Annotated in this window: 98 protein-coding genes, 4 tRNA genes, 1 pseudogene and 2 riboswitches (2 of these 105 running past the window's edge); of the genes and pseudogenes, 51 read left to right on the top strand and 52 right to left on the bottom strand. The window is 44.5% G+C overall.

Annotated features, from left to right (window positions below; translation table 11 throughout):
• From clpB to U0021_RS09930, 4 genes are all read left to right on the top strand, one after another.
• On the top strand, positions 1 to 2,575 hold the 3' portion of the coding sequence (gene clpB, locus U0021_RS02230; protein ID WP_114801031.1) for an ATP-dependent chaperone ClpB. The gene continues 2 nt to the left of window position 1, outside the view; 2,575 of the gene's 2,577 nt are visible here — the last part of the coding sequence; its start codon straddles the left edge of the window (only 1 of its three bases is visible, at position 1); it ends in the stop codon at positions 2,573 to 2,575.
• A gap of 84 nt (positions 2,576 to 2,659) precedes the next feature.
• Entirely contained in the window at positions 2,660 to 3,184 is a 525-nt protein-coding gene (locus U0021_RS09940; RefSeq protein ID WP_407666573.1) for a transposase, read from the top strand.
• Complete coding sequence (locus tag U0021_RS09935) at positions 3,181 to 3,441, top strand: IS3 family transposase (RefSeq protein ID WP_162816833.1); 261 nt, start codon at positions 3,181 to 3,183, stop codon at positions 3,439 to 3,441. The genes U0021_RS09940 and U0021_RS09935 overlap by 4 nt, the downstream gene beginning before the upstream one ends.
• Positions 3,422 to 4,063, top strand: coding sequence for an IS3 family transposase (locus U0021_RS09930; RefSeq protein WP_327037473.1), 642 nt, complete (start codon positions 3,422 to 3,424; stop codon positions 4,061 to 4,063). Before U0021_RS09935 ends, U0021_RS09930 begins: the two co-directional genes overlap by 20 nt.
• Before the next feature lie 51 nt (positions 4,064 to 4,114).
• Here U0021_RS09930 and U0021_RS02220 read toward each other — a convergent pair whose 3' ends face one another.
• From U0021_RS02220 to U0021_RS02180, 9 genes are all read right to left on the bottom strand, one after another.
• A complete protein-coding gene (locus U0021_RS02220) occupies positions 4,115 to 4,909 on the bottom strand; it encodes an NRDE family protein (RefSeq protein WP_114800851.1) in 795 nt (264 codons plus the stop codon).
• A gap of 3 nt (positions 4,910 to 4,912) precedes the next feature.
• The gene (locus tag U0021_RS02215) at positions 4,913 to 5,305 is read right to left on the bottom strand and encodes a ClpXP protease specificity-enhancing factor (RefSeq protein ID WP_049237318.1); all 393 of its coding nucleotides are present in this window, start codon (positions 5,303 to 5,305) and stop codon (positions 4,913 to 4,915) included.
• A gap of 2 nt (positions 5,306 to 5,307) precedes the next feature.
• Positions 5,308 to 5,931 carry a glutathione S-transferase N-terminal domain-containing protein gene (locus U0021_RS02210; protein WP_078255582.1) on the bottom strand — a complete coding sequence of 208 codons (624 nt, stop codon included), beginning with the start codon at positions 5,929 to 5,931 and terminating at the stop codon, positions 5,308 to 5,310.
• A 140-nt stretch (positions 5,932 to 6,071) separates the two neighbouring features.
• Positions 6,072 to 6,797, bottom strand: a complete 726-nt coding sequence (locus U0021_RS02205) for a cytochrome c1 (protein ID WP_114800852.1) — start codon at positions 6,795 to 6,797, stop codon at positions 6,072 to 6,074.
• On the bottom strand, positions 6,797 to 8,002 hold the full coding sequence (locus U0021_RS02200; RefSeq protein WP_192831309.1) for a cytochrome b: 1,206 nt from the start codon (positions 8,000 to 8,002) through the stop codon (positions 6,797 to 6,799). The genes U0021_RS02205 and U0021_RS02200 overlap by 1 nt, the downstream gene beginning before the upstream one ends.
• 23 nt (positions 8,003 to 8,025) lie before the next feature.
• Positions 8,026 to 8,610 carry a ubiquinol-cytochrome c reductase iron-sulfur subunit gene (gene petA / locus U0021_RS02195; RefSeq protein ID WP_049237314.1) on the bottom strand — a complete coding sequence of 195 codons (585 nt, stop codon included), beginning with the start codon at positions 8,608 to 8,610 and terminating at the stop codon, positions 8,026 to 8,028.
• Positions 8,611 to 9,133: 523 nt separating this feature from the next.
• Entirely contained in the window at positions 9,134 to 9,520 is a 387-nt protein-coding gene (rpsI, locus tag U0021_RS02190) for a 30S ribosomal protein S9 (RefSeq protein WP_049237313.1), read from the bottom strand.
• 9 nt (positions 9,521 to 9,529) lie between these two features.
• Positions 9,530 to 9,961, bottom strand: coding sequence for a 50S ribosomal protein L13 (rplM, locus tag U0021_RS02185; protein WP_049237311.1), 432 nt, complete (start codon positions 9,959 to 9,961; stop codon positions 9,530 to 9,532).
• A 177-nt stretch (positions 9,962 to 10,138) separates the two neighbouring features.
• Positions 10,139 to 10,327: an NF038104 family lipoprotein gene (locus U0021_RS02180; protein WP_049237309.1), complete on the bottom strand. Its 189-nt coding sequence runs from the start codon at positions 10,325 to 10,327 to the stop codon at positions 10,139 to 10,141.
• 210 nt (positions 10,328 to 10,537) lie between these two features.
• Between U0021_RS02180 and mnmG the strand changes: the two genes are divergently transcribed.
• The 3 genes from mnmG to U0021_RS02165 all read left to right on the top strand — a co-directional run bounded on the left by mnmG (position 10,538) and on the right by U0021_RS02165 (position 14,157).
• On the top strand, positions 10,538 to 12,430 hold the full coding sequence (gene mnmG / locus U0021_RS02175) for a tRNA uridine-5-carboxymethylaminomethyl(34) synthesis enzyme MnmG (protein WP_114800853.1): 1,893 nt from the start codon (positions 10,538 to 10,540) through the stop codon (positions 12,428 to 12,430).
• A 152-nt stretch (positions 12,431 to 12,582) separates the two neighbouring features.
• On the top strand, positions 12,583 to 13,485 hold the full coding sequence (locus tag U0021_RS02170) for an AEC family transporter (RefSeq protein ID WP_114800866.1): 903 nt from the start codon (positions 12,583 to 12,585) through the stop codon (positions 13,483 to 13,485).
• Positions 13,486 to 13,698: 213 nt separating this feature from the next.
• Positions 13,699 to 14,157, top strand: a complete 459-nt coding sequence (locus U0021_RS02165) for a hemerythrin domain-containing protein (RefSeq protein WP_049237305.1) — start codon at positions 13,699 to 13,701, stop codon at positions 14,155 to 14,157.
• A gap of 72 nt (positions 14,158 to 14,229) precedes the next feature.
• On the opposite strand, the gene U0021_RS02160 is transcribed toward U0021_RS02165, so the two are convergent.
• The 4 genes from U0021_RS02160 to U0021_RS02145 form a co-directional block, all read right to left on the bottom strand.
• The gene (locus U0021_RS02160; RefSeq protein ID WP_114800854.1) at positions 14,230 to 18,120 is read right to left on the bottom strand and encodes an AAA family ATPase; all 3,891 of its coding nucleotides are present in this window, start codon (positions 18,118 to 18,120) and stop codon (positions 14,230 to 14,232) included.
• 19 nt (positions 18,121 to 18,139) lie between these two features.
• Positions 18,140 to 19,522, bottom strand: coding sequence for an exonuclease SbcCD subunit D C-terminal domain-containing protein (locus tag U0021_RS02155; protein ID WP_227538728.1), 1,383 nt, complete (start codon positions 19,520 to 19,522; stop codon positions 18,140 to 18,142).
• Between the two features lie 47 nt (positions 19,523 to 19,569).
• Positions 19,570 to 19,875 (bottom strand): YbeD family protein, encoded by a 306-nt coding sequence (locus U0021_RS02150; RefSeq protein WP_049237302.1) that lies wholly within the window; start codon positions 19,873 to 19,875, stop codon positions 19,570 to 19,572.
• 75 nt (positions 19,876 to 19,950) lie between these two features.
• A complete protein-coding gene (locus U0021_RS02145) occupies positions 19,951 to 20,742 on the bottom strand; it encodes a cytochrome C assembly family protein (RefSeq protein ID WP_205276562.1) in 792 nt (263 codons plus the stop codon).
• Between the two features lie 226 nt (positions 20,743 to 20,968).
• On the opposite strand from U0021_RS02145, the gene ffh reads away from it, so the two are divergent.
• The 12 genes and pseudogenes from ffh to U0021_RS02085 all read left to right on the top strand — a co-directional run bounded on the left by ffh (position 20,969) and on the right by U0021_RS02085 (position 33,788).
• The gene (gene ffh / locus U0021_RS02140) at positions 20,969 to 22,513 is read left to right on the top strand and encodes a signal recognition particle protein (RefSeq protein WP_114800855.1); all 1,545 of its coding nucleotides are present in this window, start codon (positions 20,969 to 20,971) and stop codon (positions 22,511 to 22,513) included.
• A gap of 12 nt (positions 22,514 to 22,525) precedes the next feature.
• The gene (gene tsaB / locus U0021_RS02135) at positions 22,526 to 23,209 is read left to right on the top strand and encodes a tRNA (adenosine(37)-N6)-threonylcarbamoyltransferase complex dimerization subunit type 1 TsaB (protein WP_114800856.1); all 684 of its coding nucleotides are present in this window, start codon (positions 22,526 to 22,528) and stop codon (positions 23,207 to 23,209) included.
• 153 nt (positions 23,210 to 23,362) lie between these two features.
• Positions 23,363 to 24,205 carry an undecaprenyl-diphosphate phosphatase gene (locus U0021_RS02130; protein ID WP_114800857.1) on the top strand — a complete coding sequence of 281 codons (843 nt, stop codon included), beginning with the start codon at positions 23,363 to 23,365 and terminating at the stop codon, positions 24,203 to 24,205.
• Between the two features lie 43 nt (positions 24,206 to 24,248).
• Positions 24,249 to 25,052 (top strand): class I SAM-dependent methyltransferase, encoded by an 804-nt coding sequence (locus U0021_RS02125; protein WP_114800858.1) that lies wholly within the window; start codon positions 24,249 to 24,251, stop codon positions 25,050 to 25,052.
• A 75-nt stretch (positions 25,053 to 25,127) separates the two neighbouring features.
• Entirely contained in the window at positions 25,128 to 25,385 is a 258-nt protein-coding gene (locus tag U0021_RS02120) for a hypothetical protein (RefSeq protein WP_114800859.1), read from the top strand.
• A gap of 3 nt (positions 25,386 to 25,388) precedes the next feature.
• The gene (gene ubiA / locus U0021_RS02115; RefSeq protein WP_114800860.1) at positions 25,389 to 26,303 is read left to right on the top strand and encodes a 4-hydroxybenzoate octaprenyltransferase; all 915 of its coding nucleotides are present in this window, start codon (positions 25,389 to 25,391) and stop codon (positions 26,301 to 26,303) included.
• Between the two features lie 196 nt (positions 26,304 to 26,499).
• Positions 26,500 to 28,089: an inorganic phosphate transporter gene (locus tag U0021_RS02110; RefSeq protein WP_114800861.1), complete on the top strand. Its 1,590-nt coding sequence runs from the start codon at positions 26,500 to 26,502 to the stop codon at positions 28,087 to 28,089.
• A gap of 356 nt (positions 28,090 to 28,445) precedes the next feature.
• A complete protein-coding gene (locus U0021_RS02105; RefSeq protein ID WP_114800862.1) occupies positions 28,446 to 29,180 on the top strand; it encodes a pirin family protein in 735 nt (244 codons plus the stop codon).
• Between the two features lie 106 nt (positions 29,181 to 29,286).
• Positions 29,287 to 29,979, top strand: a complete 693-nt coding sequence (locus U0021_RS02100) for a hydrolase (RefSeq protein WP_114800863.1) — start codon at positions 29,287 to 29,289, stop codon at positions 29,977 to 29,979.
• Positions 29,980 to 30,052: 73 nt separating this feature from the next.
• Positions 30,053 to 30,208, top strand: a pseudogene (locus U0021_RS02095) (DUF1427 family protein); the annotation flags it as partial.
• Between the two features lie 74 nt (positions 30,209 to 30,282).
• On the top strand, positions 30,283 to 32,187 hold the full coding sequence (locus U0021_RS02090) for an amidohydrolase (protein ID WP_049237286.1): 1,905 nt from the start codon (positions 30,283 to 30,285) through the stop codon (positions 32,185 to 32,187).
• Between the two features lie 11 nt (positions 32,188 to 32,198).
• Positions 32,199 to 33,788, top strand: a complete 1,590-nt coding sequence (locus tag U0021_RS02085; protein ID WP_114800865.1) for an MFS transporter — start codon at positions 32,199 to 32,201, stop codon at positions 33,786 to 33,788.
• A gap of 144 nt (positions 33,789 to 33,932) precedes the next feature.
• On the opposite strand, the gene U0021_RS02080 is transcribed toward U0021_RS02085, so the two are convergent.
• The 5 genes from U0021_RS02080 to argG form a co-directional block, all read right to left on the bottom strand.
• Positions 33,933 to 34,008, bottom strand: a tRNA-Glu gene (locus U0021_RS02080).
• A gap of 193 nt (positions 34,009 to 34,201) precedes the next feature.
• A complete protein-coding gene (locus tag U0021_RS02075; protein ID WP_114801035.1) occupies positions 34,202 to 34,690 on the bottom strand; it encodes a YajQ family cyclic di-GMP-binding protein in 489 nt (162 codons plus the stop codon).
• 28 nt (positions 34,691 to 34,718) lie between these two features.
• Entirely contained in the window at positions 34,719 to 35,405 is a 687-nt protein-coding gene (gene rnt, locus U0021_RS02070) for a ribonuclease T (protein ID WP_114801036.1), read from the bottom strand.
• Entirely contained in the window at positions 35,402 to 36,469 is a 1,068-nt protein-coding gene (gene pyrC, locus U0021_RS02065; RefSeq protein WP_114801037.1) for a dihydroorotase, read from the bottom strand. The genes rnt and pyrC overlap by 4 nt, the downstream gene beginning before the upstream one ends.
• A 174-nt stretch (positions 36,470 to 36,643) precedes the next feature.
• Complete coding sequence (gene argG, locus U0021_RS02060) at positions 36,644 to 37,990, bottom strand: argininosuccinate synthase (protein ID WP_114801038.1); 1,347 nt, start codon at positions 37,988 to 37,990, stop codon at positions 36,644 to 36,646.
• 202 nt (positions 37,991 to 38,192) lie between these two features.
• On the opposite strand from argG, the gene U0021_RS02055 reads away from it, so the two are divergent.
• From U0021_RS02055 to U0021_RS02045, 3 genes are read left to right on the top strand one after another with little or no spacing between them, the layout of a single operon-like run.
• On the top strand, positions 38,193 to 38,693 hold the full coding sequence (locus U0021_RS02055; RefSeq protein ID WP_114801039.1) for a L,D-transpeptidase: 501 nt from the start codon (positions 38,193 to 38,195) through the stop codon (positions 38,691 to 38,693).
• A gap of 38 nt (positions 38,694 to 38,731) precedes the next feature.
• Positions 38,732 to 39,127: a hypothetical protein gene (locus tag U0021_RS02050; RefSeq protein WP_114801040.1), complete on the top strand. Its 396-nt coding sequence runs from the start codon at positions 38,732 to 38,734 to the stop codon at positions 39,125 to 39,127.
• 24 nt (positions 39,128 to 39,151) lie between these two features.
• Complete coding sequence (locus U0021_RS02045; RefSeq protein ID WP_049237491.1) at positions 39,152 to 40,126, top strand: LysR family transcriptional regulator; 975 nt, start codon at positions 39,152 to 39,154, stop codon at positions 40,124 to 40,126.
• A 36-nt stretch (positions 40,127 to 40,162) separates the two neighbouring features.
• On the opposite strand, the gene U0021_RS02040 is transcribed toward U0021_RS02045, so the two are convergent.
• The 3 genes from U0021_RS02040 to U0021_RS02030 form a co-directional block, all read right to left on the bottom strand.
• Positions 40,163 to 40,801 carry a FixH family protein gene (locus tag U0021_RS02040; RefSeq protein ID WP_114801041.1) on the bottom strand — a complete coding sequence of 213 codons (639 nt, stop codon included), beginning with the start codon at positions 40,799 to 40,801 and terminating at the stop codon, positions 40,163 to 40,165.
• A gap of 76 nt (positions 40,802 to 40,877) precedes the next feature.
• A complete protein-coding gene (gene ccoG, locus U0021_RS02035; protein WP_114801042.1) occupies positions 40,878 to 42,314 on the bottom strand; it encodes a cytochrome c oxidase accessory protein CcoG in 1,437 nt (478 codons plus the stop codon).
• Positions 42,315 to 42,607: 293 nt separating this feature from the next.
• Positions 42,608 to 42,991 carry an SCP2 sterol-binding domain-containing protein gene (locus U0021_RS02030; RefSeq protein WP_114801043.1) on the bottom strand — a complete coding sequence of 128 codons (384 nt, stop codon included), beginning with the start codon at positions 42,989 to 42,991 and terminating at the stop codon, positions 42,608 to 42,610.
• Positions 42,992 to 43,570: 579 nt separating this feature from the next.
• Between U0021_RS02030 and ccoN the strand changes: the two genes are divergently transcribed.
• Genes ccoN through ccoP form a run of 4 tightly spaced genes read left to right on the top strand, consistent with a single transcriptional unit; the run spans position 43,571 to position 46,947 of the window.
• Positions 43,571 to 45,052, top strand: coding sequence for a cytochrome-c oxidase, cbb3-type subunit I (ccoN, locus tag U0021_RS02025; protein ID WP_049237463.1), 1,482 nt, complete (start codon positions 43,571 to 43,573; stop codon positions 45,050 to 45,052).
• Positions 45,053 to 45,062: 10 nt separating this feature from the next.
• A complete protein-coding gene (ccoO, locus tag U0021_RS02020; protein WP_049237465.1) occupies positions 45,063 to 45,701 on the top strand; it encodes a cytochrome-c oxidase, cbb3-type subunit II in 639 nt (212 codons plus the stop codon).
• Complete coding sequence (locus tag U0021_RS02015; RefSeq protein ID WP_049237468.1) at positions 45,701 to 45,883, top strand: cbb3-type cytochrome oxidase subunit 3; 183 nt, start codon at positions 45,701 to 45,703, stop codon at positions 45,881 to 45,883. Before ccoO ends, U0021_RS02015 begins: the two co-directional genes overlap by 1 nt.
• Entirely contained in the window at positions 45,880 to 46,947 is a 1,068-nt protein-coding gene (gene ccoP / locus U0021_RS02010) for a cytochrome-c oxidase, cbb3-type subunit III (RefSeq protein WP_049237470.1), read from the top strand. The genes U0021_RS02015 and ccoP overlap by 4 nt, the downstream gene beginning before the upstream one ends.
• 732 nt (positions 46,948 to 47,679) lie before the next feature.
• Here the strand turns inward: ccoP and U0021_RS02005 are convergent.
• Positions 47,680 to 51,495 (bottom strand): Ig-like domain-containing protein, encoded by a 3,816-nt coding sequence (locus U0021_RS02005; protein ID WP_327037536.1) that lies wholly within the window; start codon positions 51,493 to 51,495, stop codon positions 47,680 to 47,682.
• Between the two features lie 270 nt (positions 51,496 to 51,765).
• On the opposite strand from U0021_RS02005, the gene U0021_RS02000 reads away from it, so the two are divergent.
• The 7 genes from U0021_RS02000 (at position 51,766) to sppA (ending at position 60,651) form a co-directional block, all read left to right on the top strand.
• The gene (locus U0021_RS02000; protein WP_114801099.1) at positions 51,766 to 53,400 is read left to right on the top strand and encodes a CTP synthase; all 1,635 of its coding nucleotides are present in this window, start codon (positions 51,766 to 51,768) and stop codon (positions 53,398 to 53,400) included.
• A 150-nt stretch (positions 53,401 to 53,550) separates the two neighbouring features.
• On the top strand, positions 53,551 to 54,402 hold the full coding sequence (gene kdsA, locus U0021_RS01995; protein WP_192831311.1) for a 3-deoxy-8-phosphooctulonate synthase: 852 nt from the start codon (positions 53,551 to 53,553) through the stop codon (positions 54,400 to 54,402).
• A 44-nt stretch (positions 54,403 to 54,446) separates the two neighbouring features.
• Positions 54,447 to 55,763 (top strand): phosphopyruvate hydratase, encoded by a 1,317-nt coding sequence (eno, locus tag U0021_RS01990; protein WP_049237474.1) that lies wholly within the window; start codon positions 54,447 to 54,449, stop codon positions 55,761 to 55,763.
• A 35-nt stretch (positions 55,764 to 55,798) separates the two neighbouring features.
• The gene (locus tag U0021_RS01985) at positions 55,799 to 56,209 is read left to right on the top strand and encodes an FtsB family cell division protein (protein WP_078255607.1); all 411 of its coding nucleotides are present in this window, start codon (positions 55,799 to 55,801) and stop codon (positions 56,207 to 56,209) included.
• Positions 56,210 to 56,276: 67 nt separating this feature from the next.
• Complete coding sequence (ispD, locus tag U0021_RS01980; RefSeq protein ID WP_049237478.1) at positions 56,277 to 56,996, top strand: 2-C-methyl-D-erythritol 4-phosphate cytidylyltransferase; 720 nt, start codon at positions 56,277 to 56,279, stop codon at positions 56,994 to 56,996.
• A gap of 8 nt (positions 56,997 to 57,004) precedes the next feature.
• Positions 57,005 to 59,527, top strand: a complete 2,523-nt coding sequence (locus tag U0021_RS01975) for a ComEC/Rec2 family competence protein (RefSeq protein WP_114801100.1) — start codon at positions 57,005 to 57,007, stop codon at positions 59,525 to 59,527.
• A 95-nt stretch (positions 59,528 to 59,622) separates the two neighbouring features.
• Positions 59,623 to 60,651, top strand: coding sequence for a signal peptide peptidase SppA (gene sppA, locus U0021_RS01970; RefSeq protein WP_114801101.1), 1,029 nt, complete (start codon positions 59,623 to 59,625; stop codon positions 60,649 to 60,651).
• 72 nt (positions 60,652 to 60,723) lie between these two features.
• Here sppA and U0021_RS01965 read toward each other — a convergent pair whose 3' ends face one another.
• The gene (locus U0021_RS01965; RefSeq protein WP_114801102.1) at positions 60,724 to 61,026 is read right to left on the bottom strand and encodes a CopG family transcriptional regulator; all 303 of its coding nucleotides are present in this window, start codon (positions 61,024 to 61,026) and stop codon (positions 60,724 to 60,726) included.
• A 235-nt stretch (positions 61,027 to 61,261) separates the two neighbouring features.
• Between U0021_RS01965 and U0021_RS01960 the strand changes: the two genes are divergently transcribed.
• Positions 61,262 to 64,000 (top strand): TonB-dependent receptor, encoded by a 2,739-nt coding sequence (locus U0021_RS01960; protein ID WP_114801104.1) that lies wholly within the window; start codon positions 61,262 to 61,264, stop codon positions 63,998 to 64,000.
• Between the two features lie 135 nt (positions 64,001 to 64,135).
• Here the strand turns inward: U0021_RS01960 and U0021_RS01955 are convergent.
• From U0021_RS01955 to leuS, 9 genes are all read right to left on the bottom strand, one after another.
• A tRNA-Asn gene (locus U0021_RS01955) sits at positions 64,136 to 64,211 on the bottom strand.
• A 3-nt stretch (positions 64,212 to 64,214) separates the two neighbouring features.
• Positions 64,215 to 64,290, bottom strand: a tRNA-Lys gene (locus tag U0021_RS01950).
• Positions 64,291 to 64,310: 20 nt separating this feature from the next.
• Positions 64,311 to 64,386, bottom strand: a tRNA-Lys gene (locus tag U0021_RS01945).
• A 184-nt stretch (positions 64,387 to 64,570) separates the two neighbouring features.
• Positions 64,571 to 64,942 carry an MliC family protein gene (locus U0021_RS01940; RefSeq protein ID WP_114801241.1) on the bottom strand — a complete coding sequence of 124 codons (372 nt, stop codon included), beginning with the start codon at positions 64,940 to 64,942 and terminating at the stop codon, positions 64,571 to 64,573.
• Between the two features lie 196 nt (positions 64,943 to 65,138).
• Positions 65,139 to 67,130, bottom strand: coding sequence for a MacB family efflux pump subunit (locus U0021_RS01935; protein ID WP_327037535.1), 1,992 nt, complete (start codon positions 67,128 to 67,130; stop codon positions 65,139 to 65,141).
• Between the two features lie 9 nt (positions 67,131 to 67,139).
• On the bottom strand, positions 67,140 to 68,465 hold the full coding sequence (locus tag U0021_RS01930; RefSeq protein WP_114801181.1) for an efflux RND transporter periplasmic adaptor subunit: 1,326 nt from the start codon (positions 68,463 to 68,465) through the stop codon (positions 67,140 to 67,142).
• 146 nt (positions 68,466 to 68,611) lie between these two features.
• Entirely contained in the window at positions 68,612 to 69,640 is a 1,029-nt protein-coding gene (gene holA / locus U0021_RS01925) for a DNA polymerase III subunit delta (RefSeq protein WP_114801182.1), read from the bottom strand.
• A gap of 2 nt (positions 69,641 to 69,642) precedes the next feature.
• Entirely contained in the window at positions 69,643 to 70,149 is a 507-nt protein-coding gene (locus U0021_RS01920) for an LPS-assembly lipoprotein LptE (protein WP_049235679.1), read from the bottom strand.
• The gene (gene leuS / locus U0021_RS01915; protein ID WP_114801183.1) at positions 70,149 to 72,785 is read right to left on the bottom strand and encodes a leucine--tRNA ligase; all 2,637 of its coding nucleotides are present in this window, start codon (positions 72,783 to 72,785) and stop codon (positions 70,149 to 70,151) included. Before leuS ends, U0021_RS01920 begins: the two co-directional genes overlap by 1 nt.
• Positions 72,786 to 72,906: 121 nt before the next feature.
• On the opposite strand from leuS, the gene U0021_RS01910 reads away from it, so the two are divergent.
• The 3 genes from U0021_RS01910 to U0021_RS01900 are packed head-to-tail and all read left to right on the top strand — an operon-like array spanning position 72,907 to position 76,154.
• On the top strand, positions 72,907 to 73,260 hold the full coding sequence (locus U0021_RS01910) for an ArsC/Spx/MgsR family protein (protein WP_114801184.1): 354 nt from the start codon (positions 72,907 to 72,909) through the stop codon (positions 73,258 to 73,260).
• Between the two features lie 17 nt (positions 73,261 to 73,277).
• The gene (locus U0021_RS01905; protein WP_327037534.1) at positions 73,278 to 74,738 is read left to right on the top strand and encodes an McrB family protein; all 1,461 of its coding nucleotides are present in this window, start codon (positions 73,278 to 73,280) and stop codon (positions 74,736 to 74,738) included.
• Between the two features lie 39 nt (positions 74,739 to 74,777).
• Positions 74,778 to 76,154, top strand: a complete 1,377-nt coding sequence (locus U0021_RS01900; protein ID WP_114801224.1) for a 5-methylcytosine restriction system specificity protein McrC — start codon at positions 74,778 to 74,780, stop codon at positions 76,152 to 76,154.
• Between the two features lie 29 nt (positions 76,155 to 76,183).
• On the opposite strand, the gene tgt is transcribed toward U0021_RS01900, so the two are convergent.
• Together tgt and queA are read right to left on the bottom strand one after the other, a co-directional pair.
• Complete coding sequence (gene tgt / locus U0021_RS01895; RefSeq protein WP_064611994.1) at positions 76,184 to 77,341, bottom strand: tRNA guanosine(34) transglycosylase Tgt; 1,158 nt, start codon at positions 77,339 to 77,341, stop codon at positions 76,184 to 76,186.
• A 110-nt stretch (positions 77,342 to 77,451) separates the two neighbouring features.
• Complete coding sequence (queA, locus tag U0021_RS01890; RefSeq protein ID WP_327037533.1) at positions 77,452 to 78,534, bottom strand: tRNA preQ1(34) S-adenosylmethionine ribosyltransferase-isomerase QueA; 1,083 nt, start codon at positions 78,532 to 78,534, stop codon at positions 77,452 to 77,454.
• A 203-nt stretch (positions 78,535 to 78,737) separates the two neighbouring features.
• Here queA and U0021_RS01885 point away from each other — a divergent pair, with 203 nt between their 5' ends.
• On the top strand, positions 78,738 to 79,946 hold the full coding sequence (locus U0021_RS01885; RefSeq protein ID WP_114800109.1) for an Mrp/NBP35 family ATP-binding protein: 1,209 nt from the start codon (positions 78,738 to 78,740) through the stop codon (positions 79,944 to 79,946).
• A gap of 84 nt (positions 79,947 to 80,030) precedes the next feature.
• Here U0021_RS01885 and U0021_RS01880 read toward each other — a convergent pair whose 3' ends face one another.
• From U0021_RS01880 to U0021_RS01870, 3 genes are all read right to left on the bottom strand, one after another.
• Positions 80,031 to 80,489 carry a hypothetical protein gene (locus U0021_RS01880; RefSeq protein WP_049235686.1) on the bottom strand — a complete coding sequence of 153 codons (459 nt, stop codon included), beginning with the start codon at positions 80,487 to 80,489 and terminating at the stop codon, positions 80,031 to 80,033.
• 191 nt (positions 80,490 to 80,680) lie between these two features.
• Positions 80,681 to 82,453 (bottom strand): sodium:solute symporter family protein, encoded by a 1,773-nt coding sequence (locus U0021_RS01875; RefSeq protein ID WP_114800108.1) that lies wholly within the window; start codon positions 82,451 to 82,453, stop codon positions 80,681 to 80,683.
• 3 nt (positions 82,454 to 82,456) lie between these two features.
• On the bottom strand, positions 82,457 to 82,729 hold the full coding sequence (locus U0021_RS01870; RefSeq protein WP_049235688.1) for a DUF4212 domain-containing protein: 273 nt from the start codon (positions 82,727 to 82,729) through the stop codon (positions 82,457 to 82,459).
• A gap of 510 nt (positions 82,730 to 83,239) precedes the next feature.
• Between U0021_RS01870 and U0021_RS01865 the strand changes: the two genes are divergently transcribed.
• Positions 83,240 to 86,122: a TonB-dependent hemoglobin/transferrin/lactoferrin family receptor gene (locus U0021_RS01865; protein ID WP_227538675.1), complete on the top strand. Its 2,883-nt coding sequence runs from the start codon at positions 83,240 to 83,242 to the stop codon at positions 86,120 to 86,122.
• Positions 86,123 to 86,277: 155 nt separating this feature from the next.
• Here U0021_RS01865 and U0021_RS01860 read toward each other — a convergent pair whose 3' ends face one another.
• From U0021_RS01860 to gcvT, 5 genes are all read right to left on the bottom strand, one after another.
• The gene (locus U0021_RS01860) at positions 86,278 to 87,855 is read right to left on the bottom strand and encodes a carbon starvation CstA family protein (protein ID WP_114800106.1); all 1,578 of its coding nucleotides are present in this window, start codon (positions 87,853 to 87,855) and stop codon (positions 86,278 to 86,280) included.
• A gap of 337 nt (positions 87,856 to 88,192) precedes the next feature.
• Entirely contained in the window at positions 88,193 to 91,045 is a 2,853-nt protein-coding gene (gene gcvP, locus U0021_RS01855) for an aminomethyl-transferring glycine dehydrogenase (protein WP_327037532.1), read from the bottom strand.
• Between the two features lie 135 nt (positions 91,046 to 91,180).
• Positions 91,181 to 91,561: a glycine cleavage system protein GcvH gene (gene gcvH / locus U0021_RS01850; protein WP_114800104.1), complete on the bottom strand. Its 381-nt coding sequence runs from the start codon at positions 91,559 to 91,561 to the stop codon at positions 91,181 to 91,183.
• A 33-nt stretch (positions 91,562 to 91,594) separates the two neighbouring features.
• A complete protein-coding gene (locus U0021_RS01845; RefSeq protein WP_114800103.1) occupies positions 91,595 to 92,101 on the bottom strand; it encodes a hypothetical protein in 507 nt (168 codons plus the stop codon).
• Positions 92,101 to 93,204: a glycine cleavage system aminomethyltransferase GcvT gene (gcvT, locus tag U0021_RS01840; protein ID WP_114800102.1), complete on the bottom strand. Its 1,104-nt coding sequence runs from the start codon at positions 93,202 to 93,204 to the stop codon at positions 92,101 to 92,103. The genes U0021_RS01845 and gcvT overlap by 1 nt, the downstream gene beginning before the upstream one ends.
• 67 nt (positions 93,205 to 93,271) lie before the next feature.
• Positions 93,272 to 93,391, bottom strand: a riboswitch (glycine riboswitch).
• Between the two features lie 10 nt (positions 93,392 to 93,401).
• Positions 93,402 to 93,526, bottom strand: a riboswitch (glycine riboswitch).
• A gap of 172 nt (positions 93,527 to 93,698) precedes the next feature.
• Here gcvT and U0021_RS01835 point away from each other — a divergent pair.
• From U0021_RS01835 to U0021_RS01810, 6 genes are all read left to right on the top strand, one after another.
• Positions 93,699 to 94,019, top strand: a complete 321-nt coding sequence (locus tag U0021_RS01835; RefSeq protein WP_114800101.1) for a YcgL domain-containing protein — start codon at positions 93,699 to 93,701, stop codon at positions 94,017 to 94,019.
• Between the two features lie 118 nt (positions 94,020 to 94,137).
• Positions 94,138 to 94,620 carry a hypothetical protein gene (locus U0021_RS01830; protein ID WP_049235694.1) on the top strand — a complete coding sequence of 161 codons (483 nt, stop codon included), beginning with the start codon at positions 94,138 to 94,140 and terminating at the stop codon, positions 94,618 to 94,620.
• A 264-nt stretch (positions 94,621 to 94,884) separates the two neighbouring features.
• On the top strand, positions 94,885 to 95,286 hold the full coding sequence (rpsF, locus tag U0021_RS01825) for a 30S ribosomal protein S6 (RefSeq protein WP_049235695.1): 402 nt from the start codon (positions 94,885 to 94,887) through the stop codon (positions 95,284 to 95,286).
• Positions 95,287 to 95,302: 16 nt separating this feature from the next.
• Positions 95,303 to 95,530 carry a 30S ribosomal protein S18 gene (rpsR, locus tag U0021_RS01820; protein ID WP_049235696.1) on the top strand — a complete coding sequence of 76 codons (228 nt, stop codon included), beginning with the start codon at positions 95,303 to 95,305 and terminating at the stop codon, positions 95,528 to 95,530.
• Between the two features lie 16 nt (positions 95,531 to 95,546).
• A complete protein-coding gene (rplI, locus tag U0021_RS01815) occupies positions 95,547 to 96,026 on the top strand; it encodes a 50S ribosomal protein L9 (protein WP_049235697.1) in 480 nt (159 codons plus the stop codon).
• Positions 96,027 to 96,488: 462 nt separating this feature from the next.
• Positions 96,489 to 97,400, top strand: coding sequence for an META domain-containing protein (locus U0021_RS01810; RefSeq protein ID WP_114800100.1), 912 nt, complete (start codon positions 96,489 to 96,491; stop codon positions 97,398 to 97,400).
• Positions 97,401 to 97,406: 6 nt separating this feature from the next.
• On the opposite strand, the gene U0021_RS01805 is transcribed toward U0021_RS01810, so the two are convergent.
• Positions 97,407 to 98,300, bottom strand: a complete 894-nt coding sequence (locus U0021_RS01805; RefSeq protein WP_114800099.1) for a LysR family transcriptional regulator — start codon at positions 98,298 to 98,300, stop codon at positions 97,407 to 97,409.
• A gap of 396 nt (positions 98,301 to 98,696) precedes the next feature.
• On the opposite strand from U0021_RS01805, the gene U0021_RS01800 reads away from it, so the two are divergent.
• The 3 genes from U0021_RS01800 to U0021_RS01790 all read left to right on the top strand — a co-directional run bounded on the left by U0021_RS01800 (position 98,697) and on the right by U0021_RS01790 (position 100,950).
• Positions 98,697 to 99,242, top strand: a complete 546-nt coding sequence (locus U0021_RS01800; protein ID WP_049235700.1) for an NADPH-dependent FMN reductase — start codon at positions 98,697 to 98,699, stop codon at positions 99,240 to 99,242.
• Between the two features lie 142 nt (positions 99,243 to 99,384).
• The gene (locus tag U0021_RS01795; protein WP_114800098.1) at positions 99,385 to 100,227 is read left to right on the top strand and encodes an ion transporter; all 843 of its coding nucleotides are present in this window, start codon (positions 99,385 to 99,387) and stop codon (positions 100,225 to 100,227) included.
• 3 nt (positions 100,228 to 100,230) lie between these two features.
• The gene (locus U0021_RS01790; protein ID WP_114800097.1) at positions 100,231 to 100,950 is read left to right on the top strand and encodes a rhomboid family intramembrane serine protease; all 720 of its coding nucleotides are present in this window, start codon (positions 100,231 to 100,233) and stop codon (positions 100,948 to 100,950) included.
• A gap of 58 nt (positions 100,951 to 101,008) precedes the next feature.
• Here U0021_RS01790 and argB read toward each other — a convergent pair whose 3' ends face one another.
• The 6 genes from argB to rsgA all read right to left on the bottom strand — a co-directional run bounded on the left by argB (position 101,009) and on the right by rsgA (position 105,036).
• A complete protein-coding gene (gene argB / locus U0021_RS01785; RefSeq protein WP_049235703.1) occupies positions 101,009 to 101,905 on the bottom strand; it encodes an acetylglutamate kinase in 897 nt (298 codons plus the stop codon).
• Positions 101,906 to 101,953: 48 nt separating this feature from the next.
• Positions 101,954 to 102,418, bottom strand: coding sequence for a dUTP diphosphatase (gene dut / locus U0021_RS01780; protein WP_114800096.1), 465 nt, complete (start codon positions 102,416 to 102,418; stop codon positions 101,954 to 101,956).
• Between the two features lie 141 nt (positions 102,419 to 102,559).
• A complete protein-coding gene (secB, locus tag U0021_RS01775) occupies positions 102,560 to 103,006 on the bottom strand; it encodes a protein-export chaperone SecB (protein WP_078255639.1) in 447 nt (148 codons plus the stop codon).
• 57 nt (positions 103,007 to 103,063) lie between these two features.
• Complete coding sequence (gene grxC, locus U0021_RS01770; RefSeq protein ID WP_192831293.1) at positions 103,064 to 103,327, bottom strand: glutaredoxin 3; 264 nt, start codon at positions 103,325 to 103,327, stop codon at positions 103,064 to 103,066.
• 98 nt (positions 103,328 to 103,425) lie between these two features.
• Entirely contained in the window at positions 103,426 to 103,839 is a 414-nt protein-coding gene (locus U0021_RS01765) for a rhodanese-like domain-containing protein (RefSeq protein ID WP_049235820.1), read from the bottom strand.
• Between the two features lie 99 nt (positions 103,840 to 103,938).
• The gene (gene rsgA, locus U0021_RS01760) at positions 103,939 to 105,036 is read right to left on the bottom strand and encodes a ribosome small subunit-dependent GTPase A (RefSeq protein ID WP_114800095.1); all 1,098 of its coding nucleotides are present in this window, start codon (positions 105,034 to 105,036) and stop codon (positions 103,939 to 103,941) included.
• 308 nt (positions 105,037 to 105,344) lie between these two features.
• On the opposite strand from rsgA, the gene U0021_RS01755 reads away from it, so the two are divergent.
• A complete protein-coding gene (locus tag U0021_RS01755) occupies positions 105,345 to 107,375 on the top strand; it encodes a UvrD-helicase domain-containing protein (protein ID WP_114800094.1) in 2,031 nt (676 codons plus the stop codon).
• 78 nt (positions 107,376 to 107,453) lie between these two features.
• On the opposite strand, the gene betA is transcribed toward U0021_RS01755, so the two are convergent.
• Positions 107,454 to 109,169, bottom strand: a complete 1,716-nt coding sequence (gene betA, locus U0021_RS01750) for a choline dehydrogenase (RefSeq protein WP_078255643.1) — start codon at positions 109,167 to 109,169, stop codon at positions 107,454 to 107,456.
• A 47-nt stretch (positions 109,170 to 109,216) separates the two neighbouring features.
• Positions 109,217 to 110,710, bottom strand: a complete 1,494-nt coding sequence (gene betB, locus U0021_RS01745) for a betaine-aldehyde dehydrogenase (RefSeq protein WP_114800093.1) — start codon at positions 110,708 to 110,710, stop codon at positions 109,217 to 109,219.
• 295 nt (positions 110,711 to 111,005) lie between these two features.
• Between betB and betT the strand changes: the two genes are divergently transcribed.
• On the top strand, positions 111,006 to 113,027 hold the full coding sequence (gene betT / locus U0021_RS01740; RefSeq protein WP_114800092.1) for a choline BCCT transporter BetT: 2,022 nt from the start codon (positions 111,006 to 111,008) through the stop codon (positions 113,025 to 113,027).
• Positions 113,028 to 113,067: 40 nt separating this feature from the next.
• On the opposite strand, the gene U0021_RS01735 is transcribed toward betT, so the two are convergent.
• Entirely contained in the window at positions 113,068 to 114,240 is a 1,173-nt protein-coding gene (locus tag U0021_RS01735; RefSeq protein ID WP_114800111.1) for an MFS transporter, read from the bottom strand.
• 253 nt (positions 114,241 to 114,493) lie between these two features.
• On the opposite strand from U0021_RS01735, the gene U0021_RS01730 reads away from it, so the two are divergent.
• Positions 114,494 to 115,343, top strand: partial view of an FAD-dependent monooxygenase gene (locus tag U0021_RS01730; protein ID WP_114800091.1) — the 5' portion only. The gene runs 407 nt beyond the window's last position; 850 of the gene's 1,257 nt are visible here — the first part of the coding sequence; its start codon is at positions 114,494 to 114,496; its stop codon lies beyond the right edge, outside the window.

Here is a 115,343-nt window from a genome sequence, read left to right as displayed (position 1 = left end):
GAATTTTGAAAAATATACTCGAACGCTGCAGGAGATCATACGTGGGGCGCAGCAAAGCAGTCTTGGGTATAACCATACCGCGATTGCCCCTGTGCATCTGCTGAGCGCTGTGGCTGATAATAACACTGCAGCGTCTATCATTGAGGCAAGTGGTGCAAATTTAGCTCGGCTAAAAGAAGAAATTGAGGTTCTGCTTTCCCATCAAGCGGTGATCAATCAGCCCACAGGTCAAGTGAATTTATCACCTGATACTGCTAAAGTCTTACAGGCGACAGAAAATTATGCCGCCAAAGCAGGTGATGAATTTGTGCCGATTGAGTGGCTGATTTTGGCACTTTTTGAAGATAAATCACTCAATAAAGCCTTCGTGTCGGCAGGCATTACTGCCCAAAATTTACAAACGATAATTACAAATATTCGAGGAGATGAGACTGTGACTGATCAAAATAGCGAACAAAACCGCCAAGCATTAGATAAATATACCATCAATCTCACCGAGCGCGCGCTGGCAGGCAAGCTTGATCCTGTGATTGGGCGTGATGACGAAATCCGCCGTACCGTACAAGTACTGTCTCGCCGCACCAAAAATAACCCAGTGCTCATCGGTGAAGCAGGTGTCGGTAAAACTGCCATCGTTGAAGGGCTTGCACAGCGTATCGTCAATGGTGAAGTGCCTGAAAGCCTAAGAAATAAAAGCGTGCTATCGCTAGATATGGGATCATTGATTGCTGGGGCTAAATATCATGGTGAGTTTGAGGAGCGCCTAAAAGCAGTACTAAACGAGCTTGCCAAACAAGACGGCAATGTCATTTTGTTCATTGATGAGCTACACACCATGGTGGGCGCTGGCAAGACCAGTGGTGCGATGGATGCTGGCAATATGCTCAAGCCTGCGCTTGCTCGCGGTGAGCTGCGCTGCGTGGGGGCAACGACTTTGGATGAGTATCGTCAATATATCGAAAAAGACCCAGCGCTTGAGCGCCGCTTCCAAAAAGTCTTGGTGGATGAGCCAAGTGTTGAGGACACCATTGCCATTTTGCGCGGTCTAAAAGAGCGTTATGAGCTGCATCACGGCGTCAAAATCATGGATTCAGCCATCATCGCTGCTGCCAAGATGAGCCATCGCTACATCACTGATCGTCAGCTGCCGGATAAGGCGATTGACCTGATTGATGAAGCTGCCAGCCGTATCAAAATGGAGCTTGATAGTAAGCCTGAAAGTCTGGATAAGCTAGATCGCCGCATCATTCAGCTAAAAATGCAGCTAGAAGCTGTGAAAAATGAAGAAGATGCTGGTGCAAAATCACAAGTCAAATCACTTGAGCAGCAAATTGACGAAGCGCAAAAGCAATACAGTGAGCTTGAAGAGGTTTGGAAAGCTGAAAAAGCAGGTGTTGAAAAAAGTAAACAGCTTCAAGCTAAGCTAGACACCGCGCGCGTGACATTAGAAAAGGCGTTGCGTGAAGGGGACTATGCCCGCGCTTCACAGCTACAATATGGTGAGATCATTGAGCTTGAAAAGCAATTGGCAGAAGAGCAGCTGGATGAAACAGAGCATGCACCTAAGCTGCTTCGCAATAAAGTCACTGATAATGAAATCGCCGAGGTGGTCTCTGCAGCAACTGGCATCCCTGTTGCCAAAATGCTTCAAGGTGAACGCAATAAACTGCTGGCGATGGAAGAGGTGCTACATGAACGCGTCATCGGCCAAAATGAGGCAGTGACAGCGGTATCAAATGCGGTGCGACGCAGCCGTTCGGGCTTGTCGGATCCTAATAAGCCAAGCGGTTCTTTCTTATTCTTGGGACCGACAGGCGTGGGTAAGACCGAGCTGACCAAGGCACTGGCAAATTTCTTGTTCGACTCTGAAGATGCGATGGTTCGCATTGATATGAGTGAGTACATGGAAAAGCACAGCGTCTCACGCTTGGTGGGTGCACCTCCGGGTTATGTAGGTTATGAAGAAGGAGGTGTACTGACCGAAGCGGTACGCCGCAAGCCGTACAGTGTTGTACTCTTTGATGAGATTGAAAAAGCACATCCAGATGTCTTTAATATCCTGCTGCAGGTGCTTGATGATGGTCGCTTGACCGACAGTCAAGGTCGCGTGGTGAACTTTAAAAATACGGTTATCATCATGACCAGTAACTTGGGCAGTCATGCGATTCATGAGATGGCAGATGCGCCTTATGAAGACATTAAGGCTGCTGTGATGACTTCGGTAACAGGTCACTTTAGACCAGAATTTATTAACCGTATCGATGAGATCGTCGTATTCCATGGCTTGGGTGCGGATCAAATGACGGGCATTGCCGAGATTCAGCTTGATCGTCTGCGCGCGCGCCTTAAAGAGCGTGAGCTTGGCCTCAGTGTGAATGATGAAGCGATGAGTCATTTGGTGGCAGTGGGTTATGATCCTGTCTTCGGTGCTCGCCCATTGAAGCGCGCGATTCAGCAAGAGATTGAAAATCCGTTGGCACAGCTTTTACTCTCTGGCGAGTTCGTCGCAGGGGATACCATCTCTGTTGAGTGGCTAAATGATCAGTTTGCTTTTAATAAGCTGCGTTATAGCTGATTTTCATCCGATCTTATCATCAAAAACCATCGGGAAAACTGTGAACCGCACCCCAAAAGTTAGACAACCTTTGGGGTGTTTTTCATGACCAAATACACAATGGACTTTAAACTGTCCGTCATTCAACATTATTTAACAGGACATAGTTACCACAGCACAGCCAACGCTTTTGGTATTAAACGCTCTATCGTCCAAAACTGGGTGAGTCTCTACCAAACTCATGGGATTGATGGCATTCGCACAAGAACAAGCAAAACCATTTATTCACCAGAATTTAAACACTCGGCAGTATTACAACTACTCTTTGGTAAATCCATGCCAACAGTTGCCACCGAATTAAACATCAGCAGCCCAAGTGTGCTCCATCAATGGTTAAAAGCTTATCAAACTCATGGTATCATGGGACTTACTTCCAAACCCAAAGGCAGGCAATCTATGCTAAAGACCAATCAAGCAAGCCAAATATCCAAACCCGATGAGCAAAAAACCCATGCTGAATTGATTGCTGAACTACAACACTTACGCATGGAGCTCGATGTTTTAAAAAAGTTAGAAGCCTTGGAGCGTCAGCAAAGAAAAAGCAAATCATCACCAAGAAAATCACAGTGATTGACGAGCTAAGGCAAATTTATCCACTAAAACAATTGCTGGTTTATCTTGGTGTTGCACGAGCAACATTCTACTATCATCTAAAGCAACTTGCCAAGACTGATAACCACCAAGCCATCAAAGATACAATCCAAAACATCTACCACACCCACAAAGGCAGATATGGCTATCGGCGTATTACCCTAGCACTCAAGCAGTTAGGCTTTGTTATCAATCATAAAAAAAGTACAGCGGCTAATGAACGAGCTTGGGCTTAAAGCAGTCATTCGTCGCAAGCGAAGCAAACACAGCACTTACCGTGGACAAGTAGGCAAAATCGCTGATCATGTTTTAAACCGTGATTTTAAAACAGACAAGCCCAATCATAAATGGGCAACGGATGTCACTGAGTTTAAAGTGGTGGATGAAGAAGGCAATACAAAAAAGCTTTACTTATCGCCCATCATGGATTTGTTTCATGGCGAGATTATCAGTCATCAGATGCATAGCAGTCCAAATGATGGCTTGGTTGCTAAGATGCTTGATAAAGCACTAAAGCGACTGCAAGCAGATGGCAATCGCAGTAACCAACAACTCATTTTACATTCCGACCAAGGCTGGCATTATCAAATGAATAATGACCAACAAATCTTAAAAGACAATGGCATTATCCAAAGTATGTCAAGAAAAGGAAATTGCTTGGATAATGCAGTGATAGAGAGTTTCTTTGGTGCGCTAAAGCAGGAAATCTTTTATGAACAAACGAAGTTTAAAAGCCTTGATGAACTTAAAAAGACGATTGATGAGTATATTCACTACTACAATCATGATAGAATAAAGAGCAAATTAAAAGGACTAAGTCCTGTACAGTACAGAACTCAGTCCTTGATTCAACCTTAACCGTTAATCTTAGTATCTAAGAAATGGGGGTCGGTTCACTGTCGATGGTTTTTATTTGTGCTTTAAATGACCAAACCACGAAAAGATTTGACCCATCTGCTCACCCTGCTGCTGTTTTTCTTGCCAAGCCAGATGATGGTTTTGAAGACAGAGTAAATTTGAAACCCGTGTACCGTAATTTGAACTTTGGATAAAAATACTGGACAATAGCCGCTCCAAGTGTAGATCTACGCCTGTATTGGGCAGTTGATCATCTCCAGCTTTTTGAGTATCTTCAAGCACTTGCCACACCGCTTGGCTCAGCTTGGGCGTGATGATCAAATCATCAAAGCTAAGCTTTTCACTGAACAAAGGTAGAATTTCTTGACAAAAGCGCCTCCTTAAACGCGCGCACTTAAACCATTCATCACTGATAAGACCATTTGATAACGTGTACACGCCAGGCGCCAGTACGGTCGGCGCTACGCCTTTGTTGCTCATATAGGCAGCTTGAGTGCGATCGCCGACGATGAGATTAAACCCTGCATAATCTGTTTGCGATGATTTTAAGTCTTCCAAAAATCGTAATGGCGGCATCTGTGATTCAAGATAGGTTTGAACCAATGTGCCACGCGAGGTCGCATACTGTCTTTTGTCTTGTCCATCACGAAAATTGGTCAAAATCGCCCAGCGACCTGATAGGGTTACACCCATCCAAGTACCACCTGCTTGCTTATCGCGTCCGGCAATGATGCCATCACAGGCGTGTAATGGCAAGGTCGGACGCTCATAAAATTCATCTCGATTTGAGATTAATAACAGCGGCGTATCAGGCAGCGTCTGCCAAGCCAAAGCAGCAATGCACATTAATTAGTCCAATACTCTTAGAGTTGAGCCTTTTGAGGTGGGCTGATTTTCGGTGTCGGTTTTGGGCGATTGTTGGTCGGCGTATTCAGCAGGATCAAAAAATGCGCCATGTTCAGGGTCTTCTTTGGCATATATTGCCATCAAGGCTGCCATGGGAATCCAGACATCTTGAGATATGCCGCCAAATCTGGCAGCAAAACTGATGGCATCATTATGAATTTGCAGGTTATGCGTGGCTTGATAAGACGCAGCTAGTACCAAGCGACCGTCTTGGGCGTACTCAAGTGGTGCGACAACATCTTCATGTGTCGCATCAATCATGAGATAAGGGGTGAAATCGTTATCTTCCATCCATTCATGAAAAGCGCGTACGATATAAGGGCGTTTTGGGGTCATAATCATTCCTTAAAAGAAATACTATTAATAAAGCTTGGTCTGGCAAATTGGCGCTCTTGATATTCTATCAGTGGGCGTATTAGATGCGCGGGAAGCTCAATGCCCATCTTAGGCAGCCGCCAAAGTAGCGGCAATAATAACACATCACACCATCCAAAAGTATCCGACATAAAATAAGGCTTATGCCCAAATAATGGCGCAATCGTTACCAGCGAATCGCTCAATGACTTTCTGGCAGCTGTGGCAGCTTGAACATCAAAACTGTCAGGATGGGTCAGTAGAGTATAGCCATGCTTTAACCAGTCTTTTTGGAGTCGCCATGCCAATTGGCGCACTTTGGCGCGTTCGCTTGGTGCATCAGGCATGAGGCGTGGGACTTGATGACGCTCCTCAAGATACTCAAAGATGACATTATGCTCATACAATGAAATGTCTCGATTGACCAAGATGGGGAGGGTATGATAAGGGTTTAGCTCAATCAGCTCTTCAGGGCGGTCCTCATCAATGAGCACAGTTTCATAATTCAAGCGTTTTTCTTCAAGCAGTAGCCGTACGATATGGCTGTTAATTCCATGATCAGCATAAAGAACAAACTGTGTTAAAGAAAGATGAGGTAAATTTGCCATGCGTAGCGATGATATAAATGAGCCTCTTAGTGTATCAAAATTTTTGCTTGAAGTGTGAAATTATGTGCTCAGAGAAAAAATCATCAATCAATAAAAAATAAAAAAAGACCGAAACGATTCGGTCTTTTTTTTGGAGGATTTTATTTGACGTCTTTCCAGAATTCTTTATTAAGCAGATAAACTGGAATCAATAAAATCAATAAGAACAAAATCACAAAGGCGCCATACACTTTACGATCATGGCGGACAGGTTCAGCCATCCATGCCATAAAGTTAACCAAATCGCCAACGCGCGCTTCATATTCTTCTTTACCCAGCTCTTCTTGCAGGTTATGAAGAACGTGAGGCATTGCAGCGTTTGCAAGTACTAGGTTGTTTGCACCCCAAGGGCGGCTTGGATCTTCATAGAATGACAATAAATAGGTATAAACCCAGTCATCACCACGCAAACGATTTTCAAGTGAAAGATCAGGTGGCGCGGCACCAAACCATTGCCCTTGTAATTCTGGATCGATACCAGCGTTGATGTGATCCCCGATGGCATCGCTGCTGACAAGCAAATATTTCTCAACCAATTCAGGTGGAATCTCAAGATCTTGAGCGATTCGAGAGTGGCGGACATATTGAGCAGAGTGGCAGCCGACGCAGTAGTTCATAAACATGGCAGCGCCACGCTGCAAAGAACCTTTGTTGGTAAGATCGATCGGTGCTGTGCTACATTCTAGCGTTACCACAGTGCCATCTGCTTCAGTATATTCACCACAACCTTGTGCACCGGCAGCCATTGCGTTGGTGCTTGCAAAAGCACCAACTGTTGCTAACACAGCGCCTGCACCAAATTTTACAAGTGAATTAAGCGCTTTCATTAGTGACCTCCGGTAACACGTTCAGGTGGTTGTTTGCATTTCTCAATTGATGTATAAAATGGCATCAATAAGAAGTACAAGAAGTATAGGACTGTACAGATACGACCCACGATGGTAGCTGTTGGTGTTGAAGCTGTACCGCCCAAGTAGCCTAGAATGATGAAGCTTACAACGAAGATCGCCAATGCAATTTTTGATAAAATGCCTTTATAACGAATTGAGCGTACTGGCGAACGATCTAACCATGGCAGCACGAACAATACGGCAATTGCAGCACCCATAGCGATGACACCACCTAGCTTATGTGGTACCGCGCGCAAGATCGCATAGAATGGCATATAATACCATACAGGCGCAATGTGTGGCGGCGTTTTCAGGGCGTTTGCAGCTTCAAAGTTTGGTTTTTCTAGGAAGTAGCCACCACCTTCAGGTACAAAGAACACAACCGCAAAGAAGAAGATGAAGAATACAACAATACCAACCATATCGTGTACAGTGTAGTATGGATGGAATGGAACACCATCTAATGGCACGCCATTTTTATCTTTTAGCTTTTTAATATCAATGCCGTCTGGGTTGTTCGAACCGACATGGTGTAGTGCAACCAAGTGCATAAATACCAAACCAACCAAAACCAGTGGAATGGCGACAACGTGAAGGGCAAAGAAACGGTTTAGCGTAATACCAGAGATCAGATAGTCACCACGAACCCACTCAGCTAAGGCATCGCCAATGAATGGAATGGCAGCAGGTAGGTTCAAAATCACCTGAGCACCCCAATATGACATATTACCCCATGGTAGTAGGTAACCAAAGAAACCTTCAGCCATCAAGCATAGGTAGATACCCATACCGATCAGCCAAACAAGCTCGCGTGGTTTTTTATATGAGCCGTACAATAAACCACGGAACATATGTAAATAAACAACGATAAAGAACGCTGATGCACCTGTTGAGTGCATATAACGAATGAGCCAACCACCTTTTACATCACGCATGATATATTCAAGCGATGCAAATGCGCCTTCAGCGCTTGGATTGAACATCATGGTTAGCCAAATACCTGTTACCAACTGATTGACCAAAACAATCATTGATAAAACACCAAAAAAATACCAAAAGTTGAAATTTTTTGGTGCATAATACTTGGACATATGGTATTCATAAGTTTCTGTGGCAGGATAGCGTGCGTCTACCCAGCTCATAAACTTCTTAGCAATACTCATGATTAAACCTCCCCAACGGTCAAGATGGTGCCATCGACGCTATAAATTGGCACGGGTAAGTTCGTAGGGGCGGGTACGCCACTATAAACGCGTCCTGCTAGGTCGTATAGCGATCCATGACAAGGACAGAAGAAACCACCAAACCAATCAGCACCACCCAAATCTGCCGCGCCGACTTCAGGACGGTAAGTCGGTGCACAGCCAAGATGCGTACACACACCTTCCACAACCAAAAGTTCTGGCTGCAGCGAGCGCGTTTCGTTTTTGCACTCTTCAGGCTGGATTGAAGCCTCAGAATTTGGATCACTTAATTTTGGGGTTACTTTGCTTAGGTTTGCCACCATTTCTTCAGTACGTCTAACAACAAAGATGGGCTTACCGCGATATTTAACGGTGATCATTTGACCGTTTTCAATGCCTGAAATGTCTTGAACGACAGCGGCACCTGCAGCTTCCGCTTTGGCGCTTGGATACCAAGAGCGCACAAATGGGGTGGCAATCGCACCAACACCAACCGCTCCAATGGCAGCTGTGGTTGCGATTAGGACTCTACGGCGTTTAACATTCACGCCTTCGGCATGGCTCATTAAAACTTCCTCCAGAAAAAGAATGGGAATATTCCCATACTGGGTGTGTGGCTATAATAAAACACTTTTATTAAATTTGCCACATTTGCTGTGCCTATTTTTGCTAAATATGACTATTTTAAGCTATTTTTGTAATAAAATAAATTATTCTCTTACAAAGTTGGCAAAAAAGTCGCAAAAAAATTGAGTGATTTAACGAAAATGTGTTTTTATAAAATACTAGCTTATAAAAGGTGTTTGAAAAGCTAATATGTTCAAAATTTTCGTAAAAAAATTATCTCTATAATGTTACCATATTTTAAAAATTTTTTCTGCACTAAAGCTGATAAAACACTCAAAAATTTGCAAATGTTTCAACTCATCGTTCGTAAATTTAGCACGCATGAAGCTTAATAGGGAGGGGTACTGATATAGAGTTGCAATTATTTGACCTGCCACTCTGACTGACTCGATCAGCTGATAAAAAATAACCATAAAAAAACTCTCGATAAATCGAGAGTTTTTTCGAAACGATAAATGTGAATTAACGTTTTGAGAATTGTGGACGGCGACGTGCTTTGCGCAGACCCAATTTTTTACGTTCAACTTCACGAGCATCACGAGTCACGAAGCCAGCTGCTTTAAGTGCAGGCTTATGGCTTTCGTCAGATTCAATCAATGCACGAGTAATACCGTGACGGATTGCACCTGCTTGACCATTGATACCGCCGCCAACAACAGTGATATAAAGATCAACGCTGTCAGTCAGTTCAAGTAGCTCTAGAGGCTGACGAACAACCATGCGGGAAGTTTCACGACCAAAATATTCGTCCAATGATTTGCCATTAACAACGATATTACCTGTGCCTTTTGACAAGAAGACACGAGCGGTAGAAGTTTTGCGGCGACCAGTGCCGTAATTGCGTTCCATAATGTCTCCTTAGATGTCTAATGCTTTTGGTTGCTGAGCTGCATGTGGATGTTCAGTACCTGCATACAGTTTTAGCTTTTTGATCATTGCATAGCCCAAAGGACCCTTTGGAAGCATGCCTTTAACAGCTTTAAACAACACATCTTCAGGCTTGTGTGCAAGAAGTTTGGTGAAGTTAGTTTCTTTAATACCGCCTGGATAACCAGTATGACGATAGTATTTTTTGTCCTGAGCTTTTTTGCCAGTGACAGCAATCTTGTCAGCATTGATGACAACGATATAATCGCCTGTATCAACGTGTGGAGTGTACGATGGCTTATGCTTGCCACGAAGACGAGAAGCAATCTCAGAAGCTAGGCGACCTAGAGTTTTGCCTTCAGCGTCCACGACATACCAGTCATGTACAACTTCAGCGGGTTTGGCACTGATAGTAGTAGTCATATAAAACCTATTTAGTTGAGTTTGAGAGTAATACAAATAAAAATGTCAAGCCTAAGCTTGATTTTACTTGTTTTTAGAGTTGGGGAAACGAAGGGCTCTCAAAAAACAGCCGCCATTATACCAAATCACCATGGCGATATGCAAGCGTTATTTGAGAGTTTTTAGCCGATTCGATGGTTATTTTTTCTTATCTTTTTTATCGTCGCTATCACCTGGGATGATTGCTTTACCGACGGCGACAGTGCCTTTCACAACACCTTTGGTTGTCTTATAGGCAATTTTGGTGGGCACAGTCACAACTTTATGAACGCAGGCGCTCAGTAAGGTGCAAGTCATGAGCATGGCTAATATAGGAAAAAATTTCATAGAATGATCGGCTTACATTAGTGGTTTAATATATTAAAGGTTTCGGGCGCATTTAGCAAGAGATGCTTGGCTAATTTAAGTAAATATTGAAATTTAAGCGGCTTGGCACCATTGATTTTGTGAAATTATTGCCTAAATTGTGTTAAAATAGCAAGTTTTTATCAAATCACTGATTTTGCCTATTAAAGCAAGTCTATCGGAAAAAAGCCCATGAATGCAACCACTTATAATTATCCCAAAACTTATGATGTCATCGTCATTGGCGGTGGTCATGCAGGCACTGAAGCTGCGTTGGCGGCAGCTCGAACTGGCGCACAGACTTTGCTTGTGACGCATAATATTGAGACTTTGGGGCAGATGAGCTGCAATCCTGCCATTGGTGGGATCGGTAAGTCGCATTTGGTGCGTGAAGTTGATGCCTTGGGCGGTGCAATGGCACTGGCGACAGATAAGGCAGGCATTCAATTTCGGGTGCTCAATAGTCGAAAAGGGGCGGCGGTCAGAGCCACGCGCGCGCAAGCGGATCGTATCTTATATAAGGCTGCCATTCGGCATACGCTTGAAAATCAGCCTAATCTTGATCTGTTTCAGCAGCCCGTGGACGATATTATTATTGAAAATGGTAAAGCAGTGGCGGTGGTGACGGCATCGGGTGTGCGGATCGGTGCGCGTGCCGTGGTACTGACATCAGGGACATTTTTGGGCGGGGTGATTCATGTTGGCTTAGACAGCCAAAGTGGGGGTAGAGCGGGGGATATGCCGTCGATTCGCTTGGCGGATCGCTTGCGTGAGCTCAAGCTGCCGGTGGGACGCCTAAAAACTGGTACGCCGGCGCGCATTGATGCAAGAACGGTGGATTTTAGCGTGATGACGCCGCAGCCAGGCGATACGCCGCTGCCTGTCATGAGCTATATGGGTGATGTATCAATGCATCCGACCCAAATTAACTGCTATATCACTCATACCAATGAACGCACGCATGATATTATCCGTGCCAATCTTGATCGTAGCCCCATGTTCAGCGGTAAAATTGAAGGTGTTGGACCTCGTTATTGTCCAAGTATTGAAGATAAGATTCATCGTTTTGCTGATAAAGACAGCCATCAAATTTTTATTGAGCCAGAAGGGCTTACGACCCATGAATTATACCCAAACGGTATCTCGACCAGTTTGCCATTTGATGTTCAGGTCGATTTTATTCATAGTATGAAAGGGCTTGAAAATGCGCACATCACGCGTCCAGGCTATGCCATTGAATATGATTATTTTGATCCACAAAATCTAAAACCGACTTTGGAGACCAAGTCGATTGATGCTTTGTATTTTGCAGGTCAAATCAATGGCACCACGGGCTATGAAGAAGCTGCCGCTCAAGGCTTGCTGGCTGGACTAAATGCCGCGCGTCAAGCAACCAATCAAGAAGAATGGACCCCGCAGCGTCATGAGGCTTATTTGGGCGTGCTGGTGGATGATTTGATTACTCATGGCACCAAAGAACCTTATCGGATGTTCACCAGCCGTGCTGAGCATCGCCTGCTTTTGCGCGAAGACAACGCCGATGAGCGCCTAACTGCCATCGGGCGCAAGCTTGGTCTTGTTGATGATGAGCGCTGGGATAAGTTTAATCAAAAAATGGATGCCATCGTCACAGAAACTGCGCGCCTAAAAGACATTTGGGCAGCACCAAACAATGCCATCGGTAAAGAGTTTATGGCTAATACAGGCGAGGTCTTGACCAAAGAAAACTCATTGCTAGATTTGCTTAAGCGTCCTACTATTAATTTTTCTGACATTGCTTTGGTATCTGACAGTCAAGTGAGCGCCGAAGTGGGTGAGCAGATTGAAATTGGCGTCAAATATGCAGGCTATATTGATCGTCAAAATGAAGAAATTGAGCAGATGAAACGCCTTGAAAACACAGCGCTGCCCCTTGATTTTGACTATGTGGGCGTGTCGGGTTTGTCTAATGAGATTGTCCAAAAACTCTCACAGGTGCGACCAGCGACATTGGGTCAAGCAAGCCGTATCAGCGGCGTTACGCCTGCCGCGATCAATTTGCTTGCCATGACCCTTAAAAAACAAAAAGCTGTGATGAAGCGCTAACAGGTCTTTGATCAAATGAATGGTTGTATTTTGTCAGCCATTCATTTAAATTAATATAAAAAACAACGCGTGAGTCTAACACTGTGAGTGCTCAAGAGTTATTTGCTGCCATTGGTTTTGCATTTGTCATTGTCTTTCCAAACCTTGCTTTGATGACTTTGGGGTACGGTATGCAGCGGCGCGACGTGGTGAATGCAAATTTCATCGAAGTGGCATCGAACATGGTGTTTAATTATTGCTTGCCTTGCTTGTTATTCTTTAGTGTCCTAAAAAGCGATGTGCAGATTTTGGCGCAGTCTAAGCTGTTGTTGGCAGGATTTATCACGACTTTTACGCTGTTTTTTTTGGCGGAAATTTACGCCAAATTTTTTATCAGCGATCCCAAAGACAAAGGCGTCTTCGTTCAAGGCGTTTTTCGCTCAAATATGGCAATCATCAGCCTTGCAACCGTCTCTAACGCTTATGGCAGCGAAGGCTTGGGCGTGGGTGCAGTCTATATGGGCGTTATCACCATTTTATATAATATCTTGGCGGTCATCACGCTGTCACGCACTACGCAAAACACGGGCGGATTGTTCACGCAAGCCAAAAGTATTTTAATCAAAATCATCAAAAATCCACTGATCATTGCTTTGGTGTCTGCTTTTTTATATAAAACGCTTGATTTGCCTATGCTGCCAGAATTTATCAATAAAACAGGGGCGCTACTTGGCGCAGTCGCCTTGCCACTTGCGCTGATTTGTGCTGGCGCCACGCTGGATGTCAAATCGATGATGAGCTTATCTGGATTATCAATGCAGGCAAGCATTGGGCGAATTATTGTGGCGCCTATTTTAACTGTTTTGGTGGGTGTGCTGATGAAACTGCCGCCTTTGCATTTTGGGGTATTATTTTTAATGGTGGCAAGTCCAGTAGCCGCTGCAAGTTATGTGATGGCAAAGGCGATGGGCGGTAATGATGTTTTGGCGGCAAATATTTTGGGATTTACGACAGTCTTTGGGATGATCGGCATGGCGATTGGCATGGCGTTTTTAAGGGCGCTTGGTTGGGTTTAGGTGTATCATTTTACCTGTGCATACAAACTGTAGCATAATCACTACAAATCAGGGTTAATAATTTTAGGCGAACTTGTTATTATAAAGCCAAGTAATGATGAGATGCTAAAACGATGGCTATCGTCATGTATTAAACTCTGTAATGTAATCTATTAAACACACCCAAGCTGATGCCTTTTGAGCATTGAGCCAAATAACTATAAGGATGTTATGATGAGCCAAAATGATATTTTCCAAGCCCTAATCGTATCACACGATGTACAGCGTAAACTGTGTGATAATATTGAATCGCTGCTAGATTCCGATCTTGATGCCGCCAAAAAGGCATATCCTGAACTTGAAATTGAGCTACAAGCTCACGCCGCTGCCGAAGAGCGTCATCTTTATGCCCCTGTCATGCAATATGATGAAGGGCTAGATTTGTCTCGTCATGCGATCTCTGAGCATCATGAGATGGATGAGATGATGCATAAGCTAAATGATGGTCGCATCAGTGATGATACTTGGAAAGAAACCTGCCATGACTTGATTCATGAAGTCAGACATCATTTAAAAGAAGAAGAAGGCGAGTTTTTTATTCAAGCCAGAAAATTATTGGATGAAGAGCAGCAAGAGCGATTGGGCGCACTGTATGAAGTCGAACACAGTCATTTTGAGCGCAATAATGACTGATGATCACACTTAACATAGTAAATATTAAAAAGCCCTTGCGTCAGTAGCAAGGGCTTTATTTTTGAGATGAATTTATGAAATATTTTTGACGCCAGCGCCATGTAGCGTGCTGTAACCGCCAGCGTGTTTTTCAACGACAATTTGAGTATCAATTCTTTCTTTTAAGCTGGCAACATGGCTAATAATACCAATGCTTTTACCGCTTTGCTGTAGCTCAAATAGCGTATTTAGTGCCAAATCCAAAGCTGTTTCGTCCAGTGTGCCAAAGCCTTCATCCAAAAAGAGTGATTCTATCTGCACATTTTGGCTGTTAATTTGTGATAACCCTAGCGCCAACGCCAACGAAATAATAAAGCTTTCGCCGCCAGATAAATTTTTACTGCTGCGTACAGCATCGCCTTGATGAAGATCTGTCACTAAGATTTCAAGTGCCTTAGAGCTATCGCCATCGAAGGTCAGCAGGTAGCGGTCGTTCATTTTTGCTAATATCTGATTGGCGTGATAAAGCACCAAGTCCAGCGTCAAACCCTGTACAAAGTTTCGATATTTTTTGCCGTCTGCTGAGCCGATCAGCATATCTAGTTTTGCCCATACTGCATTTTCTTGTTCTTGGCGTTTGATGTCTTCAAGAAGCTGAGAATGTCGCTCACGATTTTTAAGCTCACCACTTTTGATGGCATTCAGCTCGCCAATAGATTGGTTGATGCCTTCTAGTTGCCGCTGTAGATCTGTTAGCTTTGTTTGTAAATCGTCAGTATTTAATTGCTTGGCATTGGGATGAGCCATGGTAAGCTTGTCAAGTTTTTCTTGGCAGTTATTGAGCGATACTTTGGTTTGATTGAGCTTATCAATGATGGCGTCATGAGCGGTTTTGAGCTCGATCATCTCATCTTCTGAGATCATTGCTGCTAGGAATTCATCTTGAGTGCCAAACTCCGATGCCATCAGTGCGTCATCAAACGCTGCTTTGCTTTGATCAAGCTTATTAGTCAATTCTGTGATGCTAAGATCTAAGCTTTCGATGGTCGCTTTTTGGGCATGTAAGGCGGTCTGATCATCATGCAAAGCTTTGGTACTGCTATCAAGATCTGCCCTGGCTTTGGTGAGTTGATCTTGATACTGTTTGTCGACTTGATCAGGATCTTGATCACCCAGCAGGGCGGTGCGCTCAGCGGTTTGGGTCTTGATTTCAAGAGTTTTGTCATCCAAAGCACGGTTTAACTCATCAATTAAAGGCATAAGCTCTTGAATTTTTTCGGCGTGTGCGTTGATCTGTGCATCTAAGTGGATGAGTTTGGTTTGTTTCTCCAAAAGATCATTATTCAGCGCCATCGCTTGATTAGCTTGAGATTCAAGTGAGTGCTGAGTCTTGGATAAAGTGTGCCAAACTTGGTCAAATTCTTCTTCATTAAGCTTTAATACACTCAGACCAAAGTCTTCAGCATTCGGTAGGACATCGCTTTGGGTGTGATGTGCGATGGTATCATACCAAGTGCTGATTTCGGATAGATGCTGTTTAATGCCACTAAACTCATCTGTCGTGCTAATAGCGCTTTGTGCTTGGATCAGCTGATTAAATGCAGCTAATAGCTGATCACAAAAGTGTGATTTGGCATCAAAGATCTCGCCCATTAGCATCTCTGTATTATCACGAAGCATTAGACCGTTAGCCTTTAGATTTTCTTTTTCAATCGCCTGTTTGTCTTTATGAGCGATCAGCTGATTGAGTTCATGCAAAAGCCCACTGCTTAGCCGATAAGTTTCTTCGAGATGTTGAATGTTATCTTGACTATTTTTAATCAATTTATCAATTTCACTTTTGCTTGGCAGAGCAGTTGAATTGTCTGAGATTATCTCACCTGCGATCGTCTGCCATGTGGCATTAAGATCGTGATGCAGATGCTTGCTTTTATTTTGCGCAAGACTCAAACGCTCTTGATGAGCATCCAAAGTCACCTGCAACTTGTGTAATGTGGTTGTGTGCTGATGGGCGGTCTCATTGAGTTCATTGAGCTTGGTTTCGCACGATAATAATTTTTCTTTGGTAAGTTCAGCGTTTTTACCGTCCAAGTGATTGGGTTGCGACTTAAAAGGATGTTCAGTACTCCCACAAAGCGGGCAAGGATCGCCATCTTTGAGCTGATCAAAGTGCGCTTTCATATGCAAAATTTGCTTATGCAGCTCATAATTTTCCAAAACCGTTTTATGAGTCTCGCTCGCTTGTTCGATCTTTTGAGAGAGTGTCTCTAAAGCAGTTTGGATGTTGGTTTTTTCTGTTTGTAGATCACTCATCTTGCGACTGGTGTCGTTGATTTCAGACTGAATGAGCGTGTATTGCTCATAATTTTCACAGATGCGATCTAGCGTATGTTGAATGTGTGTTTGCTGCTTAATTTTTGCGTATTGATTTTCTATGGTTTTTTGTAGGATATCTACATTGATAATAGCTTGTTTATTTAAGTTTAATTTATCAATAATTTTATCATTTATGGCGATAATTTGGCCATCCATAGAGCTTAGAGTTTCACCGACAGCTTTAAAAGTCTTTCGCTTATCCTTAAGCTCGCCAAGACGATTGTTGAATGTCTCAATGCGCTGAAGCTGCTGCTGATGAGCGTGTGCTATCGCTCGCCGCAGCGTCTCATATTGTGAGATATGATTATTGCATAGGTGTAATTTGTTATTTATGTTATCGCTATCAATGCGACTAATTTTTTGTTGGATACTATCAATCTCTTGCACTAAAGCTGATTGATTTGCTTGAGTTTCTTTGAGTAGCTCTTGCGCGGATGAATGTGTTTGTTTTGTTTTTTCAAGGGTTTGGATAAGACTTTGCTGCTCTTTATACAAAGCACTGATATGCTGATCAAGCCTACGAGCTGCTTGAAGTTTCGGCTTTAAGATGTCATAATCATGAGTTAATTTGTTAATATTTTCTTGAAATTGATCATGCGCTTGACTGTGCTTTTGATGGCTTAAATATATTTCGTTCAGACGAGCATTAAGTGTGATGAGCTGCTCTTTTTTATTAAGCTGCTCAAGATGCTGCTCATGAAACGCTGTGTAAAGTGGCTGCAAATTTTTGGCATTATGAGCGCGATTCAAACGCTGTATATTTGGTTCAAAATTGGTTAATTCTTCTTGATGTTCGATCAGCTTTGCTTGATAATGCGTGATTTCCTGATTCAAAGTTTGATAGTCATCGGCAGTTTTTTGGTGATCACTGACAAGCTTAATCTGAGACTCAAGCGAGCTTTTTTGTTCTGTGATTTCACTGATTTGCTCAATTAATTGGTCATATTCTTCTGAATTTAATAAACGAACTTCGCCCAATTTGATTTGTAGATTTTTTAATAAATTAAGCTGTTCTTTGTGCTTTTCAAAGGCTGCTTGCCCGATTTTGGCATAGATGTGCGTGCCTGTAATTTGTTCAAGAATTTGACCGCGCTCGGCGGCGTCCGATTGTAGAAATGCCGCAAATTCGCCTTGTACAAGCATGACCGATCGAGTGAATTGGACTTTATTCATGCCCAAGATACGCTCAACTTCCTTATTGACCAAACTTGCTTTTTCTTCAAGGATTTTTCCATGCGTATCATCGGCGTGCTCAAGTAAGCTGATCTCTCGGCTGACGGCTTGAAGATTACCATCGACTTTTTGCTTGGCTCTGCGCTGCGACCAACTGACTTGATATATTTTATCATTAGCGCGAAAAACGACGGTACTGGCAGCCATGGCGGTGCCAATACTCATCAGCTCATTATGCGTGGCAGAAACATTCAGACGAGGCGTCTCACCATATAAAGCCAAGCAGATGGCATCCAAAATCGTCGTTTTGCCGGCGCCTGTAGGACCTGTGATGGCAAATAAAGCGTGGCTATTAAAAGCAGGATCTTCAAAATCTATCTGCCATTTGCCTTTTAGGGAGTTAATATTTTCAAAGGTAAGTTTTAAGATTTTCATTTTAAGTTAACCTTTAAAATCAGACGGCTTTATGATCGGTTTCTTGGATTTCTTTGATCAAATCTTGATAAGCGCCGATAAGATCGTTTTTTTCGTCTTGATTGAGATCTTCTTTATCAAGCCGCTTATAAAATACATCCATTTCATCAAGTTCTTCTAAATTTAGGGTAGGCGTGTTTGATTTTAGGCCGCCTTGATAGGTGGCTTTATTTTTGATGCTGATCGCAGCAATGCTTGAGCCTTCAAGCAGATCGACAATTTGCTGCTTTAAATTGGTGATCAGAGTATCGCCAACATATTCAATCTCAAGCCAAATGGGCTCATCATGTGCCTTTAGGGTGTCGATGGCGCTAGCGATGAACGCCATATCGCCGCAGATTCTAGCAAGGCTATGAAAAATCGGAACAGGCAGGCTGTGCACACAGATGGCATCGTTATCTTGATTGGTGCTATGAAATAAATCATCCTTAGGGGGCGTTGATGTTTGCGTGCTTTTATTTAGTGGTAAATCAACAATCAGCACTTGTTTGTGGCGTCCAATCTCTCCAAATCCCATCGCGATCGGTGAGCCGCTATAGCGGATGTGATTTTTTTGACCGACTTTTTGGGCGGCGTGAATATGACCGAGCGCCACATAATCAATGGCATCATCAAAAATCTGACTGCTGATCTGACCAAGCGTTCCAATCTGAATATCGCGCATGCCATCATCGGTGGATGAGACAGCGGCACCAGCGGCATAGAGATGTCCTGTGGCGATAATGGGAATGGTTTTTTGGTGGGTGTGATAAACGGCTTGCTGCTTATCCTTGGCAAGATTGGCTAAAGATTGGTAATAGTCAGCCACACCTTCAAGTAAAAGCTGATTTTTTTGGTGAATTGAGCTGGCATCAATACCACTTCTGACATCACGATCACGAATATAAGGTACTGCCATCACGATGGCGCTTGGGATGCCTGCATCATCTGTCAGCATGATCAGCTCATCGGATTTATCTTGGCTGACACTGCCGATCACATGCGTATTTAACACGCCTAGCACTTCTTTGGTTTTTTGGAGGCTGGTGGGCGAGTCATGATTACCTGCAACCACGACGATGTGCTGAATATTATTTTTAAAGGCAGTGGCAAGAAAGTGATGGTAGAGATGTTCTGCACGGTTGCTTGGCGTCATGGTGTCAAAGATGTCGCCTGCAACAATCAAAACATCCACTTGATATAATGTCAAAGTCTCAATCAGCCAATCCAAAAATTTGGCAAATTCCTCATAGCGCGACTGATTATATAAAAGCTTACCCAAATGCCAATCAGATGTATGCAGTATGCGCAGGGAGTCACTGGGCTTTGGTAGGACGGGCGGAATGGGGCTTTGATGGGTTAGATGCGTTTTAAATGTATTCATGACAGTCACCAAATATCAAAAAAAGACCGCAAAAAAGCGGTCTTTGGTCAAACGACGGTGCGCACGGTTTCGGCTTTATCCAAGGCGGTGTATAGGCGATTGACCTGATCGGCATCGGTTAAATACAAATTCACGCGCACAGAATGAAAGCGACCTGTACGAGACGGGCGAACCTGCATGGTCGCTGCGTCAAACTCAGGGAAAATCTCTGCCAAAATCAGCTTGACTTCATTGATCAGTGCTTCGTGATGTCCTTCGTGCCCGATGATGCTCATGGGATAATCCATCGGAAAATTCCAAAGCTCAGGCGTCTGAATCTCGGTGCGTGTTGGGGTTTTTGGAGTGTCAGTCATGAGTGATCCTAAATTATGTTATTGTGGGTATTAAATGGGGTGTTTTTGTCAAATTTAAAGTGCTGTCATTAAAAGCTAATTGACCAAAAACTCCATCACTGCCTTTGAGCCCACAAAACCGATCGCCAGCAATAAAAATCCATAGACTGCAAAATTTGCCGCACGCTTACCACGCCAGCCGTAGCGATAGTGACCAGCAATCAAAAGCCCATATAATAGCCAGCTTAGCAAGCTAAACGCCATCTTATGTGCCAGATGCTGATCTAAGATATCATAAGTTGCGACCAGACCAAGCCCAAGCGCGATACTCAAAATCACAAATCCAGTCAGCACCATATCAAACAAAAGGCTCTCCATGCTCTGTAAAGACGGCAGGCGACTGACCCAAAATCGATGGATGGTTTTGTGTTTAAGCTCACGAATTTGTAAGCGCAGCAGCACACCTTGAACGGCTGCCATCAGTAGCGCACAGTAAGCAGCAAACGATAGTAAAATGTGGATTTGCAGGGTGTTTGACAAATCGGTGAGCGGCTCATAAGCCACTTGACCAAAATACCCCAAACTCACCCCAAGCGCCGCCATCGGCACCGCCAAGATCCCCAAGCTTAAAATTGGTCGATACAGCCCAAAGAGCACATAAAACAGCACAAAAAATAAGCTCGTTAAGCTCAATGTGTTAAATAAATTAAAGTTCAGTCCGTAAAGGGTGATGATTTGAGGTGTTAGCACCCAGCCATGCAGGATCATGGCAGCGACCAGTATGCTGAGAACTGAACGATGAATCGACGCATCCTTAACCAGCGCATACGCCAAATAAAAGCTTGTCCCTACATACAGTGTCAGACAAAGTAAAAAAATCACCAGCACGGCTACCCCTTTGTTTATGCCCAGTCTTATCTTTTTGGGTAAGTTTATCCACAAAAATCACGCTAAAATGTGAAGATTTGGCATGAATCGTGCAATTAAATTGGAATATTTGCCTAATTTAGCATAAAATAGCAGGTATTTGTAGCAATACTTTTATGGGCATTCAAATGATCATAAGCAAATCTTGAGCGATGCCCACACTTTGAAATAACGCATTGGAAAAATTATGTTTGATACTTTAACCGAACGACTTTCTGGCAGTTTGCGCAATATCGCAGGCACAGGACAGCTGACCGAAGACAACATCAAAGACACCCTAAGAGAAGTGCGCATGGCACTGCTTGAGGCGGATGTTGCGCTGCCGGTTGCGCGTGACTTTGTGGCGCGTGTCAAGGAGCAGGCGCTCGGTCAAGAAGTGCTCAAAGAGCTTGCCCCTGGTCAGGCCTTTGTTAAAATTGTTTATGATGAGCTCACCGAGATGATGGGCAGTGCCAATCAGGCGCTTGAGATGACGGGTAAGCCGCCTGTGGTGTATCTGCTGGCAGGCTTGCAGGGCGCAGGTAAGACGACCACTGCAGGTAAGCTTGCTAAATTTTTGCAAGACAAACAAAACAAAAAGGTCATGCTGGTGTCAGCCGACGTGTATCGTCCAGCGGCTATCAAGCAGCTTGAGCAGGTAGCAGCACAAGTGGGCGCAAGCTTTGTGCCTTCGACAACTGATGAAAATCCGATCGACATCGCGCGCCGAGCCATCGAACAAGCCAAGCTTCAGTACCAAGATATTTTGATCATTGATACCGCAGGTCGTCTGCATATTGATGATGAGATGATGAGCGAAATCAAGGAATTAACCAAGGCGGTCAATCCTGTAGAGACGCTGTTTGTTGTGGATTCGATGACAGGTCAGGACGCAGCAAATACTGCCAAGGCATTTAATGACGCGCTGCCTTTGACAGGCGTGATTTTGACCAAGACCGATGGTGATGCGCGCGGCGGTGCGGCGCTTTCGGTGCGTGCGATCACAGGTAAGCCGATCAAGTTTTTGGGTCGCGGTGAGAAATTAGAAGCGCTTGAGCTGTTCCACCCTGAGCGTATCGCTCAGCGTATCCTTGGCATGGGCGATGTGCTGTCTTTGGTCGAAGAAGTTGAACAAAAAATCGACCGCGAAAAAGCCGAAAAAATGGCGAAAAAAATCCAAAAAGGTGGCGAGTTTGATTTAGAAGACCTGCTCACCCAATTTCAGCAGATGAAAAATTTGGGTGGTATGGCAGGATTTTTGGATAAGATGCCAGGCTTAGGCGGTGCCGATATCCAAAAAGCGATGGAAGAAGCCAAGCCTGAAGAAAAAGTCAAAGAAATGGAAGCGCTTATTCATTCGATGACGCCTTTTGAGCGCCAAAATCCAGATAAAATCACCCCAAGCCGCAAGCGCCGTATTGCTGCAGGTTCAGGCAGACAGATTCAAGATGTCAATCGCCTGCTCAAACAGCACAAACAAATGGCAAAAATGATGAAAATGATCAGTCGACCTGACGGCATTGGCAAAATGATGAAAGCGGTGCAAGGTTTGACTCGCGGTATGTCAGGCGGCGGTCCTTTATTTGGTAATAAAGGCGCTAATCAATCAGGCGCGCCAACGATGCAAGAAATGCAAAAATCCATGCAGGATCTGGGTCTAAAGCCAGAAGATATGCCAAGCATGGAAGAGATGCAAAAAAAGATGCAAGAAATGCAAAACCAGCTTCCACCGAACTTTAAAAAGCGTTTTTGATGGGCGGCTGATATGTCAAAGATAATGGCATTTGATACGGTCTTTGAGCAATGTTCGATCGCGATCATGGCAGATGGCGTGGTGATTTATAAGCAGACCGTACCAGGCAGCCGTGGGCAAACTGAGATTATTTTATCTTTGGTGGATGAAGCGCTGTCTAAGACAAATTTTAAATTATCAAACATAGACTGTTTGGCGTTTAATCGTGGTCCTGGTGCGTTTAGCGGCATTCGTATTAATACGGCGGTGGTACAAGCCTTGTCGGTGGCGCACGAGACTTTGTGCGTGGGTGTGTCAAGTTTGGCTGCTTTGGCGGACACAGCGCATCAGCTGCACCGATTTGAAGAAGCATCACACATTACAGCAGTGATGGATGCGCGTCAAGATCAAGTGTATGCCGGCAATTTCATCATTAAAGATGGCAGTATTGAGCCAGTGATCGATGCTCACAATCCCTATGGCAACGAATTTTTGGCAGAGTATGGCAGTGCAGTAGCTGCTGATGTCATCGTCGGCGACGGCGCATCTTTGATTGAGACAAATGCAAAACTTGTGCAGGCTCAGCCCACAGCAGGTGATATCGCTCGACTGGCTTTGAGTGAATATCACCAAGGTCGCGCGGTGCCTGCTGAACGCGCTTTACCTGTTTATCTAAGAGATAATGCTTGGAAGACTTTGGCTGAGCAAGGTAAATGACCGTATCAATCACCATTTATCCTGAGTGTATCTTGATAAATGGTGATGTTTATATAGTTATAAAAGCCAATCCAGTCACGGCTGAGCCGCCGGCTATCATTTAAGGCGGCTGAAGCGAAGGCGTTGCCTACTTTTTTATTTTTGAGATGATTGATGGATATTTTGCTGATTATCAAAGCGATCATAATGGGCGTGGTGGAAGGCATTGCCGAATTTTTGCCCATTTCAAGCACAGGATATCTGATTTTGTCTGCAGATATCATGAATTTTTTAAGTGGTGAATTTCGCAATTTATTCATTGTGTTTATTCAGCTGGGTGCGATCTTGGCGGTCATTTATGATTACTGGGGCAGGCTTTGGGATGCATTCATGGGATTGATGACAGGGCAATCATCCAGTCTTGCCAATCCAAGACAGCTTGGGTTTTCTTTGATTGTCGCAAGCTTGCCTGTGGTGATGGTTGGTTTTACAATGGCGGATTTCATCACTGGTGCACTGTTTCATCCTTTGGTGGTGGCGACCATGCTTATTGTGGGTGCGCTGATTATCATTTATGTTGAAAAAAATCCTCGCCAAATTCATGCGCTAGAAGCTGAGCATATCGGCTTTAAGACAGCGCTTGGCATCGGTCTGTGTCAGTGCTTGGCATTGATTCCAGGGACCAGTCGTTCAGGCTCGACGATTATTGGGGCGCTACTATTGGGGACATCTCGCAAGGCAGCGACGGAGTTTTCTTTTTTCTTGGGCATTCCTGTGATCATTGGTGCTGCACTTCTTGACTTGGTCAAACATTTTGATGCAATACAAACCTTGAGTGACTGGCTGATCCTGCTGATTGGGACAGGGGTGTCTTTTGTTGTCGCACTTTTGTGTATTCGACTGATGGTGGCTTGGGTGAGCCAAAAAGACTTTATGATTTTTGCTTGGCTAAGAATCGCGACAGGGGTTTTGGTGTTGATTGCGTTTTTTGGGTTTAATTATCAAATTCAAGCTTGAGTCATCAACCCAAGCGATCATGATGATATTTTAGAGAGCTGTTGTGCGATTATCACTTCTTTATGACAAGCCAAATACAGTGATTGACAAGCTTTTGTCCATTTGTCAAGCGCATGAGCTGCCACTTGATTTGGATGTGCATCAGCAAGACCAGCTAAACGATAAGCAAATTTTACGGTTTAAACAAACTGGCGACGCACCTATCATTGCTATCTTAAAAAACACACCGATGCTAATCAAAGCCGAAGATAAAACCGTCATCAAATCTGCACTGAACTGGGCAGCGCTTCAGCATCGCATTGTCACAGCAGGGCGTAAGTCAGAGCTGATTTTGCAGGCGTCTAAACTGCAAGCAGGTATGACGGTACTAGACGGTACTGCAGGGTTTGGTCATGATGCGCTGATTTTGGCGAGCAGTGGAGCTAAGGTAACTTTGTGTGAGAGCAACCCTGTGATGGCGCTGCTGTTATATTATGAATATCACACCATGGCTCAAGTGGCGAATTGGCAGGGGCTTTTGGGTCGGATGGACATCATTTACAACAATACCAGTGAGATGACAGGGGAGTTTGATTGTGTGTATTTGGATCCGATGTTCCCTAAAGACAGCTATAAAGCCAAAGTGAATAAACAAATGCAAGCCTTGCATGATTTGGCAGCGCCGCCGACGCAGTCAGAAGCACATCAGCTTTTTTGTCAGTCGATGGATATGCTTAAACCAAGCGGCAAACTGATCATCAAAAGACCGATCGGTGCGCCATATTTTGATCAACAATCACCAGATCATAGCATTCAAAATGAGGCACTAAGATTTGATCGCTATGATAAAAATAGGCACTCAGCCTAAGATTTGGGGCGATGATAATTTGTCAAAGCTTATCATAACAGCAGCATAATGGCATAGTTATATGGGAGAATTTAAATGGATGGTTGGATAATATGGGCATATCTTGCCCTAAATGTGTTGATATTAATACAAAATTTCACGCAAAAAACGCGCATCCGAAAACTGGAAGATGCGTTATTCGTCTATAAACAACAAGAGTGGCTTGAGTACGCAAAATCGCAATCACACTTACCGCAAGTCAAAGCCATCAAAGCCATTCGTACCAAATTCCCAGAGATCAGCCTAAGACAAGCGGTGCAGCTATATGTGATGATAAGTCCGCCAAAAAAATAACTCATGAAAAATCTTAAAACCCACGCACCCATGACCTTGAACGACAAGTTCATCGCATGGCTGCAGCTGACACGCTTTGATAAACCTGTTGGCACTGAGCTGTTATTACATCCAACACTTTGGGCATTGTTTTTGGCATACGCAGGTCAAAAATCACTGCCAAGCATTCAGCACATTGTGATTTTTGCCTTGGGAGCCATTTTGATGCGTGCGGCTGGCTGTGCGATCAATGACTTTGCCGACCGAAAAGTAGATGGGCAAGTCAAGCGCACCAATACAAGACCGCTAGCGGATGGCAGGCTGTCGCCAAAAACAGCGGTGCTCACCTTCGTTGGCTTATCTTTATTGGCGGCGTGTTTGCTGTTTTTTTTACCCAAAGCGGTTTTTTATTGGTCTTTGGGTGCGGTGTCATTGGCATTTATTTATCCGTTTATGAAGCGCTTTACCAACATGCCACAATTGGTGTTGGCAGCGGCATTTGGTTGGGCGATTCCCATGGCATTTGTCGCTGTCCAAGGTGCGCCTGATGTGTGGACTTGGGTGCTGTTTTTTGCCTATATGTGTTGGACGGTGGCTTATGACACCGAGTACGCCATGTGTGATCGGGATGATGATCTTAAAATTGGTGTCAAATCGACCGCCATACTCTTTGGCAGATACGATGTAAAAATCACCATGGCTTTGAATCTTATCTTTACGTTGCTGATGGTGGTCTCATTTTGGCATTATTTTAAAGTGATGCCCAAATGGCTGTGCGTGCTGACATTTGTTCCTGTGCTGATGATGTTTTTTCGACAATATCAGCTCATCGCTGACCGTGAGCGCTTAGCGTGCTTTACCGCTTTTAGAGAAAATGTTTGGGTGGGGCGGTATATTTTGGCGATGACGGTAGTTTTATGTGTGATTTATTTTAGATAATCTTAAAATTATATTAATTTACAAAAATTAACCGTCTATCATTTTAAAGAAACTTTTTGTAACTTTGCTAAATTGTCATCAAGCTGTCATAAACCAAATTTATAATTTGTACAGCTTAAGCAACTAAGTCACTCACTAAAACCTTGAAAACTTAGGTTCTTTGAAGTGGCTTTTTTCATTTATCTTTGGTGGATTTATGGTAAATTCTACAAAACAAGCCACGCCTTTGGCAGCCAATGTATTTTTTGGCTTACTGTTGGCTGGGATGAGCATCTATTTTATTCAATGGGGCTTGGTCTATACAATGCATCAGCAGGTGCTGTTGTTCATGATCGCAAGTTTCTTTGGTATTTTTATGGCATTCAACATCGGCGGTAACGATGTTGCAAACTCATTTGGTACATCGGTAGGGGCGGGCACGCTGTCAGTCACTCAGGCGTTGGCGGTTGCGGCGATTTTTGAGGTATCGGGCGCAGTGTTGGCAGGCGCGGCGGTGACAGATACGATTCGTAGCGGCATTGTCGACATCAGTGAATTGGGCGTCTCTCCAAATCAGTTTATTTATTTGATGCTTTCAGCGCTCGTTGCGGCGGCATTTTGGTTGTTATTTGCGACCAAACGCGGCTTGCCAGTGTCTACAACGCACGCAATCATTGGCGGTATCGTCGGTAGCTCGATCGTTCTTGGTATCAGCATTGGCGGTACGGATTTGGCATTTTCGACAGTAAAATGGTCAAAAATTCGTGACATCGCGATTTCTTGGGTGCTATCACCAGTCTTAGGTGGCGCGCTTTCTTATTTATTGTACAGCGTCATCAAGAAAAATATTTTGGCATATAACGAAAAAGCCGAAGCGATGGTAAAATCCATCAAAGCTGAGAAAAAGACGCTAAAACGCCAACAAAAAGAATATTTTGATACTTTGGCTGATAAAGAAAAGCTGCCATACACCAACGCCATGTTGCGTGACCAAGAAGTCTATAAAGACGGCGATTGCCAACGCGACGACTTGGAGACGGAATACTACCGTTCGGTGTTTGATCTTGAGCGCAAGCGCGAGAATTTGGATACGCTCAAAGCATTAAAAACCTGGGTGCCGCTCATCGCTGCATTGGGTGCGGTGATCATGACAGCCATGGTGGTATTTAAGGGTCTGGCAAATACAGGTCTAAAATTATCTACTTTGCAAGCTGGCTTGGTGATGGGGATGCTTGGTGCGATGGTTTGGCTGACTGCCTTTATTTATACCAAAACAATCCGCGGTAAACAAAAAGAAGATCTAGCCAAAGCCACGTTTGTGATGTTCAGCTGGATGCAGGTATTCACTGCGTGTGCTTTTGCGTTTAGTCATGGTTCAAACGATATTGCCAACGCCGTCGGTCCTTTCGTTGCGATCATGGATGTGATCAAAAATAACGCCGTCGAAGCTAAAGCAGCCGTACCTGCGCCTGTGATGCTGACCTTTGGTGTGGCATTGATTGTAGGTCTTTGGTTTATTGGTAAAGAGGTTATCCAAACGGTTGGTACCAACCTAACCGAGATGCATCCTGCGTCAGGTTTCTCAGCGGAGCTTGCTGCTGCTGCGGTTGTAATGGGTGCGTCTACCTTGGGTATTCCTGTATCAAGTACGCACATTTTGGTTGGTGCGGTTCTTGGGATCGGTTTGGTCAATAAAAACACCAACTGGAGCCTTATGAAGCCCATTGGCTTGGCTTGGGTTATTACCCTGCCAGCAGCTGCGATCATTAGTGCCATTTCGTTCTTACTGCTGACAAACTTTCTTTGAGTCATAACACGATACAGTCATCTGAAAGTTTATTTTAAATCGCTAAAACCCCTTTAGATATGCTCTCTAAAGGGGTTTTGTTTTTGAAACAGTTAAAATACCATATCAGACAACACAAAAGGCTCTAAAGATCAAAATTTTATTTTAATCTAAACTAATCAAAATAACTTTAAAATAGATGAGTGCAACCGCTGAAAGGTTTGATATTTGAGACATTTTGCAGTGAATTGTTTCTCATGTTTTCTTAATTGTTAAATTTCTATTTTTGCAATCAAGCCTTGCAAAAATGGCGGTTTATCGCACAAATTAATTACGCTATAATTCAAATCAATAACAAATCACAATTGGAGAAAATGATGAAAACTGTATTTCACGCTGCCGATTCTCGTGGCAATGCCGAGCATGGTTGGCTAAAAAGCCGTCATACCTTTAGCTTTGCAGAGTATTATAATCCACAGCGCATGGGCTTTGGTGTACTTCGCGTTATTAATGATGACTTTGTTCAAGGTGGAATGGGCTTTGGCAGACATCCGCACCGCGATATGGAAATCATCTCGATTCCTTTGAGTGGCGACTTGGCGCACAAAGATAGTATGGGTAACGGCAGTATCATTAAAAATGGTGACATCCAAGTCATGTCAGCGGGTACTGGTGTGACTCACAGCGAGATGAATGCTAACGCTGATGAGCCAGTGAAATTTTTACAAATCTGGGTATTAACTCGTAAAAATGGTGTTGAGCCACGCTATCAACAAATCACAATCGCTGATCAAGCCAAACCAAATGATTTTCAACAAATCTTATCGCCAAATGCTGATGATGATGGCGTGTGGATTCATCAAGATGCTTGGTTTTCACTAGCTAACTTTGATAAGGATACCAGCCGCCGCTATGATATCAAAAAACCAGGCAATGGCGTGTATGTATTTGTGATCAAAGGTGAAGCAAAAATCGGTGATCAGCAGCTGAGCGAGCGCGATGGTTTGGGCGTTTGGGATACGGATGGTTTTGAATTGACTGCTACGAGTGATGCCCAAATCCTATTGATGGATGTGCCAATGGATATCGCTGCTAACACCAATCAGCCTTAATGAATTTTTGATGAGCAATCATCAATTAATCGCCCAAAGTGGCTAAACAACACGGATCGCTTTGGGCAACTATAAATGTAAAATTTAACAACAAAGGAGACATCTGATGTCAAATAAATTTCTAGAATTACTAACCCCAGAAAACAGCCAATTGATCTTTATCGATCATCAGCCACAGATGGCATTTGGCGTACAATCAATCGACCGTCAAACTCTAAAAAATAACGTTGTTGGCTTGGCAAAAGCCGCCAAAGCTTTTGATATCCCAACCATCATCACTACTGTTGAAACCGATGCGTTCTCAGGTCATACATATCCAGAGCTACTAGAAGTATTCCCAGAAGCTCAACTACTTGAGCGTTCTTCTATGAACTCATGGGATGATCAAAACGTCCGTGATGCATTGGCAAAAAATGCACAAAATGGCCGTAAAAAAGTGATCGTTGCAGGTCTATGGACTGAAGTATGTAACCTAGGCTTTGCTTTGGCAGCGGCAGCTGATACTGACTATGATATCTATATGGTAGCCGACGCTTCTGGCGGTACTTCTGTAGAAGCTCATGACTATGCCATGCAGCGCATGATCCAAGCAGGTATCATTCCAGTGACTTGGCAGCAAGTGATGCTTGAGTGGCAACGTGACTGGGCACGCAGAGATACTTATGATGCAGTTATGGATATTGTCAGAGAGCATTCTGGTGCATATGGTATGGGCGTAGATTATGCCTACACGATGGTACACAGAGCGCCTGAGCGTGTACAACACGGTGAACGTATCGGCCCAAATCCGGCTAAATAATTATTGATAAATGTTTTGACAGAGGCGTGTTTGATTGAATGCGCCTTTGTCGCTTAAGCATTTTGGATACGTCATGAAAATGTATATTTTTTCTTTTGGTGTTGGAATTTTAGTGGGCGTTTTATATTATGTACTAAACGTACGATCGCCTGCACCGCCTGTCGTCGCTTTGATCGGGCTTCTGGGGATGCTTGTGGGTGAGCAAGCAGTTCCTTATGCCAAACAATGGCTGGCACCAAGCACTCAGATGAGTGAATCTCAAAGCCAAAATCCACCCAAAACTACCAATGACAAGGAGGCAACATGAGCACAGCTAATCAATCAGTAGATACCATCTTTTATAATGGTAATTTTACAACATTGGATAAAAATAACCCAACCGCTCAGGCAGTTGCGATCAGTAATGGCAAATTTGTCGCTGTTGGTGATGATAATACCATCATGGCAATGTCGGGCAGCAATACCAAGTGCATCAATTTAAAAGGTAGAAAAGTTCTGCCAGGGTTATTTGACAACCACACACACATCATTCGTGGTGGTCTAAGCTATAACTTAGAGCTGCGCTGGGATGGCGTACGCAGTTTGGCAGATGCGATGGCGATGCTAAAAGCACAAGTTGACATCACGCCAGCACCGCAGTGGGTGCGTGTTGTGGGTGGTTTTACCGAGCATCAATTTGCCGAAAAACGCCTGCCAACGATTGCAGAGATTAACGCAATTGCGCCAGATACGCCTGTATTTATTTTGCATTTGTATGACCGTGCACTATTGAATGCAGCAGCTTTGCGTGCTGTTGGCTACACCAAAGATACGCCAGAACCAGAAGGCGGTGAGATCTTGCGTGACAGCAAAGGCAATCCAACAGGTCTTTTACTTGCCAAGCCTAATGCCATGATCTTGTATTCAACCTTGGCAAAAGGTCCAAAACTGCCTTTTGATTATCAAGTCAATTCAACGCGTCATTTCATGCGTGAGCTTAACCGCTTGGGCGTAACTGGTGTGATTGATGCTGGTGGCGGCTTCCAAAACTATCCAGATGATTATGAAGTCATTCAAAAATTATCAGATGAAGATCAGCTGACAGTACGCATTGCCTATAACTTATTCACCCAAAAGCCCAAAGAAGAAAAAGAAGATTTCTTACGCTGGACGTCATCGGTGGAATATAAGCAAGGCAATGACTATTTCCGTCATAATGGCGCAGGCGAGATGTTGGTGTTCTCGGCAGCTGACTTTGAGGATTTTCGTCAGCCGCGTCCTGATATGCCACAAGAAATGGAAGGTGAGCTAGAAGAGGTGGTGCGTATCTTGGCTCAAAACCGCTGGCCATGGCGCTTACACGCGACCTATGATGAGACCATTTCGCGTGCGCTTGATGTCTTTGAAAAAGTTAACGAAGACATTCCGCTAGAGGGGCTAAACTGGTTCTTTGACCACGCAGAGACCATCTCGGACAGATCGATTGAGCGTATCGCCAAACTTGGCGGCGGCGTGGCGGTTCAGCATCGCATGGCGTACCAAGGTGAGTATTTTGTTGAGCGTTATGGTAAAGGGGCAGCCGCAGCGACACCGCCAATTAAGCGCATTCTTGAAAGCGGTGTGAAAGTGTCTGCGGGTACGGACGCAACGCGTGTCGCGTCGTACAACCCATGGGTATCGTTATCTTGGATGACCACTGGTAAAACTGTTGGCGGTATGGGACTTTATCCAAATGAAAATCTGCTTGACCGTGAAACAGCACTGCGCATGTGGACAGAAAATGTAGCGTGGTTCTCAAACGAAGAAGGCAAACGTGGACGCATCGAAGAAGGTCAATTTGCTGACTTCATCATCCCAAGTAAAGACTATTTTTCTGTGACTGATGAAGAATTACCGCATTTGACATCGCATCTGACTGTGGTCGGCGGTAAAGTGGTCTTTGGTGATGATGAGTTTTCATCACTGGATGAAAATCCACTACCACCTGCCATGCCAGAATGGTCGCCAACTCGCCGCTTCGGAGGTTATGGTGCTTGGGCAGATGAAGACTTAAGCCGTAATTCATTTGCGCCATCGCAAAATGTTCAGCAGATGGTCAGCAGCTGTGGCTGTGGCACAAGCTGTGGTTTGCATGGTCATAATCATGCCAAAGCTTGGGCGTCTACAGTGCCAAGCAGTGACCTAAAGAGCTTCTTTGGTGCATTAGGCTGTTCTTGCTGGATGGCTTAATGGAGGCTTGAATGAACGAAACGTCATCAGACAGTTTCGCTCCATTAAAAGTCAAAGTCTTCTTAGTGATGTGGCTAGCGACCATTTTAGGAAATATCGGTAGCTTCATCAGAGACGTTGGCAGTGCTTGGATTATGACCGACTTGTCACCGTCGCCGATGGCGGTGGCAATGGTGCAAGCGGCAGCAACCTTGCCCATTTTTTTGTTGGCAATTCCAGCGGGAGTTTTGTCGGATATTTTAGATAAGCGCAAGTTTTTGATAGGTATTCAGATGCTCATGGCATTTAGTAGTATCTGTCTTATGCTACTTTCAGCGCTTGGTATGCAATCAGTGGCTTCACTGATTGCATTAACATTTTTAAGTGGTATTGGTGTGGCATTGATGGGGCCGACTTGGCAAGCCATCGTGCCTGAACTGATTGATAGATCTCAGCTAAGAAATGCTGTTGCATTAAATTCCTTAGGCATTAATATCGCTCGAGCCATTGGTCCTGCCTTAGGCGGGCTGATTTTGGCCAGTTTCGGTGTGGCTGCTGCGTATGGCGCGGATGTCTTCAGCTATGTTGTGGTGATTGCTGCACTGATTTGGTGGAAGCGACCCGTTCGCGCCAAAGATGAGATGTCAGAGAGTTTTGTCGGCGCATTTAAAGCAGGTCTACGCTATGCTAAGGCAAGCCGAGAGCTGCATATCATCTTTGGGCGCGTATTTGTTTATTTTGTCATGGCAAGTTCGGTTTGGGCATTGTTGCCATTGGTTGCCAGAACGCTCTTACAGGGCGATGCCAGATTTTATGGTATCATGCTTGGTTTGGTGGGGATCGGTGCGATCGTTGGTGCGGTCATTCTGCCCAAAATAAGAGCACGATTTAGCGCCGATCAAATGCTGTTATGTGCTGCCTTTATCACCGGCTTGGTGATGCTGGCTTTGTCGGCTTCACCGCCCAAAGCCGTTGCCTTATTATTGCTTTTATTTTTGGGAGTTGCGTGGATTACTGCGCTTACTACACTTAATAGCTTAACTCAAGGTATTTTGCCCAACTGGGTTCGTGGACGAGCGTTGGCGCTGTATTTGATGGTGTTCAATGGCGCCATGACCTTAGGTAGTGTGATCTGGGGCGCGGTTGCTACTCAGATTGGGCTGGTTGAGACATTGATTGCTTCTGGTATTTGCTTATTGATTAGTAGCCTTTTGACCTATAAAATCAAATTGCCTAATGATAATCTGGATACCACGCCTTCAAATCATTGGGCACCGCCAGTTGTCAATACGCCGATTGATCCTAATGACGGTCCTGTGATGATTCAGATAATGTATCAGCCTAAGCCTGAGCATCAAGAAGCGTTTTTAAAGACCATTTATCAGCTGTCAACTCAGCGCTATAAAGATGGTGCTTATCAATGGGGCATTATGAAGTGTACTGATGAAGTGGATGTGTATTTGGAGTACTTTTTTGTTGAATCTTGGCAAGAGCATATGCGCCAGCATCAGCGTGTTTCAAGCGCAGATGCAGCACTTCAGGCACAGATTCTTGAGTACTTAAAGCCCAATACACAGCCTGAAGTTCGGCACTATCTGACTGCCAGACCAAATAAAGCTTAAGGTATATGCGCTCAGCGCACTTGTAAGACCAAACCCAAACAGCTACTGATGATTCGGTGGCTGTTTTTATTAACTAAGGGAAAAGGTTGGGGGTTAATGAACATAAAAAAAACGCGCTCAATGTATTGAGCGCGTTTAGAATAGTGGCATCCCATAGGGGATTCGAACCCCTGTTACCGCCGTGAAAGGGCGGTGTCCTAGGCCTCTAGACGAATGGGACACAGTGTGCAAAGCTCAAACCTTTGCTGAATTTCGGCGCTTTCACCGTTGATCCGAAATTGGTTGCCATTATATCATGATATTTTTGGTCGTCAAGCGTTTTATGTCAAAATTTTGACGAAAACTGCTAAGTAATTGATTTTTAATAAAATGGCTCAGATTTACTGAGCCATTTAAGAGAGTTTTGGTTGCTATTAGTCTTTGAAGTTATTAAATTGTAGCGGGACGCCAAATTGCTTATCTTTTAAAAATGCCATGGCAAGCTGTAGATTGTCTTTTTTCTTATCGCTGATCCGAACCTTATCGCCTTGGATGCTGGAAGAAACTTTCAGATCAGATTCTTTGAGCGACTTGGAGATTTTTTTGGCGGTGTCGGCATCAAGTCCATCTTTTAGGTTGATGACTTGCTTGATTTGTTTGCCTGACTGCTGCTTATCTTGTGGATCTAGCGACTGCAAATCCACACCGCGCTTAATCAGCTGCTTTTCAAAAATGGCATACACATTGTCCGATTGTAGCTCATTATCGGTGGTAATGGTGACAGTTTTGGCTTTTTCGTTCAGCTCAATGCTGATATCGCTGCCCTTAAAATCAAAGCGAGTGGCGACTTCTTTTTCGGCATTTTGAACCGCGTGCTTGACTTCAAACACTTGTAATTCTGAAACCACATCAAAAGATGGCATAATTTTCTCCCTAATTAAACTAAATGAATCATGGCGCTTCGTCACCATTGCAACTGCAATCAAGCTCATCAGCGGCTTTTTCGGTCGGCAATAATGTGCTTTGATTGACAATATGACAAAACAGTTCGGCGGTTTTTTGGGTGTCATACAGTGCTGAGTGGGCATGATTATTATCAAAGCCAAGCCCGGCAATCAAACAGGTTTTTGCCAGTACCGTATGCCCATAGGCGAGTGCGGCAAAACTTGCTGTATCAAGCACGCTAAACGCATGAAAGGGCGAGTGATTTTTGCTGTTGGTGCGTGCGATAGCAGCATTTAAAAAGCCCAAATCAAAATGCGCATTATGACCGACCAAAATGCACTGGCGGCAGCCTTGTTCTTTTTTGATGCGCTTAAGCGTCTTAAAAATACGGCGTAAAGCGGTTTTTTCGTCTTCGCTGATGGCTTTTCTAAAAGGGCTATCCGGATTAATGCCGGTAAATTTCAGTGACGCCGGCTCAAGATTTGCTCCAACAAACGGCTCAATGTGTGCATTCAAAGGCTCGCCTTGGTACAGCTTTCCTTCATCATCCATCAAAATTGGCACGCAAGCAATCTCAAGCAGTGCATCAGTTGCAGCATTAAAGCCAGCGGTCTCTACATCCACCACCACAGGCAAAAATCCTCGAAATCGATCGGCAATGGTGGGTTTTATTGATTTGACTAATTCGCTCATGCGCTGACCACTTGCCAAGGCAGAACTTCACCTGCCAATAGCGGCGTAAGCGTCTTATCACCCAAATAATCAAAGCTGTCAGGTACGGTCTGTGGCTCTTTGATGAGTGTGATTTGGGTAGTATTGACTGGCAATCCATAAAAATCAGCGCCATATCGGCTCGCAAAATTTTCAAGCTTATCAAGTGCATTGACGCTTTCAAAAGCCATGGCATATAGCGGTAGGGCATGCAAAGCGCTATAGCAGCCAGCACAGCCGCACGCTGCTTCCTTGGTGTGTGTGGCATGTGGTGCTGAATCGGTTCCCAAGAAAAACTTAGGGTTGCCACTGGTTGCCACCTCAAGCAGGCGCGCTTGATGGGTGGCTCGTTTTAAAATGGGTAAACAATAATAGTGAGGCTTAACACCGCCAACCAGCAGATGATTACGATTAAATAACAGATGCTGTGGAGTGATCGTCGCTGCGATATGATCGCCTTGAGCCAAGCAAAAATCTGCCGCATCAGCGGTAGTGATGTGCTCCATGACGATCTTTAGGTTTGGGAATTGGGCGATGATTTTACTCAGCACATCATCCAAAAAGCGTTTTTCGCGATCAAAAATATCAATCTCACTGTGAGTCACTTCACCATGTACCAATAGCGGCATACCGTGCTTTTGCATGGCTTCAAATACTGAGCCGCGCGCCAAAATATCGGTCACGCCATCAGCAGAATTGGTGGTCGCGCCTGCTGGATAAAGCTTCACAGCTGATACGACGCCTGTTTGGACTGCTTCGTCAATGTCTTGGGCGGTGGTGTGATCAGTCAAATACAGCACCATGCGTGGATCAAAGCTATCTTGACGAGCAGATGGCAAATCACTGTCTTTGAGTGCCTTTAAGATGCGTTCGCGATAGGCGACAGCTTGATCGGCTGTCTTGACAGGCGGTACCAAATTTGGCATACAAATCACACGATTAAAACTGGCTGCCGCGTGCTTAACGGTGGTCGCCAGAGCGTCGCCATCACGCAGATGGATATGCCAATCATCTGGCTGAATGATAGTTAATGTCGTTGTCATAATCTATTTGATCTTAAAAAGAATACAAAAAATCCATTATTGTAGGGATTGGAATTTTTGTCAAGGTTTGAAAGTAAATTTGATAAAAATTCCAACTTATGCCGAGTATGTCAGCACTGGAGTGATTCGGTAAGTGATTAAAAAACTCCCAATCGTTTTGATTGAGAGTTTGTGGGATTATTTGTTATCTTTATGCTCAAGCTGTGGTACGGCATTTCCACCACCTAAGCCTAGCAAGCCTGATTGGACATACAGCCCCAGTTTTTGGCGTGTATCTGCAATGTCTAGATTGCGCATGGTCAGCTGACCGATGCGATCAAGCGGTGTAAACGCAGCATCTTCAACTTTCTCCATGGATAAGCGATCAGCTTCATAGGTTAGGTTTGGTGATTCGGTATTTAAGATACTGTAATCATTACCGCGGCGCAGCTCTAGGGTGACCGTACCTGTGATCGCCTTGGCAACCCAGCGCTGAGCGGTCTCGCGCAGCATGAGCGCTTGAGAATCAAACCAGCGACCTTGATACAGTAGGCGACCTAAGCGCAAGCCATTGATGCGATACTGCTCGATCGTGTCTTCATTATGAATGCCTGTCACTAAGCGCTCATACGCAATGTGCAACAGTGCCATACCTGGCGCTTCATAGATACCGCGAGACTTGGCTTCGATGATACGGTTTTCGATTTGGTCGGTCATGCCTAAGCCGTGACGACCGCCGATTTCATTGGCTTTTAGGATCAAATCAACCAAACTGTCAAAATTTTTACCATTTAGCGCTGTAGGCACGCCTTCTTCAAAGCTGACCGTCACTGTCTCAGCAGCGATTTCGACACTCTCATCCCAAAAACGCACGCCCATGATCGGCTCAACAATCTTATGGCTGGCATCCAAAAACTCAAGATCCTTAGCTTCGTGAGTCGCGCCAAGCATATTTGAGTCAGTTGAGTAGGCTTTTTCTTTGCTCATTTTATAATCAAAGCCATTATCAATCAAAAATTGACTCATCTCAGCGCGACCGCCAAGCTCATCAATAAAAGTTTGATCAAGCCAAGGTTTATAGATTTTAAGCTCAGGATTGGCAAGCAGACCATAGCGATAAAAACGCTCGATGTCATTGCCTTTATAGGTCGATCCATCGCCCCAAATGTTCACATCATCTTCGCGCATCGCTGATACCAGCATCGTGCCTGTCACCGCACGCCCTAAAGGAGTCGTATTAAAATAGGGCATACCACCTGTGGTCACATGAAACGCACCGCACTGAATGGCAGCGACGCCTTCTTGAGCAAGCTGTAAGCGGCAGTCAACCAATCGTGCCTTGACCGCGCCATACTGTGTGGCTTTGTCAGGAATGGCATTGTAGTCATCTTCGTCTGGCTGACCCAAATTGGCAGTATAGGCATAAGGTTCAGCGCCTTTTTGCTTCATCCAAAGCAGGGCAGCTGAAGTATCCAAACCGCCCGAAAAAGCGATACCGACTTTTTTGCCGACAGGAAGGTGCTGCAAAATGGTTGCATTACTCATATGAATATCCTTGATTTATGACTAAATAAAATGAACTTATCAAGAAATTATAACATTTTTTATGCTTCATGGATATTAAACCTAAGATAATTTGTCTTTTGTGATAAAAATAAGAATTTTATCACACTTTAGTATGCCAAATATGCTATGCTTTGTTATACTATCATTTTAAAAAATGATGGCTATTATTTAGGAATTAATAATGACCGTAGATCGGCGTATCGTGATTGACACTCAATCCCAAAGCCTAACCCTGTATCAAGGCGATATTTTGCTGCGCCAATTTGTGATTTCCACCGCAAAAAACGGCACAGGACAGCTTGAGGGTACAGGCTGTACGCCGCTTGGCGAGCATGTCATCAGCCAAAAGATCGGTGATGGCTTGCCTGCCAATGCAGTGTTTGTTGGCAGGCAGTTTACTGGTGAGCTTTATACCGATGAATTAGGGCATGATTTTCCTGATCGAGATTGGATACTTGGGCGTATTTTATGGCTTGATGGACAAATAGATGGTCATAATCGTGGTCTGAACACTGATGGCAAGGTGGTGGATACCAAGTCGCGATATATTTATATTCACGGTACGCCAGACACAGAGCCGATGGGCGTGCCTATGTCGCATGGATGCATCAGAATGCGGATGGATGAGCTTGTTTGGCTGTTTGACCAAGTGGCAGTTGGGACTTGCGTCGATATTTGTTAATTTTAAATGATTTTTAAATCTAACCTGGAGAAAAACCTATGAAAAAACTAACTGCGATCGCTTTGGGAATGAGTGTGATTGCTTTGACTGCTTGTCAGAGCACAAGTGCGCCATCAATGACTCAGCAAACTGGCGGCGTGACAGCTGTACCGAATCATGCGCCAACCACCTCAAAGCCAAGCATTGATCTAAATAGTGCGCAGGCGGGTAGTCTGATTGTTTATTATCAGCTAAATGCCAAATCCGCCGTCCAAGCTTTGGCAAGTCGACGGGGCGATCTGATTTTAAATGAGTTTGATATTTTTAATGCGATGGTTGTGCGCCCTGTACATCATGATATCAATGCGACTGTGAATGCTTATAAAGCGATCGCAGGCGTTTCAAAAGTTGTGGTTCATCAAGGCAGCTCAACACAACAAATGCCAAGCCAATAAGCGTCGCCGCCCAAAGGTAGCTGTATGAATTTGCAAAAAGTTGATTTAAATTTATTGTTTTATTTGGATGTGCTTTTGCGTGAAAAAAATGTCACGCGTGCCGCTGAGCAGCTTGGTATCACTCAGCCTGCAATGAGTAATATTTTGCGGCGTTTGCGCTCATTATTTAATGATCCGCTCTTGGTGCGATCATCTGAGGGTATGACGCCTACTGAGCGTGCTTTTGAGTTACAGCCGCGCATTCGTGAGGTGCTCTCGGATATCACGACACTGCTTGAGCCGCGTACCGAGTTTCGTCCTTATAGCACTTCTCGCGTATTTCGCATCATGACCAGCGACTATGCTGAAGCGACACTGGTTCCGCGTTTGGTCAAGGCGCTGCGTAGTGAGGCGCCAAATGTCATCTTGGATTTTTTGACGCCCTCGGATGTCTCTTATCGGGATATGGAGCAAGGGCGTGTGGACTTGGCGATCAATCGCTTTAATGAAATTCCCCAAAGCTTTCATCAGGTGTTGGTGTGGAGAGATACTTTTAGCTGCTTATTATCGGCGGACAGCTCTTACGCCAATCGTTTTAATCTTAAAAACTATCTAAAGGCGCATCATGTGTGGGTGTCTAAGACGGGCATGGGCGTGGGCTTTGGGGTAAATCCTGAAAAATCAGGCGGTCTTGGCTCGATTGACCAAGCCCTACAAAGACTGGGTCAAAAGCGTCAAATCAGCGTCTTTACACGCCATTATCAGATGCCTGCGATGCTTGCGGCTAACAAAGATTTGATCGCAACATTGCCGACGCGCGTGGCAAGGTTGCAGGCGGATAACAATCCACAAATTATCGTCAAGGAACCGCCGTTTTTTATTCCTGAATTTGAGCTGACCATGGCATGGTCGCCACTACTTCAGCATCATCCTGCGCATCGTTGGCTGCGCCAATTAATCCTGCACGTCGCGCGTCAAGTCATTGCCGAAGAAGAGCAAGCCGCCAAGTCAGCGCTTTGATTTTCTAAGCTTTGAGCCTTGGTTTATTGATCGTCCTTAAAATGACTTGTCTGCAGAAGGGCGTCTGTCTCGTTGATCAGGCAGGGCGCTACGCTCTTCATCAAAGCTTGCAAGCGGTACAAAGGCGATGTTCTGCTTTGGTAAGTTTTCATGCTGAACCAAGCGCCAGTTTTTATCATCGTCATTGCTGACTTGCAGATAATATTTAGCAGGCGTGGGGTCAAGCTTGACTTCACCTGCATAACTATTATCTGTTTGATGCGTCATAATAAAATCGCGGTCTTTGTCATTATCTGTAGCATGAGAGATGCGCACGGACAATGATTTTGGATAAGTTAAGGGCGTGCCATCGCTGAATGTCTGTGTCGCTAGGCTTTGTGCTGGGTAATTTAGCTCAAAGCGGACACGGGTCATCTGATCTTCTTGGGTGAGTCGCATGATCCCAGAGATGCCTAGGTCATGCGAAAGCTTATCGCGCGAAGCATCTTGATATAATGTTTTGCCGTCCATATACCAATCATCGCGTACGGTTGAGTCTTGGATTTTTATAGAATAAATAATAAAAAAGATACAAACCACCACAACCAAAACAGGCAAGCCGATCACAAAAATCAAGACCATGTAGTTTTTGTACCAAATATTTGCTTGTTTATTGGGTTTGGGGGTAATTTTCATAAGGATCGCCAAATTCTATAAATCAATCAGGCTTCATTGTAGCACAACGAAGCCTGATTTTGGGAATTAACGCCGCTTATCTCTTAGGTTCATAGATAAAGACATCTTGAGCAGAAGCGCTGTATTGACCATCTTGGCTGTAGACTGTGATGGTAATCGGCGTGCTACCAGGCTGAACCACGCTTGGATCGCCGATGATGCTGACAGGCAGATCGTATGGCTCATTGGCTTGAAGTGGTAGCTCTTTAAAGCGTGAGCGTAAAGTCATGCCAGCGGTATTATCACCATCTAGGCGCACTTGATAAACGTGACGCTGATCGGTTTTATTGACGATTTTTAGAACATAGCTATTTTCAATCATGCCATCTCGTCCGATGGTCGAGATTTGCTTACGATCATGGCGAATTTCCATCTCAAGCGGTGCGCGCCCAACCGCAACCAGTGTCGCCGCGATGATACACGCTGACAATACACCGATATAAGCAAAAATACGCCAGCCGATGATTTTGGTTTTTTGTTTTTCGACCAATTGGCGCTCGGTTGTGTAGCGGATCAGTCCACGCGGATAGCCAACTTTATCCATGATTTCATTACAGGCATCGACACAGGCGGCACATTGGATACATTCTACTTGTAGACCATCGCGGATATCAATGCCTGTGGGGCACACTTGCACACACATACTACAATCCACACAGTCGCCATAGCCTTCAGGATGAGTATCTTTTTTGCGCGCACCACGTGGCTCGCCGCGCTCATAGTCATAAGAAACCAAAAGCGTGTCTTTATCAAACATCACGCTTTGGAAGCGTCCATATGGGCACATATGCACGCACATTTGCTCGCGCATATAGCCACCATTGGTTTGGGTAACAAAGGTGATGATTAAGAAAAATATCCATGTCATCTTACCCCAGCCCATAAAAAATGGGGTCGCACCATTAAAAAACAGGTAGTCGGTGCCTACGATGAAAGAAATGAAAGTCAGCGCTGTCGCCGCCGAAATCACACCCCAAGCTGCGTGCACTGCCAACGTTTTAAAGATTTTTTCGGCATTCCAGGGAGCTTTGTCAAATTTGATGCGTTTATTACGATCACCGATGATCCATTTTTCGATGTGCTGATACAGATGCACATAAATGGTCTGCGGACAAGCATAGCCGCACCACACACGTCCTGCATAGACTGTGACCATAAATAAAGTCATCGCCGCAATGATAAAGACAAACGCAAAGAAGTAAAAATCCTGCGGCATGAAAGTTGCACCAAAGATATAAAACTTCGGTTCAATCACATTTAACAAAATTGCCTGCCGACCATTCCAACGAATCCAAGGCGCAATCAAAAATAATACAAAGATGGCATACATCGAAATCAGGCGGATATTTTGATATTTGCCCTTAACAAATCTGGGATGTACACGATGCTTGGTCGCATCCATATCTTTGGAATGCGGGATGATTTTTTCGGGAATGGGGCGGGGTTTTTTCTTGGGTTTTTGTTCTTCTGACATAGTATATACCTTGGCTTGTCGCCTAAATAGATTAAGTTTAAATGTATAATCAGACTAAGGCATGGCTTGGTAAATAAAAAAACACCAAAATAGGTATCTTGAAACTGAGCTTATATTACCATTTTTTATAGGGTTTTTGTATGATATTTTGAAATTTTATAAAAATATGCAAGCTATATTTTTGAATAAAGATATTCTTAAGCGGTAAAACGGGCGTTTGGATTATATCAAATCAAAAACCCCATCAGATGAACTATGATGGGGTCGTGTGAAGTGATTTTACAGAGTTTTAATTAAAATTCAGTGATTTGTAAAATCTTTTTAAACAGCTCTTTTTGCTCTTGGCTTGGCTTGGCTGATTGTAGTGCCATGACTTGGGTCATATCACCATCAATGCGGATTTTGCCCAGCATAAACGCTTCAATGGCTTGATTGACATCATTATTAGCAATGATTTGTAATAATGTGTCGCAATCAATGGTAACAGTGCTGATCGCATTTTCTACTAAGCCTTGATGCAGCTTACCGTCTTTTAGATGAAGCTCAACGCTTTCATCGCCAGTGACTTTGGCATTTAATAAGACATTGGCTAAATTAGGTGGCAAGTTCAGATCGCCTGCAGATTGGTTGAGTTCATTGACTTTATCAAACCATGCTTGGCTCAAAAATTTTTCCATAATAATTACCTTAAGTGTTGATGATGTAGGTTAAAAGGGTGCTGCGACTATGCATTTGATGTATTATAAAGTAAAACCGACAACTTGTCACAATCGCCATGAAATCGGTCTCGTTTTTATGCTTGATAAAACCATCATTTTTTTTAATTACTCAATTAAAATATTAAAAAAATTAAATTATTATAGAAAATAAGGCTATATTACCAAAAAATTTCAATATTTTTACAAAATATACCCAAAAATTACATTTGTGTTGTATAATAAAAGGTGAACATCCGCTGGTAATACCATATTGTCAGTAGGGATATATTTGGTGTTGGCACCTTGCCGCACCGTCTAACGCAAGCCAAGCAGTTTTGCAAGCCAAGCTAGCGGAGTCGATAATTTTAGAATTGTTATTAAAGTTATCGATAATCCATAGAAAAATTAAGGATTTTTTCTTTTTTGCTGGCTGACTTGATGATATTTGCCTAACTTTGCGTTACAATAGACACACAAGATCAAAGCAAGAGTAGTTTTTTCACTCGATTTGATAAAACTGCGACGCTAAATAAATCGGGCTGCACAGGAAAATATCCAATGAGTCTATATAAATCAGCAGTAGCCCCCTTGTCCGTAGATCATGAATATGAAATCACGATTGTGCGATTTTTTACAATCATGGCGGTATTTTGGGGTATCGTTGGCATGGCTGTCGGTGTATTTATCGCATCACAGTTAGCATGGCCAGTATTAAATTTTGACACAGCATGGCTGTCTTTTGGACGTCTAAGACCGCTGCATACTAATGCGGTGATTTTTGCGTTTGGGGGTTCGGCTCTTTTTGCAACTTCTTATTACATCGTTCAGCGTACTTGTAAGACCAGATTGTTTGCGCCTTATTTGGCGTGGTTTACTTTTTGGGGCTGGCAAGCGATCATCGTTTCTGCCGTCATTACCCTGCCACTGGGGGTGACTTCTGCTAAGGAATATGCTGAGCTAGAATGGCCGATTGACATCGCCATCGCTTTGGTTTGGGTGGCTTATGCCATTGTCTTCTTTGGAACAATCATTAAGCGCCAAACATCACACATTTATGTTGCAAACTGGTTCTTTGCAGCATTTATTATCACCATTGCGTTGCTACATATTGTGAATAGCTTGGCAGTGCCAGTTGGCTTATTTAAGTCATATTCACTATTTGGTGGTGCGACTGATGCCATGGTTCAGTGGTGGTATGGGCATAATGCTGTTGGTTTTTATTTGACTGCTGCATTCTTAGGTATGATGTACTACTTCATTCCTGTGCAAGTAGGCCGACCTGTTTACTCATATCGTTTATCAATCGTCCACTTTTGGGCATTGATTGCGTCATATATGTGGGCAGGTGGTCACCATCTACACTATTCAGCGCTACCTGACTGGACCCAGTCACTGGGCATGGTATTTTCATTAATTCTATTTGCACCTTCTTGGGGCGGTATGATTAATGGTGTATTGACCCTTTCGGGCAGTTGGGATAAGTTGCGTACCGATCCGATCATTCGCTTCTTGATTGTTGCTTTGTCGTTCTATGCGATGAGTACTTTTGAAGGTCCAATGCTATCTATCAAAGCGGTTAACGCGATCAGTCATAATACCGACTGGACGGTAGGTCACGTACACTCAGGCGCCTTAGGCTGGGTTGGTATGATTACCATTGGTTCGATTTATGTATTATTGCCGCGCATCTTTAACAAGGCAAAAATGTACTCAACCAATCTGATCACACTGCATTTTTGGCTTGCGACGACTGGTACCGTATTGTATATCGTTGCGCTTTGGATCTCAGGTATCACTCAAGGTATGATGTGGCGTGCCACAAACCCAGATGGTACTTTGGCTTATGACTTTATCCAAACCGTTGTTGTTTCACATTGGCCGTATGTCGTCCGTACATTGGGTGGTGCGCTGTATGTAGGTGGTATGTTTGTGATGGCTTATAACTGCTATCGCACGATTAAGATGCCAAGCGTTCCTGAACATATTGCAGAGCCAGAAGAAGTGAACACTGGCAGCGAACAGGCATCGGTACAGGCTTAAGGGGTAAACAATGTCTAAAATCACTCATGAGTTAGTAGAGAAAAACACAGGTTTACTCGTTATCTTCATCGTCATCGCTATCAGCTTTGCAACTTTGGTTGAACTTGTTCCTTTGATTTATGATGAAACAGTTGCCGAAGAGGGCGGTGTGAATAAGCCATTACCAAATATGCGTCCTTGGACAGCTCTTGAGCTTGAAGGTCGTGATATCTATATTCGTGAAGGCTGTCACGTTTGCCATACTCAGATGATTCGTCCTTTGCGTGCAGAGGTAGAGCGTTATGGACCTTATAGCCGTGCAGCGGAATCAGCGTGGGATCATCCATTTTTGTGGGGTTCAAAACGCACTGGTCCGGATCTGGCTCGTGTCGGCGGTCGCTACTCGGATCAATGGCATGTTGATCACCTGATCGATCCACGCTCTGTCGTGCCTGATTCGGTGATGCCATCTTATCCTTGGCTTGCTACCAAAGAAGTCAATGGCACGAAAGTACAAGAAAAAATGCGTCTGTTTAAAGATCGTTTTGGGTTACCTTATACAGAAGCAGATATTGAAGCTGCACCTGACCAAGTTCAAGGTGCAACCGAGCTGGATGCCCTAGTTGCTTATCTACAGCAGTTGGGTATTGCGATGCAAGGTCAACGCTAATGAATTGGGGCGTTTTGCATAGTATTGCGACCGTAGCGGCCTTTATTGCCTTTATTGGAATCGCATGGTGGGCTTATTCCCCAAAAAATAAAAAACGCTTTGAAGAAGATGCACAACTTGCGCTGGATGATCAGGACAGACAACGTCTATCATCAGATAAGCGCACTAAGGATATACAATGAGCTTTTTTTGGAGTTCTTGGATTACCATCTTGTCATTGGGCTGCTGGCTATTCATCTTTGGTGTTCTGGTATGGACCTTGCGATCTAAACCAGTTCTTGAAGAAGATGAAACCACAGGCCACTCCTATGATGGTATTCGAGAGTATGACAAGCCACTACCTAAGTGGTGGTTGGTGATTTTCTTTGGCACGATGATTTGGGGCTTGGGTTATTTTATCCTTTTCCCCGCGATCCAGCCAAGTGTATGGAAAGGTGTGACAACCGTTGAAGTGGATGGCGAATCAGTGCCTTGGACTTCTGCCAATGAATTAAACAGCCAGCTTCAAGCCAACAACCGCGTATTTACTGAAAATTTTGAGCAAAACATTTTGGCAAATGCAGGCGCAAGCGAGGCAACTGCTGTTCTTGCTAAGCTGAATGATCTTCAATCTCAGCGTAAAGCTGGTGAAGAAAACGCCGAACTACAAACACAGATCGACGAGCAAGTCAAACTGCTAGCGCCTTTTGTTGATAAACTGGCAGCTGATCCAGAGGCGCAAAAAGTTGGTAACCGACTATTTTTGCAAAACTGTGCGCTATGCCATGGCTCTAACGCAAAAGGTGCGCTTGGTTATCCTGATTTGACGGATAATGATTGGCTATATGGGGGCAACGCTGATGAAATTTTGCTGACTATTCATAATGGTCGCGTCGGTTCTATGGCTGCTTGGCAGCAACAGTTGGGTGAATCTGGGGTTCGCGCAACCGCTGAATATGTGCTTGAAATTTCAGGCAACCAAAATGGCTATGAGCTTGATGCTGCTAAAGTTGCACAAGGTAAAGCTTTATTTGAAGCGAACTGTGTGCTGTGCCACGGTGCAGATGCTAAAGGTATCACTGCAATGGGCGCTCCAAATCTGACGGATGATATCTGGCTGTATGGCGGCGATCGTGATACTATCCAAACTACGATTCGTCATGGTCGTGCTGGTGTGATGCCAGAGTGGCAAACTAAGCTGGGCAATGAGCGTGTCATGCTATTGGCTGCTTATGTTCGCTCACTGTCACAAACTGCTGCTGAATAACTATAGCCGCTGTTTTAAGAGTCGCTTCTGCGGCTCTTTTTTGATTTTAAATCATAGAGTTAGATTGATTAAATTCTACTAAACTATCGTATTTGGGCTTAGTTAATCCAATGATAATATGTATCCAGAGCTTCTTAGTTGGGGGTTTTGAATTTATAATTTTATTTATTTAATATACTTATAATTAGTTAAATAAATAATGCTTTAGTTTCTATGCTTAGGTGATGTGTCATAACATCAGATTTGAATGATTTGTAACATTATGTGCCAATAAGTGCCAAAGGTGTTATCTTGTTCTCTAAATAAGGGTATAGAAACCTTTTTTTTTTGCACTTTAATCAGCTAAATGTGACTGCTTTGCCTTATGAGGTCTTTGACAAGGTTTGTTAAATCAGTAAAAACAACCTTGGGCAAGTTCGGTCTGGTGGTTAAAAAGCTGTCTATAATGAGGGATGGAATGATATTCAACCTTATGTGATTATGTTATAAAATCAAACTGCTTAATTTGATGAAATGTTTCTTAATTCAGCTGTATTATAATCCTATCTACAGATATAAAATTCAAAAATTCTCATTATGCTCTTTAAGTTACAATGATCCATTTCTCCATATATTCTCTATGATGAAAATTTAAGAAGCATAGTCTTAATATCCCAGAATGATAACATTGGATTATCGCCAAAATAAAAAGTGCTGTGAATGATCACAGCACTTTTTAAATGATTACAAATATCAACCAATGACTGAAAGAATATATTCTTGGTTCCAAACGGTACCATCATCAAAATAAATGCTTTCAATCGAATGATTTGATAACTGATTTGAAATCTTAATACTACCTGAATGGACATTTTCATAAGTTTCAGTATAAGGATTTCCTTCTAAGTCTATCATTTCATGAGATATTTGCTGAATTTTAGTGACGTTTAGGTAAACATCTGTTCTACGGGATGTAAGAGAGACTTCATCAGGTGTTATATTGCGAAGGTAGAGCTTATCATAACCCCAATTGCTATACTCGTTGATATCAATTTCAAAACTTGTAGCATCTCCAGGGTTGATATCATAGATATCATCACCATCCCCGCCATATAAATAGGCGCGACCGACAGAGTGGAGGGTAAAGCGATCATCGCCATTATTACCTTGTAGATAGATACTACCGTAGACAGAGTGGAGAGTAAAGTGATCATCACCATTACCACCGTCTACAGATATACTGGAATATCTGTCGCTACCTGTGTGGATCAGGGTATTGTTACCCTCTCCAGCTTGCCAATTGATATCACCATCAGTAATGAGCAAATCATTATTATTACCAGTTATGATTTCAGAATCATCCTTTGTGGTTTTGACGATATACATCGCATCATTATCTTTTGCAGAATAATAGGTGGATGGCGAAACCATATTGATTGCTTGAGTAGCACTATTACCTGCGATATCTGTCAAGACCGCTTCATAAGTTCCTGCTTCAAATGGTACAGCAGAAAGATCAGTGATCTCACTGCGTGCGCCATCGCTGGTTTTATATAATGACAAATCATACTCTGTCGCCGTAGTGAGTGAAATTAAACCTGTATCTAGGTTATAGTTAGTACCGATGGCATTGTACAAATCTGGTGCCTGAGTATCTACAGTGACTGCGATGCTATTTGTATAACTGATGTTGCTTGAAGCATCAGAAACTTTAGCACGGAGTAGATAGCTGCCATCTTCAAGATTTGTGACGGAATTACCATCCATCACCTGCCATGTATCGCCGTTATCCAACGAGCTTTCGTAAGTGACTGTTGAACCTAATTCATGACCTTGGATATGTAGACCAAAACTGTTATCACTGCTGATACGGTCGCTGTCTGAGCTACCCGTATCTTCATAATCCACCAAGGTCAGTGTACCTGCTTCAGGTGGTGTGGTGTCTTTATCAAGCGAAGCGGTATGGGTCTTTAATAGTTTACCATTCATATCCAAGATTTGAATGGATAAGGTGGTTTTGGATGCGTCCGAAGGACTGGCAGCCAAAGACTTGTACTGGTAGCTGCCATCAGAGTTGATGGTCAATGTGCCATCTGAGGTGTTAACGGTCATTGACTGTGCTGACTGATCTGCTGAGTGAACAAGTGTCTGATCACCAACTTTGATTTGGTAGCTCTCTGGTTTGTTGGCTGTATCTGCAAATATATGACCATTAATAGACTCATAACCAGTAAATACATCTTGGGTTACAGGTGCTTTTTCGGTGATATTTAGTGAAATATTCGAGCCACTAAAGTAAGCGTCAAGAATTAGGGTATAAGCACCTTCAGAAAGTGACGAGTCTTCATTTAAGATAATTGTATGATGACTTGAACCCACTTTGCTTATACTCCGAGAGCTGCTGCTTGATAATCCCGAACCAATGATTTGATAGCTAACAGATCCGTTTAAGATTCTTGATTCATTGCTAAGATCCAGGGTGATATAGCCATCTTTACCTGTAATGACAAAATCAATGGTGTCGTATAGGCTATTACGAGTACTTGCATTAACAACGGTCTTATCTTGATGGCTGGTTTGTTTTTCAAAAACTGGAACCAGTTCAAAATTGGCAGTTGAATCTGAAAGTGATGCTGTCGCAAAGACTTTGGCAGCGCCGCTGACATTGTTGGCGGCATCTTTGGCAGTCACACTCAAGGCTTCGCCATTGGTATAGGCTTTATCTAAGGTGACGCTGTAGTTACCTTTGGCATCTGCTTTGGCTGTACCGATCACTTTGTCTTGATACTTAACTTCAACCGTTGCGCCACTTTCTGTTTGCCCACTTACCACATCACCTTGGTCAGCCAATTTGGCCAAGCTTAGCACAGGTGCGGTGGTGTCTTTTGCCTGGATGGCTTGAGCGCCGCTGACATTGTTGGCGGCATCTTTGGCAGTCACACTCAAGGCTTCGCCATTGGTATAGGCTTTATCTAAGGTGACGCTGTAGTTACCTTTGGCATCTGCTTTGGCTGTACCGATCACTTTGTCTTGATACTTAACTTCAACCGTTGCGCCACTTTCTGTTTGCCCACTTACCACATCACCTTGGTCAGCCAATTTGGCCAAGCTTAGCACAGGTGCGGTGGTGTCTTTTGCCTGGATGGCTTGAGCGCCGCTGACATTGTTGGCGGCATCTTTGGCAGTCACACTCAAGGCTTCGCCATTGGTATAGGCTTTATCTAAGGTGACGCTGTAGTTACCTTTGGCATCTGCTTTGGCTGTACCGATCACTTTGTCTTGATACTTAACTTCAACCGTTGCGCCACTTTCTGTTTGCCCACTTACCACATCACCTTGGTCAGCCAATTTGGCCAAGCTTAGCACAGGTGCGGTGGTGTCTTTTGCCTGGATGGCTTGAGCGCCGCTGACATTGTTGGCGGCATCTTTGGCAGTCACACTCAAGGCTTCACCATTGGTATAGGCTTTATCTAAGGTGACGCTGTAGTTACCTTTGGCATCTGCTTTGGCTGTACCGATCACTTTGTCTTGATACTTAACTTCAACCGTTGCGCCACTTTCTGTTTGCCCACTTACCACATCACCTTGGTCAGCCAATTTGGCCAAGCTTAGCACAGGTGCGGTGGTGTCTTTTGCCTGGATGGCTTGAGCGCCGCTGACATTGTTGGCGGCATCTTTGGCAGTCACACTCAAGGCTTCGCCATTGGTATAGGCTTTATCTAAGGTGACGCTGTAGTTACCTTTGGCATCTGCTTTGGCTGTACCGATCACTTTGTCTTGATACTTAACTTCAACCGTTGCGCCACTTTCTGTTTGCCCACTTACCACATCACCTTGGTCAGCCAATTTGGCCAAGCTTAGCACAGGTGCGGTGGTGTCTTTTGCCTGGATGGCTTGAGCGCCGCTGACATTGTTGGCGGCATCTTTGGCAGTCACACTCAAGGCTTCGCCATTGGTATAGGCTTTATCTAAGGTGACGCTGTAGTTACCTTTGGCATCTGCTTTGGCTGTACCGATCACTTTGTCTTGATACTTAACTTCAACCGTTGCGCCACTTTCTGTTTGCCCACTTACCACATCACCTTGGTCAGCCAATTTGGCCAAGCTTAGCACAGGTGCGGTGGTGTCTTTTGGGTTATTGGGCTTAGGATCTGCTATAGGAGATGTTATAGGCTGATCTGTAGGAGAGGAATTTTTGTTTGAGGCTTTAGGTTCTGATTTATTATCATGAAGCGCGGCAGCTGTGATAGCGCCAACACCTAGCAGGCCCATTCCAGCTTGAAAATAGGCAGAGTAATCGATTGTTTCGACTTCTGATAATAATGCTTGGATTTGTTCCAGTTCGGCATCGCTGATGTCATTATCGATGAATATTTGGGGGGGGGAGGTTTCCAAAGATTCAGTTTGCATTGCTTCCAAGGCCAACTGATCTCCAATCTCCAAACTGATGATAGAGCCATCTTTAAGCAAAATGTTAAGCTTACCATTTTGACGTACAATAGATTGAACCTGCGAGTAGTCTAAAACTAGTTGGCTTCCATCTGCACGAATAATCAATAACTGCTTCATATTATTAACCTCACGGTAGGATAAGAAATATTTCTCACTCACAAAAAAAATAGCAAAAACGATTGCCACTTTTCGTGACCAAATTAGCACAAAAATGCTAAAAAGTAAATACATTTAATTAATAACAACTTAGTAGCTTAGCCATAATTTACAGTGAAAATAGGTTATTTTTTTAAAATGATTATCTTTATAAAAATTATTCCCCAAACCCCTATATTTTTTTGATGATTTTTAGTAAAATTCTATTTTACCAGCAACAGATATATTACTATGAGTACTAAATTTATCTTTGTAACCGGCGGTGTCGTGTCATCACTTGGCAAGGGCATTGCTGCGGCTTCCATTGCGGCCGTGTTAGAGGCTCGCGGTCTTAAAGTCACCATGACCAAGATGGATCCTTATATTAATGTGGATCCCGGCACGATGAGCCCATTTCAACATGGTGAGGTCTTTGTCACAGAAGATGGTGCGGAGACGGATTTGGATTTGGGTTATTATGAGCGCTTTTTACGCCGCTCAAAAATGAGCAAAGCAAACAACTTTACCAGTGGACGCATTTATCAAACTGTACTTGCTAAAGAGCGCCGCGGTGACTATTTGGGCGGTACTGTCCAAGTCATTCCCCATATTACCGATGAAATCAAGCATAAAATCCGCGCCAGTGGTGAAGGTTATGATATTGCAATTATTGAAATTGGCGGAACCGTCGGAGATATCGAAAGCTTGCCTTTTATGGAGGCGGTTCGCCAAATGCAAGTTGAGCTTGGTCGCACACAGTCTTTACTGATGCATTTGACTTTGGTGCCATATATTGCTTCGGCAGGCGAGTCTAAAACTAAACCAACTCAGCATTCGGTCAAAGAGCTTCGTTCGATTGGTCTACAGCCAGATGTGCTGATTTGTCGTTCAGAGCAGCCAATTTCTGAAGATAACCGTCAAAAAATCGCGCTATTTACCAATGTTGAGACGCGCGGGGTTATCTTGTGTGAAGATGCAAAATCGATTTATCAAATTCCACGCCGCCTCCATGAGCAAGATTTGGATGATTTGATTTGTGAGCGTTTTGGCATCACCGCGCCAGAGGCGGATTTGTCAGATTGGGATAAGGTTGTTGATGATTTATTTAACTCTCAAGGTGAGATCGTGGTCGCCATGGTGGGTAAATATGTCGAACTTCCTGATGCTTATAAGTCTGTCAATGAGGCTTTGCTTCATGCAGGTATTCATAATAAAACAAAAGTCAGCATTCGATATGTCAGCGCCGAGTCGCTAGAGACCGATCCAGAGGCGATGAAGCAGATCACCGATGTGGACGCTATTTTGGTTCCAGGTGGATTTGGTGAGCGCGGTACTGTGGGCAAGATGAAAGCCATTCAATTCGCGCGTGAAAATAACAAGCCATTTTTGGGCATTTGCTTAGGCATGCAGCTTGCAGTGATTGAGTATGCGCGTAATGTCTTGGGTATCGAGGCTAATTCTACTGAGTTTGATCGAAAAACGGCAAATCCTATTATCGGTTTGATTACCGAATGGTTCGACGAAAAAGGTGAGCTTCAGATCCGCTCTGATGACAGCGATTTAGGCGGTACCATGCGATTGGGTGCCCAAGAGGCAGAATTGGTGTCTGGTTCTAAGCTTGCTAAGATTTATGGCGCGCATAACATTACCGAACGCCATCGTCATCGTTATGAGATGAATAATCGCTATATCGAGCCTTTAGAAAATGCTGGTATGAAAATTTCAGGCTATTCTGCCAAGCAGCATTTGGTTGAGTCGGTTGAAATTGACAATCATCCTTGGTTTGTCGCGGTGCAATATCACCCAGAGTTTACCAGCTCGCCTCGCGGTGGTCACCCGCTATTTAACAGCTTCATCAAAGCTGCGATAGATGTGAAACAAGCCTAATCATTGAGCACATCAAACCAATTGGCTTTGATGTGCTTTTTACTATTTATGATGTTTTTGAGTGAGTTTGGTAGTATAATGACGATACCAAACTTGCTATTTATGCAGGATAAATAAATAAAATTGTAAGGATTTGAGATGACACAGCCAATGACAGCCGCTCAATCAACCATTACCGTATCAGGGATTGAGATTGGTAATGATAAGCCTTTCGTTCTATTTGGCGGTATGAATGTGCTTGAAAGCCGTGAATTGGCTTTTGAGATTGCTGAGCAGTATATCGATATTTGTCAAAGACTGGATATCGGTTATGTATTCAAAGCAAGTTTTGATAAAGCCAATCGTTCAAGTTTACATTCTTTTCGCGGTCCAAGCCTTGAGACTGGCTTGACTTGGTTGAATGATATTAAAGAAACTTACAATGTCCCGATCATTACTGATGTGCATGAGCCTTATCAAGCCGCACCTGTTGCTAAAGTAGCTGACGTATTGCAGCTGCCGGCTTTTTTGTCCCGCCAGACCGATTTGGTGAGCGCCATTGCGCGTACTGGTAAGGTGATTAACGTCAAAAAAGCACAGTTCTTGGCACCGCATGAGATGCGCCATATCATTAATAAATGCTTAGAAGCAGGTAATGATCAAGTGATCCTTTGTGAGCGTGGTTCGGCGTTCGGCTATAATAATTTGGTGGTCGATATGCTTGGCTTTGATACAATGAAGTCAATGAATGTGCCGGTGTTTTTTGATGTGACACATGCGCTTCAAGAGCCTGGTGCTCGTAGCGATAGTGCAGGTGGTAGACGCCATCAGATTACCACGCTTGCTCGTGCAGGTATGGCGACGGGCTTGGCGGGACTATTTTTGGAAGCCCACCCCGATCCTGATAAAGCCAAATGCGATGGTCCAAGTGCCTTACGCTTGGATCAACTTGAGCCATTTTTGACACAAATTAAGCAGCTTGATGATTTGGTCAAAGGCTTTGAAACTTTAGATACAAAATAATTAAAGAATTTTATCATTAATAAGCGATTGCGATAGGAGCTACTATGTACGCTGAAGATACAAAAAATGTTGTAGAAATTAAAGACATCATTGCTCGAGAGATTCTAGACTCTCGCGGCAACCCAACCATTGAAGCGGATGTTATTTTGGCGAATGGTATCTGTGGACGCGCTGCAGCACCAAGTGGTGCATCGACTGGCTCACGCGAAGCTTTGGAGCTGCGCGATGGCGACGCTTCTCGTTATTTGGGTAAAGGTGTCAAAAAAGCGGTGGCGAACGCCAATAGCCAAATCCGCACCGCGCTACTTGATAAAGATGTCACGCAGCAGACCGAGATTGACAATATTTTGATCGAGCTTGATGGCACAGAAAATAAAGGCAATATGGGCGCCAATGCCATGCTGGCGGTATCGTTAGCAGCAGCCAAAGCGGCAGCCATCGCCCAGTCGCTACCTTTGCATCAATACATCGCCAATCTGCGCGGTCAGACTTCACTGACCATGCCTGTACCAATGATGAATATTCTAAATGGTGGCGCGCACGCTGACAATACAGTTGATATCCAAGAGTTCATGATTGAGCCTGTTGGATTTACGTCATTTTCAGAGGCGCTGCGTGCAGGCACTGAAATTTTCCATGCGCTCAAATCAGTGCTAAAAGCACAAGGTCTAAATACAGCGGTGGGTGATGAAGGTGGCTTTGCGCCTAACTTGCGCTCAAACGAAGAGGCGATCACAGTCATCATGCAAGCCATCGATAAAGCTGGCTATAAAGCAGGTCAAGACATTTATTTGGCACTAGATTGTGCGGCATCTGAATTTTATAAAAATGGTCAATACATTTTGGCAGGGGAAGGCGATAAAGCCTTTGATAGCCAAGGTTTTAGCGATTATTTAACCAGTTTATGCAACCAATATCCAATCATCTCTATCGAAGACGGTTTGGATGAAAGCGATTGGGAAGGCTGGGCATATCTGACCAAACAGCTGGGCAAAAAGGTTCAATTGGTGGGCGATGATTTGTTCGTGACCAATCCAAAGATCTTACAAGAAGGTATTGATAAAGACATCGCCAATGCAATTTTGATCAAATTTAACCAAATTGGTACTTTGAGCGAAACTTTAGATGCCATCTATTTGGCTAAACAAAATGGCTATGCCACTGTCATCAGCCATCGCTCGGGCGAAACCGAAGATTCAACCATTGCAGATTTAGCCGTCGGTACCGCGGCAGGTCAGATCAAGACAGGTTCACTGTGCCGATCTGATCGCGTCGCCAAATATAATCAGCTTCTGCGCATCGAGCAGCAAGTACGCGCAGCCTATCGCGGCCGTGAGGAATTTATCGGTCTGCGTGGCTGATCAGCAATCTTTATGAATGGCTTGGGAAAACCACTGTGGCAAATGCGAATAAAACACTTAAACAGATGATGGTCAATCAGCTTAAGCTGATGATTGCCATTGCTATTGCCGCAGTGATTTTAGTGTTGATGCAGATGCAGTACTGGTACGGCGACTATGGTCACGCCAATTTAGCCGCTGTAAAAACTCAGTTGCGCGAACAAAATCGCTTGAATCAAGAGCAGATCTACAAAAACAACATCTTGCTGGCTGATGTCAAAGATCTAAAATCGGGTCTTTCGGCAATTGAAGAACATGCGCGGTTAGACCTTGGCTTAATCAAGCCTGGCGAGACGTTTATTCAGCTGTCAAATGCACCAATCACTTATTCACGCCAGCCCTTGCCTGAGATTGACGAAGGCATAGAGTCTGTGGATTCTGTCCCAGAGCCTACGCCTGATCGCTGATTTATAAAAATTTTTTGATCGCCAAACTGTTTGATCTGCTTTGGCGATTTTTATTATTTGATGACTTATGAAGACAACTATTTATCCCCTGATCGTCGCTGCTGGCACAGGATCAAGATTCGGCGCCAACAGACCTAAACAATACCTGAAAATCGGTCCCAAAAGCATCTTGGCACACAGTGTTTCTCGGTTAAACCATTCTGATCTTAGCGCACTGACGGTGGTAGTTGCTGATGATGATTCCTATATCCAAGATGAAATGTTAGCGATTCAATCTTCTTTTAATCAGAGGGTTTATTACACGATTGGTGGTGATGAACGGTGGCAATCGGTGATGAATGGACTTGCTAAAATCTGTGCCGAAGGGGGTCGAGATGATGATTGGGTGCTCATTCATGATGCAGCAAGACCGTGTTTGCCCTATGCTGATTTGGATCGATTGATTCATAAAATCCGAAGTGATCAATACAGTGCGGCGATACTGGCAGCAGCTGTGGTGGATACATTAAAATTTGCCAAAGATGATCATATCAGCCATACGGTCAGCCGAGATCATTTGTGGCAAGCTTTGACGCCTCAAGCGTTCAAAATCGGGGTTTTAAAGTCGGCTTTTGAATTTGTCATCACAAACCGCCTGCAGATCACAGACGAAGCGTCGGCTTGCGAAGCGATGGGAGAGCCTGTCGCCATTGTGCCGGCGTCTCGGATGAATATCAAGCTGACTTATCCTGACGATCTGCCGCTCATGGAAGCAATCTTAAGCAGTTCATTTGATGAATTAGCTTAACAAGCGCTATGGCAGTTTGGTTATTTGTCTTTGTTAGCTTGGCTGTACTTGCCATCTTGGGCAGTATTGAGCAGTTTTGGTTTAATGAAAAATGGCTTGATATTTTAGGCTCAGAGGGATTTGCGCTACTGATCACTGCAGGCGTACTGCTGTGTTTATTTGTGTGGCAACTGATAGATGCATCTGGGAAAGCTAAGCTTAGCCGATTACTCAAAGCTTGGATGCTTATCAGCGTTGTTTTATTATTTGTCATGCGTACATTGGTAGCGTATGTCGCTTATGAGTTACACACGCCAAGCGCTCGCTACATCGTCAGTGCTGACGCCCACATTCATACCCTCAGTGATGGCGTTTATGATGAGGTGCTGGGTACATCATTTCGCCAAGTGGCAACGTTGCACAATCTTAAACCCGTCACTGCTTCCACTCGCCACGCCTCGCATTTAAAGATTTATAATCCTTTTGGGGGATTTGATCATGACCTTTTTGAGGGTTTAAATCAAGGGGATTTAGAAAAATTAAACGCAATGGAAGGCATGACGGTACTTTTGTCAGCCAATCCAAATTTTACGAAAGCTGACTTGAGCACACTGACCGAAGTTCAGCCTGCAACGCGTTTGGCTACTCAAATTGTGATCACGCCGATCGATAAGACGCCTTCGGCAAGCGGTTTTGATACCAATCAGTGGCTGCGCACTCGGCATGTCCATGCTCAAGCAAATATTTTATCCGTTGATGAGATCACATCGCTTGAGGCAGAGTCTTTTTTCCAGCAGTTTTATTTTCGTCTTGAGCGATTTCGGTATCAGCTCAGAGCGCACTTTTACCAAGATTGGCATGAGCTTAGCGCGTCGGAGGCGCAGGCACGCGCTGTCTCACTAAGTTTGATGACAGGCGATCGCGCTTTGATTGATAAAAACACCAAAGAGCTGTACCAATTGGCGGGTATTTCTCATTTGCTTGCCATCTCAGGGACGCACGTGCTGTTTTTGGCGGTGATTTTATCGGCACTGGTGACATTTTTGACGGATAAAATTGCACAACGCATTTATACACACTTGCCAAGATGGCAGATTCGCATGATGGTAATGGTGTCGGCAAGTTTGGGTTATGCGCTGTTTACGGGATTTGATGTGCCCGCGGTGCGAACCGTTTATTTATTGATTGCAGCTTGGTTGGTGCGATACTTAATCCTGCCTGCTGGCATGATCTCTGTGCTGGCGTGGGTGGCGCTGGTTATGATTTGGCTTGATCCTTATGTGTTATGGCAGGCGGGCTTTTGGTTGTCGTTTATAGCGGTGCTGTTGTTGATGCGATATGAGACATCCAAAATTGATATGATGGATCATACCCGTCAAACTCAGGGGCGGCTTGAGCGGTGGGTGCTTGAATTCAAGCAGGCGACGCGTTTGCAATTTTGGCTATTTTTTAGCATGCTGCCTGTTTCTATTTTATTATTTGGTAAGGTGTCGATCTGGGGTCTGGTGGTGAATTTATTTGCCATTGGGCTATTTGGTTTTGCAATTGTGCCTATCAATTTAATTGCTGGCGCGGTTTTTGGGATTTTACCAGAGCTATCACAGATACTATGGGGCGCATCTTCTGCTGTGCTTTATTGGTTGCATGATGCTTTATATTTTGGACTTAGTAGCCAAATTGGTGGTTTGGGTGCTTGGCTGTATGCGCCTTTTGGAATGGCGGGATTTTTGCTCAGTTTTATGGTCGTGGGCTTATGGATACTGCCAAATGTCTTGCCTAGGGTGCTGATCATACTGCCTGTGGCGGCGATGATATTTTTGGCGCTGCCCAAGCAGACACCACGTTTTGAGCTGATCATTTTGCCAAGTGATACGCCCAATATCAGTCAAGCACTGCTGATCTATCACAATGATCATCAACAAAAACACTGGCTCATCTTAAATGATTTGGGCGCTAAAACCCTGAGGGCGAATCACACTCAGACGCTGACAGATCAGCTGTATCGACTGGGCATGGCACAGCATGGCATCGATGGTATCATCGTCCAAAGCCCAAGCGGCATATTCTTGCCCGTGGTGGGTCAGCTTGCCAAAGCGCTGCCAGTACATCGCTTTTGGCAGGCGGGTAATCATGAGCCTTTGGCAAATATTCATCACACACCATGCAGTGCAGGGTTGCATTGGCAGTCTGAAGGCATCAGTATAAAAGCTTTGACAGGTTGGCATGAGATCAGTGATGAGCGCGTGCAGCATTGCGAAATTGAAGTTTTGGCAGATCTGCCACTGAGCGCTCTGGACTTGATGGAAGATGAGCCTGAATCTGACTTAGGAGCTGATGTCGCCACTTCAAATCAAACGCAGCTGATCATCAGTACCAATCGTGAACCGCTGCTTTGGCAGCTGTGGGAGATGCTGTGCCTTTCTGATGAGCGGCTGAAGTTGGCGACGCCTTTGGGCTACCACTCTGTTTGGCTTAGCACCACACGAGCCGCTGATGGCAGTCATGCCAAAGCCAACTTAGATGCCCCGCAATTACTTTACTTGGATAAATAGTGAATAATCAGGCGGGCGTGCTATCGTTCGGGTGGTTTTTGAGTTACAATAAAGGTATTTTTACAGTTTAAGCATTTATATATAAGGTATCAATTATGGCATGGCCACCAAATCCTGACAAATCACCCCAAAAAATATCACCCGACACACCCATGAGTGCACCCAGACAGGGCGAAGAATGGCGACTGCTTGAGAAGACTTTGCTTGCCAGTATCGAAGAACAAAAATCAAGCCGCCGTTGGTCAATTTTCTTTAAATTGCTTACTTTTGCTTATTTGATGTTTGTGATTGTTGCGCTTGGTTTTGGATGTAGTAGCGGCGGCTCATCACTTGAGCGCGTTGGGATAGGCGAGCCGCACATTGCTGTGGTGGATGTGACTGGCGCGATTACCGCGAATGGTGATACCAATGCTTTGAATATCAATGACTCTTTGATGGAAGCTTTTGATAACCAAAATGCCAAAGCAGTGGTCTTAAATATCAATTCACCCGGCGGCTCTCCTGTGCAGTCGGATGAAGTCTGGCAAATGGCTATGATGCTCCGCCAAGAAAATCCTGACAAAAAGCTCTACGCCATCATCGGTGATGTTGGTGCATCAGGTGCGTATTATATCGCGTCGGCAGCTGATGAGATTTGGGTCAACCCATCAAGCTTAGTCGGTTCTATCGGCGTGATCATGTCTGGCTTTAATGCAGAAGAGCTGATGAGAAAAGTAGGCATCAAAGATCGTACACTGACCGCAGGTGAGTATAAAGACATCCTAAGCGTCAGCCGTGAGATGACCGCCAGTGAGCAGCAGCATATCCAAAATATGCTAGACAACACACACCAAAACTTCATCAATGCTGTCAAACAAGGTCGTGGCGATAAATTGATCAATCCTGAACAAAATCAGCTATTTAGTGGTCTGATTTGGACGGGTACAGATGCTGTTGAGCTGGGGCTAGCGGATAAAACAGGCAGTATCAGTGAGCTTAAAAGACAGCTAGAGCTGGATACGGTGGATTATACCTATGTTAATCCAATGAACAAACTGTTTGATCGTTTTGGGGTGCAGGTCGGTAAAGGCTTGGGTGAGGGCTTGAAATTTAGCCTAAATCAAGAACAAACGGATATAAAATAACCAAAAATAAAAACGCTCACTGAGAAAGTGGGCGTTTTTATTTCGTGTCGATTTTAAGGAAGTTGTTAAGATTTATCCCAAATCGCATCTTTGATTGACATCGTTCAATGCTTCATCAATGATGGATTGACTGACGCCTTTTTTACGCAGCTTTTCGATGAATAGCGTGTCATGGGCAAGCGTGTAATTGGAATTATCACGGTCAAGACCTTGACGAATGTATAAGCGAATCAGACCTTGGATGCGGTTAAATCCATGCATCTGAGCGGTCTCTTCAAGATGCTGAATGATTTCTTCGGATAGGCGCAAATGCACAGGACGCATGATGGTCTGTGGATGATCTGAATAGCGATTTTTAATGTGTGGGGGTAACATAAATATCCTGATGGTTTATTTTCAAAAAGATTATAGCATGATGGTGGGGGATGTCAATTTTTGAAATCCGTATAGATCTGATTGTAATTGCTATTTTAAATCAAAAATCCAGTCTCATTAGGCTGGATTTTTTATTGCTGAATCATAAAAGAGGTATCAAGAATTGTTGTAATTTTTCGTATATGTTATATAATAACGCCCTTAATGTTATGTTATATCATATTATGAGGGCGTGATGACAAAAAAACCACTTGTATGTGCGATATTGGCGGCTTTTTCATTACCAGCGATGGCTCAAACTGAGTTGACAGATGAGCCAACCGTTATTTTGGATGAAGTTTTGGTGACTTCTCAAGCCAGCCAAAATTCAGGATTTGCTTTTAATAATACCAAAAAAGCCAGTGATGTCACTATCTCAAGAGATAAGCTAAAACACCGTTCTGCCACGCTGGGTAATGCCTTGGCAAATGAGCTGGGCGTACACAGCAATCCTTTTGGCGGCGGTTCATCAGCGCCTGTGGTACGCGGACAAGAGGGCGTTCGGCTGAAGATTTTACAAAATGGCACAGATGTCATCGATGTGTCCTCTATGTCGCCTGATCATGTGGTAGCAGCCGATACGCTTTTGGCTGAGCGAGTGGAGCTGGTGCGTGGCGCGAATACGCTACTTTATAGCACTGCATCGCCTGCTGGCGTGATCAATGTGGTTGATGGTCGTATTCCTGAGCGTATGCCTGAAGGGATTATCCATGAAAATATGGAAGGCGAGGCGATTTTACGATACAACACAAACAGTAACGAAAAAGTCGCTACCGCTGGCGTTACCTTTGGTGTCGGTGAAAATATCGCGGTGAGAGTTGAGGGCTTGAGCCGTAATGCTGATGAGTATAAAGTGCCACATTTTCAAGCCGATAAAGTGTTAGATTATTTACCAGGCAGTGAAAATAAATCTACCGTTGGTATGGTGGGTGTGTCTTATATTGGCGACAAAGGCTTTATTGGTGCATCTTATAGCCGCCGTAAAGATCGCTACGGCATTCCAGGTCATATCCACTGTGACAGTAAGCGTGAGCACTTTATTAAGTGGCATGATCTTTCAAAATCCAATTATTATCTGCCCATTTATCCACATTTGATGGAAGATGAGGATATTTATGACAATCCACATACACATTGTAGCCATGATCATGAAGATCATGTAGGTGAGCACAATCCAACAGGCGTCCCTGTGAACCATGAGCACCATTCGCCTTGGATCGATATGGAGACGGATCGCTACGATATTCGCGGCGAGCTGCGCCAGCCGATCACAGGCTTGGATAAGGTGAAATTGAGTCTGACTTATGCTGACTATTATCATGATGAAAAAGACGCAGGCAACGAGCAAACCTTAGATAATTTTAAGCCATCTGAACGACAGACGACGGTAGATCGAGGCTATGCCAGCTCCCTTTTTACCAAAAAAGGATTTAATAGCCGTTTGGAGTTTTATCACACACCGACCGAGCGCTTATCGGGGATGATCGGTGTGCAGTACCAAGATCAAAAATCCAGCGCAGGCGAAGCGTATCTGCCAAGCTATTTTGAGTCAGAAGAAGAGTGGCAAAAAGCCCAAAGCCAAAATATCAACCAATATCGCCCATATTTATTGGTGCCTAATACCAATAAAAGTTTCAGCGTATTTGGGCTTGAGCAGTTTAAATTGGATAATTTGACCTTTGAGGTGGCGGCGCGCTACGAAAAACAAAAAACACCGATTGATTATGAGCAGCATTTGCTTGATCATGCTTTGGAGTATTTTTTGAGTAAGGCGCAAGTCAAAGCGCCTGATCATCCTGATTTGAGCACTTATAAGCAAAGTGCTGCATCTTATGCAGGGACGGCGCTGTGGGACATTACGCCTGAGTATCGTTTGTCGTTTACTTATTCGCATAATGAGCGTATCCCATCGCCGATGGAGCTGTATTATCAAGGCGGGCATTTGGCGACCAGCTCATTTGAGCATGGCAATAAAAATCTCACCAAAGAAAAATCAGACAACTTTGAGATTGGGCTGACGCATACAGGCGATAAACTGAGCTACAAAGGCAGTGCTTATTATAGCGATTTTGATAATTATATTTTTAATGAAAATATCGCCAAAGAAGGCAATCTTTATATGCGCCGCTACAATCAAACCACTGCTAAGTTTTATGGCTTAGAAGGTGAGGTGACTTATCAGCCGAATATGAATCACAGTATCACGCTCTTTGGCGATATGGTGCGTGGCAAAATCGGCGCTTTGCCAGATGTTAAGGGCAGACTGATGCACGCTGGCAGAAAATGGGTGTATTTTGACGATGACATCAAAGAGATGACAGTGGATGAATATGGTGACTATGACGATACCAGTGATTTGACCTGCAGCTCAAAAACGCCTGAAGAGTGGGGGCAGATTAATGAATATAATGAATGTAGTACAACCATCAATGTCTATAAAAATGGCACAACCATCGCTGGAGAAGAAGATTACGACCGCTTGGCTCGCCATGCGACCAATGCACCGCGCGTACCACCGAGCCGCTTAGGATTGCGCTGGCAAGGTTATTTTGGTGATAACTGGTCAGCCAATGCTGAGTTTAGCCATGTGTTTTCACAAAATAAAGTGACCACTTCAACCATCGCCATCAAGCCTGAATTCAGACGCCCAGAAGGCTGTGAGCGCATCGACAGCGATTGTGTGGTGAGCGAATATGGCAGCGAAAATAATCCTTTGACCATGCAGCCGCGTTATGTGGTAGAAAATAAAACCGCAGGTTATAATTTGCTCAATCTTGGCGTGGATTATAATAATGTGTATAAAAATGTGGATTATACGCTGTCTTTGCGCGCCAATAACTTGCTTGATGAGCAAATCTACGTCCATAACTCATTTTTACCATTTGTGCCGCAAATGGGGCGTAATGTGACCTTGGGACTGACGACGAAGTTCTGATTTGATTGAGTTTGATTAATAAAAATCACCCTAAGATCATCTTGGGGTGATTTTATTCAAATGCATGAATCAATCAGGCAAACAACAAAAAGCCCTTATTGATTTGACATCAAATCAATAAGGGCTTTTAAAATATGGCTCCCCAACCTGGGCTCGAACCAGGGACACACGGATTAACAGTCCGATGCTCTACCGACTGAGCTATTGGGGATGATGGTGGGTCGTGCAGGATTCGAACCTGCGACCAATTGATTAAAAGTCAACTGCTCTACCAACTGAGCTAACGACCCTTAGCGAGTACTAGAATCAATGGTGGGTCGTGCAGGATTCGAACCTGCGACCAATTGATTAAAAGTCAACTGCTCTACCAACTGAGCTAACGACCCATTGATCTAGTCGGATACGGTATTCCATATCGCTAACGTGGTGCATATTATACGCAAAAATTTTTTGATTGCAAGTGTTTATTTTCAAAAAATGTCAAAAAAATGAAAATTTGACTAAAATCTCAATTTTTGCCTTGAGTGCTAAAAAAATCCCAAGCACAAGCTTGGGAGGGTGGTCAGCCGACTAAATTGCTTCACACGAGACACCGATGGATGCGCCCGTAGCGTCGGTGAATGTAAAGTAAGCAGTGGTTGCTTTTTGGTGCCATTCGCCGCCGTGACCAAAGAAACCTTCGGTGTTCACATAGCGCTCGCCTGAAGCAGATGGCGTGTGATTGAGAATGGCGGTCGCATTTTGGTGACCGATGATGGTCAGCTGTCTTCTGCTTGTGCCTGCTGGGCTGACTGCGACACTGATGCCATTTTCGCACTCAAATCGCTGAGTTTCAGTAGGTTTGGTGTTGGGTGTGGTGGGTGCGGATGTTTTGGTGTCGGTAGCTTGGCAGCCAGCCAGTACAGCCGCTGCACAAATACTGGCAATCAGTGAGTTTTTCATAATAACCTCCTTGGAAAAACGATCATATAAGCATTCATCACGATGCCTGATTTGAGTGTTTTAGTATAGCATAGCATTGTTAGTATCGCTATGGCGCCTTAGGTGATGAGTCTGGCGTGAGCCAAAACGACTATTTAAAGATATTAAGTTAAAGATATTAAGTTAAAGATATTAAGCAAACGACTATTTTTAGATATTAAGTATGGCGATTTAGAGCATCGACAGGATTTAGGCGTGCTGCATTTCGCGCGGGTAAAAACCCAAAAATCACCCCAATCATCATCGAGCAGGCTAAGGCGGCAGCGATTGATAAAGGCGAATAGATGACCTGAAAATTCTCGCCGCCAAAGCGATTGATCACGCTACCGATGGCATAGGCTAAGCCCACGCCAAGTAAGCCGCCAAGAATGCACACCAAGACAGCCTCGATCAAAAACTGCTGTAAAATATCACTTTGGCGTGCGCCGACTGCCATTCTTACGCCAATTTCGCTCGTGCGCTCTGTGACTGATACGAGCATGATATTCATCACACCGATGCCGCCGACGACCAAGGAAATGATGGCAATTGATGAGATGAGTAAGGTCATCGTGCTGGTCGTGGACTCGACCGTTTGGCGGATTGAGTCGGTATTCATGATGCTAAAATCATCTGTGCCATGCCGCGCTTCGATGAGGTCGCTGATGGCGGTTTCTGCGACAGTCGAGGGCGTGTCTTCATCGATGAGTACCACAAACCGATCAATGTAGCTTGTGCCCAATATCCGATGCATGACGGTGGTATGGGGCATGTACAGCTGAGGGGTATTGGTTTGGCGACCAAAGCTTGTGTTCTTTTTGGATAAAACACCAATGACTTGACCGGGCACATTACCCACTAAGATGACTTCACCAATGGGATTGCCTTCGCCATTAAAAAACGCTTGATAGGCGTTGTGATCCAAAATGATGTCTTGGGTGAGATTTTGGACATGGTGATCATCAAAACCTTGTCCAAGCATCAGTTTTTCACCTGTGACTTCAAGATAATTTTGACCGACGCCATTGACGCTTGCATTGGTTTCGATGTCTTTATATCGAGCGATGACCGAGCTGTCAACCTGAGGGCTGACACTTTTGGCGTAGGGCTGCGCAGCGACAGCATCTGCATCGGCGGTGGTGAGATTATCATACCCAAAACGCCGCCTTGGATCCCCAAATGGGTAGCCGTCATTGACTGTGATGGTATTTGTACCCAGTTGATTGATATCAGCTAGGATTTTTTGCTGTGATCCTTGACCTAACCCAACGATCGAGACGACAGAGGCGATGCCAATGATGATCCCAAGCATGGTCAATAAGGTGCGCATTTTATGGGCTTTTAATGCGTATATGGACATTTTGAACGCTTCTTTTAGGCGATCAAAAACGCCTAATAATGCACCAGAAGTTTGGGTGTGCTCAGAGGCGCTGCTATGTAAGGCTCGTTGGCGGTCGGCATTGGATGTGTAGTGATCATCGATCACTTGACCATCTTTAAGTTCGATGACGCGGTCGGCTTGCTGGGCTAAGCTTGGGTCGTGCGTCACCATGATGATGGTGTGACCTGCTTCTTTGAGCCTGTGTAAGATGGTCATCACATCGATGCCTGAGGCGCTGTCTAGCGCGCCTGTCGGCTCATCAGCTAAGATGATATCACCGCCATTCATGAGCGCTCGAGCGATTGACACGCGCTGCTGCTGACCGCCTGACAGCTGGCTGGGTCGATGATGCGCTTTATCGCCCAAGCCCAAAGCGGTCAGCAGCTCTAAGGCTCGCTGCCGACGCTTGGCGGTCTCCATGCCAGCATAGATAGCAGGCACGGTGACATTATCTTGAGCGCTGATATCGCCAAGCAGGTGATAGCGCTGAAAAATAAAGCCAAAGTGTTCGCGGCGTAATTTGGCAAGCGCTTCAGAATCTAAATCGTTTACCGAGCGACCATAAATAAAATATTCGCCCCCACTTGCTTGATCTAGGCAGCCTAAAATATTCATCAAAGTGGACTTGCCTGAGCCAGATTGTCCAATGATAGCCACCATCTCACCTTGATAAAGCCTCAAGGTGATACCATGCAAAATGCGTATCGAGGTTTCCCCTGCCAAAAAATCACGAACAAGATCCCTGATTTCAATCAGCGGTGTCTTGGGCGGTGGTGCCTGTATTATCATCGGTTATCCTTATCGCATCATCGATCTGCCAGAGTTTCTGGGTCTGCCTGAGCTTGGTTCGCCTGACGCTTCGCCGATGACGATGACATCGCCTTCACTAAGCCCTGATATTACTTGAGCATTTACGCGATTATTCATGCCGATGACTACTTCGACTGGTGTAGCAAAGCCATCTTGATCAATGATACGCACGGTGGTTTTGCCGTCGCTCTCTTCGATGGCGGCGGCGGGGATGACGAGGACATTTTTTGCTTGGTCAATGATGATATTGACTTGGGCGGTCATGTCAATGCGAAATTTGCCTTCGGCATTATCCACATCCAAATAGCCAATATAATATACCGCGCCATCAGTGCTGCTTGAGCTACTCATCGTTTCTGGGGCGGGCTCAATACCTGCCAAAATGGCATCGTACTGCTGATTGGGATTGCCGATGATATTAAATCGTGCTGGCATTTGGGGATGGATATTGACCACATCAGCTTCAGAGATTTGGGCATTGATACGCACGCGGCTTAGGTCAGCAAGCGTCACTATGGTAGGGGCTGACTGATTGGCATTGACTGTGGTGCCTTGTTTTTGGCTCACCGAGACCACAGTACCATCCATTGGGGCGCGAATGGTGGTGTAGCTTAGATCTTCTTCTGCGGTTGCGACATCATTTCGTGCTTTGGTGATGGCGGCTTCTTGACTATGGATGGCAAGCTTTGCATTAGTGACTGCGGTGAGTGCGTTTTGATAATTGGCTTGGGCGGTGGCAAGCGCGCCTTGGGCTGCCAAGACTTTGGCGTGAGCTTCATCATATTCTTCACGGCTTACAGCGTCTATGTCAATGAGATTTTGCAGCCGCTCAAAACTTTGTTTGGCACGATTTAATTCAGCTTGCTTGGTATCAACATTAGCTTGAGCGCTCACGACTTCACCTTGGCGACTGCGTAAATCTCCATGAGCTTGGTTTAGGCTTGCTGTGGCTTGACCAAGGGTCGCTTCGGCATTAGACAGGACATTTTTTTGCTCAACTTGGCTGATCTGTGCGATGATGTCGCCTTGTTTGACAAAATCTCCGACATCCACATGCAGTCGCACAATCTCTCCTGACACCTGAGCGCCAACCTCAACCGTTTGGATGGCTTTGATTTTGCCAGAAGCCATCACAGTATTTTCAATATCACCCAAGCGGACTTCAGTGGTGAGATATTCAGGTGGAGTGGGTGCTGGATTGAGTTTTTGATAAATAAAAACAATCAAAAGCACTGTCAGCACCGCGATCACCAGCCATTTGATGGGCGAGCGTAATTGAAAAGATCTTTTTGAAGAAGGTATGAACGATGACATGTGTAAATCCAACAAAAACCAGCAAAAGCGCTTTGAATTTTATCCAAACATAAAGCTATGATAACAAGATTTTGTTTATAAAAAATCAAATAATGTTGTTATTTGTATGCCTGCTAAGGCGTTGGTGGATTTTGGGTGTGATTTGATCACCAAACAGTCATCACACCGACACCACAAATTGATAATACCAGCCTGCGAATCAATCGCCATGCGTTGTCTTGGTTTAATCCTTTGATGGTTTTATCAATGTCATAAACTTCGGTGAGCCAGTGAGAGATCATGTCGTCAGAGATTAAATTTGCAAGAGTTTGATAACTAAAGACTTTGTTACGCCAAATGCCAAGCTTTTGGGGGTCTTGACCATTTCTTAGGGCGGCGATGAGATGGATGTCTTTTGATATTGCCCATAAAATAATGCTGGGCGGGGTATCGGTTTGGTGAAGATAGTCAATGATTTTTAGGCATTGATTGGGCTGCCTTTGGATTAGCGCATCAGATAAATCAAAAACACTGAACACACCACCTTCAGATAGAAGCGTGCTAAGATCAGGAATATCGATCACCGCAGGCGGTGACTGGCTAGGCAGGGTATGAACATAGGACAGTCGCCACAGCGTCTGATAAGCGGTCAATAAATCGTGCTGAGTATGGCTCATGAGCATCTGCCATGCGTCAGCGGTGAGCGAAAGCCCAAACTCTTGGGCTTTGGCGGTTAAAAGGGCGCGCCGCTCAGATTCGTTTTGGATGGCGCCATGGACGATCAGTCCATGTTGGTCAAACAGCTTAAAGGCTTTGGTGTTTTGAGATTTTTTATCTTGTTTGGGTAAAAGCCAAATCAGGTGATGTGAACTGGCACCAGCTTTGGCGTCATTGGCAAAGTCTGCTAATTGGCTTAAGACGGCATCGTCAGGCTTATGCTTACCGCTGATGATAATGGCGCTAGATTCTTCAAAGAGCGAGAGTGAATCAAGTTCTTGGGTGGCTTCTTGCCAACTTTTGGGGGAAGTGAGGTCAATGCGCTTAATCACTTGATGATTGGCTTGCCAAATCGGGCGGCACGCATCAATGAGCCACTGAAGAATCAGCGGCTCATCAGAGTGTGCGAGCCATAAACCGCTCAGCGTCATGGCAGGATCTTTGAGGGATTCGGCAACCGCCAAAAAGCGCTTTTGCATGGCTAGGGCGTATGGGTCTGACTGCCAAGCGCATAGTACTGCTCAGCGATGCGATGCGCCAAGCTGTTTTGTAGCCATACCTTGACAATTTCGCCTTGCTGATCGCTGGTCGCTACACTGGCTTCATTATATTGATAGCTGCGCTCAGTTTGCACCACTTTGCGAATGGTTTGACCATTCATCTGATAGATGACATCAGCAGTCAGTACCAAGCGAATTTCGGATAACACGCCAAGCAGCTTATATTCACGATATCGCAAATTATTGACTTGAATCTGATGGGCGGCGCTGGCGTCACTCACCACACCAAGCTGAGCCAACTGCGTCTCAAGCTTGGGTTTGAGCGCATAACCAACAGCGCTACTTTCAGTCACGATATTAACATGGTCATAAGTCGGCGCCAGCTGCACGCCCGTATCGCTGACACCGCGTAGACCAAACCCGCAGGCAGTCAGTGACATTAAAGTCAATGCCATCACGCCTGCTTGCATCATGGATTTTATTTGCATCAAGCACCCGCCACAACAAAACTGATGAGTTTATTAGGTACGACGATCTCTTTTTTGATTTCGCCAGTCAGATATTTCGCCACGCCTTCAATATTCTTGGCTTCACGGATAAGCTCGGCCTGATCTGTACCAGTGGCAACTTCCATCTTACCGCGTACTTTACCATTAACCTGCACCACCATGGTGATGGTGTCGTTGATCAAAGCTGACTCATCCAAAGCTGGGAAAGCTTGGGTACGCGCATCAATGTTGAGCGCCTGCAATAAATACTCGCCAACATGTGGAGCATACAAAGACAACATCGTCAATAATGCAATGATGGCTTCATGGCGCACCGCGATGTCATTATGATCGATCGGCTTAAAGCTGGCAATTTCATTACAAAGCTCCATCAGGCTAGATACAGGCGTATTAAGCGCCAAATGCTCGCCTAGGCTGGTATCGATCTTAGAGATGGTCTCATGCGTTTTGCGGCGTAGGTTTTTGGCATCTTTTGACAGAGCGTCTTTATTAATTGTCAAATCAGTTGATTGACCATTTTCAATGGCTGACAAATGTTCGCCAACGGTGCGCCATACTTTTTTGACAAAATTATGCGGACCTTTGAGTGCGCTGTCTGACCATTCAAGCGTCTGATCGGCAGGCGCGGTGAACATCGTATAAAGACGAACCGTGTCCGCTCCGTATTGCTCAACGATATCCTGAGGATCGACGCCGTTATTTTTGGACTTACTCATTTTTTCGATTTTACCGATCACCACAGGCTTACCATCAGCTTTTAAGGTGGCGCCTTCGATTTCGGTGCCGTTCATGACAAAGTCAATCTCGTGCGGGAAATAGTAAGTGGTGCTGCCGTCGCTGTTTGAGCGATAATAAGTCCCTGCCAACACCATGCCTTGAGCCAACAGATTGGCAAAAGGCTCATCTTTACTTACCAAGCCTTCATCACGCATCACTTTGTGGAAAAATCTTGCATAAAGCAAATGCAGTACCGCATGTTCAACACCGCCCACATACTGATCGACAGGTAGCCACTTGTCGGCAGCGGCGCGCTCAATCATTTGGCTATCATCATGTGGTGACGCAAAACGCTGAGCGTACCAGCTTGATTCTACAAAGGTATCAAACGTGTCGGTTTCACGTTCGGCTGGCTGACCGCATTTTGGGCAAGTGGTGTGTAAAAATTCAGGCATATTTTTTAGGGGGTTGCCGCGCCCATCAGGGATGACATCGGTTGGTAGCACTACAGGCAAATCGGCTTCATCCACAGGCACCGTGCCGCAGTATTCGCAGTTTACCATTGGAATTGGGCAGCCCCAATAGCGCTGACGACTCACGCCCCAGTCGCGCAGACGATACTGGGTGGTGGCTTGACCTAGGCCTTTTTCGGTGATGATTTCGTTGACTTTGGCGACCGCGTCATCATAAGATAAGCCGTCCAAAATGCCTGAATTGATACAAAATCCTGTCTTGTCGCTGTACCAATCTTGCCACTGGCTAGTACTGTAGTCGCTTGGTTTATCTTTAAAATCAATGACTTGTGGGATGGGCAGATTGTATTTATTGGCAAATTCAAAATCACGCTCATCATGCGCAGGCACCGCCATGACAGCGCCAGAGCCATAGCTCATCAAGACATAGTTTGCTACCCATACTGGCACATCGGCACCTGTGATGGGGTGTTTGGCGGTCAAGCCTGTGTCGATACCAACTTTTTCGGCTTTGGCGATGTCGGCTTCGGCGACCGAGCCTTGCTTGCATTCTGCGCAGAATGCAGCGATGGCAGGGTTGTGTTTGGCGGCGTGCTGAGCAAGCGGATGTTCGGCTGCCACCGCCAAGTAACTGACGCCCATAATGGTATCAGGGCGCGTGGTAAAGACACGCAAGACATCATCACAGCCATCGATCGAATAAGCAAAATCCAGCTCCATGCCTTGGCTTCGACCAATCCAATTTTGCTGCATAGAAAGTACTTGCTTTGGCCAATGACCTTCCAAGGTCTTTAGGTCATCCAATAGCTCATCGGCATAATCGGTGATCTTAAAGTAGTACATCGGGATGTCGCGTTTTTCGACGATGGCACCCGAGCGCCAACCACGACCATCGACCACTTGCTCATTGGCAAGAACGGTATTGTCCACAGGATCCCAGTTGACGGTGGCAAGTTTTTTATAGACCAAGCCTTTTTTATAAAGCTGCAAAAACAGCCACTGCTCCCAGCGGTAATATTCAGGTGTACAAGTGGCAAATTCACGCGACCAGTCAATCGAAAGCCCCAATGCTTTGAGCTGCTCACGCATACTGGCGATATTCTCAAAGGTCCATTTGGCAGGCGCAACTTCATTGGCGATGGCGGCATTTTCGGCAGGCAAGCCAAAAGCATCCCAGCCCATCGGCTGCATCACATCATAGCCTTTTTGGCGATAATATCTGCTAAGCACATCGGTGATGGCGTAGTTGCGTACGTGTCCCATGTGCAGCTTGCCGCTTGGGTAGGGGAACATCGAGAGCATGTAGCGAGTGGGCTTGTCGGTTTTCTCGTTATTGGTGTGGTAGCGTTTGTCGCTTTCCCATTGGGCTTGTAATTGTTTTTCGATGGCGGAAAAATTGTAATCTTCTAAAGAAATTTGGCTCATGTTGCTATCCAAAAAAAAGTGGAAAGTTAAGAAATAAACTTAGCTATTATACCCAAATTCGCTGATACTTTGCTATACTTTGATCACTTTAAATAAAAAACTTCATCAAGGAGATAGGCTCATGACAATCACCGTTTATGGCATCAAAAATTGTAATACGATGAAAAAGGCTTTTGATAAATTAAACGCACTTGGCAAAGCGTATGAATTTTTTGATTATAAAAAACAGCTGCTGACTTTGGATGAATTTGGCGAGTTTGTGACACTCTTTGGCGATAAAGTCATCAATAAGCAAGGACTAACCTACCGAAAACTTGATGATGACGCCAAAGCGGTGCTTGGCAGTGGCGATGTGTCAGCGATGTATGAGATCGTCAAAACCAATCAAAGCATGATCAAGCGCCCAATCATCTTAGGTGGTGCCAAGCCAGTGATTGGATTTGATGATGTAGAATATGAGCAGGTGTTTGGCTAATTTTAAAGGAATGGTTTGTGCAAAAAATAAGAACTTTACTTGATGAAATCATCAGAAGTGATGAGTACGATATTTATAGCGAAGATAGTTGGCAAGCAAGATTTGAAGACCATATTGGTTCATTTATTCTGTATGCAAAAAGTGGGGTTGATTGGGCGCAATGGGAGCCAAAGATTTTTAACGAGTATTTTGAGCGGAGTCATGGTCAATGTATCGCTTCTGTTGCACAAAAGTACTTTGATTCTAGTGAACAAAAAGAAATTAAGGATAACTGGCAAGACATTGCACCCATTTTAAAACAAATTGCATCTAACCAAGATGAATTTACAGGGAGTTTGTATAAGCAGCTAGACGATCTTTTAAGAACCTTTACAAAAGATCATAAAAGAGCGGCTACTTTAAGATTAATTGCAGGGATTCAGCCGCAAGTCATTAGCACCATTGTTGCCGAAAAAGATTTGAATAGATGTAAAGATCTTGCTAATCAATATCTTTCTAAAGAGCATCAAATAACTGGCAATAATCGCTTTGAAATCAGCCATCAAATTTTAAAATTGATCCAAAATATATATCCTGAGACTGATAAATATGAATTGGTTACCTTGCCTTGGTTGCTACTTCAAAAAATGGAAGCGTTAGAGATGGAGAATATGGGTGTAGAAGATACTCTTGAAAGTAAAATCATCAATGACCTAGGGTGGTTGCTAAAGTCCAAAAAGCAGATTATCTTGCAAGGTCCGCCAGGTACAGGTAAGACAAGGATTGCTAAAGCTTTGACAGTCAGCTTATTAGCTTTAGAAAATATGGATGGTTTGAAAAATTCTCCAAACTGCCAAATCATCCAATTTCATCCCAGTTATACTTATGAAGATTTTGTGCGCGGCATTGTCGCTGTGCCGCATGATAATGGCATTCAGTACCAAGCTCAAGATAAGATTTTGGCGAAGATGGCAGCGATGGCGGCAGCCAACCCAAGTCAAAATCATGTCCTAATCATTGATGAAATTAACCGCGCCAATTTGTCTGCCGTACTTGGCGAGCTGATTTATGCGCTTGAGTATCGCGGTGAGGCGGTCGAGTCGATGTATGAGGTCGATGGTAGCCGAACCATCATGCTGCCGCCAAATCTGTATGTGATTGGTACGATGAATACTGCTGATCGCAGCGTGGGTCATATTGATTATGCCATCCGCAGGCGATTTGCTTTTGTGGATGTCTTGCCGACCGATTTATCTGACGAACTTGGTGATGAGTTTGCCAAGGCTTGCTATGACTCAGTCCAAAAGATTTTTGATGAAGAGACTTCAGGGGATTTTGACAAACGCGATGTGCAGCTTGGACATGCTTACTTCATAACCGATAAGATGGATATTCAGACACGCCTAGATTATGAGATCAAGCCCATTTTATATGAATATCTCAAAGATGGTGTGCTAAAGCCATCCGCCAAACAAAAAATCGATGAGCTAACCGCTTAATGGCGCTGCCAATGAGTTTACAACTTAAAATACTTGGATATGATAAAAATTCGTCTAAGAGAACATGAGCTAGTAACAATTGGCTCAAAAATCGTATCTACCGACTATACGCTGCCGTCAGAGATTTACGAATCTTTGAGCGTGGCTAAGCCTAGGCGAATTTTTGCAAATGTCAGCCCATTTAGCCTGACTAAGGATGATGACAAGGGCGTTTATCACCTGCAAGCGGGTTATTATATCGGTGCAGATTGGCTTGTCGAAAATGGCGCCTTTGTCTATGTTGAGCCTAAGATCAATATTGGGCGCATCCACCACTTTGAAAAAGCGGTGGAGCAATTGGGTGATGCAGATCCGCCCACTCAAGATTTATCAAGCCAGGCGATGTTTTATGAAGTGGATATCATAAAAATGCTGACAAAGATCTGTGAAGAACCCGAAGCGGTCAAGCATATCGATTCGCTATTGTTCATTGATTGGCACAGTCCGCAGATAGAGCTTGAACAAAAATCAGACATTTTGACGCCATTTTTGATCGCGCAGTTTTTGGGCGTGCTCAAAAATATCGTCAAAAAAGGCTTAAAAAAATCCTATCATCAAACCCAAGAAAATCTGAGCGGTAAAATGAAAGGCAGGCTTTTGGTTGCTAGGCACATCCAAAATAATGTGATCAAAAATCATATGATCAAAAATTTGTGTGAATATCCTGCTTTTGACATCAATATTCCTGAAAATCAGTTTTTGAAGTATGTTTTAAGGTTTTGTGATCGCTACCTTGAGGGTATCGGCAGTGCGTCTGGCAGCCAAGACATGCGGCAATTATTGAATTTTTGCCGAGCGGCTTTTGAGCAGGTGAGCGACCAAATCAAGGTCAAGATTCCAAAACATCGTCGGCAAAATGCCTTTTTTAAAGATTATCAGCAAGCGATCGAATTGGGTGAATGTATTTTAAAGCGTTTTGGGTATCAGCCATCGGTCGATGAGGCACATCAAAAGACGCCGCCGTTTTGGATTGATATGCCCAAGTTATTTGAGCTGTATGTGTACACTAAGATGCTAAAAACTCATCAATCTACCAAGCTGATTTATCAGTTTGGCACGTATGGCAATGTCTTGGATTTTTTGATCGCTGATGGCGAGCATTCACTGATTATTGATGCTAAATATAAATTAAAATACCATCATAGCCTGATCCACCAAGACATTCGCCAAGTGTGTGGCTATGCGCGGCTAAATAAAGTGCGCCAAATAGCCAAAGTGTCAGACGATCAGCACATACGGTGTTTGATCATTTATCCTGTCATTGATTCATCAAAAAGTCAGCTTGATTTGAGTGATCAGACGCCAATTCATGGCTATTATAAAGTCTTTAAATTGGGCTTGGCTTTACCAATCACGCCTAAGGTTTTGCCTGCTTAGATGTGATTGGTAAATGTTAAAGTGATGGCTTAATCAGCGTTTTTATCAAAATCTGGCACCTGCATGCCCCAATTGGCATAAAACTGCGCCACAAATTCATCAAAGCGATTATTTTCAATGGCTTGGCGAATGTCAGCCATCAGGCGCTGATAGTAGCGCAGATTATGAATCGTTGCCAGTTGCGCAGAAAGCATCTCTTTACATTTATGCAAATGGTAAAGATAAGCACGGCTGAAATTTTGGCAAGTGTAGCAGTCGCAATGCTCATCAAGCGGTGCTGTGTCGGTGCGATACTGGCTGTTTTTGATGCGAATCACACCTTTATTGTCGCTGTTACCAGTGACAAAATAATGCCCATTTCTGGCGTTTCGAGTCGGCATCACGCAGTCAAACATATCCACACCGCGACGCACCGCTTCGACGATGTCGGCAGGCTTGCCCACGCCCATCAGATAGCGCGGCTTATCATGAGGCATGGCATTTGGCAGATAGTTGAGCACTTTGATCATTTCTTCTTTGGGTTCGCCGACCGACAGACCGCCAATGGCATAGCCATCAAACGGCATCTTAAGCAGCCCATCTAGCGACTGCATGCGCAAGTCTTGATACATACTGCCTTGGATGATGCCAAATAGGGCGTTTTTATTGCCTAGGCGCTGATGCTCATCGATGCAGCGCTGACCCCAGCGCAGTGACAGCTCGAGCGATTTTTTGGCGTCTTCATGCGTGGCAGGATAGGGTGTGCATTCATCAAACTGCATGACGATGTCAGAATTTAGATCGTTTTGAATTTGCATGGAAGTCTCAGGCGATAAAAATACTTTTGCGCCATCAACGGGTGAGCGAAAAGCCACACCTTCTTCGGTGATTTTGCGCATCGCACCCAGACTAAAGACCTGAAAGCCGCCTGAGTCGGTCAAGATGGGCTTATTCCACCCCATAAAGTCATGCAAGCCACCAAATTCACGAACCACTTCCATGCCAGGGCGCAGCCACAGATGGAAAGTATTTCCAAGAATAATGTCTGCGCCGATGCCCTCAATGTCGCGTGGCAGCATGCCTTTGACCGTGCCATAAGTGCCTACAGGCATAAAAGCGGGCGTCTGTACCTCGCCATGTGCCAAACTGACTGTGCCGCGGCGTGCGTGGTTGTTACCGCCATCGGTATTATGTAGGGTAAATTTCATAAGTCTCAAATCTGTCTTTATTGATCAAAACCGATTATTTTATCATAAAACTTACTTTGATAACATGGACTTGTCATGAATTTATTGGGCTTAGTGGTCAGTATATTTACCTATCTTGATGGTGTGTGTCGTTCAAGAAACATCGCATCACCATAGCTGAAGAATCGGTACTGATGTTCGATGGCATGATTGTAAGCATCTTTGATGGCTTGAGTGCCGGCAAATGCTGATACTAGCATGAGTAGCGTCGATTTGGGCAGGTGAAAATTGGTAATCAAACAGTCCACCACACCAAACTCATACGGTGGATAAATAAAAATTTGGGTATCGCCTGAAAACTCGACCAATTCACCCTCTACCCGATGTAGGTGCGCTGTCTCAAGCGTCCTTGTCACCGTCGTCCCCACGGCGACAATGCGACCGCCCGCTGCTTTTGTGGTGTTAATCAGCGCTGCGGTCGGGGCAGGCAGATGGGCGTACTCAGCATGCATGATGTGGTCGGCTAAGTTATCCACCTTAACCGGAGCAAAAGTGCCAGAACCGACATGCAAAGTCACAAAAGCAATTTGAACGCCTTTTTGTCTAAGCTGTGTGAGCAGCGCCTCATCAAAATGCAGGCTTGCTGTGGGCGCTGCGACACTGGCAGATTTGGCAGGATCATGGAATACAGTCTGATATCGTTCGTCGTCTTTTTCGTCAGCTTTGCGCTCAAAATAAGGCGGAATGGGCATTTGACCGTATTTATCCAGATCAGCCAAAATGGGCGACTCAAAGCTTAGAATAAATAAATTGTCTTGGCGACCCATCACGGTGGCGCGCATTTGATCATCGGCAATGCTCAGTACCTGACCTGCTTTTGGTGAACGGCTTGAGCGCACATGGCACAAGGCTTGATTGGCAGGTGCGCCAGCCTCATCGGGCAAAATACGCTCAACCAGCACCTCAACTGCACCGCCTGTTTGCTTTTGACCATGCAGGCGAGCTTTAATGACCTTGGTGTCATTGAGCACCAACAAATCACCAGGGTTCAATAACTCAATCAGATCGCCAAAATGCAGATCTTGGCAGGTGCGATCACTGACATGTAACAGGCGGGAGCTGGTACGATTTTCTAAAGGATAGCGCGCGATCAAAGATTCTGGCAGGTGATAATCATAGTCGCTGAGTAAAAGGGGCTGTGTTTGCTGTGTCATGGCTTAGGGGGTAATAATTAGTCAATGCGCATTTTAACAAACTTTGAGCATATTCTCTAGCGGCTGATTGAGCATAAGGACTGTCTGCGTGATGGCTGCTTGACTTTATGCCACACTATAACTGTGCTAAAATGCCCCAGTGATCAGATAATAATAGTTATCAAAAAGTGATTTAATTAATAAAGCCAGTATGGCGGTGACATATGTTTGAATTATTTAAAAAGAAAAAACCAACCTCCAGCGCCGTGCAAGCGGTCATTGATGACATGACGCTCTACGGACACCCTTTTACAAAATATATTGAAAAAATGAATCTGACGGATGGCAAGGTGCTGGATCTACAAATGCGCATTGCAGAATCTGATGATACCGCTGAGCTTGAGCGGCAGTATCACACACTTCAAAAGCGGCTATACCCACTGGGCGTCGAGGAGGTGAATATCAATGTGACTGTCACCTCAAAGGACACCTCAAAGGATAGCGGCTTGGATAATACCCATGACCACACCGCGCCGCCTAATCCGGTAAAAACCCATCACCCCACCAAAAATGCCGATACCATCCCCGTTCACCATGATGAGCCTGCACCTAGCAAGGCGGCAACTAAGCAGTCGCAGCTGAGCGCCCATCCGCGTATCAAGCATATCATCGCAGTGGCTTCGGGTAAGGGCGGCGTCGGTAAATCAACCACGGCAGTGAATTTGGCATTAGCACTTCAAAAGATGGGTAAGTGCGTCGGTATCTTAGATGCTGATATTTATGGACCGTCGATTCCGACCATGCTGGGCGTAGCCTCGGCAAAACCTGAAGTTGAAAATGATCAATTTATACCGATAGATGCCCATGGCTTAGCCGTACTTTCGATTGGTAATTTGATCGAAGCTGAAAATACACCGATTGCATGGCGGGGCATTAAGGCCACTGGCGCGCTGATGCAGCTGTATAATCAAACCAACTGGCCGCAGCTGGATTATTTGCTCATTGATATGCCGCCGGGTACGGGCGATATTCAGCTGACACTGGCACAGCGCATTCCTTTGACGGGCGCGGTTGTCGTCACGACGCCGCAGCATATTGCACTGCTGGATGCTAAAAAGGGCGTGGAGATGTTTCGTAAAACAGACATTGCCGTTTTGGGCATTATAGAAAATATGGCGCTGCACACTTGTTCAAATTGTGGTCATACCGAGGCGATTTTTGGCGTTGGCGGTGGTGATGAGATGGCAAAAGCCTATGGTGTGCCTTTGCTTGGACAATTACCACTCGATGCCGCTATCCGCGCGGCGATGGATAATGGTAACACAGATGAGCTGACTGGTGCTGATTTTTCTCGGCACTATGAGCATATCGCCAAGCTGCTTGACGAGCGCGCAGGACAATTTACCAAAAAGTCCAGTGAGCGGTTTTTTTAATCCAAATAATCCAAAGTATGAGCTTGGCGGCTATTAATACAATCAAAAAGATGCTTGTGATAAGCATCTTTTTGATTGGTGAAATTATGGGCAAAGGGCGTTAATGATGTTTTGATTGGTGGTGTCATCAAACGCCAAAGTGGGATTGGTACAATCAACAGAAATACCAAGCGGATGCGCTGCTGCACGGCGTTCAAAAAAATACAGTGTGCTGTGTTTGATGGCTGGATTATTGGCATCTGTCTGAGTATTACCCTTATCTAATACCACAAACTGAAAAACTTGGGGTTTTACGTACGACCACGGACGAAACCAGGTGGTTTTTTCTACTTTGGCGACGACAACGCTTTGGTCGGGCAGTTTGGCGATGGTATCATTCGCCCAAGTGTATTCGGTATATACCTGAAAGCCGATCATCCCCAATCCTGCAGCCGCAGGTACGATCCATTTTGGCGTGCGCTTATAAAACAAGCGAATAGGCATGACAAGACCTGCTAATAAAAAGCCGCTAAAGATGGTCGCCAAAATTTCCCAAAACATCATGATCGGTATATCCTTTATGCCTGTATAAAATATGTAATTTTATGTAGTAAAATATTATGAATAAGTATTATAGACAACTACGAATCAAAATGCCATAAAAATTATCATAATATGACAAAGATAGCCAGTACTTCTAACTCAATTAAAAAATCGCCCAGGACTCTGAGCGATTTTTTTTGTGGAGGGGTGGATTAGTGATCAATCGCGCCGCCTGCACCTTTTGGATAACGAACACTTTCAACCAAGTCTTGAACTTCTTTAGGTGGTGGATTACCCATTGACGATACAGCGATTGCAACAATGAAGTTAATCACAGCACCAATCGCACCAAATGATAGTGGAGAGATGCCCAAGATCCAGTTGGCTTCTACGTTTTCAAAGGTGTTTGTGCCTGGAATGAAGAACCAGCCCATGTATAAGAACACATAGATACATGTTGCGCTCAAACCTGCAATCATACCTGCGGTTGCACCTGTTGAATTGACGCGTTTTGAGAAGATACCCATCATCAATGCTGGGAATAAGCTTGATGCAGCGATACCGAAGGCTACAGCAACAACCTGTGCAGCAAATCCTGGCGGATTCATACCCAAATATGTCGCAACCACAATCGCAATCGTCATCGAGATACGCGCTGCCATGAGCTCACCTTTATCGGTGATGTCAGGTTTAATGGTTTTCTTGATAAGGTCATGCGAGATGGCTGATGAGATCGCCAACAACAGACCTGCGGCAGTAGATAGTGCAGCTGCCAAACCACCTGCTGCGATCAAACCGATGACCCAGCTTGGTAGATTTGCAATTTCAGGGTTAGCAAGTACCAAGATGCCATTGTTCACAGTCAGCTCATTACCTTGCCAACCTTTTTCGGTCGTGGCAGCTGCTGCGTATTCTTCGTTTTTGTCATTGTAGTACTGGATTAGACCATCGCCGTTTTTGTCTTCATATTTCAAAAGACCAGTGGTTTCCCAGTTCTTCATCCACTCTGGACGTGCTTCGTATGACAATGCTGGCTGATCAAGTCCTTGAGGATAAACCGTATTAATGATGTTTAGGCGTGCCATAGAACCCACTGCAGGTGCTGTGGTGTATAGCAAGGCAATAAAGATCAATGTCCAACCTGCCGAGATACGCGCGTCTGATACCTTAGGTACAGTAAAGAAGCGGATGATAACGTGTGGCAAGCCAGCAGTACCAATCATCAACGACATGGTCAATAAAAACATATTAAGTTTATTTGGTACATCAGCAGTGTACTGAGCGAAGCCAAGGTCGGTGACTAGCATATCAAGCTTTTGTAGAATTGGCATGCCTGTATTAACATCATTACCGAACATACCTAGCTGAGGGATCGGGTTACCAGTCAGGTTTAAAGAAATAAAGATGGCAGGAATGATATAAGCAATCATCAATACGCAGTACTGAGCAACCTGGGTGTAGGTAATACCTTTCATGCCACCAAGAACCGCATAGAAAAGAACCACAATCGCCGCGATGATCAGACCTGTGTTACTATCAACTTCTAAGAAGCGAGAAAAAGCAACGCCTGCACCAGTCATCTGACCAATAACATAAGTGGTACACGCCATGATCAAGCAGACAACCGCGACCAAGCGAGCAGCTTTACTATAGAAACGATCCCCAATAAAGTCAGGCACGGTAAATTTACCAAACTTACGCAAATACGGCGCAAGCAGCAAGGCTAACAGAACAAAACCGCCAGTCCAGCCCATCAAGTAGGCAGAAGCAGCATAGCCGCCCATGGCAAGCATACCTGCCATTGAGATGAATGATGCCGCACTCATCCAGTCAGCAGCAGTCGCCATTCCATTGACAACTGGGTGTACGCCACCACCTGCTACATAAAATTCTTTGGTGGAGCCTGCACGCGCCCAAATCGCAATACCGAAGTACAGCGCGAACGACAAACCAACAAAGATGATGTTAATCCAAAACTGACTCATGGGTTAGTCCTCCTTGACCCCAAAGCGTTCTTCTAGCTTGTTCATTTGCCATGAATAAAAGAAAATCAGAACAATAAAGAACAAAATTGAACCTTGTTGCCCAAACCAAAAGCCCAAGTCAGCACCGCCGAATTGGATGCCTGCAAGCATTGGTCTGAGCCAAATGGCAAAGCCATGTGAAACAAGTGCCCAAATAATTAAACAGATAGTAATGATTCGGACGTTGGCTGCCCAATATCCGCTGGTATCATGATGTTGATGTTCATGTTGTGACATAGATCACTCCTTATCAAAGGAGCAGGGTATGGCGTATCATCAATGTGACGTGTGAGCTAATCCCTGCTTACAATTTTCCTTTTTGTAACCTGATTTGGTGATGATAAAACTAGCCAATTGACAGTTTGCTAGACAAATCAGATGGTCATAGCATAGCACAACTTTCATCAATTGCAATATCTGTGTATAAATTTTTTACAAAAAGTTTCTACTGTGTGGCTAAGTTTATCTCAAATTTATCCTTGTAAAATCTTTAAATTTGTTAAGTGGTACAAGCAGTTCGCTAATTAATAAAAATAATTATCAAAATATAATGAATCTTATTTACATTAAAAAAGTAATTGATTATAATTCTGCAATTGTTACAGTTTTATCACTTTTGATCACTGTTATTTACAAATTGCTTACTCAAAACCCCCATCTTCAGGTTTAACGATGACACACTCTTTGATATTGCATAAAAAAACCAGCTCAAAAAAGTATCTTTTATCGATACTTGTGCCGCTTTTGATGGCTCAAACTTCACAAGCCTATGCTAATGAGGTAGCTGAAGAGGAGCTTTTAGAAGTTCAGCTACAAGCCGATACCGTGATCTCGACTGCCGCTGCCACTCGACCTGTAGGTCAAACGGTCGTCAGCGATGAGCAGATCTCTCGTAATATGGTCGCTGATAGCCGCGATCTGGTGAGATATGAGACGGGTGTTTCGGTCGTAGAAACAGGGCGATTTGGGTCAAGCGGCTATGCCATCCGCGGCGTCGATGAAAACCGCGTGGCGATTATGATTGATGGTCTGCGTCAAGCTGAGACTTTGGCATCTCAAGGGTTTAAAGAGCTGTTTGAGGGTTATGGGAATTTTAATAATACTAGAAATGGTGTGGAATTTGAACACATCAAAAAAGCAACCATCAAAAAGGGTGCAGACTCGGTAACCGCTGGCAGCGGTGCTCTGGGCGGTGCGGTGATTTTTGAAACCAAAGAAGCCAAGGATTATTTGAATGACAAAGATTGGCATGTGGGTCTAAAAACAGGCTATTCTAGTGTCGATGACCAAAAAATGGGCAGCGCAACTTTGGCAGGGCGTTTGGGTAATTTTGATGCGCTGCTGATCGCGACACACAGAGACAAAAACGAAACCAAAAATCACGGCTATGATGACTACGACGCCAGCGTGCAAGGCAGAACACGCGAAAAGCCTGATCCTTATGATATCACCCAAAAAAGCACGCTCTTAAAACTGGGCTATACTGCCAATGACAGTCATCGTTTTGGCATCAGTTTGGATGACACAAAACGCCGATCTCAAGGTCATGATTTTTCTTATACTTTAAAATATTCACCGCTGATAGACCATGAGGAGGTGGAGCTTCGCCATACGGATGATGAAACCAAGCGTAAGGCTGTGTCAGTATTTTATACCAACAGCTCGCCAACTCTTTTTTGGGATGAAGCTTCGGTGCGTTTGACAAAGCAAGACATCACCAACACAGCTCGCACGGATGATTATTGTGATGGCGGACATTGTCAGGCGGTAAGTAACCCTCTAGGACTTAAGCTCAAAGACGGTAAAGTGGTGGACAAAAATGGCAACCCATTGATGATGCGAGCTGGCGAAAATGGGAATGTTGAGCTTTTGGCGAATGGCGAGGTATATCAAGATTTTGACAGCAAGCGAGTGGATCAGTTTTGGTTTGATTGTGATTTATTTGATTGCAACAGTCCGATTGAGGCTTATGAAGCGCAGTATAATAAATTCATTGATACCATCAAGCTTGACTTAGATCGCAAACGCACCGATCCGAATACTGGCAAGGTTTACGCAACAACATCAAAATTTTCAAATAAAATCTTGATGCCATTCCCAGGCAGTCCAGGCTATTTGAGCAACTTATATTCTGAGCGTGAGTTGAATTCTGAAACAAAACAAATCAACCTTAACTTCAAAAAATGGGTGGGCGGCAGTGATTTATCACATGACATCCGCTATGGCGGACACTACGATACGACCGAAAAATCCATGATCAATCAAGCAGGCTCAAATGCTTGGTCATCTGAATGGTGGTCTGATAAAACGTTGGGCTGGGATTTGAGTGACAACCTACGCACATGCCAAAATTCTTCGTCATTCAATAGTCAGCTGTGCCCAACACAAAGCACATTTTCATTCTTGATTCCAGTTAAGACCAAAGACGGCTCTTTGTATGTCAATGACAGCATCTCTATGAGCGACCGGATAAAGCTGGATTTGGGATATCGTTATAATCGCATCAAATATCAGCCAAATTATGTGCCCGGTCAAACTGCCAAAATTCCAGATGATATGGTGAAGGGCTTGTTTGTTCCCTTGCCAGAAAATAATGTCGGTGAAATGCCTAAATATTGGGATTATGAGTCAGGGTTTAGTGATCCAAAATATTTGGCAGATCTGAAAGAATATCAAGCCAAAAAAGACGCTTATGAAACGGCAGTCAAAGCAAATCCTGATCAAAACATAGCCTATATTTCACAAAACAAAACCCATTCACAGCATTCATACGCGATCGCGCCTTCGTTTGATTTGACTGATCATCTGACTGTACAAGCCAAATATTCCAAAGGCTTTAGAATGCCGACGGCGGATGAGATGTATTTTACCTTCAGACATCCTGACATCACCATTAAGCCGAATGTGGATCTAAAACCTGAAATTGCCAAAACCAAAGAACTGGTCTTAACCGCGCATGGCAAATACGGCTTTATTTCAGGCAGTGTGTTTGAGACCAAGTACACAGATTTTATTGATTTTGTTTTTCAAGGCTTGGAAGATATTGAAAAAAACAGCGCCAGAAGATGGCCGATTTATCAAAGCATCAACCGCCAAAGCGCCAAAGCAGAAGGCGTGGAAATCAATGCGCTACTTCATGCAGGCGAGCTGATGCCTGCCATGAAAGGGGTAAGTTTTAGCTATAAGATGACACATCAAAAAGGGCGTGCTGATGGCGATATTCCGATGAATGCCATTCAGCCTGATACATCGGTGTTTGGGATTGGCTATGATGCGCAAAATGAAAAATTTGGCGCCAATTTATACATCACACGCGTGAGTGCCAAAAACGCTGAAGATACTTACAATCTGTTTTGGCGAGAAGAAGGGGCAAAAGACAGCACGCTCAGATGGAGAAGTGAAGGCTATACGACGGTTGATTTGACAGGGTATTATAAGCCTACCAAAAACATCACCTTGCAAGCAGGCGCGTATAATTTGACAGATGAAAAATACATGACTTGGGATTCGGCGCGCTCAATTCGACCATTTGGCACCAGTAATATGATTGATAAGCAAACCGATAAGGGCATCAATCGCTTCTTGGCGCCTGGGCGTAATTTCAAGGTGAGTTTGGAGTATGTGTTTTGATTAACTAAGCTATTCAACGGGTCAATTAACCAAAACCACCTAAGATAGCATCTTGGGTGGTTTAGGATTTTAATGATGCGTGTGATCGGCAGAAATCAGCTTGCACTAAAAAACCTTTGGTCTGCCAAAGGTTTTTTAAGTTATAAATCAAGTAACTAAGACGGACTGCCAAGCTGAATCTTAGGCTCAACCACCAGCGCATCAGGATCGCCAGCCACACGCTCACGCTTGACAAATAAGAAGAACGCCGCAGTGGTCACCGCAGTCAGACCGATGCCAATATACACAGACAGCTGATAATCCAGACCAAAGCCAATCTTATTATACGCTAAGAAAGTATAACACGCAGCCGTCATAAAGATGGCAGGAATAGTGCAAATCCAGTGCATCTTGCGATAGCGATACAGATAGCCTGCTGCTGTCCACAGCATGACGACGGCGACGGTTTGGTTTGCCCAGCTAAAGTAGCGCCATAGAATCTGAAAGTCCACTTTTGAGACGGCAAAGCCGATCACAAATAATGGAATGGCAATGAAAAGACGCTTCATCAAGGTGCGCTGTTCCATATTGAAAAATTCAGCGATGATCAAGCGCGCGGCACGAAATGCGGTATCACCTGAAGTGATGGGCAAGATCACCACTCCAAGTACCGCAAATACACCACCAATGGCGCCTAAGAAATAAATGGAGCTGTCATAAACCACCTTAGATGGCGAGCCTGCCGCAATGGCTTCTTGAAGTGATACCAAATCTGGATAAAATGACATGCCAACAGCACACCAAACCAATGCGATGATCCCTTCAGCAATCATAGCGCCATAAAAAATAAAGCGACCCTCAGATTCATTCATGGCACAGCGAGCCATCAGCGGTGTCTGTGTGGCATGGAAGCCAGACAGTGCGCCGCAAGTGATGGTTAAAAATAGTAAAGGCCAAATTGGCAAATCACCTTTGGGCTGTAAGTTTGACATGAATTTTTCGACCGACAATCCATCAATAGAGCCAAAGAAGCTGACAGAGCCTGAGCCCAGATGATTACTGACCAAGCCATACATCATGCCAAGTGACATAAATAGCAAAAGTCCGCCAAAAAATGGATAAACGCGTCCAATGATTTTGTCAATCGGTAATAAGGTGGCGATGATGTAATACCCAAAAATCACTGTCGTCCACGCAATCAAAATCCCTTCTTTGGTCATCCCAAAGGCAGTCGCAGCCGCTGCGGTGTCCGTACTGGCTACTTGGGCGCTACCGCTGCCAAAGACATCCAGTGTAATCGTACTAAGTAGCTGAGCGGGACTTGCAACAAACACCACGCCAACTAGTACAAGCAAAACCACCGCCAAGACATTAATAAATGCTTTGATCGGCGCACCAAGATATTTGCCTGTCAAATAGGGCATGGAAGCGCCGCCGTTACGCACAGACAGCATGCCGCACATATAATCATGTACCGCGCCTGCAAAAATACAGCCAAGTACAATCCAAAGCATTGCCACAGGACCATACAATGCGCCTAAAATAGGACCAAAAATAGGACCAGTGCCAGCGATATTTAACAGCTGAATCAACCAAATTTTGGTTTTTGACATGGGTACATAGTCCACGCCATCTGCCATTGTGTAGGCGGGGGTATTTTTGTTTGGGTTAATGACGAAAATTTTTTCGACAACTTTACCGTAAACAAAGTAGCCGACCAACAAAACGGCGACACAAAAAAAGAACCATAACATGAAAAATCATCCAAACTGACCAGTATAAACCGTCTATCATAAGCCTTTGGCGCTGATAGACTCCATAAGGTTTTGGTATAAAATAACGAAAATTGATTAAAATGTAAAGAATATTATCTGAGTTTGTCTATATCAATTATAGGTGTTTGATTATTAAGATAATTAAAATAAATAAAAATTCATTTTAATGCTGACACATTAAGATAAAATTACCCAAAAATCATAAGCCAATGACTTAACCAGTTTTAAATCACAGCCAACCTTCACATTAAGCCTGATAAGCTCCCAAAAAATCCGTCCAAAAAAGGACGGATTTTAAGGTGCATAAGCTGATTATTTACTCATAGTTTTCAATGCTTGGGCATGAACAAATGAGATTTTTATCGCCATAGACATCGTCGACGCGTCCCACCGATGGCCAGAACTTGTGCGCTTTGATATAGTCTAGTGGGAAGGCAGCTTCTTCTCGGCTATACGGACGATCCCACTCGCCAGTGATGACAGCTTGGGTGTGCGGTGCGTTCACCAGTGGGTTATTGTCCAGACTCCAACCGTCCTGACCTGCCTGAACTTTTAAGGCTTCTTGCTTAATTTGCTTTAATGCACTGATAAAGCGATCAAGCTCAGCTTTACTTTCAGATTCAGTAGGCTCAATCATCAGCGTGCCTGCCACGGGGAATGACATGGTCGGCGCATGAAAACCATAATCCATCAAGCGCTTAGCAATGTCAGTCTCAGAGATGCCTGTTTCTGCCTTCAATGGGCGGATGTCGATGATGCATTCGTGCGCGACACGACCATTTTTACCAGTATATAAAACTGGATAATCTTCGCTAAGCTTGGTGGCGATATAGTTGGCATTGAGTAGTGCTTGTTTGGTTGCTGCTAACAGACCATCACGACCCATCATGGTAATGTACATCCATGAAATTGGTAAAATACTTGCCGAACCATAAGGTGCTGCCGATACCGCTGATTGCTCAGATTGGGCATTGAACACAGGAGCGACGCTGTGGCTTGAGATGAATGGTGCTAAGTGTGATTTTAGTCCAATCGGACCCATGCCGGGACCGCCGCCGCCATGTGGAATACAGAAGGTTTTGTGTAGGTTCATGTGTAGTACGTCTGCACCGACATCGGCTGGCTGCATGATACCCACTTGCGCATTCATGTTGGCGCCGTCCATATAGACTTGTCCGCCATGCGCATGAATCATGTCGCAAATATCACGAATGCCTTCTTCAAAGACGCCATGCGTCGAAGGATAAGTGATCATCAAGGCGCCGAGTTTATCACTGTGCTCATCGCATTTGGCTTTTAGATCATCAATATCCACATTGCCGTTATCATCAGTTGCAACCACAACCACTTTCATGCCCATCATCTGAGCAGTGGCAGGGTTAGTGCCGTGCGCTGAACGAGGGATCAGGCAGACATCACGCTCAGTTTGACCCAAGCTTTCATGATAACGGCGAATGGCGAGCAAGCCGGCATATTCGCCAGAAGCACCCGAATTTGGCTGCATGGAGATTTCATCAAACCCTGTGATGGCTTTGAGCTGGGTTTGTAGGCTGTCGATCATCTCGATATAGCCCTCGGTATCGCTTTTGGGTGCAAAAGGATGCACACCCGCAAACTCGCTCCAAGTAATCGGCAGCATCTCGCTGGTAGCGTTCAGCTTCATCGTGCATGAACCCAGCGAAATCATTGAGCGATTCATGGCAAGGTCTTTATCTTCAAGCGACTTCAGATAGCGAAGCATCTGATGCTCGGTGTGATGGCTGTTAAAGACAGGGTGGGTTAAGATCTCATCTTGTCTTAATAGATCACCTAATTGAACCTGCACAGTATCAAGACTACCGTTAGCGCCAAAGATTTGGCAAAGCTCATCAAATTCGACTTCGTCGGTCAGCTCATGAAAAGAAACCGAAATACCGCCATTGGTATGCTGCCATAGGTTATAGCCTTTGTCTTTGGCAGCCTTATAAATCGCTTCTGCTTGATCGCCGCACTCAACCAATACCGTATCAAAAAATACATCATGACGAACTGCCAGACCAGCTTTCTTAACTGACTCAGCAAAGGCAGTCGCTAAGGCGTGGATGCGCGTAGCAATACGCTTAAGGCCTACAGGTCCATGATAGACGGCGTACATACCTGCCAAATTGGCAAGTAAGACTTGGGAGGTGCAGATGTTTGAATTGGCTTTTTCGCGGCGGATATGCTGCTCGCGCGTCTGAAGCGCCATACGAAGCGCGGTGTTACCTTGAGCATCTTTAGAGACACCAATGATACGACCAGGAGCGGAGCGTTTGTCTTTATCTTTAAAAGCAAAGTAAGCCGCGTGCGGACCCCCAAAGCCCATCGGAATACCAAAACGCTGTGTGCTACCCAAAGCAATGTCAGCGCCCATATCAGCAGGGGATTTGAGTAGCACCAAGCTCATGATGTCGCTTGCGACAATCGCATAAGCGCCTTTTTGTTTGACTGATGCGATGATAGAGCTTAGGTCAAGTACGTCGCCGTCTTTACCGACGTATTGGAAAAACGCGCCAAAAAATTCGCCATTTTGCGCAGTATCAAAGTCGCCTACCACAACCTCAAAGCCAAAATATTTGGCGCGAGTTTGAATAACATCTAAGGTTTGCGGATAAGTGCGCTCATCCACAAAAAATTGGTTTGATTTTGATTTGCTGACACGCTTAGCCATCGCCATCGCCTCAGCAGCAGCGGTCGCTTCATCCAGTAGGCTTGCGCCTGCCAAGTCCATGCCTGTCAGATCAATACATACTTGCTGAAAGTTTAACAACGCTTCTAGGCGACCTTGGGCAATCTCAGCTTGATATGGCGTGTAGGCGGTGTACCAGCCTGGATTTTCTAGCACATTGCGCTGAATGACAGCGGGTAGGCGCGCAGGCGAATAACCTTGACCGATATAGCTTTTGGCGACGGTGATTTTGTCTGCCATTTTGCGCAGTTTTGCCAAAGCATTGTGTTCACTCATCGCCGTTGGCAAGTCCAAATCCTTATTCAGGCGTACCGCCTTAGGCACCACGGCATCGATAAAGCTGTCTAGATCATCAAAGCCAACTGTTTTTAATAAATCTTGTTGCTCACTTTCATCTTTGCCCAGATGGCGATGCACAAAGGCATTTTCATAAAATAATTCAGAAAAATTGTTAAAAGTCATGGTCATTCCTCGTGATAAAATCCAAAACTCAGCGTTTAAATTGATTAGCCATCAGACATTTCAATAAAGCCCAATGGCTAATCAATTTAAACAAGGGCAAAATGCATTTTTGCCCTTGTTTACTAAGGCAAATGCTTATAGTGAGTTTTCGTACTCATCGCTGGTCATCAAGCCATCATAATCGGCAGGATTGGCAGGCTTGATTTTAAAGAACCACGCTTTGCCGTATGGGTCTTCGTTAGCAAGCTCTGGGTTGTCCACCAGCTCTTCGTTGATCTCTACGATTTCTCCAGAGATGGGTGCGTAGACATCCGAAGCGGCTTTGACCGATTCAACCACTGCGATTTCTTCATCTGCAGTCACTTCACGACCCACTTCAGGTAGCTCAACAAATACCACATCGCCCAAAGCGTCTTGGGCATGGTCGGTGATACCAACGGTGATGACGCCATCATCTTCTAGTTTGAGCCATTCGTGGCTGGCGACATATTTTAGATCAGCAGGGATATTACTCATAAAAACTCCGTTAGGGTTGGGGTAAAAAATTAATTATAGGGTATGTATTGAAAAATTTGCCATTTTCCAATAGCTATTCGGTCGTGGTTGATAAAATTTGCAGTGCATGCCAAAGGCATAAAGCTCTCTTTTTAGTAAAAACTCATGAGTAAGAAAGGTATCTTTCATTGATTTTTCTGTGTCAATATGAATGGTTTCAACAGGATTGCCAATGCCCACCGTTTTAAAATGATCCAAAACAAATTGATTGGCAAGTAATGTCCCTTCCATATCATCATCACCAACCCCCAGATAGGGTTTAACAAGATTTAAGAATGGTGCAACTTGTAAGTCTTGATTATTTAAAGTCTTGGCAGCACTCTCACAAAGCTCAAAAGTCGCCTTTTCATCAGCCAAAGTTTTAAAGACAGGTGTGTCAGCCAAAGCTGATATAGATACCATGCTTAATAATAAACCGATTGCCAGTTTTTTCATAATCATAACCTTATTTAAAATCCACCCAAAAGCACTCACCACAGCAAAACTTTTGGGTGTTATCATCAATCAAACTGCTTTTGACCATTTCTGACAAAAGGTAGTTTAAGCACGCGCACATCCACTTCTTTGCCACGCATGATGACTTTGGCAGTATCGCCTGTAAAATCGACTGGCACACGAGCGATGGCGATAGATTGCTTTAGGGTTGGGCTAAAGACACCGCTTGTGGTGATGCCATCGCCTTTATCGGTAACGACGGTCATACCATCACGCAGCACACCACCTTTGCCTGTTTGCAAAAGCCCAACTTGTTTGACAGTGACGCCATTATTTTTTAGGGCGGTTAGGGCAGATTTACCCACAAACTCACGCTCGCCATCTTTGAGATCCACCGTCCAAGCCATACCCGCTTCTAGTGGACTGGTCTCATCGTCCATGTCATTACCATATAGGTTCATGCCTGCTTCCATGCGCAGTGTATCTCGAGCGCCCAAGCCGCAAGGCTGCACCCCGACATCTGCTAGAGCTTTAAAAAATGCTTCTGCTTGATCGGCGGGTAGGATCACTTCTACGCCATCTTCGCCTGTATAGCCTGTGCGAGCCACAAACCACTCATCACCCATATCTGCACCGACAAATGGCTTGAGTCCATTCACAGTCTCCGCCCATTCAGATTTGACAGTCAGTAGCTTTTCGATGGCTTTTGGACCTTGGATAGCAATCATCGCAAGCTCGTAGCGCGGCGTAATGGTTACACCAAATGCTTCACCGATTTTGGCAAATTGAGCGGAGTCTTTTTCACGAGTTGCGCCATTTGACACGATGCGATAAGCGGTTTCATCTTCATTCATCAGATAGACGATCAGATCATCAATGACGCCGCCGTTATCGTTTAGCATGGCTGAATACAGTGCTTTGCCCACAAAACCTAACTTAGCAACATCATTGGCAAGTAATTTTTGAAAAAGAGCTTTGGCTTGATCGCCAGTGACATCAGTTACCAGCATGTGAGAGACATCAAACATCCCTGCGTCGGTGCGCACGGCTTCATGTTCGACGATCTGAGAGCCGTAATTGACAGGCAGCTCCCAACCGCCAAAGTCGATTAATTTGCCACCAAAGGCAAGATGGGCATCATAAAGAGGGGTGCGTTGTGGAGCGGTCATGGTCAATTCCTTAGCCTGATTGAGTGCAAAATCATGGGGTATTATCCTTAGAATAATACCTAAAATAAGCACCCCATCTGTCCTTTGACCTGAGATTTTCAATGATTTTGTATGAAATGATTTGGCATACAGTCATCATTTTCTTCCCTTCGGTAGGTGAATTTCACCATTCTCCAGATTGTGTTGGCAAGTATTTGCCGAGATTTTCAGTCCTGTGACCTGAGCGATTATGGGGAATGCGTGCCAAGCTGCACGACAGTTTGCGCCTTCGGTGGTATTTTGAAAACGTCCTGTTCAAAATACACTCTCCTGAAAATCAAAACACCCTTATTATGAAAAATAATGCTACAATTTACAAGTGAAATTTTGAGCTTTTTAAAAATAATTGGCAAAATACATTGGGCTGACTCAAAATGATTCCTGTGAATCAGCAATATTATAAAAGTTCATTTGATTAATTGTATCCATATTAACATTTTATTAAGGAATTTTGAATGCACTGCGATGTTTATAAATTTCCAAAAAACGAAGGCTGGTATGTGTATATCGCGCGTCCTGATTACCCAAATGACACCCAAGAGCTCAAAGACTGGCTGGGTGTCTTACCGACGGCGATGCGCGCTAAGCTTGGCTTGGGTCAGTTTGTGATGCACTTAGACTTGGCATCAAGACAAAAACTGGCTCAAGCAGACATCGAGCAGGTTAAAGCTAAGCTTAATGAGCAGGGCTATTATGTTCAAGCGCCGCCATCAGAGATGCTCGCTGCTCAAGCACTGATGAAAGCTAAAGAAGCTCAAGATAAGAAATTTGATTGAGTTTAACAATTTGATTTTTCATCAGATTTTTAAATATCACCAATTTTAACAACATTTTTATGCTTGCATTATTAAAAAGCGTGTTAAAATAAATCAATTTTATTTTTGGTCAAAATCAATGAATTGGTTAAAAGATTTACCGCTTGAGCAAATCGGTGAAGCGCTGTCAGGCTTTTTTAGCTTTTGGGGTCGACTGACGGAGGGTGTGCCTGCAGGTCAGTTACCGCTCATCGTTTATGTCGTCTGCTGTGGATTGGTGCTGCTTTTATGGCTGGTTATTATGCGCCTGATACCCCGACCTTTTAAGGGGATTAGTTTAGTTGTCTTGGCAGCAGTCATGTTCGCACCAGGACAGGCAGCAGGGGATACAGGTGAGATTGCGCCTGCGATGATTGGGGTGTTTCATGCCATATTGATGAAGGATTTTGGTGCTGCGCTTGGGGCGGCGGTGCCGATTTTTGCGGTGCTCGCCGCTTTATTGGTCGTGGGTGCAGCTTGGCAGATGGCTCGGGGTGCGATTGCGGCTAATGCTGAAAAAGAAGCGCAGGCGCTGCACATCCAGCAGCAAAAGCGACTACTGGATTCTGACCGATCAAACTAAGATAAGTATGACAAAAAAGCTGCTTTCGGCGGCTTTTTTCATGGCTATTTTTAATGATTGATGCACTGAGCTAAAATTAATGCTTATTAATGGTGTAGCACATCAACGCCCAATAAAAAAGATGCCGTCACCTTTCAAAATTTAATTTTAGCTTGAATGTTTTAAAATTTGGTGTATAATATGCGCCTTGTGACTATTATATCAGCTCACATCTCCTTGCTATCATCATAAGATGGTGGCTGTTTTAATCCGTAGGGAGTCCTTATGAGACATTATGAAGTGGTGCTACTGGTTCATCCAGATCAAAGCAACCAAGTTGCCGACATGGTAACCAAATACCGTACTTTGGTAGAAGATAATGGCGGCTCAAACCACCGTCTAGAAGATTGGGGTCGTCGTCAATTGGCGTATCCAATCAATAAGATTCACAAAGCACACTATGTTTTGTTAAACATTGAGTGTAACGAAGAAACTTTGGCTCAGCTTGAAGAGCTGTTCAAATATAACGATGCCATCATCCGTAGCCTAGTTATCCGTCGCGACTCTGCCATCACTGAGCAATCACCATTGGCGAAGGAAGCAGAAGATAAGCGCACTCGTAAAGCTAACCGCCGTAATGACGTTCGCACCGAGCAAGGTGAGAACGACGCTGACAGCGATAACTAATTAAGGAGATTTCATCATGGCACGTTTCTATCGTCGTCGTAAATTCTGCCGTTTCACCGCTGAAGGCATCACTCACATCGACTATAAAGATGTTGAACTTTTGAAGCAATATATCAGCGAAAATGGCAAAATCGTTCCTAGCCGTATTACTGGTACTTCTAACAAATATCAGCGTCAGCTAGCAGTTGCCATCAAACAAGCTCGTTATTTGGCACTATTGCCATATACCGACAACCACAAGTAATTAACGGAGAAAAATCATGCAAGTTATTCTATTACAGCGTGTCGTTAATCTTGGTAAACTTGGCGAGACTGTTGATGTTAAAGCGGGTTACGGTCGTAACTACCTAATCCCACAAGGTAAAGCATTGCCTGCAACTGAAGCTAATTTGGCTAAGTTTGAAGCTCGCCGTGCTGAGCTTGAAGCCTTGGAAGCTGAAGAATTGGCAGCGGCTAATGCACGTGCTGAAGCATTGACTGATGTTAATGTGATCATGCGTGCTAAGTCTGGTGACGAAGGCAAGCTATTTGGTTCTATCGGTGCTCGCGATATCGCTGATGCATTGACAAAATCTGGCTTGGAAGTTGATCGCTCAGAAGTTAAGATGCCTGAAGGTGCTTTCCGTCAAGTTGGCGAGTATAAAGTGACAATCCAGTTGCATCATGATGTCAGCGCTGACATCGTTGTGACCATCTTGTCAGAAGATGCACCAACCGCTGAAGAAGACGATAACGAATAATTGTTAAAATTTTTGGTTATCCACAAACCCCTAAAGGTCATACTTTAGGGGTTTTGTATTATCATGGTTAGACTGCCGAAATTGTATAGCCTTTTACTGCTTGAATACTCAGTTTAATGAATAAAAGTAGGTGGCGACAGCTTTTGAAAAACTATAAATTCTTCTTAAAAATTTAATAAAAACCATTATCATAAAAGTTAATGGTTGTACACCTTATTTACACAAAGGATACAACTCCCAATAAATATCATTACAAAAAGTGCGGAATTGATCTTTGATCAGGTGATATAATCTATTCATAAAATATTGCATAGATCGCATAGAAAGTTCATGCGATTTTGTATGACACTATGACACATAGTGAGACCGACATATTATTGACTAATTTTTGAACAATCAACTCTATATTTTTGAATTTCAGTAATCTAAGGTCGCCCATATACTCAACCAAAAGTGATGATTATGAAAGCGCCAAAGCCCAAACTCAGTTTAACAACTTCACTACTCATTTTGACTTCAGCCATCGCTACTCTTTCTTTTTCTGCGTGTTATCAAATTAAGGATGCGGTGAATGGAGCGGTAAATGAGGCGACCCAGCAACCAATCAAAACACCTAAGCAAACTGCCAAAGTGACTACCGCCAAAAATCCAAGTTTTCAAAACGCTACTGATGAGCTTTTAAAAAATTATAACTGGACATTGGTGTCTGCTGAGGTGCAAGGTGCGCCCATCCATAGTTATGAAAAGATCATTGAGGAGCGAGCGGGTAGTTTGATTTTCTCAAATCGCGGTGTATATTTTAATGTGGGCTGTAATCACAATTTCTTAAACTATCAATTATCTGAAGGTCGGTTGTCGGTTGGTCAAAGAGCCTCCACTTTAATGGCTTGCCATTCTCCCAGCGATGATCTACCCAATCTGGCTCAAATAGAATCAAAGCTTGCGCAGGATTTGAATGACTCGACCTTGAAAATTAGAACCAATTCTGATGATTACACAGCCACTTTGCTGCTCCAAAAAGGGGCTCAAGTGCTGACCTGGCAGGGAGAGATGAAGCCCGAAGTTCGTTATGGTGAGCCGGTGTTGCTGTTTTGGGAAATTGAGCCAGAAAAAATTAACTGCATTGATGAAAGTGGTCAAGAGCGTCAATGCCTAAAAGTTCGCAATGTCACTTATAATGAACAAGGCATTAAGACTGGGTCTGGTGCATGGCGTACTTTTTATGGCGAGATTCATGGATACAAACATCAGCCGAATTTGCGTCAAATCGTTCGCCTAAATGCCTATAATAACCCTGAGGGTAAAGAAAACCCGTATTATATTTATGACAGATCGGTTGAGATTCATTATTTGGATGTTCCAGTATCTCAATAAATACATTCACGCCAAAGGTATTATAGGATCTGACTTGCAATGCGTCATCAGCCAATCTACAAAACTGCGCACTGCAGCAAATGCGCCGCGATTCTTGTAATAAATCAAAGAAATGGGCACAGGATCAATTTTCCAATCACCCAATAGCTCAACCAGTTCAGGATGTTTGTCTGCACTGGTTTTGCACATTTTACCCACGCCCAATCCTTTTATGATCATGTCGTCAACCATGGTATAGTCATTACAGCCGATATATGCGTTCGGACTGACCTTGACGGTTTTGTGATCTTGACTGAAGTGCCACGGCATACTGAGCGTTTGGGCGATGATTTTATGCTTATATAAGTCGCTAGGTGTCTTTGGTACGCCATGCTTTGATAGGTATTCTGCAGTGGCGTAGATGCCAAACTCCATCATCATCCATGTTCTTGCAACGACATTTTCGTTTTGGATAGTCCCCACACGGATTGAGATATCAATGCCATCTTGGATCATATTGATTTTTTGCTGACTAAAATTGATATCCAAAGAAACCCTAGGATAAGCTGCCAAATATCCATCTAATAACGGTATCAGATAGCGATGACCGATATCAGTCGCCACAGAGATGCGCAGCAGTCCCGTGGGTTCTTCAAGCTCTTTATGAATGCTGCTGATGGCATTATCTGCTTCTTTGAGCATATTTTGGGCATGCTCAAAAAATCGCTCGCCAAGTTCATTGAGAGTGACGCCTTTTTTACCGCGATTTAGTAGCTGTGTACCAAGCGTATTTTCCAGATGAGTCAGTCTGCGACTCAGCTTAGAGACTGTAATACCAGTCAATTCTGAGGCAGAGCTTAAGCTGCCTGCCTGAACCACGGACACAAACAATCGGATATCATCAAGACTGGGCTGAACCATAATATTTCTATACAACTTATCAAGGTGGAGATGGCAAAGTGTAGCTTGTTATTTCTTTAAAATCAATGGTATTCATAAAATTTTGTCTTTAGAATGCGCTAGCAAACATAACATTTAAATAGATTTGCCATACAGGGTAATGTGCGTTAGTTAATCCTATCGTATCATAAAATGCGGCTACCATAAGATAAAGTTTAGAAAACTAAACTTAATAAAAGCCGAATTGAGCGACAAATTCATATCAAACTTTGCAAAAATAGAAAATAATGTTTTATAAATAACCTTGTTCAAGATGAGTTTTCTCGGCATAATATTCACCATCAACACTGATCGAGATAAAACGATCAACCAATTTCATCTCGCCCAACGAGGGCAAACATTTAAGGAAATGACATCATGACAAAACAAGTTGCAGTATTAATCGGTAGCGCAAGCAAGACTTCTGTAAACAAGTTGGCGTTTAAATATCTTGAATCTGTTGCTCCTGCCTCACTACAATTCAAAGTGGTTGAAATCGCAGACCTTCCACTATATGACCGTGATTTGGATGAGCAAGATGTACCTGCTTACAACCGTTTCCGCGAAGAAATCAAAGCAGCTGACGCTATCCTATGGATCAGCCCAGAGCACAATGGCGGTCCTTCAGCAATGATCAAAAATGCCATCGACATCGCTTCACGCCCAATGGGTCAAAGCGTTTGGACTGGCAAGCCACTAGGTCTAATCAGCGTCAATGCTAACGGTAGCTCACGCGTAACAGATCAGCTTCGCACCATCGCGACCAGCCCAGCACTAAACATGCCAACTCTACCATTTGGTGCATACTTTGGCGGTATCTTCGCTGGCGCGTTTAATGAGCAAGGCGAGCTGGTTTCTGAGCATGGCAAAGCGACTTTGGAAGGCTTTATCAATGCTTATGCTGAGTTCATCGAAAAGTTCTAATTTTGATGATCAGTCATCACACTGATGGATGAGGGAATCATAACCACCCAATTTAGGGTGGTTATTTTCTTTTACAAAGTAAGCTACCCATTGATTTAAAATTCGGCTACAATAGACAAATCTTTGTCTCATGGCTTTGTGTATGCCAGCAAATAATCCTTTAAAAAACCCAATTAATAATAGCTCGATAAAAAATAAGATCCATATCATCATCGAAGGGACGGACACGCCCGCCGGTAAGCTATTTGATGTGTTGATCTTGGTGGCGATCGTCACCAGTGTTTTGGTGGTCATGTTTGATAGTGTGCTGTTTTTGCGCTTGCAATATGGGCGTTTATTTTTTGTTGCTGAGTGGTTTTTTACGGTCTTATTTACCATCGAGTATGCACTGCGTCTTTATTCATCGCCGAATCGTCGTCGATACGTGACCAGTTTTTATGGCGTGGTTGATCTATTGGCGTTACTGCCCACTTATCTGAGTCTATTTTTTGCGGGCACGCATTATTTGCTGGTTGTTCGGATTCTTAGAATTCTTAGGATTTTTCGCGTCTTTCGGCTAAAATCCTATATGCAGCAAGCGGGATTTTTGGCAGCCGCCTTTAAGACGAGCCAGCATAAAATTACAGTATTTTTCTTATCACTGCTTTTGCTGGTCACGATCTTTGGTTCGGTTTTGTATGTCGTTGAAGGCCCTGAAAATGGCTTTACAAGCATTCCTTTATCAATCTACTGGGCAGTTGTGACATTGACGACGGTGGGTTATGGTGATATTTCACCAAAAACGCCGCTAGGACAGGCGATTGCAAGCATGGTGATGATCACCGGTTACGCCATTATTGCTGTACCGACAGGCATTTTTACTGCTGAGCTAACGCGAACCATGCGCCCACAGCTGCAGCCAATCTCTTGTCCAAATTGCGGTAAATTTGGACATGCTACCAATGCCAAGTTCTGTGACCGCTGTGGTCATGATTTACACGTGTGACAGATGAATTTTTCAACATTTTGGCAAAATGCGCCTTTATCCTTTGTATTGATACTTAGCTTTATTGGCTTAGCGATCGTGCAGTTTTTGATGGGCGTGGATATTGATACGCCAAGCACGCGCGATTTACTTCGATTTGGTGCCAATTTTATGCCACTGTCGATGACCAGTGAGCCTTGGCGGCTAATTAGCAGTGGGTTTTTGCACATTGGTGTGCTGCATTTGTTGTTTAATAGCTTTGCACTGTATTATTTTGGGCAAGTGACCGAGATTATTATCGGCTCGATGTATTTTGGAGCTCTGTTCATTTTAGCTGTGGTGGGCGGTAACCTGCTGGGAGATTATTTGGCATGGCAGGCTGTGTTTTTGGGCACGCCTCCACCGATCAGCGCTGGGGCATCTGGTGGTATCATGGGATTGGGTGCTTTTTTGTTTTCGCTTGCGCTGCTGCGTGCGCCCATCGGACTTAAGCTAAATACCAAAAATTTGGGCTTTGTCATGGCAATTAACTTATTGATGGGTTTTGCGGTTGATGGTATTGATAAAGCAGGGCACATTGGTGGTGCGCTTGTCGGCTTTATTATTGGTGTGATTTATAGTCGTGCTCTGTCTCGTGGTCGACGCGCCGATCGAGTTTTGATTGGTGCGATGGTAGCCATCGTGGCGGGTTTTATGATGATTTGGTATTGGCTGCATTGGCAAATCATGGCGGTGATTGGTTAATTCAACCCATAAAAAATCCCACCAAGGCGAGCTGATGGGATTGATTCATTGAATTTTACTATTTATCACGTAAAATCTGCGTGCCAACACCTTCTTCGGTGAATATCTCAAGCAAACATGCGTGTGGCACGCGACCATCAACGATAGTCACGCTGCGTAATCCTGATTTGATGGCTTCAAGTGCGCCCTCGATCTTGGGAATCATACCGCCTGAAATGGTACCATCAGCGATCAAGTTATCAATATCTTTGGCGGATAAATGGGTAAGTACATTGCCTTGTTTATCCAGCACGCCTTTAATATTAGTTAATAAAAGTAAGCGCTCAGCCCCTAGGAACTCAGCAACACGGCTGGCAACCAAATCTGCATTGATATTATAAGTATCGCCATTGGCATCTACCCCAAGCGGTGCGATGACTGGAATAAAGTCACTGGCAATCAGCATGTCAATCACATCTTTATTCACCGACTCAACTTCCCCCACAAAGCCCAAATCCACCTCTTGGCAGCTGCCATCATCGTTGAGCTTTTGCATATACAGTTTTTTTGCCAAAATCAAATTGGCGTCTTTGCCTGTCATACCGATGGCTTTACCACCGTGTTTATTAATCAGACTTACGATGGATTTATTGACTTGACCGCCAAGCACCATCTCAACGACATCCATGGTGGATTTGTCAGTGACACGCATACCGTCGATACGCTCACTTTCACGCCCAAGCTCGGCCAATAAACTGTCCACCTGTGGACCGCCGCCATGCACCACAACAGGATGAATGCCCACAGTTTTTAGTAGCGCAATGTCTCTGGCAAAGGAGCTTTCAAGCATAGGGTCAGTCATGGCATTGCCACCATATTTGACCACGATCAGCTTATCTTTGTATTTTTGGATATAAGGCAGGGCGGTGGTGATGACTTCAGCCGTGATTTTGGCATCTTCTAGCGTCAAAGACATAACAGATTCCTAATGACAGTTGTTAAAAGTGATTATATCATGAATAACTTAATGGCGACCAGATGACCCAAAGCCACCCGAACCACGAGTGCTGATATCGCTAAAGTCATCAACAATCTCAAAATCAGGGCGTGCGATTGGTACGACGACATACTGCGCCATTCTTTCGGCGGGCTTAAGCTCAAAGTCGGTATCGCTGCGATTCCATATCGACACCATCAGCTCGCCTTGATAGTCAGCATCAATCAAGCCAACCAAATTACCAAGTACAATGCCATGCTTATGACCAAGCCCAGATCTTGGTAGGATCAGCCCTGCAAAATCTGGATCGCTGATATAGATGGATAAACCAGTACCGATAAGCTTGGTTTCGCCTGCAGCAATGATGATCGGCTCATCGATACAAGCTCGCAAGTCGATCCCTGCGGCGCCTTCTGTAGCGCGCGTCGGTAGGGGGAAATCTGGATGAGAGCCGATTTTGGGATTGAGAATTTTAACTTGTACGCTTTTCATAAGGATCACTGATGTTATGGTTCAAATAAGGCTATCATGATTGGATGTTTGATGCAATACTTGCAAAAATCTTTACTTTTTTGGTGAAATGACAAGAATAAAGCCCGATCATCATCGAGCTTTAAAGTATTAATCCGCTGATTAAGCGTTGCCTTCACCATTTTGGGCTTCTAGCTGACTTTGTAAGAAAGCTTGTTCAAAATTCACAGGCGCAAGTAGTAGCTGTGGGAAGCTGCCACGCGTCACGATATCGCTGATGGCTTCGCGAGCATAAGGGAATAAAATATTTGGGCAATACGCTTGTAGTAGATGCGGCATATCTGCCTCAGGAATATTGCGCATCAAAAAAATCCCTGCTTGCTGAACTTCGGCGATGAATGCCACCGACTCGCCAAGCTTAGCAGTGACGCTGACAGTCAGTACCACTTCTTTATATTCTTCATCCAACTCTTTGAAGCTTGTGCTGATGCTAACATCAGTCTCAGGCTGCCATTGTTTGGTAAATACTTCGGTGTTTGGCACTTCAAATGAAATGTCTTTTGTGTAGATGCGCTCTAAGCCAAGCTGTGGTTGAAGTTCTTCAGACATGATGGATTCCTTAACATAAACATAGGTGTCATTGATATATTGAAAACGGCTAAATGATTAAGCCAAAAGCTCATCAAGTTTTCCATCGGCATTGAGTTTATTTAGCTGATCAAAACCGCCAATGAAATTATCGCCAATAAAAATTTGTGGGACAGTGCGATAGCCGTTAGTCTTAGCTGAGAGCGCTTCACGATCTTCAGCACTGATATCATACATGCTGATCTCATCATAAGCGACAGATTTACTATTCAAAAGCTGCTTGGCAGCGACACAATAAGGACAAGTCGGTGTGGTGTAGATGGTTACTTGTTGCATTGTCATTTCCATTAAAATTAAAATAGGGTCATATTCTTATATAAAGGCTGATCATTAAGATTTCAAGGTCTGTTGATCAGGCTAATCATAATCCTTGGCAAAAACTACTTTTTATTGGCACCAACTAAGGGCAAGCCTGCTGCTTGATAGCCCTGAATACCGCCCTCTAGGCGCATAAAATTGGGTCGATTGATCAGCTGAACGGCAGCGCCTGCCTGCATGCCAATATCACACACCAAAATCACAGGCACTTCAATGGCTTGTAATTCAGCTAAGTGATTTTTAAGGTCGCTAAAGGGAATGTTTTGGCTGCCAGTGATATGACCATTGGCAAACTTGCTAGGCGGACGAATGTCAATGATGCGAGCGTTTTGATTATTTACCAATAAACCCACTTCGCTTGGCGGAACTTTACGACCACTGCGCTTACCTTCGATGGCAAAAAATGCAATGATTAATACAATCAGCAAGCCAACTAAGACCGGGTGATTACCGATAAATTCAAACCAACGTTCCAAAGCATACTCCAATGTCTAATCATGAAAGCATTATTATAACGCCAAACTTATCCAAATGCACCGTTTTTCATGTTTATGATGAGGGTGGATAGATTGGTGTTATTTGGCAGAAGGTTTGACTGCGCTTTGACCTGCTTTGGCTTCATCGATCAATAAGTTGAGGCTTTCGATACGCCTTGGTAATACATCGCCTTGCATCGCTGCCGCCCATAGAGCGCATCCTTTGGCATTGGGCGCATGATTACAATCCCGAAATTGACAGCTCCCTGCCAATTCATACAATTCTTCAAAGCCAATCATAATATCATCTGCCGACAGATGCCAAATCCCATATTCGCGAATTCCTGGCGTGTCTATGATACCGCCTTTGTCCAAATCATGGGCATCATAAGGCAGTAGTCGACTGGTCGTCGTGGTATGCTGACCAAGCTGTGAGTTTTGGGAGATGATGTTGGTGGATTGATTGGCATTGGGCAAAAGCTCATTAATCAGGCTTGATTTGCCCACGCCTGATTGACCTGCAAAGATGGATAACTTGCCATCAATATGCTCAAAAAGTGTCTGCAAGCCTGCTTTGGTGTGCGTCGAGGTCTGAATGACACGAAAGCCATATCGATCGCCCAGTGCTTGGTATTCATCGATCATTTGCATGATGGCTTGTTGATCGTTTGGATTTTGTTCATTGAGTAAATCGGCTTTATTTAAGACCAATAGCGGTGTGATATGATTTAGCTTGGCGATTAATAAATATCGATCGATAAGATTGACGGCAGGCTTAGGTAGCGGTGCAAAGACGATGGCAAGCACATCCACATTGGCAGCGACCGGCTTGACCTTATGGTAGCGATCAGGTCGCGTAATCAGTCTATGCCGATCAAGTAAAAGCTCAATGCGTCCCAGTCCTGCGGTGGTGTCAAGGCTGAATTTGACGCGATCACCGGTGGTAAGCATCGGTAAGTTCGTGCGAGCGTGGCAGCGCCAAATCGCGCCAACTGCCACCAAAGGCTTGTCAGCATCTGTTTCAGGCTGACTTGGCATGACTGTGGGCAGATCTGTGATCTGAACATCAAGCTGCTTGCCAAAATGCGACACGATCACACCTTCGGCAAATGTGCCATCATCGGCTTGAGTGGTTTGATTTTGTTCAATTTGACGAGCTTGGCGTTTGGTTAATTTGCGGCGGCGAATCAGCGACATAAATGATGACTTCAAAATAAATAAGATTGACCAAGGATTGCCATGACGTCTTTATAAAACATATCTTTAGGTGAATAGTCATGCAAAGCTTGGCAATCGCCACTGTAGCATAAAAAATTGACTTGGGCAAACTGTGTTTGTGCTTTTTGAAGCATTGATAAATCAAATTAGATCTTGGATAAATTGGGTGAATTTATTTGGGAAACCGCCAAAAATCTTCTATAATAAGGGTTTATTTTGATCATTCACCAAAACCAATCCAGCGGCTTATGATAACCAATCGCTGAATTGTCAAGTATAAGGCAGCCATGAGTAAGCTAAATCCCCGCCAATTAGAAGCTTTAAATCACACCCAAGGTCCGCTGCTGGTGCTGGCTGGTGCTGGCTCAGGCAAAACTTCGGTCATCACCCAAAAGATTGCGCATTTGATTGAAAATTGCCGCATTCCTGCTGATCGCATCACTGCAGTGACATTTACCAACAAAGCGGCGCGTGAGATGAAATCGCGCGTCCAAAAGCTGCTATCCAGCGAAAAATCTCGCGGGCTGACTGTCTCTACATTTCACCAGTTTGGGCTACAGTTTTTGCGCTATGAATTAAAACACACGCCGCTAAAATCCAATTTTTCAATTTTGGATGCAGATGACTGTCATCGCCTGCTAGCCGAGCTGATGGTGCGTGATAACTTAAGCGGTGCTGAGCGCCGTGAGCTGGTGCATGAAGCCATCAAGAAAATCTCTGATTGGAAAAATGATCTCATTGCGCCCGAAGATGCCGCCGAAACCCTGGACGATCCTGAAGATTTGGGATTTGTGCATTTGTATGAATTGTACGAGCGTAATTTGCGAGCGTACAATGCGGTTGATTTTGATGATTTGATCGTCATGCCTGTGCGCATCTTAAGGGAAAATCACGAGGTCAAAGACAAGTGGCAAAATCGCATCCGCTATCTGCTGGTGGATGAATATCAAGACACCAATACCGCACAGTATGAACTGATTAAATTGTTGGTTGGGAGTATTGGGCGATTTACGGTCGTGGGTGATGACGATCAGTCGATTTATACATGGCGAGGTGCTAAGCCTGAAAATATGGCGCTCTTAAAGCAAGATTTCCCCAATCTTGAGGTAGTGAAGCTTGAGCAAAACTATCGCTCAACCAATCACATCTTAGGCGCTGCCAACGCGGTCATCGCCAACAACGAGCATATGTTTGAAAAATCGCTTTGGTCTGATAAGGGTGATGGCGAAACAATCCGCATCATTACTTGTAATAATGATTTTGATGAAGCTGAACGCGTCGCCAAAGAAATTTTGACGCATCGGCTGCGCAATAATCATACTTGGGATAAATATGCGGTGCTATATCGCAGTAACTTTCAGGCTCGAGCACTGGAGGCTCAGCTAAGACAGCTTGAGATTCCTTATAAATTGTCCGGCGGCACGTCGTTCTTTGCGCGTACCGAAATCAAAGATTTGATGGGCTATCTTCGTATTATCATTAATCCTGATGACGATGCGGCGTTTTTGCGAGTGATTAATACCCCTAAGCGCGGTATCGGTTCGGCGACGCTTGAAAAGCTTGGGCTATTTGCGCAGCATTGCGGTACATCGCTACTCGGCGCGTGTACTCGTGCGGGTGTCAAAGAGGCGCTGGGGGCTAAGGCAGGCGCGACGATTCAGTCTTTTGGGGAATTTATCGAGCACTACACACGTGAGCTGCATGATAACAGCGATCCGATGCCCTTGGTGCGTCAGATGATTACTGAGACAGGCTATATTGAGTATGTCAAAGAAAGCTCCAAAAATCCCCAACAAGAAAAAGGACGCTTAGATAATATCGAAGCGCTGTACTCAAGCATCACCGCGCTCATCAATCGAGCCGAAGATGAAGATGATAAGACGATTGATGTGGTGATTCGTAAGATGGTGCTCTTGGATATGCTTGAGCAGCAGCAAGAAGAAGAAAATACCAACAAGGTCAATCTGATGACGCTGCACGCCGCCAAAGGTCTTGAGTTTGATTATGTATATATCATCGGCTGCGAAGAAAAACTGCTGCCGCATGTCAATTCAATTCTCACTGCCAATATCGAAGAAGAGCGCCGACTGATGTATGTTGGGATCACCAGAGCCAAAAGCGAGCTGACTTTATTGCTGTGCAGGCAGCGCCGATCTGGCATGGATTTTAAGGAGGTGTCGCCTTCAAGGTTCCTAAATGAGCTGCCAAGGGAGCATTTATCTGGCGGCGGCGCTGTCGTCAAAAAAGAAGACCCCAAAAAAGTCGCTGAAAATTATCTGGCGAATATCCAAGCCATGCTCGCCGCCAAGAAAAAATAATGATTAAAACTGACAATGAAAAAAGCTGCATCGCATGGATACAGCTTTTTTGCTAGCTACTTATGAGCTGCCTATTTTTTAGATCAGCATGTCGTCACTAAACGCTCTGAGTGGCTCACCGCGCACTGTGTTTGGATTGGCTTTATAATAGCTGGCAGTTGATTTGGGCAGTTTTTGACCACGAATGGCGTCACTGATTTTTTCGGCGATCATGATCGTGGTGGCGTTTAGGTTGCCTGTGATAATCAGCGGCATGATCGACGCATCGACCACGCGTAAGCCTTCTAAGCCATGCACGCGACCTTGTCCATCAACCACCGCCATCTCATCATCACCCATCTTGCAACTACAAGAAGGGTGATAGGCAGTTTCGGCGTGATTGCGCACAAACTCATCAAGCTCTTGATCGGTTTTGGCGTGTCGGCTCGGGCTGATTTCACGACCGCGAAATTCATCCAAGGCTGGCTGGTGCATGATCTCGCGTGTAATACGGATGCCATCACGGAATTCTTGCCAGTCTTGCTCGTGCGACATATAGTTAAATAAAATGCTGGGGTGATCGTGTGGATTCAGTGATTTTAGGCGGATGCGTCCGCGTGAGGGCGAGCGCATCGACCCAACATGCGCCTGAAATCCATGCTCATTGACGGCGTTGGTACCATTATAATTAATCGCAACAGGTAAAAAATGGTACTGGATATTTGGCCACTCAAATTCAGGGCGACTTCTGATGAATCCACCTGCTTCAAATTGATTGCTTGCGCCGATGCCTGTACCCATAAATAGCCATTCGGCACCGATGGCAGGCTGGTTGTACCATTTTAGGGCAGGATAAAGCGAGACAGGGCGTTTACATTCATACTGTAGATACATCTCAAGATGGTCTTGTAGATTTTCGCCCACGCCTGGTAGGTCTTGGACGACGCCAATGCCAAATTCATCCAAAAGCGCCTTTGGACCGACACCTGAGCGCTGTAAGATCTGTGGCGATGCGATCGCGCCAGAAGAGATGATGACTTCACGATTGGCGTGGACGGTGATTGGGTTTTTATCATTACCTTGTAGATACTGTACACCGATCGCGCGCTTGCCAGAAAATAACACTTTATCGGTGACGGCATGGGTTTTGATGGTAAGATTAGGGCGGTGTTTTGCCATATCCAAATAGCCACGCGCGGTGCTAGAGCGTCGACCTTTTGGTGTGACGGTTCTGTCCATCGGACCGAAGCCTTCTTGCTGATAGCCATTCAAGTCATCAGTACGCGGATAGCCAGCTTGTACGCCAGCTTCGACCATCGCATCGAACAGCACATTATTACCGATTTTACTATTTTTATAAGATGTGGTGACACTCACAGGTCCTTGACCACCGTGATACTCATTTTCGCCGACATCGCGAGTTTCAGATTTTTTATAATAAGGTAGGCAGTCGGCATAAGTCCAGTCTTCAAGACCGCCAAGCTTTGCCCAGTTATCCAAATCCATCGCATTGCCGCGAATATAGCACATCCCATTAATGAGCGATGAGCCGCCCAAGCCTTTACCGCGTCCACATTCCATTCTGCGGTTATTCATGTGCGGCTCGGGGTCGGTGAGATATGCCCAATTATAGCGGCGACCTTGTAAAGGATAAGCAAGCGCAGCTGGCATTTGAGTACGAAAATCAAGGCGATAATCAGGTCCGCCTGCTTCTAATAACAGCACAGAGACATCGCTATCTTCGGTTAGGCGAGTCGCCAAGACGTTACCTGCTGAGCCTGCGCCGACGATGATATAATCATAAGTTTGAGTCATATGTTTTCCTTGGTGTGAATGGGGCTGATATAAAATTTAATCGTCAATCAATGGTCAAACACTGAGCTAAATTCGCCCATCTCAACCTGAACAGATTTGATCTGTGTATAATGATTTAACGTGGTTAGCCCATTTTCACGACCAACGCCAGACTGCTTATAGCCGCCCACAGGCATCTTAGCGTCAGACTCACCCCAAGTATTGATCCAGCAAATACCTGCTTCTAGCTGATGGATGATGCGATGCGCTTGATTCAGATTGGGTGTCACCACGCCAGCTGCCAAGCCGTAATCAGTATCATTGGCGCGTCTGATGACTTCTTCTTCATCCTGATAAGTCAAAATACTCATGACTGGTCCAAAAATCTCATCTGTGACAATGCTCATGTCATCTTGACAGTCGGTAAATACTGTCGGCAGGACAAATGCACCAGCTTCCAAGGCATTGCCATCGCCAATCTTGATGTCAGATGTGCCGGCGCGACCACCGCCGCATAATACGGTTGCGCCTTCTGATTTGCCTTTTTCGATATAATCAAGCACTTTTTTCATGTGGTTGTGGCTGACGACAGGCCCCATATTGGTGGCATCATCGGTGGGGTCGCCTAAGCGAATTTTATCAACACGCGCCTTGATGGCGGATTCAAAGTCGGATTTTAATGACTCAGGCACAAACACGCGCGTGCCATTGGTGCAGACCTGACCTGAACTATAAAAGTTCGCCATCATCGCGATGTCTGCTGCCAAATCTATATTGGCATCTGGGCAGATGATGAGCGGAGACTTGCCACCAAGCTCCATCGTGACTTCTTTGAGCGATGAAGCGGCAGCCGCTGCCATGACTTTTTTGCCCGTATCAACCGAGCCTGTAAATGAGATTTTGGCAATATCAGGATGCTCGCTTAGATAAGCACCGACATCACCGCCACCTTGAACCACATTAAATACGCCATCTGGCAGACCTGCTTCGGTGTAGATTTCCGCCAGTTTCAGCGCCGTTAAAGGGGTGACTTCACTGGGCTTAAAAATCATCGCATTACCAGCGGCAAGTGCAGGCGCTGATTTCCACAGCGCAATCTGAATCGGATAATTCCAAGCGCCGATACCTGCAACAACCCCAAGTGGCTCGCGGCGCGTATAAAAATAACTGTCTGGTCTGAGCGGTACTTGTATGCCTTCAATCGCTGTGGCAAGCCCAGCATAATATTCAAGCACATCGGCGCCTGTGACGATATCTACCGTCGTTGTCTCGCTCATGGCTTTGCCGCTGTCGGCGGTCTCAAGTTTGGCAAGCTCATCATTGCGCGCACGCAAAATCTCAACGGCTTTTAACAAAATGCGCGAACGCTCAACCGCAGTCATCGCCGCCCAAATCTTTTGACCAGCTTTGGCACTTTCGACTGCTTTATCGACATCTTGCTGACTGGCTGACTGTACTTTTGTGATCACTTCACCTGTCGCAGGATTGATGGTATCAAAGGTCTCACCACTGGTGGCATCGACATAGCGCCCATTGATATAAAGTTGTTTGGTGTCTGACATGGTATGCTCCAAATTCATTTTGCTTGTCTGTCATTAATAACCGATAAAGATGAGAAACGAGTTATCTGAATTATTATCATTGTTTATCAGTAAGTTAATAATTGATTAGATAATTTAACTTGTCATCTTTTAAAATATGGTATATCATAACAAAATTCTAAAAATTACGCAAATTATTGATTTTAATAACAATTTTTGGTTATTTTTCTGTAATTTTAAGATGTTTTTAAACATAATTTGTGTAATTTTTTGTAAATTTATTCAACTTTAATAAATAAAATATCAAGAGTATTTTATGGATGTACAAGCTCAAGGTAGTCGTCTGAACCGTACGGTTTTCTTTTTATCTGCCGCGATTATTATCTTTTTTAGTATTTATACGATGCTGTTTAATGACAGTGCTTCTGTGATTTTAGACAGCGTATTGGCGTGGGTAAGTACCACCTTTGGATGGTACTATTTCTTTGCAGCGTCCGCTTATATTATGTTTGTGCTGATTTTGGCGTGTTCGCGTTATGGCAGTATTAAGCTTGGTCCGAAGCACTCGCAGCCTGAATATAGCTTATTGACTTGGTCGTCGATGCTGTTTGCGGCAGGTATCGGGATTGATATCATGTTCTTTGCGGTGGCAGAGCCGATCATGCAGTACATGAATCCGCCTGTGGGTGATGGTCAGACGGTCGAAGCGGCAAGACAGGCGCTGACCTGGACGATTTTTCATTATGGCTTGACGGGATGGTGTATGTACGCCTTGGTGGGGATTGCGCTTGGATATTTTGCGTATCGTTATAACCTGCCACTGACCATCCGCTCAGCACTGTATCCGATGATCGGCAAAAAAATTAACGGTCCTGCTGGTGATGCGGTGGATGTGGCTGCCATATTGGGGACGATTTTTGGGATTGCGACGACATGCGGCATCGGGGTGGTGCAGCTGAATTATGGCTTGCATGTGATTTTTGATTTGCCTGAAAATTTGCTGTGGCAGGTGATTTTGATTTCTTTGGCAGTTGCGATCACCATCGTATCGGCGACGACTGGCGCCTCAAAGGGTATCAAAATCTTATCAGAGCTCAATATTTATTTTGCGCTTGGTTTGATTTTGTTCATTTTATTTTTGGGGAATACTGAGTTTTTGTTAAATGCCATCGTGCTCAATATTGGCGACTATATCAGCCGCTTTCCTGCGCTGACTTTGGATACTTTTGCTTATGGTCAAGACCCTGATCAAAAACAATGGATTCAAGATTGGACGCTATTTTTTTGGGCATGGTGGATTGCTTGGTCACCATTTGTGGGATTGTTTTTGGCGAAAATTTCTAAAGGTCGCACCATTCGTCAGTTTGTCATCGGTACGCTGTCGATACCGTTCATGTTTACCCTAGCGTGGCTGTCAGTCATGGGTAATGGTGCGCTGAATGAAGTGTTTATGGGGAATATTGCCTTTGCCGAAAAAATCATCGCACGTCCTGAAATTGGCTTTTATGAGCTGTTGTCGCATTATCCTTGGTTTTCGGTGACAGCGATTTTGGCATTTGTTTCGGGGCTGCTATTTTATGTGACTTCTGCGGATTCAGGCGCGATTGTGCTGAGTAATTTTAGCTTCAAAGGCGAAAATAACGACGAGACACCGCCTTTATGGATTCGGCTATTTTGGGCGATCGCCATTGGTATGCTGACCGCTGCCATGCTTATGACTGATGGCATCAGCGCGCTCCAAAAAGCTACCATTATCATGGGCTTGCCATTTAGTTTTGTGATGTTTTTTGTGATGACTGGGCTATTTAAATCCTTGCGCTTAGAAGATTTTCGCGCCGAAAGTAATAAGCCTAATGCCGCACCAATCGCAGGTAATGTGGATATTGAAAATTGGCGCGAGCGTCTAACGCGGGTGACAGCTTATGCAGACGCCGATCAGGCGCGCCAAATGCTAGATCAGTCCTGCCTGCCTGCGATGCAAGCGTTGGTATCGGAGTTTGCGAACATTGGTCTTAAGGCGTCGGTCATCCAAACCCCAAGCGAAGATGACGCCCAACTGTATCAAGCGACTTTTACGATTAGCTTTGAAGATGAGTATGATTTTAGCTATGGCATTTATCCGGTTAAATATCCTGTGCCTAATCGTCCGACCGTTGATGATGGTCAAGAGTTTTATTATCGACTTGAGACACATCTATTAGAAGGATTGCAGGGTAATGATTTGTCAGGATATAGTAAAGAGCAAGTGATCAATGATATCCTAGACAGATACGAGCGCCATCGTGCGTTTTTGCATCTCAATCGTGAAACACCAGGTAATCGCCCTGTCTTTGAGTGATACATTGAAGCCCCAGCTTTGGGGCTTTTTTAGGCAAGTATTAAGCGTGCTTTCGCATAAACACAGTCACGACGCCCAAAGCAATCATCTGAACCACTAAGATCAGACCAACGGTCCACAGCCATTTGCCTTGAGCATAAGCCAAGGCACATGCCCACGCACCGATGAAGCCACCGCCATAATAACCCATATAATATAGCCCTGACGCCAATGATCGACCTTCGCTGACATGACTGGTCAAATAGCTGATGGTCGCAGACTGAGTGATGAACACGCCAGAGGACATCAAGGTCAGCCCCACAATCACCACGCTCAAAGGTGTAAATAATGTCATCAATATACCGCTAATAGATATCAAAACCGCCATAAGTATCGTAGAGGTCATCCCAAAGCGTGTCACCACGCGCGCGGATAATGGCGTGATGACCATACCTATCAAATAAATGGCAAAAATATTGGCAAGGTTGGCAGGCGTGAGCAGATATGGACTTTCTGACAGATGAAGATTGATGAATGTAAAACAGCCCACCAAGCTAAACAATACGCACGCTCCCAAAAAACCACTACAAATGACGTGGGGATTTTTGGCATGCGAAAATAGCGTGGTGAATGCTGTGCGAAAATTTTCAGAAATGATAAAATTTTGTGAACGGGGCAGAGATTTCCATGCCCACAGCGCACCAATCAAGGTGCATATTGCCATCACCACATAGCCGTAGCGCCAACCAATAAAATGCTCCAAATGTCCGGCAAAAAACCGCCCACTAAAACCGCCAAGCACCGTCCCTGAGACATAAAGTGACATCATGGTTGCAAGTTTAGAGCTGTATTCTTCACTGATATAAGCAATCAAGACCACTGTAATGCCAGGTACGCTCACCCCTTGTAAAAACCGCCAAAAAATCACTTCATGGATACTGCTTGCCATACCAATCAGCGCTGTTGGCAGCGTAAGCATAAGCAGTGAGCCGACAATGAACGGCTTTCTGCCGACAGCATCAGACAGCATGCCCATAAATGGTGAGATCAGCGCAATGGCAAGCACGGTCGCACCTACTGCCATCCCTGCTTGAACTTCGGTCGCCTGAAGATCTGTCATCAGCACAGGTAAAATCGCCTGAACCGAATACACCTGCAAAAACGCAAAAAATCCAATCATGGCAATGGTGAATTTTTCACTTAAGGTTGGCAGATGGGAGTGAAGAGTAGTCATAGTCTTATTTTGGATAAAATTTGTGCCATATTGTAGCACAGATGAGGCTAATAGGATTGAGTGATAAAAACTTTCAAATTAAGATGATTTGTATAATCAATTTGATATGACTAATGAATGGTTCATCTTGGGCTTTATTCGCTCAAACCACCGAAAAGTTGTGTTTATCAAATAATCTGTCAATTTTGCCAAATCATTCTACAAAAATGCTAAAATATCGCCTTTTAATCCTTAAGATAAGTAGGAAATTGATATGGCACAGACTCAGGAGAGGGTATTGATCGTCGGCGGTGGTAATGTCGGCTTATCATTTGCTTTATTGTTGGCGCATCATGGCATCAAAAGCACGCTTGTTGAGCATCATCGCTATCCGACCATTGAGCCTGACGAAGATCGCGCACGCACGCAGTACTTAGACAGCCGTAATACGGCATTGTCGCGCCGCACGGTGCAGATTTATCAAGAAATTGGGCTTTGGCCGCGTCTTCAGAGTCACGCCTGTCATATTGATCAAGTGAAAATCAGTGAGCTTGGCAGCTTTGGGCATGCCACCTTAAATAAACACGAAGAAGGCGTGGAAAGCTTTGGGCAAGTGATGGAAAACGCACATTTGGGCAGGCAATTATTACTGGCGGTCAAGGACAGTCCTTTGATTGACTTGTACGATGGCGCAAGTGTGATTGATATAGCTCAAGATGAAGTCAGTGCAAGCATTACGGTGAAATTTGATGACGATCAAATCAAAACCTTAACAGCGCCGCTTGTGGTGGCTTGTGATGGGCAGCATTCGGCGGTGCGCAGTCTATTAAATATCGGTGTCGATACTCACGACTATGAGCAAGTGGGCATCGTCGGCGTGGTACAAACTGACAAAGCGCATGAACATACAGCGATTGAGCGCTTTAGTACGGCTGGACCTTTGGCGGTGTTGCCTTTGACGGATGGCGTCGGTGATGGCGGAACAGATCAGACGGCAGGCTATCGCCGCTCAGTGGTGTTTATTTGTCCAAAAGGTGAAGAAGGGCGATATTTGGGTGATGATGATTATTATCTTCAGACGCTCCAAACAGTCTTTGGGGCGGCGGCAGGGCGATTTGTGGCGA

It is taken from the genome of Moraxella canis, assembly GCF_034424565.1.
GTDB lineage: Bacteria > Pseudomonadota > Gammaproteobacteria > Pseudomonadales > Moraxellaceae > Moraxella > Moraxella canis.
The sequence above is the reverse complement of the archived record's forward strand: the minus strand, read 5'-3'. Positions and strand labels throughout refer to the sequence as shown.

Coding starts and splice junctions, on each gene's coding strand:
- U0021_RS02110 (WP_114800861.1), top strand. CDS start 26,500: ATGGTAAATTCTACAAAACAAGCCACGCCTTTGGCAGCCAATGTATTT.
- sppA (WP_114801101.1), top strand. CDS start 59,623: ATGGCATGGCCACCAAATCCTGACAAATCACCCCAAAAAATATCACCC.
- U0021_RS02220 (WP_114800851.1), bottom strand. CDS start 4,909: ATGTGCATTGCTGCTTTGGCTTGGCAGACGCTGCCTGATACGCCGCTG.
- U0021_RS01900 (WP_114801224.1), top strand. CDS start 74,778: ATGATAAAAATTCGTCTAAGAGAACATGAGCTAGTAACAATTGGCTCA.
- tsaB (WP_114800856.1), top strand. CDS start 22,526: ATGTCAAAGATAATGGCATTTGATACGGTCTTTGAGCAATGTTCGATC.
- U0021_RS01975 (WP_114801100.1), top strand. CDS start 57,005: ATGGCAGTTTGGTTATTTGTCTTTGTTAGCTTGGCTGTACTTGCCATC.
- U0021_RS01860 (WP_114800106.1), bottom strand. CDS start 87,855: ATGTTATGGTTCTTTTTTTGTGTCGCCGTTTTGTTGGTCGGCTACTTT.
- U0021_RS01875 (WP_114800108.1), bottom strand. CDS start 82,453: ATGAGTCAGTTTTGGATTAACATCATCTTTGTTGGTTTGTCGTTCGCG.
- U0021_RS01940 (WP_114801241.1), bottom strand. CDS start 64,942: ATGAAAAACTCACTGATTGCCAGTATTTGTGCAGCGGCTGTACTGGCT.
- U0021_RS02120 (WP_114800859.1), top strand. CDS start 25,128: ATGGATGGTTGGATAATATGGGCATATCTTGCCCTAAATGTGTTGATA.
- dut (WP_114800096.1), bottom strand. CDS start 102,418: ATGAAAAGCGTACAAGTTAAAATTCTCAATCCCAAAATCGGCTCTCAT.
- ccoO (WP_049237465.1), top strand. CDS start 45,063: ATGTCTAAAATCACTCATGAGTTAGTAGAGAAAAACACAGGTTTACTC.
- U0021_RS02205 (WP_114800852.1), bottom strand. CDS start 6,797: ATGAAAGCGCTTAATTCACTTGTAAAATTTGGTGCAGGCGCTGTGTTA.
- betT (WP_114800092.1), top strand. CDS start 111,006: ATGGATGTACAAGCTCAAGGTAGTCGTCTGAACCGTACGGTTTTCTTT.
- U0021_RS09930 (WP_327037473.1), top strand. CDS start 3,422: ATGAACGAGCTTGGGCTTAAAGCAGTCATTCGTCGCAAGCGAAGCAAA.
- gcvH (WP_114800104.1), bottom strand. CDS start 91,561: ATGAGTAATATCCCTGCTGATCTAAAATATGTCGCCAGCCACGAATGG.
- U0021_RS01755 (WP_114800094.1), top strand. CDS start 105,345: ATGAGTAAGCTAAATCCCCGCCAATTAGAAGCTTTAAATCACACCCAA.
- U0021_RS02075 (WP_114801035.1), bottom strand. CDS start 34,690: ATGCCATCTTTTGATGTGGTTTCAGAATTACAAGTGTTTGAAGTCAAG.
- U0021_RS01795 (WP_114800098.1), top strand. CDS start 99,385: ATGCCAGCAAATAATCCTTTAAAAAACCCAATTAATAATAGCTCGATA.
- U0021_RS02180 (WP_049237309.1), bottom strand. CDS start 10,327: ATGAAATTTTTTCCTATATTAGCCATGCTCATGACTTGCACCTTACTG.
- tgt (WP_064611994.1), bottom strand. CDS start 77,341: ATGAAATTTACCCTACATAATACCGATGGCGGTAACAACCACGCACGC.
- U0021_RS02100 (WP_114800863.1), top strand. CDS start 29,287: ATGTCAAATAAATTTCTAGAATTACTAACCCCAGAAAACAGCCAATTG.
- U0021_RS02160 (WP_114800854.1), bottom strand. CDS start 18,120: ATGAAAATCTTAAAACTTACCTTTGAAAATATTAACTCCCTAAAAGGC.
- betB (WP_114800093.1), bottom strand. CDS start 110,710: ATGTCAGACACCAAACAACTTTATATCAATGGGCGCTATGTCGATGCC.
- U0021_RS02155 (WP_227538728.1), bottom strand. CDS start 19,522: ATGAATACATTTAAAACGCATCTAACCCATCAAAGCCCCATTCCGCCC.
- ccoP (WP_049237470.1), top strand. CDS start 45,880: ATGAGCTTTTTTTGGAGTTCTTGGATTACCATCTTGTCATTGGGCTGC.
- U0021_RS01735 (WP_114800111.1), bottom strand. CDS start 114,240: ATGACTACTCTTCACTCCCATCTGCCAACCTTAAGTGAAAAATTCACC.
- U0021_RS01790 (WP_114800097.1), top strand. CDS start 100,231: ATGAATTTTTCAACATTTTGGCAAAATGCGCCTTTATCCTTTGTATTG.
- U0021_RS02215 (WP_049237318.1), bottom strand. CDS start 5,305: ATGACCCCAAAACGCCCTTATATCGTACGCGCTTTTCATGAATGGATG.
- U0021_RS01870 (WP_049235688.1), bottom strand. CDS start 82,729: ATGTCACAACATGAACATCAACATCATGATACCAGCGGATATTGGGCA.
- U0021_RS01920 (WP_049235679.1), bottom strand. CDS start 70,149: ATGCAAATAAAATCCATGATGCAAGCAGGCGTGATGGCATTGACTTTA.
- U0021_RS01830 (WP_049235694.1), top strand. CDS start 94,138: ATGAATTGGTTAAAAGATTTACCGCTTGAGCAAATCGGTGAAGCGCTG.
- U0021_RS02200 (WP_192831309.1), bottom strand. CDS start 8,002: ATGAGCTGGGTAGACGCACGCTATCCTGCCACAGAAACTTATGAATAC.
- U0021_RS01885 (WP_114800109.1), top strand. CDS start 78,738: ATGTTTGAATTATTTAAAAAGAAAAAACCAACCTCCAGCGCCGTGCAA.
- U0021_RS01930 (WP_114801181.1), bottom strand. CDS start 68,465: ATGTCATCGTTCATACCTTCTTCAAAAAGATCTTTTCAATTACGCTCG.
- U0021_RS01845 (WP_114800103.1), bottom strand. CDS start 92,101: ATGATAACACCCAAAAGTTTTGCTGTGGTGAGTGCTTTTGGGTGGATT.
- ispD (WP_049237478.1), top strand. CDS start 56,277: ATGAAGACAACTATTTATCCCCTGATCGTCGCTGCTGGCACAGGATCA.
- U0021_RS02150 (WP_049237302.1), bottom strand. CDS start 19,875: ATGACTGACACTCCAAAAACCCCAACACGCACCGAGATTCAGACGCCT.
- U0021_RS01800 (WP_049235700.1), top strand. CDS start 98,697: ATGACAAAACAAGTTGCAGTATTAATCGGTAGCGCAAGCAAGACTTCT.
- rplI (WP_049235697.1), top strand. CDS start 95,547: ATGCAAGTTATTCTATTACAGCGTGTCGTTAATCTTGGTAAACTTGGC.
- U0021_RS01965 (WP_114801102.1), bottom strand. CDS start 61,026: ATGTTACCCCCACACATTAAAAATCGCTATTCAGATCATCCACAGACC.
- U0021_RS02105 (WP_114800862.1), top strand. CDS start 28,446: ATGAAAACTGTATTTCACGCTGCCGATTCTCGTGGCAATGCCGAGCAT.
- U0021_RS09940 (WP_407666573.1), top strand. CDS start 2,660: ATGACCAAATACACAATGGACTTTAAACTGTCCGTCATTCAACATTAT.
- rpsF (WP_049235695.1), top strand. CDS start 94,885: ATGAGACATTATGAAGTGGTGCTACTGGTTCATCCAGATCAAAGCAAC.
- U0021_RS02050 (WP_114801040.1), top strand. CDS start 38,732: ATGAAAAAACTAACTGCGATCGCTTTGGGAATGAGTGTGATTGCTTTG.
- argG (WP_114801038.1), bottom strand. CDS start 37,990: ATGAGTAATGCAACCATTTTGCAGCACCTTCCTGTCGGCAAAAAAGTC.
- rplM (WP_049237311.1), bottom strand. CDS start 9,961: ATGACTACTACTATCAGTGCCAAACCCGCTGAAGTTGTACATGACTGG.
- grxC (WP_192831293.1), bottom strand. CDS start 103,327: ATGACAATGCAACAAGTAACCATCTACACCACACCGACTTGTCCTTAT.
- ubiA (WP_114800860.1), top strand. CDS start 25,389: ATGAAAAATCTTAAAACCCACGCACCCATGACCTTGAACGACAAGTTC.
- U0021_RS02015 (WP_049237468.1), top strand. CDS start 45,701: ATGAATTGGGGCGTTTTGCATAGTATTGCGACCGTAGCGGCCTTTATT.
- queA (WP_327037533.1), bottom strand. CDS start 78,534: ATGACACAGCAAACACAGCCCCTTTTACTCAGCGACTATGATTATCAC.
- rsgA (WP_114800095.1), bottom strand. CDS start 105,036: ATGTCGCTGATTCGCCGCCGCAAATTAACCAAACGCCAAGCTCGTCAA.
- ffh (WP_114800855.1), top strand. CDS start 20,969: ATGTTTGATACTTTAACCGAACGACTTTCTGGCAGTTTGCGCAATATC.
- rpsI (WP_049237313.1), bottom strand. CDS start 9,520: ATGGAACGCAATTACGGCACTGGTCGCCGCAAAACTTCTACCGCTCGT.
- ccoN (WP_049237463.1), top strand. CDS start 43,571: ATGAGTCTATATAAATCAGCAGTAGCCCCCTTGTCCGTAGATCATGAA.
- U0021_RS02055 (WP_114801039.1), top strand. CDS start 38,193: ATGACCGTAGATCGGCGTATCGTGATTGACACTCAATCCCAAAGCCTA.
- gcvP (WP_327037532.1), bottom strand. CDS start 91,045: ATGACTTTTAACAATTTTTCTGAATTATTTTATGAAAATGCCTTTGTG.
- U0021_RS02085 (WP_114800865.1), top strand. CDS start 32,199: ATGAACGAAACGTCATCAGACAGTTTCGCTCCATTAAAAGTCAAAGTC.
- leuS (WP_114801183.1), bottom strand. CDS start 72,785: ATGAGCCAAATTTCTTTAGAAGATTACAATTTTTCCGCCATCGAAAAA.
- U0021_RS02040 (WP_114801041.1), bottom strand. CDS start 40,801: ATGAAAATTACCCCCAAACCCAATAAACAAGCAAATATTTGGTACAAA.
- betA (WP_078255643.1), bottom strand. CDS start 109,169: ATGACTCAAACTTATGATTATATCATCGTCGGCGCAGGCTCAGCAGGT.
- argB (WP_049235703.1), bottom strand. CDS start 101,905: ATGTCTTTGACGCTAGAAGATGCCAAAATCACGGCTGAAGTCATCACC.
- mnmG (WP_114800853.1), top strand. CDS start 10,538: ATGAATGCAACCACTTATAATTATCCCAAAACTTATGATGTCATCGTC.
- U0021_RS02210 (WP_078255582.1), bottom strand. CDS start 5,931: ATGGCAAATTTACCTCATCTTTCTTTAACACAGTTTGTTCTTTATGCT.
- U0021_RS01865 (WP_227538675.1), top strand. CDS start 83,240: ATGGCTCAAACTTCACAAGCCTATGCTAATGAGGTAGCTGAAGAGGAG.
- eno (WP_049237474.1), top strand. CDS start 54,447: ATGTACGCTGAAGATACAAAAAATGTTGTAGAAATTAAAGACATCATT.
- secB (WP_078255639.1), bottom strand. CDS start 103,006: ATGTCTGAAGAACTTCAACCACAGCTTGGCTTAGAGCGCATCTACACA.
- U0021_RS02170 (WP_114800866.1), top strand. CDS start 12,583: ATGACTTTGGGGTACGGTATGCAGCGGCGCGACGTGGTGAATGCAAAT.
- U0021_RS01935 (WP_327037535.1), bottom strand. CDS start 67,130: ATGATAATACAGGCACCACCGCCCAAGACACCGCTGATTGAAATCAGG.
- U0021_RS01960 (WP_114801104.1), top strand. CDS start 61,262: ATGACAAAAAAACCACTTGTATGTGCGATATTGGCGGCTTTTTCATTA.
- U0021_RS01805 (WP_114800099.1), bottom strand. CDS start 98,300: ATGGTTCAGCCCAGTCTTGATGATATCCGATTGTTTGTGTCCGTGGTT.
- U0021_RS01880 (WP_049235686.1), bottom strand. CDS start 80,489: ATGATGTTTTGGGAAATTTTGGCGACCATCTTTAGCGGCTTTTTATTA.
- U0021_RS01835 (WP_114800101.1), top strand. CDS start 93,699: ATGCACTGCGATGTTTATAAATTTCCAAAAAACGAAGGCTGGTATGTG.
- holA (WP_114801182.1), bottom strand. CDS start 69,640: ATGCAAAAGCGCTTTTTGGCGGTTGCCGAATCCCTCAAAGATCCTGCC.
- U0021_RS02030 (WP_114801043.1), bottom strand. CDS start 42,991: ATGGAAAAATTTTTGAGCCAAGCATGGTTTGATAAAGTCAATGAACTC.
- U0021_RS02045 (WP_049237491.1), top strand. CDS start 39,152: ATGAATTTGCAAAAAGTTGATTTAAATTTATTGTTTTATTTGGATGTG.
- petA (WP_049237314.1), bottom strand. CDS start 8,610: ATGAGCCATGCCGAAGGCGTGAATGTTAAACGCCGTAGAGTCCTAATC.
- rnt (WP_114801036.1), bottom strand. CDS start 35,405: ATGAGCGAATTAGTCAAATCAATAAAACCCACCATTGCCGATCGATTT.
- U0021_RS02130 (WP_114800857.1), top strand. CDS start 23,363: ATGGATATTTTGCTGATTATCAAAGCGATCATAATGGGCGTGGTGGAA.
- U0021_RS01910 (WP_114801184.1), top strand. CDS start 72,907: ATGACAATCACCGTTTATGGCATCAAAAATTGTAATACGATGAAAAAG.
- rpsR (WP_049235696.1), top strand. CDS start 95,303: ATGGCACGTTTCTATCGTCGTCGTAAATTCTGCCGTTTCACCGCTGAA.
- kdsA (WP_192831311.1), top strand. CDS start 53,551: ATGACAGCCGCTCAATCAACCATTACCGTATCAGGGATTGAGATTGGT.
- U0021_RS01810 (WP_114800100.1), top strand. CDS start 96,489: ATGAAAGCGCCAAAGCCCAAACTCAGTTTAACAACTTCACTACTCATT.
- U0021_RS02165 (WP_049237305.1), top strand. CDS start 13,699: ATGAGCCAAAATGATATTTTCCAAGCCCTAATCGTATCACACGATGTA.
- U0021_RS02090 (WP_049237286.1), top strand. CDS start 30,283: ATGAGCACAGCTAATCAATCAGTAGATACCATCTTTTATAATGGTAAT.
- U0021_RS02005 (WP_327037536.1), bottom strand. CDS start 51,495: ATGAAGCAGTTATTGATTATTCGTGCAGATGGAAGCCAACTAGTTTTA.
- U0021_RS02000 (WP_114801099.1), top strand. CDS start 51,766: ATGAGTACTAAATTTATCTTTGTAACCGGCGGTGTCGTGTCATCACTT.
- gcvT (WP_114800102.1), bottom strand. CDS start 93,204: ATGACCGCTCCACAACGCACCCCTCTTTATGATGCCCATCTTGCCTTT.
- ccoG (WP_114801042.1), bottom strand. CDS start 42,314: ATGTCAGAAGAACAAAAACCCAAGAAAAAACCCCGCCCCATTCCCGAA.